The organism is Agrococcus sp. Marseille-P2731, from assembly GCF_900117395.1.
In the GTDB taxonomy this organism is placed as follows: Bacteria; Actinomycetota; Actinomycetes; order Actinomycetales; family Microbacteriaceae; genus Agrococcus.
On the sequence record NZ_FPEG01000003.1, the window covers coordinates 450,164 to 561,925 of the forward strand.

The following is a 111,762-nucleotide window of genomic DNA, read 5'->3' on the forward strand; positions in this document are numbered from 1 at the left end:
GGATGTAGTTCGTGACGAACGCGAAGACCGCCCAGACGAGCGCGAGCGGCACGCCGAGCGCGGTGAGCGCGACGAAGTCGAGCACCGACACGATCAGGCCGAAGATCGTCGCGACCACCCAGTAGCGCTGCACGCCGGCCGCGAAGTGGTCGATGCCGCGCACGATGCCCGGGTTGGAGGCGGCGATGCGCTTGATGCGCTCCGGCAGCCCCATCGAATCCCAGCAGAGGAAGAAGATGACGACGAACAGCGTCGCGAGGAACGCGAGCGCCACACCGGCGTCGGAGGCCACCATCCCGACCGCGCTGGCGATGGCGCTCGGGCTGAAGGCGTTCTGCAGCTGCTGCAGCGCCTCGTCCTGCGAGATGCCGAGCGACTCGAGCCACACGAGCGTGTCGCGATACATGCGGTTGAACTCGGCCGAGTAGCCCGGCAGCTCGACGACGAGCGACTGCACGGACCAGTAGATGGACCACAGCAGCGCGATCAGGAAGGCGTAGACCGTCAGCAGCGACGCGAGCGCTGCCAGCACCTTGGGCGTGCCGATGCGCAGCAGCCACTGCTGCAGCGGCATCACCGCGATCACGAGGTTGAAGCCGAGGAAGACGGGCGCGACGAACGTGCTCACCTGGCTGAGCAGGATCAACACGGCGATCACCGCGATGATCGACAGCAGCACGATGAGGGTGCGCGGCAGCATCCAGCGCTGCGCGTCCTCCGCCGTCATCTGCGGCACCGGAGGCGGAGCAGGGGTGCGACGCTGCCACGGCCAGCGCATCAGCGGCCGCGCTCTCGATCGGCGGGCGGCGCGGCGGCCGGCCGCCCGCGGAACCCGTCCATGCCCTCGTTGACGCCCAGCGCATCCGCCACCCAGTCGCCGACCGCGGTCGGCAGCGCCTTGATCGCCGGCACCAGTCGCACGAGCGGCGGCAGGGCCAGCAGCGCTCGGCGCGACTCGATCGCGCCGAGGATCTGCGTGGCGACGCGCGCCTGCGACAGGATCGGCAGCAGCGCGGGCACCCGCGTCGTGACGCCCTCGAACATGCCGGTGTCGATGTAGTAGGGCGCCACGGTGAGCGCCGTGATGGGTGACCCCTGCTTGCGCAGCTCGGCGCGCAGCGACTCCATGAACCCGACGGCGGCGAACTTGCTGGCTGCGTAGTCGGTCTGCCCGGCGACGCCGATGAAGCCCGCCGCGCTCGCGACCGTGACGATGCGACCCCTGCCGGCGTCGCGCATCGCCGGCAGCAGCGCGCGCGTGACGAGCATGGGCGCGATCGCGTTGACGCGCATCGTCAGGTCGATCTGCGCGGCCGTCAGCTCGGTGAGCGGCTTGCCGGAGACCACGCCCGCGTTGTTCACGAGCACGTCGACGGGGCCGAGCATGAGGGTCTCGGCGGCGGCGAGCTCGATCGCGTCGGCGTCGGCGAGGTCGACGACCACGACGGTGCCGCGGCCGCCGGCGCCGTGCACCTCGCTGGAGACGCGGCGCGCTGCCGCCTCGTCGCGATCCCAGATGACGACGTGCGCGCCCTTGCGGGCTGCCCCGAGCGCGACGAGCCTGCCGATGCCGCTCGCGGCTCCGGTGATGACCATGGTCGTCCCCGCGTCGATGCGGGTCGCGGCCACCCCGTCAGCGCTGCGCATCCGGCGCTCCCTCCACCTCGGCCTCCAACACGGCTTCGATGATGCCCGGTCGAGACTGCGAGAGCGCCCGGCGCAGGCCCGCCCGATCGGTGACGCGCTCGTAGGGCCAGCCGTAGGCGGCGGCGAGGTGCTCGAGATCGATGTCGTGGGGGGTGCGCTGCACGCGCTCGAAGTCGCCCGGGTGCGCGCTGGCCGCCACCTCGAGCAGCGTGAAGAGGCTGCCGCCGCGGTCGTTGCCGACGACGATCTGCAGCCGCGGCCGCTCCTCCCCCGGCGGCACGTGGAGCCCGCCCGCGTCGTGCAGCAGCGCGAGGTCGCCGATCAGGAGCCGGGTGAGGCCGGGCGAGCCCGAGCGCGCGTGCGCGATGGCGATGCCGGATGCGGTGCTGACGGTGCCGTCGATGCCCGCGAGCCCGCGGTTGGCCCTCGCGGTGACGGCCTTCGGCCCCGCGACGTCGTCGAGCTCGCGGATGAGCCGCGAGGCGGCGACGACCAGCCGGTCGTGCGGCCAGGTGCGATCCCAGACCTGCGCGACGAGCTCGCGCCGGGTGATGGGCGTGCGCCCCTCGGCAAGCTCGGCGCGTGCGTAGTCTGCCCTGGTCAGGTCGGAGTCGGGCGCGGTCTCGCGATCGCGCTCCGCGGCGATCGCACGACCGGCGCTCACCCAGCGCTGCGTCCAGGCGCGGCCGGCGGTCTCGGTCTCCTCCGTCAGCTCCTCCACGACGACCCGGCCGCTCAGCACCGTCGAGCGGCCCGTGCCGCGCACGTTGTCCTGGTGCGCGCGGCCGATCGTGACGACCTCGACGTCGGGGCGGCGGATGAGCCCGGTCACGGCCCGAGACAGGGTCGGGTGGCCGAGCACCACGACGCGGCGCACCTCGCCGCCCAGCTGCCCGATGACCTCGCGCGCGTGCTGCACCAGCGAGGGGCCGAAGCGGGCGCGCGAGGTGGGCTCGGCGATGAGCGGCGCACCGAGGATCTCGGCGACGTCGACAGCGCTCTCGCCCGCGTCGGCGCCCGCGATCACGACCGTGCCATCGGCGGGCAGCAGCGCCGCGGTCGACATCGGCGGGCGCTCGACGCGCTCGACCGGCTCTCCGATCGCGGGCTCGCCGCCCGAGAGCGGCTCGCGGAAGGCGATGTTCAGCTGCACCGGGCCGGGCTCGGTGTGCCCGGCGTGCTCGGGCTCCCGCCAGCCCAGGGCGCTCCGCACCGCCATGACCGCGTCGCCCTCTGGGTCGTGCAGCGCATCCGCCCCCACGTCGAGCACGATGCGCGCGCCCTCGCCGAAGATGCCTGGCTGGCGCGTCGTCTGGTTCGCGCGCACCCCCTGCAGCTCGGCCGGCCGGTCGGCGGTGATGGCGATGACGGGCACGTCGCTGTGGTGCGCCTCGAGCATCGCCGGGTGGAGGTTGGCGAGCGCGGTGCCGCTCGTGACGACGATGGCGGCGGGCATGCCGGTCTCGCGCGCGAGGCCGAGCGCGAGGAAGGCGGCGCTGCGCTCGTCGATGCGCACGTGCAGGTCGAGCAGCCCGTCGCGGGATGCGCGGGCGGCGGCGAGCGCGATCGCCTGCGAGCGCGAGCCCGGGCAGACGATCAGGTCGGTCACTCCGGCCGCGGCGAGCGCTGCGACCAGCCGGTCGGCATACGCTGCGGCCGACAGGCTCTCAGGCACGCGCGGAATCGCCGTCGTCAGGAGCGCGGTGCTCCTGGCCGTCGGTGTCATCCTCGGGGGCCGCATCTGCGTCGTGCGACGTCGACCGCTTCGGCTTCGGCGACGGGCCCTCGGGGGCAGCAGGAACCGCCCCCTCTGCAGGGCCGGCCGTCGCCTCAGGCTCGCCGGCGATCGGCTCGTCGGCGGCCGCGGTGCGCTCTGCCTCCGGGACGCCGGTGAAGTCCTCGTCGTCGAGCGCGGCCAGCTGCGCCTCGAGCTCGGCGATGCGGCGGTCGGCCTCCTCGTCGCTCACGTCGCTCGAGCGCGTGAACGAGGGGTCGTCGTCAGGAGCGAAGGGGCGTGCGGAGGACCGCGGCCCCTTGCCCCACGCGAGCCAGCCGATCGAGCCGAACACCGGCAGCACCACGATCAGCACGACCCACAGCACGCGGTTCAGGCGGCGGATGCGGCGATCGTCGGTGACCGTCAGGTCGACGAGCGCGTAGACCGTGACCACTAGGGCCAGGATCCCGCCAATGATGAGCCACCGCATGTCACCCAGGGTAGGCCCCTTCGCTATGGGCCGCTCATAGACTTGACGCATGTCCCCCTCCCTGCGCTACCTCGTCGTGCGCGCCCTGCTGTTCGTCGTGCCCTTCGCCGTGCTGATGATCGCGCGCGTGCCGTGGGTGCTGTCGCTGCTCGTCGCGCTCGCGTTCGCGTTCGCCGCCTCGATCGTGTTCTTCGGCCGCCTGCGCGCCGAGGCGGCAGCCGACCTGCAGCGGATGCGCGACGGGCGCAAGCGCGCGGATGCGGCGCCCGACGATGGCGACGTCGAGGACGCGATGCTGCGCGACGACGACCTGCGCGACAGCCAGGACGACGACGGGACCGGGCCGGACGCATCCGCCCGCCCCTGAGGGCCGCGCGCGCTCGTGCCGGGCGCTACGGGACGCTGACGAAGCCCGCCGGGCCACCCCAGATGGCCACGGCGAGTCCGACGCCGTAGAGCAGCGCCGTCATGCCGGTGAGGCCGAGCGCCGTGATGAGGTCGCGCGGCGTGCGCGCGAGCGCGACGATCACCATCGCGGGGCCGGCGAGCAGCAGCACCGCGAAGACCATGACGCCGTAGGCGAGCGCGTAGGCGAACAACCAGAGGATCACGAAGGGCACGAGCATCAGGGCGATGTAGAGCGCCTTCGACGGCCGTCGCCCGATGATCGTCGCGAGGCTGCGCTTGCCCGCAGCGCGGTCGGTCTCGATGTCGCGCAGGTTGTTGCACAGCATGAGCGCCGCCGAGATCGCACCGATCGCGATGCCGAGCGCGATGGAGTCCTCGGTGGCGCGGCCGATGATCGCGTAGGTCGTGCCGACGACGGCGACGGGCCCGAAGAACAGGAACGCCATCAGCTCGCCGAGCGCGTAGTAGCCGTAGGGGCGCTTGCCGCCCGTGTACGTCCACGCCGCGACGATGCAGACGACGCCGACGAGCAGCAGCCACCAGCGGCCGGAGAGCACGACGACCAGGATGCCCGCGAGCGCACCCGCCGCGAGGAACGCGATCGCGACGTCGCGCACCGTCCGCGCGGCTGCCTTGCCCGCGCCGACCAGCCTGCCGGGGCCGACGCGCACCGCATCCGTGCCCTTGACCCCGTCGGAGTAGTCGTTGGCGAAGTTCACGCCGATCTGCAGGAAGACGGCGAGCGCGAGGCACGCGAGCGCGATGCCCAGGTGGTAGCCCTCGGCGTTGAAGGCAGCAGCCGTGCCGAGCGCGACGGGCGCGATCGCCATGCCGAGGGTGCGCGGGCGGGCGGCGGCGATCCAGTCGCGCCACGTCGCGGGCGAGGGCGTCTCGCCGCGCTCCTGCGCTCGCCTCGCCGGATTGCCGGACCGGGGCTGGATGCCCGATCGGGCCTGCTTGCCTGAGCTCTGCTGCGCCATCCCCTCGATGGTATTCCCCGCCGGGGTCAGCCGAAGAAGCCGCGGCGCCTGCGCTCCTGCGTGCGGCTGGCGACGAGCCGCGCCAGGCGCTTGCGGTCGGGCTTGCCGGATGCGGTGGTCGGCATCACCGAGACCGTCACCAGGTGGTTGGGCCGGGCGGGCTTGCCGAGGGCGTTCGCGACCGCCGACCGGATCTCGGCGAGGGAGGGCTTGAGGGTCGTCACGACCGCCGGCACCTCGCCCCACTCTGCGTGCGGTGCTGCGACGACGACCGCGTCGGGCGCGAACACCTGCACGACGTGCTCGACGGCGGCGAGCGAGACCTTGATGCCGCCTGAGTTGATGACGTCGTCGATGCGGCCCGAGACCTGCAGCGTGCCGCCGATCAGCGAGCCCGCGTCGCCCGTCTTGTACCAGCGGGTGCCGATCGCGTCGGCGTGGAAGCGCTGCGCGGTGAGCTCCGCATCCTCGTAGCCGTCGGCCAGCTGCGGCCCGGCGATCTCGATCTGGTCGGTCAGGCGCACCTTCACGTCGCGCAGCGGCCGGCCATCCCAGACGCAGCCGCCGACCGTCTCGGTGGCGCCGTAGGTGCGCGTGATGCGCCAACCCAGGCGCGCGGCGCGCTCGATCAGGCCGAGCGGCGCGCGCTGGCCACCCAGCAGGATGCGGTCGAGGCGCGCGATCGGGCCGATGAACGAGCGGTCGAGCGATGCTGCGTCGACGAGCCGCGCGAGCTGCGTCGGCACGAGCGAGGTGTACTTGCGGTCGTGCTCGAGGCTCTGCACGGCCTCGACGAAGGCCTCAGCGGTGAAGGCACCGGCGGTGCGGACGAGCGGGGCGCCGCTCACCTCGTTGCGCCAGATCACGTTGAGGCCTGCGATGTAGTGCTCCGGCAGCGCCAGCACCCACTGCCCGGGTGCTCCGAGCCGGTCGATGGCGGCGTCGGTCGAGGCGGCGATCGCCTCGTCGGAGAGCACGACGCGCTTGGGAACGCCGCTGGATCCACTCGTCTCGACGACGACTCCCACGGGCACCTCCTCTGCGCTGCGCTGCTGCTGTTCGGTCGGTCGTCTGGTCAGTAGTGGTACGGGAAGGGCGACCAGTCTGGCTCGCGCTTCTCGAGGAACGAGTCGCGGCCCTCGACCGCCTCGTCCGTGCCGTAGGCGAGGCGGGTCGCCTCTCCGGCGAAGATCTGCTGGCCCACGAGCCCGTCATCGACGGCGTTGAAGGCGAACTTCAGCATGCGGATCGCGGTCGGGCTCTTGCCGAGGATCTCCCGCGCCCACTCGATCGCGGTCGACTCGAGCTCGGCGTGGGGCACGGATGCGTTGATCGCGCCGGCCTGCAGCGCGCGGTCCGCGTCGTACTCGCGGGCGAGGAAGAACACCTCGCGCGCGAACTTCTGGCCCGTCTGGCGCGCCATGTAGGCGCTGCCGTAACCGGCGTCGAAGGAGCCGACATCCGCATCCGTCTGCTTGAAGCGCGCGTGCTCGCGGCTGGCGATCGTGAGGTCGCAGACGACGTGCAGCGAGTGGCCGCCGCCGGCGGCCCAGCCGGGCACGACCGCGATGACCACCTTCGGCATGAAGCGGATGAGCCGCTGCACCTCGAGGATGTGCAGCCGCCCGGACCGGGCGGGATCGATCGTGCTCGCCGACTCGCCCTCGGCGTAGCGGTACCCGTCGCGGCCGCGGATGCGCTGGTCGCCGCCCGAGCAGAAGGCCCAGCCGCCGTCCTTGGCGCTCGGGCCGTTGCCGGTCAGCAGCACGACCCCGACCCGGCTGTCCTGCCGGGCGCCGTCGAGCGCGCGATAGAGCTCGTCGACGGTGTGCGGGCGGAAGGCGTTGCGCACCTCGGGCCGGTCGAACGCGATGCGAGCGATGCGGCCGTCGCGCGAGCGGTGCACCGTGATGTCGTCGTAGCCGGGCTCCGCGTCGGCCCACTCGGCAGGGTCGAAGAGGGGCGAGATCGTCACGGTGCCAGCCTAGCGAGCGCCGCGCCGTGCTTGGTGGGCGGTTCGGCTGCTCGGCGCACGCTGGCGCTCACACCGCTGGGCACGGCTCGGTCGGTGCGCTGTGCTCGTTGAGCGGCGTGCACAGCCACTCGGTCACGGCACCGCGATCGTCGCGCACGATGCGGATCCCCAGGTCGAACCAGCTCATGCTGGCCGGGCCGCCGACCATGACCGCCGAGCGGAGCTCCAGGTGCGTGGGCGCCAGCGCCGTGACGAAGGCGTTGGCGTCGTGCTGGATGTCTCCGTCGGGCACCTCAGGGCAGCTGCCGTCGGCGCGGCACCGCTCGGCGACCGCGACCGCGATCGCCCCGGCTCGCTCGATCACCTCGGGATCGAGGGTGGCCTCGTAGAAGGCCTCGGTCGGCGTCGCCCGATCGCCGTCCACCACGAAGGCGGTGCCCTGCGCCGTGACCATCGGGTCGTCCTGGACGTCGAAGCTGTAGACACCGGGGTGCAGCTGCGACGGAGCAGCCATCGACAGCTCCTCCCCTGCGATCAGCGGGACGAAGGCACCGCCGTTGCCGAAGACCGTGACGGGCTCGACGAGCGATTCCGTCAGCTGCCACGCGCCCGCTGCGCGCTCGGCGGTCAAGGGGCGCACGACCTCGTCGCCGTCGACCTCGTAGGACACCTCGACCGTCGCCTCGTCGCCGTCGATGTGCACGAGCCGCACCGCGGGGCGCGCGATCGGCTCTGCCGACTGCAGCACCGCATCCGACACCGACCGCGCCGCGCGCGAGCCCGACACCATCGCCTCGGCATCGACAGCACGACCCTCGACGATCGCCGTGAGGTATCGCATCGCGGTCGCCCCGAGGCGATCCTCGTCGGCGCCCACCGCCGCCCGCTCGGCCAGCTGGATGCCGCCGGGGACCAGCGCACCGACGATCGCCCCGACAACGCCGGCGACGAGCACGTGCCGCCAGTCGATGCCGCGGCGGCGGGCGGGGCGCGGCGCCGGCTCGTCGCGGGCGTCGGGATCGCTCGTGTGCGCTGGCCGCACGGTGACCGGCTGCTCGAGCGCGGGCAGCGGCGCATCGCCCGCCGGGGGCATCACGAACTCGGGCATCGACGACGACACCGCATCATCATCGCGCGGATCGCGCGACTCGACGCCGCTTCCGCCCGCATCGTTGCAGAACGGATGCCGAAGCGTCCGTGCAGGGGCTCAGAGCGTGGAGAGCGCGCAGGTGCTCAGAGCGTGCAGCCCCGCAGCGCCTCCGGCTCCCCCGGCTCGCCGCAGCGCCACTCCGTCGGCACGCCGCGGTCGTCGAGCAGCGCCCGCAGCCGCACGTCGAACCACTCCGTCTCGGGGTCGGAGCCGTCGGTGCCGCGTCCGTCGCCGCCGACCGCCATGATCGACACGACCAGCTCGACGACCCCGGCCGCGGCGTCGACCTCGACCGGGTAGGGATCGCCGACCGGCAGCAGGCTCAGCCCGAAGTCGACCGGGCACCGCGCGCGCATCTGGCAGTCCGCGACCACGTCGAGCGCGAGCTCGGTGGCGTAGTCGCGGATGCGCGGCACGACCCCTGCGGTCACGTACGGCACCGTCGGCGTGCGCACGTCGCCGTCCACCACGAACCGGTCACCGCCCGAGAGGAAGAACGCCCCCGAGTAGGCGTCGATCGTGTAGCTGCCGGGATAGAGCAGCACGGGCGAGCGGCCATCGAGCGGCACGCCCGCGACCTCGACGCGGCCGATTGGCTCCCGGAAGCGCACGTCGGCCACCTCGGCGAGCGAGTCCTGCAGCTGCCACTCCCCGTCGATGAGGGCCGCGTCCAGCGCGCGGAGCACGTCGGCGCCGCCCACCCGGAACCGCACGTGCGCCGCGCCCGAGGCGCCGTCGACCTGCACGAGCTGCACCGAGAAGTCGGTGATCGGCTCCGCCGACGCCAGCACCGCATCCGGCGCGACGCGCCCGCTGCTCGTCACCGGTGCGAGCGCCGTCGCGACGCCGGAGCGCCCGGTCGCGATCGCGGTCAGGTAGTCGAGGGCGACGCCGCGCAGGCTCTCCGCCTGCGCGCTGGCCGTCGTGTCGTCGAGCGCGCGCATCGCGGTCGGGACCGCGATGCCGAGCAGCGTGCCGACGATGCCCGCGACGAGCAGCTGTCGCCAGCCGAAGCGGAGGGCGGGATGCGCTGTCGCAGGGCGCCCCGGGATGCGGAACGGGTCAGGACCGCCAGCGGATCGCGGCGGTTCGGCCACGAGCGCCTGCTGCCGCCGAGCGCTCTGATCGACCGCGTCGGATCGCCCCTGGGCGCGCGCTGCGGGACGAGCCGCAGCCGCCGCCTGGGGCGGTGCCTCGAACTGCGGCATCTCGAACTCCGGCATCGCCGTCGACACGGCATCATTGTCGCGCCGCCCACCGGGCTGCGGAAGATGCGATCTGCGTCAGGCAGGGGTCGACAGCGCCTCGAGGAAGCCCCAGCCGAACGAGGTGGCCGCCGCGAAGAGCACGAGGAACGCGAGCCCCAAGGCGACGCCGAAGAGGCCCGTGCGTCGCCCATCCGCCGTGGTCGCCGCCATCGCGCCGCAGACGACCCCCGCGCATCCGACGACCGAGGCGACGATCACCATGGTGAGCACCAGCGGGAGCTCGCCCTCCCGCGGCGCGAAGAGGTGGCTGAGCTGCTGCACGAGCGAGACGACCTGCAGGACGACCGCGAGCGCCAGCAGCCAGAGCGAGACGGGGCCGAGCCGCGCGCGGCGGCGCTGCGACGGCGTGGTGCGCGCTGCCGGGCGGTCGGAGGCGCGGGCAGCGCTCCGGTCGGAGCTCGGCTCGGAGCGCAGCAGGTCGTCGATCATCCGGCGATCGTATGCAGGCACCGGTGCGCGCCGCACGAGGCGCGCCACCGCATCCGCTACTGCAGGATGCCGACGGTGAGGGCGATGATGAGGAACACCACGGGGTTCGAGATCACGAGCACCCCCGCGGCGATCGCCGCCATCGTGACGTTGCCGGTGCCGCGCTTGACGAGGGCAGTGACGGCGAAGGCCACCGCGAGCAGCGTGATGACGCCCCACACCGGCAACAGCCAGATCACCAGGCCGTCGAGATCGACCCACGCGATGCCGAACGACACGAGGAAGCTCGCGCCGCTGAGCGCAGCGCCGACGAGCGCGAGCACGCCCCAGACGGGATTGCGGCGACGCTGCACGGCGCGCGTATCGATCACCCATGGCAGCTCGGTCACGCGTCGATTCTGCCAGGCGTGCGAGCATGGGCGCGTGGACCTCGACTTCGAGCGGCTCGCCGACCGCATGCACGTGGTGTCGCTGCCGCTCGCGACCCGCTTCCGCGGTGTCGAGCATCGTGAGGTGGCGCTGCTGTCGGGGCCGGCTGGGTGGGGCGAGTGGAGCCCGTTCCTCGAGTACGAGCCGGCCGAGGCTGCGCGCTGGCTGCGCGCTGCGCTCGAGGACGCCGAGCTCGAGCGGCCAGCGCTCGTGCGGGAGCGGATCCCGGTGAACGCGACCCTGCCGGCCGTGGCGCCGGAGGCCGTCGAGGGTGTGCTCGCGCGCTTCGACGGCTGCCGCACGGTGAAGGTGAAGGTCGCCGAGCGCGGCCAGACGCTCGACGACGACATGGCACGGGTCGCCCGGGTGCGGGCGCTGCTGCCGGATGCGCGCATCAGGCTCGACGCGAACGGCGGCTGGAACCCTGACGAGGCCGAGACCGCGATCCGCGCGCTCGAGCGCTTCGACCTGGAGTACGTCGAGCAGCCCTGCGCGACCGTGCCGGAGCTGGCGGAGCTGCGGATGCGGGTGCACCGCCTCGCGATCCCCATCGCCGCCGACGAGTCGGTGCGCAAGGCCGAGGACCCGCTGCTGGTCGCGCGGGCGGGTGCCGCCGATGTGCTGGTCGTCAAGGCGCAGCCGCTCGGCGGGATCCGCGCAGCGCTCGCGATCGTCGCCGAGGCCGGTCTGCCCGCCGTGGTCTCGAGTGCCCTCGACTCCTCCGTCGGACTGTCGCTCGGTGCCGCGCTCGCCGGGTCCCTGCCTTCGCTGCCCTTCGACTGCGGGCTCGGCACCGGCGCGCTGCTCGCGGCCGATGTGACGCCGACGCCGCTGGTGCCGGTCGCGGGCGAGATCACCGCCGCGCGCGTGGCGCCAGACCCCGCGCTGCTCGCGTCCCACGCCGCCTCGCCCGAGCGCACCGAGCACTGGCGAGCCCGCCTCGCGGCGGCCCTCCCCCACCTCTGACACGAGGTGCTCGACGCGCGCGCCGGCAGCGCATGCCGGCCGGAGCGCCATCCACCCGTCCTTCAACCGGTGAGGCGGTCGAAGGACCGGATAGTCCGGCCGAGACGCGCCACCACCGGTTGGCGGGCAGCCGCACTGTCCACAACCGGGGTCTGCCTCGCTTCGCTCCCGGCTGCACCTGCCCGACCATGCCGCGATGGACTTCCTGGCATGGCTCAGCACCGTCGGCGGCGTCTGCACCACGTCGCGGGCCACGGAGCTGATCGCGCAGCGCGAGCTGCGGGCGCTCAGGGCCCGCGGCGCGCTCTGGGTGCCGCTGCGCGGCTGGACAGCGCTCGGCGGTGTGCACAACGACGTGACGCGGGCGCTCGAGCTCGGTGGTGTCGTGACCTGCGCGAGCGCGTTCCGCGCTCACGGCCTCTGGACTCCGCATCGCGACCAGGGCCTGCACATCCGCGTGCACCGCGAGACGCACAGCGCGCGGCTCGCCACGGCCAGGCGCGCCGACGGCGTCCACGTGCATCGACTGCTCGGACGCATCGCGGAGCAGCGCCCCTGGGACGGGATCGACAGCATCCGCACCTCGCTCGCGGTCGCGACGAGCTGCGTGTCCGCAGTCGATGTGCTGGCTGCCGCGGACGCTGCGCTGCATCTCGGGAAGCTGCGGTCCGAGGACCTCGCGGAGCTGCGGCGGCAGCTGCCCAAGTCGCGCGGCCGGATCCTCGCCACTGCGACGGGCCTCGCGGGCTCTGGTACCGAGTCGCTCTTCGCTGCCATGCTGCGCAGGGCCGGCATCCGCTTCGTGCAGCAGCCGGAGCTGCTGCCGGGCGAGTTCTTCGACTTCTTGATCGGCACGTCGCTCGTCGTGGAGATCGACTCGCTCGCATGGCACGGCTCGCGCGCTCAGATGGCGAACGACCGCCGACGCGACGCGGAGCTCACCGCGCTCGGGTACCGGGTGCTCCGCTTCACCTACGAGCAGGTGGTGTTCGAGCCGGAGCGCGTGCTGAGGCTCGTGCTCGGTCTCGTGCGGCGTGACGTGCACGAGCGGGGGCTCTTCCCTCCGGAAGCGTGACCGCCAACCGCTGGGGGCGATCGTCGACCGGATGATCCGGTCGACCATCGCTCACGCCGGTCGACGGTCGCTGGTGCCGCAGCGCTGCCCTGGCAAGCAGCCGCACGCCGCGAGCGCGAGGCTCAGAGGCCGGAGTAGGCGTGCAGGCCGGCGAAGAACTGGTTCACGATCGTGTAGTTGAACACGATCGCGCTGAAGCCGATGATCTGCAGCCACGCCGAGCGCGAGCCGCGCCAGCCGCGCGTCGCGCGAGCGTGCACGTAGCCGGCGTAGATGACCCAGATCACGAAGGTCCAGACCTCCTTGGTGTCCCAGCCCCAGTAGCGCCCCCAGGCCTGCTCGGCCCAGATCGCACCGGCGATGAGCGTGAAGGTCCAGAAGATGAAGCCGATCACGCCGACCCGGTAGGCGAGGTCCTCGAGCTGCACAGGCGACGGGAGCGAGCGCAGGAAGCCGTTGTCGCGCCGCTCCTTGATGAGCTGCAGCACGCTGAGGCCGGTGCCGAGCGCGAGGAAGCCCATCGCGAGCGTCGCCACGAAGACGTGGATCACGAGCCACGGCGACTGCAGCGCCGGCGGCAGCGGCGTCACGCTGACGTAGAAGTTGACCGTCGCCGCACCCAGGCTCACCGCCGCGAGGCCGCTGATGAAGACGCCGAGGTAGTTCAGGTCCTTCCAGAGCCGCGACAGCACGAAGACGCCGACGATCACGGCGACCCCGGTCATCGCGAACTCGTACATGTTCGACCACGGCACGCGCCCGGCGGCGAGCCCGCGCAGGACAGCACCCGCCAGGTGCAGACCCCACGCGAGCACGATGAGCGTGAAGCCGATGCGCGCGCCCCGACCCGCCTTCGCAGTCGGTGCCACGGCGGATGCGCCGGCACCGTCGGATGCGCCGGCGCCGACCCGTGCGGTCGGTGCGCCCGCACCCACGAGCTCGCGCACCTCCACCGGCGCCTGCTTGGCCGCCGACCGGCGAGCGACATCGACGGCGTACGCGATGAACGCCAGCACGTAGAGGCCCATCGCCGAGTAGATGAGCAGCAGCGAGTAGGAGTCGAGTTCTGCCGTGGTCACGAGTCGATCCTACGCTCGCGCTCGGCGGTCGGCTCAGCCGCATCCGCCCCGCCGAGCCGCTTCGCGAGGTCGTCCACGGCCCGCTCGAGCGTCGGATCCTCGCCACGGGCGAGACCGGCGAGCTCGAGCCGGTCGCCGACGGCCTTCACCCACAGCCGTCGCCGCGGGATCAGCAGCGAGCCGAGCAGCGAGCCGACGAGCACCATGGTGATCCAGAACACCGGCGTCTGCGTGTGGTCGACGTGCACGTCGATCACGCCGTAGCGCCGCACGTCCTCGAAGGTGATCGAGCCGAGCCCGTCGGGCAGCTCGAGCGTCTGGCCCGGCACCATCGTCAGCGCGCCAGCTTCCGCGTCGCCGCCGGCGAGCGGCGTCATCTCGTCGGTGTCGAGCGTGTACACCGATCGCGGGATCCCGCCGTTGAGCCCGAGGTCGCCGGTGAACGCCTGCAGCGACAGCACGGGGTTCGCGAGGTCGGGGTAGCCGGAGGCGAGCGCTCCCGTGTCGAGCGGCACCGCCGTCGGGTAGAAGAAGCCGCGCAGGCCGAGCTGCTGCTCGAGCCCATCCGGCAGCTTGATCACGCCGAGGCTCGTCATCATCGGATCGTCCTGGGCGAGGAACGGGGTGTACTCGTCGTAGACGACATCGCCCGCGGCGTCGCGCACGGAGATGCGCGGCGCGTAGCCGTTCGAGATCAGGTAGAGGTCGGCGCCAGCGACCGACAGCGGCTGGTTCACCTTGATCTGCGCCTCGCGCGTCGCGTCGCCCTCCGTCACCGAGACGCTCGCCGTGAAGTCGAGCGGCGCCCCGATCGCGTCGGGGTTCGAGGTCTCGTAGACGACGTCGAGGTCGTCGAGCTGCACGGCGAACGGCGGCAGCGACGCCTCGTCGAACCACTGCCCGCCGCTGAAGGTGTCGTAGCTCGAGAGCGAGTTGGCGAAGCCGCGCCCCTCGACCAGCAGCCGCTGCCCGTTGTAGCCGAAGCCCGAGCCGAGGCCGACCACCAGGATCAGGGCGAGCAGCGAGATGTGGAAGAGCAGGTTGCCGCTCTCGCGCAGGTAGCCGCGCTCGGCCGAGACCGACTCGCCGTATCGCGCCGTGCGGTAGCCGAGCCTGCGCAGCACGCCGTCGGCGCGGTCGAGGTCGGATGCGGTGCCCGCCACCGTCTGGAAGCCCACGAGGCGCGACAGCCGGGACGGCGTGCGCGGCGGCTGCGCGCGCATCGCCTTCCAGTGGTGCGCGAGGCGCGGGATGACGCAGCCGACGAGCGAGGTGAACAGCAGCACGTAGATGGCCGAGAACCACGGGCTCGAGTAGACGTCGTGGAGCGACAGCGCGTCGTAGAGCCAGACGAGCTCCGGATTGTCGGCCCGCACCTGGATGACGCCGTTCGGATCGCTCGAGCGCTGCGGCACGAGGCTGCCGGGGATCGCACCGACGGCGAGCAGCAGCAGCAGCACGATCGCCGTGCGCATCGACGTGAGCTGCCGCCACCCGAACCGCAGCCAGCCGCTCAGCCCGAGCTTCGGCCCGGATCCGGAGCGCTCGGCGGGCACCGGCGAGTCGAAGTGATCGCGCGGGCGCAGCGGATCCGAGGAGCGCTCGGGCGCGGGGCTAGATGACGGTGACAACGGAGGCGATCCATCCCTGGAGCGATTGCATGATGGCGTTCCACGCGCCGGTGACCATGAGCAGGCCGATGGCGACCAGCATGGCACCGCCGGCGATGTTGACGGCCCGGATGTGCCGGCGCAGCCAGGCGACCGCGCCGCCCGCCCAGCCGAGGCCGAGGGCGATGAGGAGGAACGGGATGCCGAGGCCCAGCGCGTAGGCGAGGCCCAGGATCGCGCCCTGCCCGGCGCTGCCGGTGGTGACGGTGAGCGCGCTGATCGCGGCGAGGGTCGGCCCGGAGCACGGGGTCCAGCCCAGGGCGAAGACGACACCGACGACGGGCGCCGCCCACATCCCGCCCGACTTCACCTGCTGCGGCTTCCACACGCGCTGCAGGAACGAGAACTGGCCGACGAAGACGAGGCCGAGCGCGATGAGCACGACGCCCAGGATCCGCACGAGGAGGTCGGCGTGCTGCAGCAGGAACGAGCTCGCCGCACCGACCACGGCCGTGCCGAGCACGAACACGAGGGTGAAGCCGGCGATGAACAGCGAGACGCCCGCGATCAGCCGGCGGCGGCCGCCGTCCTTGCCGCCGACGAGGGAGCCGACGAGCCCGAGGTAGCCGGGCACGAGCGGCAGGATGCACGGGCTCGCGAAGGAGACGAGGCCGGCGAGCAGCGCGATGGGCACCGAGACGAGCAGCTGCCCGCTGAGCACCGCGCCCGCGGGGTCGAACGCCGCAGCATCGAAGCTCACCGCTCGAGCTCCTCCCTCAGCAGCGTCGAGAGGATGCTGGTGTCGCTCACCGCGCCGGAGACGCGAGCGGCGACCCGCCCCTCGGCGTCGAGCACGATCGTCGACGGCACCGCGTTCGGGGCGACGATGCCGGTGAACGCGAGCTGCGCCTGCGCCGATTCGTCGTCGAGGATCGAGGGGTACTCGATGCCGAACTGCTCGTCGAAGGCAGCTGCCTGCGCGGCCCCGTCGCGCACGTTGACGCCGAGGAAGTCGACCCGGTCGCCGTACTCGGCGTGCAGCTCGGCGAGCACGGGCGCCTCGACGCGGCAGGGCGGGCAGGCGGCGTACCAGAAGTTGACGAGCGTGACGCCGTCGAGCTCGGCCGAGTCGAAGTCGCCGCCGTCGACGAGCGGGCCGGAGAAGGCCTCCGGTGCGACGCGCTGATCCGGCTCGAACTCCGTCCAGAGCCCGTCGCCGGCGATGTAGCCGGCGTCGCCGACCTGGCCGGCGACACCGTCGCTCGACGAGCAGCCGGCGAGGGCGAGCCCCGCGACCATCGCGGCCCCGATCGCGGTGCGCGCGCCGCGCATCCGCCGCCTGCCAGCGCTCATGCGCCCGGCACTCATACGGCCCCCGTGTCGATCGCATCGACGGCAGCGGCGGGCTCGACGTAGTCGACCTCGACGAAGCGGCCGTCGACGAGCGCGAAGCTCGTGATCGATGAGAGCTGGCAGCGGCGCGAGCGCGGGTCGTGCCAGAGGCGCTTGCCCGCGATGCGCAGGTGGGCCATCCAGATGGGCGACTGGTGGCTGACCATCACGATGTCGCCGTCGTCGTCGGATTCGTCGAGCTCTGCCCAGGCATCCTCCATCGCCGCGATCACGCGCTGCGCGATGGCCGTGTAGGGCTCGCCCCAGGAGGGCCGGAAGGGGTTGCGCAGCAGCGGCCACGATGCCGGGTGCGACAGCGCGCCGCTCGCCTCGAAGGTCTTGCCCTCGAAGGAGTTCGTGGGCTCGATGATGCGGTGCTCGGTGCGGAGCTCGAGGCCGAAGGCGTCGGCCCACGGCTGGGCCGACTGCTGCGCGCGCTCGAGCGGGCTCGCGGCGAGGCGCACGACGGAGCGCTCGGCGCCGCCGGTCGCGAGGTGCTCGGCGGCGAGCTGCGCCATGCGGTGGCCGCGCTCCGAGAGCACGTAGCCCGGCAGGCGGCCGTAGAGCACGCCCTCGGGGTTGTGCACCTCGCCGTGGCGCACGAGATGGAGGCGACGTGCAGGCATGGGGGCAATCGTACCGGCGCAGGCTATGTGCGCCGGCGGCGGGCGCGGCAGCGGTCGGCATACTGGGAGCATGCCCCTGCTCGTGCCCGTGCTCATCGCGCTCGGCATCGTGCTCGCCGCCGTCATGCTGTGGGTGTGGGCGACGTCGATCGCTCGCGTGCAGCACGGCGGCCGAGTGGCGAGCGGCGCCGGCGCAGCGGCCGCGCTCGCCATCGGCCTGATGGTGTCGGATGCGTCGCTCGAGTGGGTGGGCTGGGCGCTGCTCGCGGTCGGCGCGGTCGCGCTCGTCGCGGGCTGGGTCTGGCTCGCGCGGTGGGGGTCGCCCGCGGCTCGGTAGGATCGAGCCTGTGACTCAGCGGACTCTCATCAAGGACCTCGCATCGCTCCCCGACGGACCCGTGGAGGTGGCGGGCTGGGTCGAGACGGTGCGCGACCAGAAGCGCGTGCAGTTCGTGATCCTGCGCGACGAGTCGGGCTCTGCCCAGCTCGTGAACCCCGTCAACGACGAGACGGCCGACACCGCCGCCTCGATCTCGGCCCTCATGCACGGCTCGTTCGTGTCGGTCGAGGGTGACCTCAAGGCCGATGAGCGCGTCAAGCTCGGCGGGCTCGAGGTGAAGGTGCGCTCGCTCACCGTCGAGTCGGTGGCGAAGGACTCCCCGATCGCCGAGGACTCGTCGATCGACAAGCGCCTCGACTGGCGCTTCCTCGACCTGCGCCGCCCGGAGGCGCAGCTGATCTTCCGCGTGCAGACGACGATCGAGCACGCGATGCGCCAGCACTGGATCGACGAGGGCTTCATCGAGCTGCACACGCCCAAGCTCATGGCCACGGCCTCCGAGTCGCGCGCCGAGCTCTTCGAGGTGCCCTACTTCGACACCACCGCGTACCTGGCGCAGTCGCCGCAGCTCTTCAAGCAGATGGCGCAGTCGGCCGGCTTCGGCAAGATCTTCGAGATCGCTCCCGCGTTCCGCGCCGACCCCTCGTTCACGAGCCGCCACTCGACCGAGTTCACCTCGATCGACAGCGAGATCTCGTGGATCGACTCGCACGAGGACGTCATGCAGCTGCACGAGACGCTGCTGACGAAGGCGATCACGGCGGTCGTCGAGCGCCACGGCGACGACCTCAAGCAGCACTTCGACGTCGACCTGCAGGTGCCGACGATCCCCTTCCCTCGCATCACCCACGCGGAGGTCAAGGCCATCGTCGAGGCGCGCGGCCACACCATCGAGCGCACCGACGGCGACCTCGACCCCGAGGCCGAGCGACAGATCTCGCAGCACGTCAAGGATGAGCTCGGGCACGACTTCGTCTTCGTGACCGAGTACCCCTCGAGCGTGCGGCCGTTCTACCACCTGCGCCCCGAGGGTCGCGCAGAGGTCACGAACTCCTACGACCTGATCTACAACGGCGTCGAGATCTCGACCGGCGCGCAGCGCGAGCACCGGGTCGACGTGCTCGAGGCGCAGATCGTCGAGAAGGGCATGAACCCGGGTGAGCTCGAGGAGTACCTCGACTTCTTCCGCTACGGCGTGCCCCCGCACGGCGGCTTCGGCATGGGCCTCGCGCGCGTGGTCATGCTCATGCTCGGCCTCGGCTCGATCCGCGAGACGACCTTCCTCTTCCGCGGCCCGACGCGCCTCACTCCGTAGCCGCATCCGCCTCGCTCAGCCGAGTCGGGCGCGGATGCGGTCGGCCAGCTTCGCGGGGTCGACGCGCCAGGAGGAGTGGGGCCGGCCGTCGATGAGCACGACGGGGATGTCCTCGGCCCAGCGCTCCTCGAGCGCGGGGTCGTCGAGGATCGAGACCTCCGTGAGCGTCACCGCGTCGAAGCCCTCGACGACCCGCTCGACGACCGGCCTGGCCTCGTCGCAGAGGTGGCAGCCGGGCTTCGCGATGAGGGTGATCTCGACCATGCCGCAAGCCTAGGCGGCGCGCTCGAGCCCGAGCACCCCTCGCCGGACGCGCAGAGGCCGGGCGCCTGCTGGTGCAGGGCCCGGCCTCTCGAACCGACTACTTGCGGTTGCGACGCTGGTGGCGCGTCTTGCGAAGCAGCTTGCGGTGCTTCTTCTTCGCCATGCGCTTGCGGCGCTTCTTGACCACAGAACCCATTGAGGTTCCTCACTTCCGTTGGAGATTGCTCGTCGACGCTGCGTGATCGCCTTCGCCGGAGGGCGATACGACATCAGCGCATTGAAAACGCTCGGGACAGCGTACCGGAATCCGGCTGCGCGCCGCATATCGGGGCGCCGGGCGCCTCAGTCGAGGTCAGCGTCGTCGCTCTCGCGGGCCGGCCGCTCGCCGCGATGGGCACGCTCATCGGCGCCCGGGGCGGTCAGCTCGTCGCGGCCGCGCATCTTGTCTCGCACGCCGTCGAAGCGCTGCGATGCGCGCGACTGCATCTCGTGCAGGCGGTCCTGCACCTCCTGCACGCGGTCCCGGGCCTCCTGCACGCGGTCCTGCAGATCGTGCACGCCCTCTGCGGCACGACGGCCGAGGGAGTTGCCGACCGGCGCCGGGTGCTCGACGCTCTCGGTGACCCGCGCGAGCGCCGCCTCGGTCGCGACGCGGGCCTGCTCGGCCGCCTGGCGCGCCTGATCGGCAGCGGCGCGCAGCGGCGCCTGCACGTTGACCCCGGCCCAGGCGGCGAAGGCGGCAGCGCCGAGGTTCGCCTCCTCCTGGTCGCTGTCCGCGAAGATGAACGGCATCAGCCAGTCGTCGATCTCGTCGAAGGGCGAGAGCACGATCGAGTAGAAGCGGTGCTGGCCGTCTTCGCGCACCGTCACGAGGCCCGCGTCGCGCAGCGTGCGCAGGTGCTTCGACACGGTCGGCTGCGGCACGCCCAGCGTGTCGACGATCTGGCTCACGCTGGCCTCGCCCGAGGCGCCGCGACGGTCGAGGAGCACGCTGAGGATGTCCCGTCGCGTGCTGTCCGCGATCACGCTGAAGATGTCGGCCATGCGCTCAGCATGCCAGCGCGGCGCGGGCGCGACAAACCGCGATCCGTGCGTCTTCGGTGGGAAGGACTACGCTTGGCGCGTTCTGCGCCGAGCTGCGGCGCTCGCATCGTCGGGAGGCGCGTCAGGTGGCGGAGCGGCAGTCCCTCAGCGCTCGGGAGACCCTCGGGCGCGCGCGCGACCGCCTCGAGGCGTTCACCACCGCCTACCCGGCCCGCTTCGCGATCTTCGTCTTCGCGGCGCTGAACCTCGTCTGCATGCTGCTGCTCATGACGCCGCTCGCCGCGGCCGACGGGCGGGCCACCTCGGTCGTCGACGCCTTCTTCCAGGCCGTGAGCGTCGTCTGCGTCACGGGCCTGACCGTCGTCGACATGGCGACGCACTGGAGCCCCTTCGGCAACGCCGTCGTGCTCATCGGCGTCGAGGTCGGCGGCATCGGCGTGCTGACGCTCGCCTCGCTCCTCGGCATGACGGTCGCTCGCCGGCTGGGGCTCCGCCAGCGCCTGATGGCCGCGAGCGACAGCAACCCCTCTCGGGTGCGCAAGGGCGTCGTGAAGGAGGGCCAGGCCATCCGCCTGGGCGAGGTCGGCGGCCTGCTGCGGATCGTCGCGCTCTCGGTGCTCGTGTTCGAGGCCGTGCTGATCGTGCTGCTCTTCCCGCGCCTGCTGCTCGCCGGCAAGGACCCGCTGACGGCGCTCTACGAGGCCACCTACTGGTCGATCATGGCGTTCACGAACTCGGGGTTCGTGCCGACCGTCGAGGGCCTCGAGCCCTTCGCGACCGACCCGTGGTTCCTCATCGTGCTGATGCTCGGGGTGTTCATCGGGTCGCTCGGCTTCCCCGTCTACTTCGTGCTGCTGCGGCACCTGAGCCACCCGCGGCAGTGGTCGCTGCACGTGAAGCTCACCATCTCGGTGTCGATCATGCTCTTCCTCGCCGGCGGCCTCGCCTACCTCGTCCTCGAGTGGGGCAACGAGGACTCCTGGGGCACGCGCGACTTCGGGCAGCAGATCCTGCACGCGTTCTTCCTCTCGTCGATGGCCCGCTCCGGCGGCTTCGCCGTCGACGACCTCGGGCTGCTGCACAACTCGAGCCTGCTCGTGACCGACATGCTGATGTTCGTCGGCGGAGGCTCGGCCTCGACCGCCGGCGGCATCAAGGTGACGACGCTCGCGATCCTCTTCCTCGCGGCGATCGCCGAGGCGCGCGGCCGCAAGTCGATGGAGGCGTTCGGCCGCCGCATCCCCTCCGACGTGCTGCGCCTGGCGGTCTCGGTGACGCTGTGGAGCGCGACGATCATCGCCACCGTCACGGTCGTCCTGCTCGAGATCACCGGCGCCCCGCTGTCGTTCGTGCTCTTCGACGTCATCAGCGCGTTCGGCACCGTCGGGCTCTCGACCGGCTTCACGCACAGCGGGCTCGAGGACCCTGCGAAGGTGATCCTCGCGCTGACCATGTTCGCCGGGCGCATTGGTAGTGTGACGCTCGCTGCAGCCCTGGCTGCCAGCCAGCGCACGCAGCTGTTCACGCGCCCCGAGGAGAGGCCGATCGTTGGTTGACAGGATCCCCCACGACGCCCCCGTGCTCGTGATCGGCCTGGGACGCTTCGGCGCCGCCACCGCCGGGCAGCTCGCGCGCCTCGACCGCGAGGTGCTCGCGATCGACGGCGACATCAACCTCGTCCAGAAGTGGTCGGAGCGCCTCACGCACACCGTGCAGGCAGACGCCCGCTCGATCGACGCGCTCAAGCAGCTGGGCGCGCAGGACTTCTCGATCGCCGTCTGCGCCGTCGGCTCGTCGATCGAGGCCTCGGTGCTCATCGTCGCGAACCTCGTCGACCTCGGCATCCCGCAGATCTGGGCGAAGGCGATCAGCCAGTCGCACGGCAAGATCCTCAGCCGCATCGGCGCGAACCACGTCATCTACCCCGAGGCAGAGGCGGGCGAGCGCGTCGCCCACCTCGTCTCGGGTCGGATGCTCGACTACATCCAGTTCGACGACCGATTCGCCATCGTGAAGATGTACCCGCCGAAGCACATCCGGGGCGTCACGCTCGCCGAGTCCAAGATCCGATCGAAGTACCACCTGACGGTCGTCGGCGTGAAGAGCCCCGGCGGCGAGTTCACGTACGCCACCCCAGAGACCGTGGTGTCGAACCACGACCTCATCATCGTCTCGGGCGAGCAGAACGACATCGAGCGCTTCGCCAGCGTCGGCTCGTGAGCCACGACTCCGAGCGCCGGGCGCTCGCCGACACCGACCGCTGCCCGTGCGGCACCGGTCTGCCGTTCGGCGAGTGCTGCGCGCCGATCCACCGCGGCGAGCGCCAGGCGGCCACCGCCGCGGCGCTCATGCGCTCCCGCTTCACGGCCTACGCGGTGGGCGACGTCGACTGGCTGCTCGCCTCCTGGCACGCCTCGACCCGGCCCCGATCGCTCGAGCTCGACCCGGGCATCCGCTGGCTGCGCCTCGACGTGCTCGGCAGCACCGGGGGCGGCCCCTTCGACCGCGAGGGCACCGTGGCGTTCGCCTCGCACTGGCTCGCCGAGGGCACCCGTGGCTCGATGCGCGAGCACAGCCGGTTCCGGCGCGACGCCGGCTGGCAGTACGTGGACGGCGACAGCCTCTAGCCACCCGCGGCCGGCCCGTGGCGACGCCTCGGTGTCAGCCCGCGGCCAGCTCCTGCGCGCGCGCGAGCGCCGCCGTGGTCGCCCGGTCGAAGGTGCCGCCGAGATCCGCGGCCTGCAGCACGCCGACGGCCTGCTCGGTCGTGCCCTTGGGGCTCGTCACGCGCCGTCGCAGCTCGGCGGGCGAGGCACCCGTCTCGTCCGCGGCGAGCAGCTCGGTCGCGCCGCGGAACGTGCCCTGCACCATCGTCGCCGCCTGCTCGGCCGTGAAGCCCATCCGCTCAGCCGCCTTCGTCAGCTCCTCGATCAGCAGGAAGACATAGGCGGGGCCGGAGCCCGAGATGGTCGAGAGCGCATCGATCTGCGACTCGTCGAGCACGATCACCTCGCCAACGGCCTCGAACATGCGCGCCACCAGGGCGATGTCCTCGTCGCTCGCGCGGCTGCCGCCGGCGACGCCGGTCACCCCGAGCCCGACGGTCGACGGCGTGTTGGGCATCGCCCGCACGACGGCGACGGATGCGGGCAGCGCGGCCTCGATGGACGCGGTGGTCGTGCCAGCGGCGATCGAGACGACCACCGCATCCGCCGCCAGGTGCGGGGCGATCTCGCGCGCGAGGTCGACGATGCCGACGGGCTTGACCCCCAGGACCACGAGCTTGGCGCCCGCGATCGCGCGGGCGTTGCCGTCGGGGTCGTCGGCGAGCGCGATCGACTCGACGCCGTCGAGCTCGATCGCGGCGGCCTTCTCAGCGGTGCGGTTCGTGACCGCGATGCGCTCGGCGCCGTGGCGCACGAGACCGTGGAGGATGGCGCCGCCCATGGAGCCGACACCGAGCATGGCGATGGGAGGGAGGAGATCGGTCATGCCGGCCAGGCTATCCGCGTCGCTCGTCGTGCGCGGCGACGGCGCGTGGCGTCGCCGCCGCGAGCGTAGACTTCCCGCCGTGAGCGCATCCCACGGTACGAAGGCAGTCGTCGCGGCATTCCTGGCCAACACCGGCATCGCCATCACGAAGTTCATCGCCTGGTTCTTCTCGGGCTCGGCATCCATGCTCGCCGAGGCCATCCACTCGGTCGCCGACGCCGGCAACCAGCTGCTGCTGCTGCTGGGCGGCCGACTGGCGAAGAAGAAGGCCGACGAGGAGCACCCCTTCGGCTACGGCCGCGAGCGCTACGTCTGGGCGTTCATCGTGGCGCTCGTGCTGTTCTCGGTCGGCGGCCTGTTCTCCATCTCGGAGGGCATCTCGAAGATCCAGCACCCGCACGAGCTCGAGATCGTCTGGCTGCCGCTGGTCGTGCTCGGCGTGGCGATCGTGCTCGAGAGCTTCTCATTCCGCACGGCGATCAAGGAGGCCAACCAGGTGCGCGGCACGTCCGGTTGGTGGCAGTTCATCCGTCGCTCGAAGAGCCCCGAGCTGCCGGTGATCCTGCTCGAGGATCTCGCGGCGCTCGTCGGCCTGGTCTTCGCCTTCTCCGCCGTCGGCCTCACCGCGCTCACGGGCAATCCGCTGTTCGATGCCATCGGCACCCTGTTCATCGGCGTGCTGCTGATCGCGGTCGCAGCGATCCTGGCTGTCGAGATGAAGTCGCTGCTGATCGGCGAGGGAGCCACGAGCGAGGACCACGCTCGCGTGCAGCGCGTCCTGAACGCCAACCCGGGCGTCGAGGCCGTCATCCACATGAAGACGCTCTACCTCGGGCCCGACGAGCTGATGATCGCGGCGAAGGTCGCCTTCCCGCCGCACTCCGACATCGAGCACATCGCGACCACGATCAACGATCTGGAGGCGAGCCTGCGCGACGAGGTCGAGCACGCCCGCGTCATCTACATCGAGCCCGACCTCTACATCGAGCGGCCCGAGATCGCGCCGTCCACCGACCACATCGTCATCCAGTCGGGCAACTGAGGTCGCGGCCGCGGCTCCCTAGGCTGGCTCCATGGACTTCCTGCACTCGCTCCTCGTCGCTGCGCACCTGATCGGCGCCTCCCTGCTGGTCGGCACCTTCTTCGTGCAGATGCGCGCCAAGGCGGGGTTCCACTTCCCCATCATGCTGACGGGCGCGTCCATCCAGCTCGCCTCCGGCATCGCGCTCTACGGCCTCGCGATGGCCGGCGACGACGAGCCGAACCACGTGAAGCTCGGCATCAAGGGGCTCATCGCGGTCGTCGTCTTCGTCGCGGCGCTGCTCGGCTTCCTGCGCGGCCGCGCGATCCAGCACGAGAAGGCGGGCCTGCGCCAGGGCGGCGCGGTCTCGGTGGGCAACCTCGCGGTGCCCGAGCGTCGCGTGAAGACGCTCTTCCACATCGCCGGCGGCCTGGCGCTCGTCAACCTGCTGATCGCGGCCCTCTGGCAGTGAGGCGCGGCGCTCGCCCGGGCGACCGGTAGGGCGATGCCGAGTCGGGTGCCGAGCGGCCAGCTGGCCGGTCGAGCGGGCCTCAGCGGCGGGCGGCGAAGAACGCGCGCAGCTGCGCCTCGGCCTCACCGGCGAGCACGCCCGCGACGACCTCGACGCGGTGCGGCAGCCGCCGCTCGCGCAGCACGTCCACCACGCTGCCGGCGGCGCCCGCCTTGTCGTCCCAGGCGCCGAAGACCACGCGCTCGATGCGGCTCGCGAGGATCGCGCCGGCGCACATGACGCAGGGCTCGAGCGTGACGACGAGCGCGCATCCGTCGAGCCGCCACGTGCCCAGCCGCGCCGCGGCCTGGCGCAGCGCCACGACCTCGGCATGCGCCGTCGGGTCGTGCAGGGCCTCGCGCTCGTTGCGACCGGTGCCGATGACGGTGCCGGATGCGTCCACGACGACGGCGCCCACCGGCACGTCGTGCGTGACCTCGGCCGCGAGCGCCTGCTGGAGCGCCTCGCGCATGTGCGCCTCGTCGCGCGCAGCTGGCCGCATCCGAACTCCTCGCGCTGATCCTCGACGCTCGGCGCACCGCGTGCGCCCACTACCCTGAACCCTATGCGAGTCCATGTCGCCGACCACCCGCTCATCACCCACAAGCTGACCGTGCTGCGGGATGCGGCCACGCCCTCCCCCACGTTCCGCGCACTCGTGGGCGAGCTGATGACGCTCCTCGCCTACGAGGCCACCCGCAACGTGCGCGTGACGCCGAAGGAGATCCAGACGCCGGTCACGACGACCGTGGGTGTCGCGATCGCCGAGCCGCGACCGCTCGTGGTCCCGATCCTGCGAGCCGGGCTCGGGATGCTCGAGGGCATGACGGCGCTCGTGCCGACCGCGGAGGTCGGCTTCCTCGGCATGGCGCGCAACGAGACGACGCTGGAGCCGACGACCTACGCCGAGCGCCTGCCCGACGACCTCAGCGACCGCCAGTGCTTCGTGCTCGACCCGATGCTGGCCACCGGCGGCTCGCTCTCGGGTGCCATGCGGTTCCTCTTCGACCGCGGCGCTGTCGACGTCACCGCGATCTGCCTGCTGGGCACCCCCGAGGGCCTGGAGCGCGTGGAGCGCGACATGGCCGGCCACGACGTGACGATCGTGCTGGGCGCGCTCGACGAGCGCCTCGACGAGCGCGGCTTCATCGTGCCGGGGCTCGGCGACGCGGGCGACCGGCTGTACGGCACCGTCGACCACTGAGGGACCGGTGCTGCGGCGCAGCGCCCGCTGGGCGCCGTGCCCGTCTCCGTCACAGTTCGTCACATCGTTGCGAAGTTTGACACCGCACGCGCGAAGCCTCGATACTGGCAGGCATGACGACCACCTTCCGCCCTCAGTCCGTCCTCGTGACGAACGGGTCGAACGGCATGATGATGCCGAAGGTCGCCATGCGTCGAATGTGTGCTTGAGCACAGCTCGCACCGTCTGACCGCCTCTACGAGGAGTCGCTGACGCTCTCGCGTCGCACCCTCTGGGCTTGAGCAGCCCCATGGGGCGGTCCCCGAACCGGATCCGGTTCGCACACGACTGATCGACACTCACGTCGACGGCTGCGTCATCCGTGCCTCCGCGCACGCGCAGCCGACGACGGCACCGCCGGAAGGCCCCCTCATGACCATCACCGCCCTCAGCACCCGCACCCGCCGCCCCTCCTTCGAGCAGCCCGCCGCCCGCGGCACGAGCGCCCTCGCGCGTCGGGTCGCCACAGTCCACCCCGCTGCGCAGCCGCAGCCGGCCGCATCCCGCCCGGTTGCGCCCAGCCCCGTGCGAGCCGTCCCCGAGGGCACCGAGGCGCGCGGCTTCGTGCTCTACGTCGGTCTCGGCGAAGACGCGGCAGCGGCCGACCAGATCGAGCTCGCCCGCCTCGTCGGCGAGCTGCGCGCGCTCACCGCGCGCCTGGCGCCCAGCGCGCAGACCCACGCCGCGGTCGCGCTCGCGCCCTCCGGTTCCGGCGGCCGCGACGTCGAGGTCGTGCGCCGCGCGCTCGGCGACCCGGCCGTGCAGCAGGCCGCGGCGCCCGAGGTCGAGCAGGGCATCGTCATCGACCTGAGCCGCAAGCGCGTCGCGATCGGCGACGACATCGCGCCCCTCACGTACCGCGAGTTCGAGCTGCTGCAGCACATCGTGCTGCGCGAGGGCTCGACCGTCGGTCGCTGCGACATCATCGACGCGCTCTGGCACGTCGACGCCGACGACCGGCCGAACGAGCGCACCATCGACGTGCACGTGCGCCGGCTGCGCGCGAAGCTCGGCGGCTACGCCGAGATCATCCGCACGGTGCGCGGGGCTGGCTACCGCTTCGACCGCCACGCTGACGTGACGGTGCTCGCGAGCGGCCCCAGCCCTGACCGCTTCTGAGGCATCGAGCGCCGGCTGCGTGCCACAGCCAAATCACAGCCCGCGCTGGGCCCGCTCGTTACCGATCCGTTATACATTCGACGCACGTTGATCGTAGTGCTGTGGCGGTCAGCGGAAGCGAAGGCCAACGCCTCGCTTGGTGCAAGGGACTGGGGCCGGCCGAGAGAACTCGGTCGGCCCTGCACCATGTCCGGGGCGCGCGGGCGCTACCGCGAGCAGCGCCACAGGGCAGCCGCCGATCCGGGAGCGGCCCTCAGCCCAAGTGCTCTGCCAGGAACGCGGATGCGCGGCGCCGGAACGTGCCGGAGGTCGGCGCGTTCACGTGGTTGCGACCCGGGATCGGCTCGAAGCGCCCGTCGGGCAAGATCGGCACGAGGGTCTCGGTATCGCTGGCGCGGCGATCCTGATCACCCGTCATCAGCAGCGTCGGCACCGCGGGCGGCGCTTCCTGCGGATCGAAGAGGGTCGCCGACACCTCGCCGGCCAAGGTCACGAGCGTCGCGGGATCGTGCTCGGGGAACACGCCCGCCAGGTCGACGATGAACGACTCCATCGGGCCCGGCTCGGCCTCGCCCGCCAGCGCCCGGTGCGCCAGCTCGACGTCGAAGCGCTGGAACGGGTCCCCCGCCGGCAGTCCGCCGAGCACGAGCGCGCGGAAGGCGTGCGGCCGCGTGCCGGCATGCCGCCACAGCAGCCGAGCACCCATCGAGTAGCCGATCGCGCCCGGCACCTCGTCGAGCGCGAGCTGCTCGAGCACCGCGTCGACGTCGTCGACGAAGCGCTGCACCTCGTAGCCGATCGTCGGGCGGTCGCTGTCGCCGTGCCCGCGCAGATCCATGGCGATGCCGCGCAGCCCCGCGGCGGCGAGCGCCTCACCCCATCGCGTGTCGATCCAGTTGCGCTGCGCGTTCGACGAGAAGCCGTGGATCAGCAGCACCGGCCGGCCGGCCGGATCGCCGAGCTCGTGCAGGGCGATCCGCACGGCGTCTGGCGCCATCGCGAAGACGGTCATGCCGCGGCCACCACAGCGCGGCGGTCCGATCGGGCATCGAGCTCGGGAGCATCCATGGCTTTAGGCTATGCGTCGAGAGAGAGGGCTCCCGTTGCCGCGTTCCGTCCTGTTCGTCAAGCACATCGAGTACGAGACGGGCGGGCACGCCACGACGCTGCTGTCGCACCTGCCGACGCGCGAAGCCGTCTTCCCGACAGCGCTGCCGAGCCTCGACGAGATCGCGGGCATCGTGATCCTCGGCGGCCAGATGAGCGCGGCGGACATCGACGAGTTCCCCTCCCTGCAGCTCACGGCCGACCTCGCGCTCCGCGCGATCGACGCCGAGATCCCGGTGCTCGGCCTCTGCCTCGGCCATCAGATCATCGGCCGCGCGCTCGGCGGCGAGCACCGCGAGGGGGCCGTCGACGCGGTCGGCGTCGTGGACATCGACCTGATCGAGCCGGAGCCATGGCTCGGCGACCACATCGGCCGCATCGGCGCCATGCGCTGGAACAGCGATGTCGTCTCGCTGCCGCCCGGCGCCACGCTGCTCGCCCGCAGCGAGAGCGTCGACAACGACGCCTTCCGCTACGGCTCGGCCGTCGGCATGCAGTTCCACCTCGAGGCCGACGATCGCGTGATGCGCCTGTGGAACTCCGTCGCGACTCCGACGCTCACAGACCTGCGGGGCGCGGATGCGGTGGCGCAGTGGCGCGAGCACCTCGCGACCGATCCGACCCTGCTGGGCGTCGTGGAGCGCGGCTTCGGCGCCTTCGCGAGCGCCTGCGCCGAGCGGCTCTAGGAAGGGCACCATGAAGCTCCTGCTGACCTCGATGGGCGTCACGAACGCCAGCATCTCCGACGCGCTCGTCGAGCTCCTCGGCAAGCCGATCGCCGAATCCAGCGCGCTCATCATCCCGACCGCCGCCCACCCGTTCCCCCAGGGCGCCGGCATGGTGTGGGAGGCGGTCGCCGGCCGCGCTCCCGGACCGCTGGCCGAGCTCGGCTGGAAGTCGCTCGGCGTGCTCGAGCTCACGGCGCTCCCCACCATCCGAGAGGAGAGCTGGGTGCCCGCGGTGCGCGACGCCGACGCCCTGCTGGTCTGGGGCGGCGACGTGCTGTACCTCTGCCACTGGATGCGGCGGTCCGGCCTCGCCGACCTGCTGCCCTCGCTCGACTCGACCGTCTACGTCGGCGTGAGCGCCGGCAGCATCGCGCTGACGCCCCACAACCCCGATGCGGAGTTCGACCTGCAGTTCGTGCCCGATGGCAGCGACATGGCGCAGGAGGCCGACATGACGCTGGGCCTCGTCGACTTCGCGCTGCACCCGCACCTCGTCCCGGAGGGCACGCCCGGCGCGACCCTGTCGGCGATCGAGCGGTGGGCCGAGGGCATCCCCAGCTCGACCTACGCCATCGACGACGCGACCGCGATCACCGTCGTCGACGGCGCGGTGCGAGTGGTCTCCGAGGGCGACTGGCACCTGCTGCAGCACTAGGCGCAGCACTCCGCCGGCACTGGCGCTGCGTCAGATCGCGACGCGCAGGCGCCCGACCGGCTCGCCGGCGCTCAGCTGCAGGAGCCCGAGCGGCTCCGCGAGGCGGTCGAGGGTGCCTGCCGGGATGGCGCCCGCGCGCTCGAGCAGTGCGAGCGCCACGGGCGCGCCGGCGCGGCGGGCGCCGTCCGCGGTCTTCACGACCGCGGTCGTGCCGTCGGGGGCGACCATCGCCTGCGTGCCCTCCGCGCCGAACTTCGTCGCGCATCCGGTCGCCTCGATCACGACCGCATCGGGCTTGCCCGTGCCGTCGATGAGCGTCGGATGCGCGCGCATCGCGTCGCCGATGCGCCGGTGCGCGCCGACGCCGTCGGGCGCGAGGCGGCGGAAGGCGCACGCGAGGCCCACCGGCGTGGTCGGGAAGACGACCGCGCCGCATCCGTCGTGCGCGAGGCCGTCGATGCGCTCGCCGGCCGCGGCAGCGAGGCCATCGCGCAGCACACCCGTGAGCGGATGGTCGTCGCGCCAGTACTCGGCGGGTGCGCCGAGCGCGCGTGCGGCGGCGGCGAGACCGATGTGCTTGCCGGAGCACATGTGCGCGAAGCGCCGCTGCGAGCCGTCGGGCGCGCGCATGGGCGTGCAGCGCAGGTGCTGCTCGTCGACGCCGTGCAGCGCGGCCATCGCCTGCGCGGTGTCGAGGTGCTGCTGCTCGGCGTGATGGCTGGCGCTCGCGAGCGCCGCGTGGGCCGGCTCGAGCTCGAGCAGCCCTGCGTCGATGAGGGCCGCGGCGTACAGCGGCTTCAGGCTGCTGCGGGCGAGGAACGGCCGTGCGATGTCGCCGTGGGCCTCGACGACGGTGCCGCTCGGGTCGATGACGACCGCGACGCCGCGGTGCTCGGATTCGTCGAAGCCGTCGCGCTCGACGACGGCGAGGAGCTCGGTGGTGGGCATGCCTCCACGCTAGTCGGCGGTGCTGCTCGCCTCGAGGCCCAGCAGCAGCTGCTTGGCCGCCGCCCCGCCGGCGTACTGACCGATGCCGCCGTCGCTGCGCACCACCCGGTGGCACGGGATGACGATCGGCAGCGGGTTCTTGCGGCACGCCGTGCCGACGGCGCGCACCGCGGCGGGCGAGCCCACCGACTGCGCCACCTGCGCGTAGCTGCGGGTCTGGCCGTACGGGATCTCGCGCAGCCGCTCGACCACGCGTCGCCCGAAGCCGCGCGCGAGCGCGAGGTCGAGCGCGCCGTCGTAGGTGCGCGCGTCTCCGGCGATCAGCCGCTCGAGGCCGCGCGCCGCGTCGTCGAGCAGCGCCGGCGCCTCGAGCACGCGGGGGCTGAGCGTGGCGGAGAGCCGCTCGAGGGTCGCCTCGGGGGCGGCGCCGTCGAAGGTGACCGAGACGAGCCCCGCGGGAGTCGCGGCGAGCAGCAGCGGGCCGAGCTCGGTGTCGAGCCTGCGATAGCCGACGTCGAGCAGCTGCTGCTCGGCGGCGCGCTCGGCGAGACGGGCGCGCAGCGCGGTCAGGGGCGCCGCCGGGAGCTCGAGGGATGCAGGCAGGTCGAGGTGCATCGCGTCGTCAGGCACCGTCGCCTCCCAGCAGTGCGCGCAGCCGACGCATGCCGTCCGACGAGGCGCGACGCGCCGCATCCGCAGACCCGCCGATCGCTGCGGCCACGTCTGCGAACGGCAGGCCGCCGAGGTGGTGGAGCACCACCGTCTCGCGCTGGCGCGGCGAGAGCCGAGCGAGCGCGCGCGCCAGGTCGAGGTCGCGAGCGAGCCCCGGCACGGTCGAGTCGGGCGCCGCGCGATCGGGCACCTCGCCGACCACGAGCCGCGAGGACCGGCGCAGCACGTCGATGGACTTGCGGTGCGCGATGGTCACGAGCCATCCCTCGATGCTCGCGTCGTCGGCCAGTCGGGGGTAGGCCTCGAGCGCCGCGAGGAAGGTCTCGCTCCACGCGTCGTCTGCGTCGGCCTCGGGCAGCAGCGCCCTGCACACCCGCCAGACCCGCGTGCCGTGCTGCGCGACGATCGCATCGAACGGGGCACGGGTCACGCGACCGAATCTAGCCCGCCGCCGGCAGCGCCGGTCGGGATGTCGCGGTCGCCGAGATCGAGCGCAGCGCCGACCTCGAGATCGAGCAGGAAGCGCTTGCGCTCCGTGCCGCCCGCGTACCCGGTGAGCGCGCCGCTCGCGCCGACGACCCGGTGGCACGGCACGACGATCGAGAGCGGGTTGCGGCTGTTCGCGAGGCCCACGGCGCGCACCGCGGTCGGCTGGCCGATGCATGCCGCGATCCAGCCGTAGGTGCGCGTCTCGCCGTAGGGGATCTCGCGCAGGGCGCTCCACACCCGCTGCTGGAAGGCGGTGCCGGCGGGGGCGAGCTCGAGGTCGAAGCCGGTGCGCTCCCCCGCCCAGTACTCGCCGAGCTGCGCCACGGCATCCCCGAACGCCGCGTCGTCGCGCTCGCCGAAGGCCGCCTCGTCGGGCGCTGGCCGGTGGTCGAGCATGTAGACGCCGCGCAGGCCCGCGTCGCCGCGGACGAGGGTGAGCGGGCCGATGGGACTGGAGATGGTGGTGTGCGTCATGGTCGTATTCCTCTCATACCCTGCCAACGCGCGGGGCGGCTCGGATGTGAGGCTGTGGATCGCAGCCCGGCGCGCCGCCGTAGGCTCAGAGCATGGAGATCGCGCTCGTCCGCCACGGCCAGACCGACTACAACCGTGACGGGCGCCTGCAGGGCTCGAGCGACATCCCGCTGAACGAGACGGGCATCGCGCAGGCGCTCACCGCCGCGCGACTGCTCGCCGACGAGCCGTGGGATGCGGTGGCGTCGTCGACGCTGCAGCGCGCGATGGTCACGGCCGACATCATCGCCGCAGAGCTCGGGCTCGACGTCGCGGGCCGATACGCGAGCCTCATCGAGCGCGCCTACGGCGAGGCCGAGGGGCTCACGAAGGAGGAGGCGGTCGCCCGCTTCGGCGACGAGTGGCCGGGCGAGGAGTCCTTCGAGGACCTGCAGCGGCGTGCGGTCGCCGCCGTCGACGAGGTCGCCGCGGCGAACCCGGTCGGTGGGCTGGTGATCGTGGCGCACGGCACCTTCATCCGAGCCTTCGCCGATCACGTCAGCGGCATCGAGACGGACACGCCCGCCAACGCGCACTCGGTGCGCTTCGCAGGGCTGCCGGGTGCGTGGCGCCTCGTCGGCGGGCTGGTGCTGCGATGAGCCTCCATGCACTGCGGGCCGCGCTGCCGGAGGGCGTGCTGATCGTCGACCCGGTGGCCCTGGCCGTCACGCGCGCCGACAAGTCCGGCCACCGCTCGGCATCGGCGCCGCTCGCGATCGTCGAGGCCCAGGCGCCCGAGCACGTGCAGGCGGCGATGCGCTGGGCGAGCGAGCACGGGGTGCCGGTCGTGCCGCGCGCCGCGGGCACGGGCCTCGCGGGCGGCGCGATCGCCAGCGGCGGCGAGCTCGTCGTCTCGGTCGACAGGATGCGGCGCGTCCTCGACATCTCGCTCATCGACCAGTCGTGCGTCGTCGAGCCGGGCATCCGCAACGCCGAGCTCAACGAGATCCTGGCGACGCACGGCCTGTGGTGGCCGCCGGACCCGGCGAGCCGCGCGATCTCGACCGTCGGTGGCAACATCGCCACGAACGCCGGCGGCCTGCTGTGCGCGAAGTACGGCGTCACGCGCGAGTGGGTGCTCGCCCTCGACGTGGTGCTCGCCGACGGAAGCCGCATCACCACCGGGCACCGCACGGTCAAGGGCGTCACCGGCCTCGACATCACCGCGCTCATGATCGGCTCCGAGGGCACGCTCGGCATCGTCGTCGGCGCGACCCTCAAGCTGCGGCCGCTCGTCGACGGCGTCGTCTGGACCGTCGGTGCCTTCTTCGACGACGAGACCACCGCGGCAGCCGCCTGCACCGCCGTGACGGCCTCGCGCATCCGCCCCGCCATCATGGAGCTCGTCGGCCGCGACGCCGTCGCGATGCTCGCCGCCTACACCGGCCGCCCGATGGAGGGCGCGTTCGTGCTCGTGCAGACCGACGACCTCGGGGCCGAGGCGACCTCGGAGACGGTCGCGCAGATCCTCGTCGCGCACGGCGGCCGGGTCGAGCGCACCGACGACCTGCGCGAGTCGGATGCGCTGGTGCAGGTGCGCAGGCAGGTGCACTTCGCGCTCGAGTCGTTCGGCACGGTGCTCGTGGAGGACATCTCGGTGCCTCGGTCGCGGCTGGCCGACATGTTCGTCGCCTGCGACGAGGCGGCGGCACGGCACGGCGTGCGGCTCGCCGTCACGGCCCACGCGGGCGACGGCAACCTGCACCCGACCTTCGTCTTCGACGGGCCGGAGCCGAGCGACGCGATCTGGGCCTGCGCGAACGACGTCTTCGCGGCGGGCATCGCGCTCGGCGGCACGCTGACCGGCGAGCACGGCGTCGGCATCCTGAAGCGCCGCTGGCTCGTGGACGAGCTGGGCGAGCGGCAGCTGGCGCTGCAGCGGGCGGTCAAGGCCGCCTTCGACCCGCTCGGCATCCTCAACCCGGGCAAGGCCCTCTGACGCCCTGACGCTCAACCGGCCAGGCGGCCGGGCGAAGCCCTCTGAGGCCCCGCCGACCGGCTGGCCGGTTGGAGGTGACTAGCGGACGGCGACGAGGTCGCAGACGAAGATGAGCGTCTCGTTGGGGCCGATGACGCCACCGGCGCCGCGCTCGCCGTAGGCCAGGTGCGGCGGGATCACGAGCTTGCGACGCCCACCGACGCGCATGCCCTCGATGCCCTGCTCCCACCCGGGGATGACCATGCCGACGCCGAGCGGGAACTCGAGCGGGGCGCCACGGCCGTAGGAGGCGTCGAACTCCTCGCCGCCGGAGTGGGTCACACCCACGTAGTGCACGCTCACCTGCGTGCCCTTCACCGCCTCGTCACCGTCGCCGACAGTGATGTCGGTGATCTCGAGCTCGGTCGGTGCGGGGCCCTCGGGGGCGTCGATCTCAGGCTTCTCAGTCATGCGTCAATCCTCGCACGCCCGCCGCTGGACACCGGGGCGCGGGCTCCGGGTCAGTGCTCGTCCTCGTCAGCCTGCAGCCCGATCTCCTCGCGGTCGACGATGCGCTGCACCGTGCCGACCGTCTTCGAGTCGAAGCGCCCGGAGCGTCGCACGTGGTCGAGCCACAGGCGCTCCGCCTCGACCGCGAGGTGGCGGAGGCGCGCGATCTGCGCGACGTCGGTCGCGGCATCGTCCGGATCCACCTCGGCGACGTGCGCTGCCCACGCGCGGCGGGACCGCATCCGCTCGCCCGCTGCCTCGACGAGCGCGCGGTCGATGCCCTGCTGCTCGGCCGAGCGCTCCATCGCGTCGATGCCTGCCTCGATCGTCTCGCCGAGCAGCTCGTCGAGCTCGAGCCGGTGGCGCTCGGCGCCGTCGTGCGTGAGCCGCAGCGCGCGCACGAGCCAGGCGAGCGTGCCGCCCTGCACGAGCAGCGTGACGATCGCCACGACGAAGGCGACCAGCACGAGCTCTGCACGCATCGGCACGTCGGCTGGCAGCGTCTGCACGGCCGCGACGGTGACGACGCCGCGCATGCCCGCCCAGCCGATCGTGAGCATGTCGCGCCAGCCGAGGCGCTGGTCGTCGAGCGCCTCGATGTCATGCCCGCGCATCGCGTGCAGGCGTCGCAGCTTGGCAGTGCGCTTGGAGTCGCCCTCGGCCTGCTCGAGCTTGCGGCCGAGGCGCGCGTGCTCGCGGCGGCGATGTCCTGCCGCGCTTCGCAGCCACCACATGAGCGGCGGCATCGAGATGCAGCGCACCGCCAGCAGCACCGCGCAGAGCAGCAGCCCCACGAGCACCACGTTGACGAGGTGGCGCTCGCCCGCGTCGACGGCATCCATGATCACGAGCAGCTGCATGCCCATCGTCAGGAAGACGCCGTTCTCGACGATCACGGAGAACGTCGCCCAGGTGGCGCTCTCCTGCGCACGCCTGGTGGCGCGGATGCGCACCTGGCTGCGGTTGCCGATGACGAGCCCGGTGATCACCACAGCGACGATCCCGGAGCCGTGCAGCGACTCCGCCGCGAGGAACGCGAGGAACGGCGTCGCGAGCGAGATCGCGGTGTCGATCGCGCGGTCGTTGGCGAACTGGCGGATGCGCACGGTCGCGTAGCCGACGACGGCGCCGACCACGAGGGCCACCACGACGGCGATCGCGAAGTCGCCGAGCAGCGGGCCGGCCGCGATGTCGGAGTCGCCGACGCGGACGATGGCTGCGACGGCGGTGCTCAGCAGCACGAGCGCCGTGGCGTCGTTGATGAGCCCCTCGCCCTCGAGGATGGTGACGACGCGCGGTGGCAGGCCGAGCCGCTTGCCGAGCGCGGTGGCGGCGACGGCATCCGGAGGCGCGACGACGGCGCCGAGGGCGAGTGCGGCGGCGAAGCCGATCACCGGCCACAGCGCCTGCAGCACGAGCGCGACCGCGAGGGCGCTGACGGCGACGAGCAGCACCGCGAGGTAGCCGATCACGCGCAGGTTGCGGCGGAAGTCGACCGCTGGCACCTTGAGCGCCGCCGTGTAGAGCAGCGGCGGCAGGATGATCGTGAGGAAGACCTCCGGCGGCACCTCGATCTCTGGCACGCCAGGGATGAGCGAGATGCCGGCGCCGAGCACGACGAGCAGCAGCGGCGCGGCGACGCCGATGCGGTTGGCGATGGTCGCGACGGCACCGATGATCAGGATGCCGATCACGACCACCAGGGTCACTTCTGTGGTCACGCCGTGCATCCTCGGATCGTATCGACCCCGCGCATCCCGAGGTTGCCGCCGTAGCCTGAGCACGTCGGCCCGACACCGGTGTCGACGCGACGCAAGGAGGAACCATGGCCATCACCTCGAACGCCAGCGCGACCTGGAACGGCGATCTCGCCTCGGGCAGCGGCACCGCACAGCTCGCCTCAGGATCGAGCTTCGACCTGACCTGGAAGGCACGCGCAGAGGAGGGCGGCTCCGTGACGCCCGAGGAGCTGATCGCCGGAGCGCACGCCTCGTGCTTCTCGATGGCGCTCTCGCACACCCTCTCCCAGGCGGGTCACACCGCGGAGTCGCTCGCGACATCCGCGAAGGTCTCGTTCGTGGCCGGCACGGGCATCACCGGGAGCGCGCTCACGGTGACCGGGCGCGTGCCCGGGATCGACCAGGACCAGTTCGCCGAGTTCGCAGAGCAGGCGAAGGCCGGATGCCCGGTGTCGCAGGCGCTCGCCGGTATCGAGATCACGCTGGAATCCGCGGTGCTCGAAGGCTAACTTGCGCTTCGTGCAATGTTCGCCCTAGCACTCGCGTGCAATTCCGGGCTATAAACAGAGTTGACAGACTTTCCAACTCAACGAAGGAGCATCATGAAGCTCAGCAAGCCCGGCCGCCGTGGTGACGATTTCATCATCATGGGCGACCTCGTCATCACCGGCGACGACTTCATCATCATGGGTGGCGGCGACGACTGACGCCAGCTCGAACCCGTAGCCGCGGCCCCGACATCCGAGTCGGGCCGCGGCTTCGGCTTTCTGCGGGCAGGGCGCCGGTCGAGGCAGGACGGGTGCGGTGCCCGCGCAGCGCTCAGCGCAGGTCGTCGGCGATGCGGATGAGCACCTTCCCGGTGACGCCTGCTTCGACGGCGTCGTGCGCCGCTGCCGTGTCCTCCAGGCCGAACCACGTCAAGGGCAGCCCCGCGTCCTCGCCCACGGGAAGCGCGCCCGCTTCGAGGGCCGCGCTGATGTCGTGCGCCGCGGCTGCGAGCGCCTCCTGCCCGACGGTGTAGAGCAGCACTCCCTGCCAGCGTGCGTTCTTGGCGAAGCTCGCCATGATCGGAGCGGTGAACTCGTCGCCGTTGTTGTTGGCGTAGTAGGCGATGCTGCCGTGGTTGGCGAGCACCTCTGCGTCGAGCGCGGCGTTCTGGGCGAGCGCGACCTCGACGATCTGGTCGACGCCGTTCGGAGCGATCGAGCGCACCTTGGACGCGAGCGCGCCATCGGGGTACTGCAGGACGTGGTCCGCGCCCGCCGCGCTGGCGAGCGCTGCTTTCTCGTCGCTGCTGACGGTGGCGATCACCGTCGCCCCCGCCCACCGCGCGAGCTGGATCGCCGCGTGCCCGACGGCCCCTGCGCCGCCCTGCACCAGGACAACTCGCCCGTCGAGAGAGCCAGGCGAGAGGTGCGCCGGGCCCAGCTCGTGCACCGTGAGCGCGCGGTGTGCAGTCATCGCCGGGACTCCCAGGCTCGCCGCGACGTCGAACCCGATGTCGTCCGGCAGCGGCACGACACGGCTCGCGGGCAGGACCGTGAACTCCTGCGCAGTTCCTGTCGGCCGTTGATGGGCCGCCAGGAAGACCCATACGCGGTCGCCGACCTGCAGATCATCGACGTCTGCGCCGACAGCGTCGATGACGCCTGCGCCGTCCTGGTTCGGGACGACCTCGTCGAGCTCGAGGGGCCGATTGCCCGCACGGGCCTTCCAGTCCGTCGGGTTCACGCCTGACACGGCGACGCGCACGCGCACCTCGTCCGGTCCCGGAGCCGCGGGCTCGCGCTCGGTGAGCTGGAGGACGGACGACGGGCCGGGCTTCGAGTAGATGACAGATCGCATGGTGTGTGCAAGGCCGAATCGGACGCGGACATTCCTCAGCCAACAGAAGAACCCCCGGCCAGACTCGCGTCTGACCGGGGGTTCTTCGTCCTACTACTGTCTCAACACAGTGCGCGCCCGGAGGGATTCGAACCCCCAACCTTCTGATCCGTAGTCAGATGCTCTATCCGTTGAGCTACGGGCGCCAGGCCAAACGGCCAGAGATCAGATTACATGATCTCTGGCCGTCTGGCGAATCGGGTCACGCCGCATGCGACGCGACGAGACTCACAGGGGGCGGATGTCCGCTGCCTGCGGGCCCTTGGTGCCCTCGACGATCTCGAACTCGACTGCCTGAGCCTCTTCGAGGGTCTTGAAGCCGTTGGACTGGATCTGGCTGTAGTGAGCGAACAGATCCTTGCCGCCGTCGTCCGGAGCGATGAAGCCGAAGCCCTTGCCGGAGTCGAACCACTTGACGGTGCCGGTTGCCATATTTCCTTCAATCAATGCAATGCAGCCAGGGGCTGCGTTCAGAAGAGCAGAACAAGATCCGTCCTGCGCCTTCATCAGCGTAGCGCGACATGGGGTTGCTCCGCTGAGAAAGTTCTGGCCGACCATCAGGGAGGCGGCACTGGGCGCGTGTCGACACACCGGTGGTGCTCGCCATGTACCCCACCTAGGGTGAACCGCATGACCTCACGAACGCGTTCTCTCGTTGGCCCGCTGGTCGCCGCTGCGGCCGCCGCTGCACTCCTTGCCGCCTGCGCGGGCGGCACTCCTGACCCCACCCGCACCCCTGAGCCCGTCGCGACGACGGCACCAGCCGTCACCGACGAGGGCACCCCGACCCCCGAGCCGCTCGAGACGGACGCGCCCGCCGCGTCGGAGAGCGCCGACGCGGAATCCCTCGCGGAGGACGCCTGGGAGGCGGTGCTCGCGCACTTCGGCGGCGAGGTGCCCGCCTCGTCGCCACTGTCGGCGGTCATCGCCACCGAGGACATCTCGGCGGACACCATCCGAGTCCATGTCGACGACGAACTCACGGACGCGGACCGGGAGGAGGTCGCGCGGCTCACCTTCGAGCTCGGCGCTGCCGATGACCAGGCCCTGCGCAGCGTCGTGGTGCGCGACGCGACCGGCGTCGACTCGGATCACGAGCGGTAGCCGCAGACGGTCACGGCTGTACCACGACCATGGGCGAGCGTGGACGCACGCCCGAGCGCCAACGCGAAGAAGGCCCCGACATGCAGTTGAGCACTGCAGCTGTCGGGGCCTTCCAGCCGGTGGAGACGGAGGGATTTGAACCCTCGGTCCCCTATTGGGGACTCCACCTTAGCAGGGTGGTGCACTCGGCCGGACTATGCGACGTCTCCTCGGCCAGCTCGCTGGCAGGCCGACGGCAACTCTACCAAAGAGCTACGCGGTCTCGTGACGCGGGTGGCCGCGCCGTGCCCTCAGCTGCCGAAGGGCACGACGCACGACTGCTGCGACGCATCCTGGCCCACGACGTCCTCGAGGCCCGTCGTCGGCGTGGGCGTCGGCTCCGCGCCCGGCGCCTCCGTCGGCAGCGGCGTCTCGGTGGCCACCGGGGCCTCCGCGCCCTCCTCACCGGGCGTCGGCGCGGGCGTCTCGTTCGTCGAGCCGATGCCCAGCGAATCCTCGCCCAGCTCGATCGGCAGGTCGAGGCGGATGCGTCGCATCAGCTCGTCCGCGGCCTCCTCATCGGGGTAGACGCGGTTGCCCTCGAGCACGTTCGGGTAGAGCACGAACTGCATGGTGTCGAGAGGGATGTCGGCGAGCACGCGCGCCATCGACACCATCGTGCCGACGTTGGCCATGCCCGAGGAGAGCGTCATGTTGTCGAGCGCGACCTGCGAGATCGCGTACAGCCGCGTGAAGTCGGTGAGCACCGCATCCGACTGCAGCGTGCGCACGAGGGAGGAGAGGAAGACCTGCTGCGAGGAGATGCGCGCGAGGTCGGAGCCGTCACCGACGCCGTGGCGGGAGCGCAGGAACTGCAGCGCCTGCTCGCCCTCGAGCTCGTGCGTGCCCGCCTCCTCGATCTGCAGGCCGGTCCACGGGTCGTCGATGGGGCCGGCGAAGCACACCGGCACGCCGCCGACCGCCGTCGACATGCTGATGACCCCCTGGAAGGTGATCATCGCGGCGTAGGGCACCTCGAGGCCGGTCATGTCGCTGACCACCTCGGCCACGCACGAGAGCCCGCCGCGCGCCAGTGCCTGGTTGAACTGCACGTCAGACTCCGCCGGCGCCGTCTCGCCCGTCTCGGGATCCTCGCAGGCGGGGAAGTCGACGACGAGGTCGCGCGGGATCGACACGACGCGCGCCTGCTGGTGGTCGTCGCTGACGTGCATGAGCATCGTCACGTCGTTGAGGCGCCCTCCCTCATACTCAGCCTCGCCGAAGTCGGCGCCTTGGCCCTCGCGCTGGTCGGAGCCGACGAGCAGGATCGTGAACCCGCCCTCGTAGGGCGCGAAGCCCGCCTGCGCGGGCGGCACGTCGGAGCCGAGGTCGACGGTCGCGATGCCGGTCGAGAGCCGCAGCACCGAGACGCCCACGACGCCCACGACGGCGACGAGCACGACCGAGAGCCCGAGGCCGACCCACCGCAGCAGGTGGGCGAGGCCCGAGTGGCGGCGCAGCCGCCCATGACGGGGCGCCATCGACGACGTGTCGACGACGCTCGACGCGCGCTCAGCGCTCACGCGCCACCTCCTCCTGCGATCGGCCGGGCATCAAGGGCGGAGGGCGTGGGATTCGAACCCACGAGGCATCGCTGCCCACCGGTTTTCAAGACCGGCTCCATCGGCCGCTCGGACAGCCCTCCAAGCCCGGGCCGCTGGGGGCGGTCAGGCCTCGGGCGATTCTACGGTGCGATCGGATGCGCCGCCTACGCGCCGGCCGTCACCGGGCGATGGCAGGCGGTGCAGCACGCGCTGCAGCCGCTCAGCTGCCGGCTGCGAGCCCCTCGAGCAGCACCGCGAGCCCGTCGTCCTCGACCGACGCGGTCACCTCGTTGGCGGCGCGCTTGACCTCGTCGGGCGCCTGCCCCATCGCGACCGCGCGGCCACTGCCGGCCACGACCCACTGGAACATGTCGATGTCGTTGCGGCCGTCGCCGACGACGACCATGCGCTCGCGGGTGTAGCCGAGCGCATCCGCCACCCGCTCGAGCCCGGTGGCCTTGTTCACGCCGTCGGGCGCGATGTCGAGCCACGACGAGTAGCCGATGGCGTAGGAGACCTTGTGCAGGCCCATCGACTCGACGATCTCCAGGAAGTCGTCGACCTGGTGATCGGGGCTCATCACGACGACGCGCATCGCCCGCGTCTCGAGCAGCTGCTCGAACTCGACCTGCTCGGCCTGGTCGAGGTTCCAGTCGAGCATGCCGTTGGTGTAGCGGCGGTGGCCCGAGGCATCCTCGACCATGAAGGAGCCCGTCGGCAGCCCCTGCGCGATCGTGCGCAGCGCGGGCGCCGGGTCGAAGGTCTCCACGTGGATCGCCTCGTACTCGCTGCCGCGCCGCTCGAGCACGAGGGCGCCGTTCGCCGCGACCAGGTGGCTGGGCTCGAGTCCCAGGCGCTCCGCCGTCGACTCGGTCGTCGCCTGCGAGCGGCCCGTGGCGAGCACGATCGTGTGGCCGGCGTCGATGACCGCGCGCACCGCATCCGCCACCCTGGGCGAGAGCGAGTCGTCCTCGCGCACGATGGTGCCGTCGATGTCGAGCCCGATCAGGAGCGGCTGCGTCATGCTCGCGCGCCGGTCGCGATGGGCTCCATGACCTCCAGGCCACCCAGGTAGGGCCGCAGCGCCTCCGGCACGCGCACCGAGCCGTCGGGCTGCTGGTGGGTCTCGAGGATCGCGACGAGCCAGCGGGTGGTCGCCGCGGTGCCGTTCAGTGTCGCGACCGGTGCGGTGCGCCCGCTCTCGGTGCGATAGCGGGTGGCGAGCCGACGCGACTGGAAGGTCGTGCAGTTCGAGGTCGAGGTGAGCTCGCGGTACTGCTGCTGCGAGGGGATCCACGCCTCGATGTCGAACTTGCGCGCCGCCGACGAGCCGAGATCGCCCGCGGCCACGTCGATGACGCGGTAGTCGAGCTCGCACGCCTGCAGCATGCGCTCCTGCAGCGCGCGCAGGCGGTCGTGCTCGGCCTCCGCATCCTCAGGCTGCACGTAGGAGAACATCTCGAGCTTGTTGAACTGGTGCACGCGCAGGATGCCCCGGGTGTCACGGCCGGCGCTGCCCGCCTCGCGGCGGTAGCAGGTCGACCAGCCGGCGTAGCGCAGCGGCTGCTCGAGGTCGACGATCTCGTCGGCGTGGAAGCCAGCGAGCGCCACCTCGGAGGTGCCGGTGAGGTAGAGGTCGTCGGCCGGCAGGTGGTAGACCTCGGCCGCGTGCTCGCCGAGGAAGCCGGTGCCCTGCATGATCTCCGGCCGCACGAGCGTCGGCGTCGTGAGCGGCGTGAAGCCGTCGGCGAGCACCTCGTCGAGCCCCATGAGCATGAGCGCGAGCTCGAGCCGCATGCCGATGCCGGTCAGGTAGTAGAAGCGCGTGCCCGCGACCTTGGCGCCGCGCGCCAGGTCGAAGGCGCGCAGCCCCTCCCCCAGCTCCACGTGGTCGCGCGCCTCGAAGTCGAAGGCGCGCTCCTGCCCGTGCGTGCTGAGCGTGACGAAGTTCTCCTCGCCGCCGGCGGGCACGTCGGGGTGCACGATGTTGCCGATCCTCGAGACGGATGCGTCGAACGCGGCCTCGGCGTCGGTCACGCGCGACTGCGCGTCCTTGACGCCGGCGGCCAGCGACTTCCCGTGCTCGATGAGCGCCGGGCGCTCCTCCTTCGCCGCCTTGCCGACGAGCTTCGCGTGCGCGTTCTGCTCGGCACGCAGTGTCTCGAACTCGGTGATGGCGGCGCGGCGGGCGCTCTCGGCGGCGAGCGCCTCGTCGACGTGCTCCACCGGGTCGCCGCGGCGCTCCTGGCTTGCCTTGACGAGGTCGGGCTGCTCGCGCAGCAGCTGGGGATCGATCACCGCTCCAGTCTACGAGCGCGCAGGTGACGTGCCGCTCGGAGCGGGTGCGCCTCAACTGCTCCGAGCCGATTCGCGCACCCGTTCTGCACCGGCGCAGGCGAGTGCTCGGGTTCGGCGGGGCTGACGGCGATACGGTGACCGCCATGCGAGCAGGCATCGTCTACAACCCGGTCAAGCTGTCGCGCGACGATCTCGCGCCACAGGTCGAGACCGCGCAACCCCTCGAGTGGTCCGAGCCCCTGTGGTTCGAGACCGGCGCAGAGGACGGTGGTGACGCGGCCGTTCGCGAGGCGCTCGACGCCGGTGTCGACCTGCTGATCGTGGCCGGCGGCGACGGCACGGTGCGCAAGGGCGCCGACCTCGTCACAGGCTCTGGAGTGCCGCTCGCGATCATCCCGGCCGGCACCGGCAACCTGCTGGCGCGCAACCTCGGTATCGATGTCACGAACCTGCGGAACGCCGTGCGCACCGCCTTCGACGGCGAGGAGCGCGAGATCGACCTGGGCGAGCTCGAGATCGAGGCCCCCGACGGCGGGCGCTCGCGTCACGCCTTCGCGGTCATGGTCGGCTTCGGCCTCGACGCCGAGATGATCGACGCCACCGACGACGAGCTGAAGAAGAAGGTCGGATGGCTCGCCTACGTCGACGCCGCAGGTCGCGTGATCTCGTCGCTCGACACGGTGCGGGTGCAGGTGCGCATGGACGGTGCGCGCACCCGACGCCAGACGGTCAACACGATGGTGATCGGCAACTGCGGCACCGTCACGAACGGCATCGTGCTGCTGCCCGACGCGGCGATCGACGACGGCATGCTCGACATCGCGCTCATTCGGCCCAAGGGCGTGCGCGGCTGGCTGCAGGTGGGCGGCTACATCGCGCGCAACAACCTCATCGTCACGAAGCTGCTGCGCAAGCGCGGGCACCTCGGGCGCCAGCGCACGGGCCCGGCGCTCGGCTACGGGCAGGCACGCGAGACGACCGCGCGCCTCGACGAGCCCAGGGTGGTGCAGGTCGACGGCGATGTGGTCGGCAAGGCCATCGCGCTGCGAGCCACGATCCGACAGGATGCGCTGCAGGTGCGCGTGCCGAAGAAGCGCACGCTCCTCGGGCCGGCGGTCTGACCACCGCGCGGCGATCTGCCAGCAGCGCTCAGGCGCTCGGCTCGCCGCCGATCAGGCCGCGCAGCCAGTCGCGGGCTTCCTCGAAGGACGCATCGGTGTAGCGACGCTCCACCTCGGCGCGATGTCCGTCGGCGCGCGGGTACGAGCCGAGGAACGTCACCTTCGGCGAGAAGCGCTTGAGGCCGAGCAGCGCATCCGCCACCCGCTCGTCGCGGATGTGCCCGTCGGCGTCCATGACGAAGCGGTAGCGCCCGAGCCGGTCGCCGATCGGGCGCGACTGGATGAGCGAGAGGTTGACGCCGCGGGTCGCGAACTGCTCGAGCATGTCGAGCAGCACGCCGGGCTCGTCGCTCGGCAGCTCGACCACGAGGCTGGTCTTGTCGGCGCCGGTCGGCTCGCCGGGCGCACCCGCGCGACCGACGAACAGGAACCGGGTCACCGCATCCGCGTTGTCACCGATGCGGTCGGCGAGCACGTCGAGCCCATCGACCCAGTGGCCGATCGTCGGCGTCGACAGGGCTGCCTGCGCGGGCCCGCTGCCGAGATCGGCGGCGGCGGTCACGTTGGATGCGGCGGGCAGGTGCGCGCGGCCGGGCAGCTCGCGCTGCAGCCACTCGCTGCACTGCGCCCAGGCCACCGGGTGGGCCGCGACGACCCGGATGTCGTCGAGCCGCGTGCCCTCGAGCGCGACGAGCGAGAAGTTCACGCTCACGACGTGCTCGGAGATGATGCGGAGGCCCGGGATCGCCGCGAGCGCATCCTGCGCAGCCGTCACGCCGCCCTCGATCGAGTTCTCGATCGCGATCATCGCGGCGTCGGAGCGACCCTCGGCGACGGCGGTGAGCGCTTCTGCGACGTTCGCGACCGGCACCCGCTCTGCACCCTCGAGCCCGGTGACCTGCTCGAGCGCGGCCTCGGTGAAGGTGCCGCGGGGGCCGAGGAAGGTGACGACGCGCGGCTGGCTCATGCCTCTGAGCCTACGTTCTGCACGACGCAAGCCCTCGCGCCGCGGATCGCGCGTCGAGAGGAGCCTGGAGCCATCAGCCGGGCAGCGGATGCTCAGGGCTTGCGTCGTGCGCGCGCTCCTCGTGCGCGCGTGCCCGGTCGGCCGCAGTGCTGTGAGCGGTCAGCCCGCAGTGCTTTGATGGGGCCATGAGCAGAGCCGGCACCGTCGCCCAGCCCCAGGACCTCATCGACGCGCGCGCCCTCGAGCGCGCCTACTTCGAGCTCGTGCCCGACGTGTCGAATCCCGATCAGGCCGTCGCGTTCGGCACCAGCGGGCACCGCGGCAGCGCCTTCGACACCGCGTTCAACGAGGCGCACATCCTCGCCATCACGCAGGCGATCGTCGAGTATCGCGCCGCGCAGGGCACGACCGGCCCGCTCTTCATCGGCCGCGATACGCACGCGCTGTCGCTGCCCGCCGAGCGCACCGCGCTCGAGGTGCTGGTGGGCAACGGCGTGCGGGTGATGGCGGATGCGCGGGGCTCGGTCACGCCGACCCCGGCGGTGTCGCGCGCGATCCTCGCCTACAACCAGGACGCATCCGCCACCCCCGGCTCGAACGAGGGGCTCGCCGACGGCATCGTCGTCACCCCCTCGCACAACCCGCCGCGCGACGGCGGCTTCAAGTACAACCCGCCGCACGGCGGGCCGGCCGACTCCGACGCGACCGGCTGGATCGCGAAGCGCGCGAACGAGCTGATCGCCGGAGGGCTCGAGGGCGTGCGCCGGGTCGCGATCGAGGGTTCGAGCGACTCGCGCGTCGAGCTCTACGACTTCCGCGACGAGTACGTGCACGCGCTCGGCCGCGTCATCGACTTCGAGGCGATCAAGGCTGCGGGGCTGCACATCGGCGCCGATCCGCTCGGCGGCGCGGCGGTGGAGTACTACGGTGCGATCGCCGAGCGCTACGGGATCGACCTGACCGTCACGAACCCGACCGTGGATGCGACCTGGTCGTTCATGACGCTCGACTGGGACGAGAAGATCCGCATGGACTGCTCGAGCCCGCACGCGATGGCCTCGGTGCTCGCGCGCCGCGACGAGTTCGACATCCTGACCGGCAACGACGCCGACGCCGACCGGCACGGCATCGTCACGCCCGACGGCGGCCTCATGAACCCGAACCACTTCCTGGCGGTCGCCATCGAGTACCTCTACGCGCACCGACCCGGGTGGCGCGCCGACGCCGCGATCGGCAAGACGCTCGTGTCGTCGTCGATGATCGACCGGGTGGCGGATGCCCTCGGTCGGCGGCTCTGGGAGGTGCCGGTCGGCTTCAAGTGGTTCGTGCCGGGGCTCATCGACGGCTCCGTCGCGTTCGGCGGCGAGGAGAGCGCGGGAGCATCGTTCCTGCAGCACGACGGCACGGTCTGGACGACGGACAAGGACGGCATCCTGCTGTGCCTGCTGGCGTCCGAGATCCGCGCGGTGACCGGCAAGAGCCCCTCGCAGCTGTACGGCGAGCTGACGGAGCGCTTCGGCGCCCCGGTGTACGAGCGAGTGGACGCGCCGGCGACGCGCGAGCAGAAGGCGCGCCTCGGGAAGCTCACGGGCGACGCGGTCTCGGCGACCGAGCTCGCTGGCGACCCGATCGTGGCGAAGCTGACGGAGGCGCCGGGCAACGGCGCGGCGATCGGCGGGCTCAAGGTCGTCACGGAGCGCGCGTGGTTCGCGGCGCGACCCTCTGGCACGGAGGACGTGTACAAGATCTACGCGGAGTCCTTCGTGGGCGCCGACCACCTGCGCCAGGTGCAGGCGGAGGCGAAGCAGATCGTCGACGCGGCGCTCGCCGGCTAGCCGGCCGGTACGCCCGCGGGCTGAGCCGCTCCCCCCGCACCCCGCCGGCCGAGCCGGTCCGCCCGCCCCCCGCAGGGCTGACCGTGTCGAAGCCCAGCCGTCAGTGGCCCGCCCTAGCCTCGCACCATGAGCGAGCCCTTCGAGTTCCGAGCCACCGATGCCGACCTCGAGCGGCTGCGCAGCCGACTCGACAGCAGCGTCGTGCCACTGTCGACCCCCGGCGCGGGCGGCATCCCGATGCCGACCCTGCAGCGCCTGCTCGACCGGTGGCGCGACAGCTTCGACTGGCGAGCGGTCGAGCAGCGCCTGTTCGCCCACGAGCACCGCATCACCACGATCGACGGCACTCTCATCCACTACGTGCACCTGCGCGGCGGCGCGCCCGGCCGCCTGCCGATCGTGCTCAGCCACGGCTGGCCCTACAGCTTCGCCGAGATGCTGCCGCTCGCCGAGGCGCTGCGGGGCGAGCTCGACGTTGTGGTCCCGTCGCTGCCCGGCCACGCATGGTCCGAACCGCTGGGCGAGCCCTACACCTCTGAGGCAGTCGCACGCCTCTGGCGGTCGCTCATGGTTGACGAGCTCGGCTACGCGCGCTTCCTCACCTACGGCGAGGACGTCGGGACCGCGGTGAGCGACTGGCTCGCGGGCGCGCACGCGGATGCGGTGGCCGGCCTGATCGCGACGCATGCGTCGTTCGGCGTGCGCGATCGCGGCGAGCACCTGGACGAGGCGGAGGCCGCGTTCTTCGATGCGATCGCCGTGGCCGAGCGCGCGACCGGTGGCTACGCCCACCAGCAGGGCAGCCGGCCCGACACCACTGCGGCCGCGCTGCTCGACTCCCCCATCGGCCTGCTCGCCTGGGTGGGCGAGAAGCTGCTCGAGTGGTCGGGCGACGAGGGCCTGGAGGATGACACGGTCCTAACGACCGTCACGCTCTACTGGCTCACCCGGTCGATCGGCACGTCCTTCCGGCCCTACAGCGACCCCGGCGAGACGCCGCATCCACTCGTCGAGGTGCCGACCGCGGTCCGCGTGCAGCGGCGCGAGCGCGACTACCCCCGTTCCCTCGCCGAGCGCAGCTATCGCGACCTGCGCTCCTTCTCGCTGCTGGAGCGCGGCGGCCACTTCCCCGCGCTCGAGACGCCCGCCGAGGTGGCAGCGGCTGTGCTGGAGCTCGAGGAGCAGGTCCGCCCCGCCGCGTGAACGACCGGCGCCTCCCAGCATCCAGTGGCGCCTCCCAGCCGTCAGTGGCGGCTCCCAGCGCTAAGTGGCGCCTCCCAACGCTGAGTGGCGCCTCCCAGCGCTGAGTGGCGCCTCCCAACGCTGAGTGGCGCCTCCCGACGTCCAGTGGCGCCTCCCAACGCTCAGTGGCGGCTCCCGGCGTTCAGTGGCGGCTCCCGGCGTTCAGTGGCGGCTCCCGGCATCCAGTGGCGGCTCCCGACTCGTGGAAGGAACGACCGCGACCTGAGCAGGGTGCTTCTGCCCAGCGATTCCATCACCGCGAGCGGCAGTGCGTCACCCGAAGCGCCACTCAACCACCGGGGGCGCCACTCGACCACCGGAAGCGCCACTCAAGCACCGGAGGCGCCACTCAACCACCGGAAGCGCCACTCGACCACGGGAAGCGCCAGTGGATCGCCGGGGGCACCACTCGACCGCTGCGAGCGGGCCGTGCGGAGGTCTAGGGCGCGAACGAATCCGTGACGATCCGCACGTCGGGGCCGAGCGCATCCGTCACGAGATCGATGCCCGAGTCGACCGTCAGCTGGTCGCGCCAGGCCGATCGGGTAATCGGCTCGGCAGCGTCGACCAGCGGGTGCAGCTGCAGGTTGCGGCGGTTCGCCCACTGCTGGTTGGCGAGCTGCGCCGGCGTCAGGTCGAAGTGCATGTAGATCGGCACGGCAGCCGGGTCGACGACCTCGACCTCGCCGCCCGGCGCACCCACCAACTCGAACTGCGCCACCGCGCTCACGACCCGAGGGATCGCCATCTGCGTCGTCACCGAGTTGCCCAGCGAGTAGTAGACGAAGCCGCGACTGCCGTCCTCCCGCTCGAGCCACTCGGCCTCCTGCAGCACGTGCGGATGCGTGCCGAGGATCACGTCGGCACCGAGGTCGACGAGCCGCTGCGCCTGCTCGCGCTGGCGATCGTTCACGACGCTCGAGTACTCGTCGCCCCAGTGCACGGCGACGATCGTCGCGTCGGCGGTCTCCTGCGCCTGGGCGAGCTGCTCGTCGACGAGCGGGTCGTCGAGCCACGTCACCGCGATGTCGTTCGTGGGCGTGTTCGACAGGTCGACGAAGTTGAGGAACGCGACGCTGAGCCCGTCGACCTCGGTCGTCGGCACCGCCGCTCGCTCCTCCGCCGAGCGGAAGGCTCCGTGAATCAAGAGCGGATCGAGCTCGTCCCACACCGCGAGGGTGCGGTCGATGCCCTCCTGGCCGCGGTCGAAGGTGTGGTTGTTGCCGAGGCCGATCGTGTTGCAGCCGGCGTCGGCGATCCCCTCGGCGAACTCCACCGGCGCGTTGAAGGCCGGGAAGTAGGTGAGGCCGAGCTCCACCCCGCCGCTCGGCGCCTCCTGGTTGCAGTAGACGAGATCGCTGTCGGCCCAGATCGGGCGCGCCGCATCCCAGAAGTGCCCGTACTCGTACGTGCCGTCGGCCTGCAGCGCATCCGCCGTCACCGAGTCGTGCGGCAGGATGTCGCCCATCGCGCTCACCGACACCGAGGCGTCCTCGGGCGTCGGGCTCGGGCTCGGGGTGGCGGATGCGACGACCCCGTCACCGGGGTCGGTGGCGCTCGGCGTCGGGTCGAGCGCGCCCTGCTGGCACCCGGTCAGCAGCAGCGCACCCGCCGCCAGTCCGGCGACGAGCAGCCGCCGCATCAGGAGCTGGCCATGATCGCGTAGATGACGAGCAGGATGACGATCGCGACGACCGTCCAGACCCAGTCGCCCGCGGTGCGCTGACCGCCGCCGCCGCTCGAGCGGTGCGAGCTGCTCGAGCCGCCCCAGCTCCAACTGCTCGAGCTGCTGCGGCCGCTCGAGCGACCGAACGAGCCGCCGCCTCCCGACCGCGAGCCCCCGCCGAAGAAGCTGCGCGAGCCGCCCCCGCTGCTCTTGAAGCCGCCACCGCCGCCTCGGAACCCACCGCCGCCGCTGCTGCGGCCGATCTTCGCCATGGCATCAGCGTATGCGGAGCGAGCGGGCGCGCGCTCCCCTTCTGGCCAAGATCTCGCGCTCGCGCGCGCAAGCCGCTACTGGCCGTAGTCCGGCGCGGCCCCCGCCCCGAGGTACTCCTCGTAGGTCGCCGCCCCCTGCGCGTGCATGGCGGCGCTCGTCTCCGCCCCGATGAAGCGCAGGTGCCACGGCTCGTAGTGGTAGCCGGTGATGCCCTGGAGCCCATCGGGGTAGCGCACGATGAACCCGTGCTCCCAGGCGTGCTCGGCGATCCACCGACCGGCCGGTGTGCTGCCGAAGCAGACGTCGAGGCGGCACGCCCCGCCCGTGCCGACGACGTCGACCGCGAGGCCCGTCTGGTGCTCGCTGTGCCCGGGCCGGGCGCTCGTGGTGTCGGCGACCGCCTGCCCGTGCTGGGCGACGTAGCCGTCGTAGAGCGACGACTGCCGCGCGTGGCTGCGGTAGGAGGAGAAGACGTGCACGCCCTCGCCGATGTCGGCGAGCATCGCCGCCGAGAGCTGCTCGAGCGCGGCATCGGCCTCTGGTCGCACGAGCTCGTCGCCGTCCTGCGCGATGGACACCGAGACGAGCTGCGGCTGGTAGTCGGCCGGCTGCAGCGGCGTGCGCTTGTTGACGAGCACCTGCAGGCTGGCGGCCGACGCGACATCGGCCGCGGGCGCCGGCGCTGCGGTCGGCGTGGGAGTCGGAGTCGGAGTCGGGGTGGGTGTCGAGGTCGCGACCGGTGCCGGGCCCGCCGAGGGCGTCGGGCTCGCGACAGGCGTCTCCGAGGCGGCCGCGCTGGTGCTCGGCACCGGTGACACCGCGGGCGCGCATCCGGTCACGGCGAGCGCAGCGACGACCGCCGTGATCACGCCGCCCAGGATCACTGGCCGCTGCTGGACTCGACGCCGCTGCTCTCTTCGCACGGGTCAAGCCTCCCACGGCCACGCGTGTCACGCCGGATCGTGCCATACTTGCTGGGCCCGAGACCGTTCGTCCGGCTAATGACTTTGCAAGAAGAGGAACCTATGTCACAGCGCGAATCGCGCTCTGGCGACGCAGCCGCGCCCGCCCCCCTGATGACCCAGCGCCAGATCACGCTCGTGCTGATCGGCCTCATGATCGCGATGTTCCTGTCGTCGATCTCGCAGACCGTGGTCGGCACCTCGATGCGCACCATCGCCGACGACCTGCAGGGGCTCGAGCTCCAGGTGTGGGTCGTCACGGCGTTCCTGATCGTGTCGACCATCGTCACGCCGATCTACGGCAAGCTCAGCGACATCTTCGGTCGCCGACCGCTGTTCCTGATCGCGATCGTGCTCTTCCTGGTCGGCTCCGTCGCGTGCTCCTTCGCGCAGGACATGGTCCAGCTCGCCGCGTTCCGCGCAATCCAGGGCCTCGGCGCCGGCGGCCTCATGTCACTGCCGATGACGATCATGGCGGATGTCCTCAGCCCGCGTGAGCGAGCCAAGTACCAGGGCTACTTCCTGGCCGTCTTCGGCGTCTCGTCGATCCTCGGCCCGCTCATCGGCGGCCTGCTGGCCGGCACCGACCAGATCCTGTTCCTCGAGGGATGGCGCTGGGTCTTCCTGTTCAACCTGCCGATCGGTGTCGCTGCGGTGTGGATGGTGTTCCGCTACCTGCACCTGCCCGCGCATCACGAGCGCGTGCGGATCGACTGGTGGGGCGCTGCGCTCCTGGTGGTCGGCGTCGTGCCGCTGCTGCTCGTCGCCGAGCAGGGCCGCGAGTGGGGCTGGGGCTCCACGGCGGCGCTCGCCTGCTACGTCGTCGGTGCGATCGGCATCGTGCTGTTCCTGGTCGTCGAGTCGCGCATGGGCGACGCAGCGCTCATCCCCCTCCACCTGTTCCGCAGCAGCACCTTCTCGATGGCGACGCTGCTGGGTGTCTTCACCGGCTTCGGCATGTTCGCGGCGATGATGATGATCCCGTTCGTGCTGCAGATCGTGCACGGCATGAACCCGACCGAGGCCGGCCTCGCCACCCTGCCGATGATCCTCGGCCTCATGATCGCGTCGATCGGCTCCGGCCAGATCATCGGCCGCACCGGCCGCTACCGCCTCTTCCCCGTCGTCGGTCTCGGCATCATGGCGATCGGCTACGGCGTGCTGGTCACGCTGCAGTTCGACAGCCCGCTGTGGATGCTGCTCATCGCCCAGTTCTGCATCGGCCTCGGTCTCGGCCAGCTGATGCAGACGCTCACGATCGCGTCCCAGAACGCCGTGCAGCCCAAGGACATGGGCGTCGCGACCAGCGCCTCCACGTTCTTCCGCCAGCTCGGCGGCACCACGGGCGTGGCGGTCGCGTTCTCGCTGCTCTACTCGCGCCTGCCGGAGACGCTCGAGGACGCGTTCGGGCGGCAGGATCTCCGCGCCGACCTCGCTGCCGCGACGCAGGACCCGGCGGTGCTCGCGAACCCCGACAACGAGCGGATCCTCGACGTGCTCGCCAACCCCCAGCAGATCGGGACGGCGCTGAACTCCGACTCGTCCTTCCTGAACACCGCCGACCCGCGGCTGGCTGCGCCGTTCCTCGACGGCTTCAACACGGCGACGCTCGAGCCCTTCTGGGTCGCGCTCGCGGTCGTCGTGCTCGCGTTCCTCCTCGCGATCTTCTTCAAGGCGCCGCCGCTGCGCCAGAAGTCGGCCATGGAGGAGGCGCTCGACGAGCGCGCTCGCGTCGCTCAGCTCGAGGCGGATGCGTCGGCACCGGGCTCGTACGCCCCTCCCGTCACGACCGCGTCCACGCCTGTGATCCGCGAGGACGCGCGGTCAGGGACTGCCGATCGGGAATCCTGAGCCGCCTCCCAGGGGCAGCGCCTAGCGTGGGGGCCTCGGAGCGAACGCTCCATCGATCGAAGGAGGTTGAGGACATGGGACTCGGCGACAAGATCTCGAACTCGGCGAAGGAAGCCGTCGGCAACGCCAAGGAGAGCATCGGCGATGCGACCGACAACGAGCGCCTGCAGGCTGAGGGTGTGAAGGACCAGAGCGTCGCGAACACCAAGCAGGCTGGCGAGCACGTCAAGGACGCTGGCGACGACGTGAAGGACGCCTTCAAGCACTGATCTCTCAGTGATCACGACGATGGGGCCGGGCGCATGCGCCCGGCCCCATCGTCGTTCGCGGCACAGCCGCGGGGGTCAGTAGTTCAGCTCGCCCAGCTGCGCGGCGGTCGCCTCGATGCCGAAGTCGCGCGCCTGCGCCTGGATCTTCTGCGCCCGCGCGAGTCGCGGAAGATCGCTGCCGTCGGTGATCTTGCCGCCGGACTCCTCGAACGCCCGCACGAACGCATGCGCCCACGCGACTTCCTCGACGCTCGGGGCGAGCCCCTCGTTGATGGTGGCGGCCTGCGTGTGCGTCAGGCAGAGCTTGCCCGACATCCCCATCTCCTTCGTCAGCCTCGTGCCGTCGACCAGCGCATCCGTCGACAGGGTCGGGCCGTCGATCGGCGCGGGCAGGCGTGCGGCGCGCGAGGCGATCACGAGCTGCGAGCGCGCGTATGCGAGAGCGATGGGATCCTCCCCGGTCGCCGTGTCCCGCTTGAAGTCGCCGGTGCCGAAGGCGATGCGGAACGTCGAGGGGGCGCTGGCGATGCGCTCGACGTGCAGCACCCCGCGCGCGGTCTCGACGAGCGCGAGGATCGGCATGTCCTCAGGCAGGCGGTCGGCCGTGTCGTCGACGTGGCTGGCGGATTCGGTCTTGGCGAGCATGATGCCCTCGAGGCCGGGCGCGTCCTTCAGCTCAGCGAGGTCGGTGCTCCAGAACTCGCTGGCGGCGTCGTTGATGCGCACCCACGCGCGATGCCCGGTGCTGAGCCACTCGACGGTGTCTGCGCGCGCCTGTGCCTTGTCCTTGGCGGCCACCGCATCCTCGATGTCGATGATGATGGCGTCGGCGTCGCTCGCCTGAGCGATCTCGAAGAGCTCCGGCTTCGAGGCGGGCACGAGCAGCCACGAACGGGCGATGAGCGGCGAGATGTCTTGGCGGGTCACCCATCGAGCCTACCGGCGCGCATGCGCTGAGGGCTGGCTCAGCGAGCGCGGCTACCCTCGCGGCATGGACTTCATGCAGGGCTTCGGCCAGGGTGGCAGCATCTGGTTGGCGGCGCTGGGTCTCGGCGCCATCGCGGCGGCGATCGTGCTGCTGCGCATCGGCGCGAGGCGTCGGCGCAGCACCGAGTCTGGCCAGCCGCACCTCATCGCCGGCATGGGGGTGCTCGTGATCGGCACGGCGCTGTTCGTCCCCGGCATCATCTGGCTCGTCACGTCGTTCTTCAGCGGCGACTGAGCCGCTCCCACGCGCACGAGAGGGGCCGCCGTCCGGTGTCGGACGGCGGCCCCTCATCGCGTACTAGGCCTCCTGGCGGCGGCGGATCAGCAGCGCGAGCCCTGCGAGGAGCAGGAGTCCCGCCAGTGCCAGCGCGGGAGCCGGCGTACCACCCGTGGTCGGCAGCGAACCGGACCCGCCGGGCTGGCCGGGCTGGCCGGGCTGCCCAGGCTGCCCAGGCTGCCCAGGCTGCCCAGGCTCACCGGGCTCGCCCGGCGTGCCGGGCGTGCCCGGAGCGACGATCGTGACCTCGTCCGTGATCTCGGTGCCGTCGGGCGTGGTGACCACGACCGTGGCGTCACCGGGTGCCGCGTCCTCCGGGATCGGGATCTCGGTGGAGAAGTCTCCATCCTCGTCCGTCACCACGGTCACCGGGTCGCCGATCGGGGTGCCGTCGCCGTCCTCGACGATGATCACGATCTCGGTGTTCGGCGGGAAGCCGCCGCCCGTGACGGGCAGCTCGCCGCCCGGCTCGACCGTCTCTCCGGCGTCGACCGTCGGCAGGTAGACCTGCACCGGGTCGGACGGCTCGGAGACGTTGCCGGCGGGATCGGTCGCGATCGCCTCGATGACGTGGCTGCCCTCGCCCAGCGGCTCGTCGATCACGAGCTCCCACGTGCCGTCCTCCCCGACCGTCACCTCGCCGACCGGCGCACCGTCGACGATGACCGTGATCGTGTCGCCGGCCTCGCCGGTGCCCTCGATCGTCGGCGTGTCATCCGTCAGCACGTCGCCGTCGCTCGGGCTCGTGATGACCGGCGCGTCGGGCGCGGTGGTGTCGATCGTGACGACGACCGGTGCGGACGGCTCCGAGACGTTCCCCGCGGGGTCGGTCTGCGTCGCCTCGATCGTGTGCTCGCCGTCGACCAGCTCCTCCTCGGGCGTCACCGTCCAGGTGCCGTCCTCGGCCACCGGAACATCCTCGATGACCGTCGTGCTGCCATCCGGACCGGTGATCGTCACGTCGACCGTCGCACCCGGCTCACCGGTGCCGCTGATCGGCGGCGTGCTGTCGTTCAGCAGCTCGCCGTCGCTCGGCTCGGTGATGACCGGCGCGTCGGGCGCGGTCACGTCGACCGTGAACGAGACGGGGCCGTCGGAAGCGGTGTTGCCCGCCTCGTCCGTCGCCGTCGCCTCTACCGTGTGCTCGCCCTCGGTCAGCGGCTCGGCGACGGTGATCGCCCACGAGCCATCTGCCTCGACCGTCGTCCCACCGATGGCGTCGCCGTCGATGGAGACCGCGATCGTGTCGCCGGCGTCGCCGGTGCCGGAGATCTCCGGCGTGGTGTCGGCAACCGCCTCGCCCTCGGTCGGCGAGAGGATCTCGATCTGCGGCAGCGTGCTGTCGATCGTGAAGGTCACCTCGTCGGAGGGCGGCGACGTGTTGCCCGCCGCATCCTGCTGCGTAGCCGAGGCCGTGTGCTCGCCGTCGGCGAGCGGCTCAGGCGTCGTCAGCGTCCACGTGCCGTCAGGCTGCACGGGAGCCGTGCCGATGACTGCGCCGTCGATGACGACCTCCACCGTCGCACCGGGCTCGCCGGTGCCGCTGATCGCCGGCGTGCTGTCGCCGATGACCTGGCCGTCCGTCGGGCTGGTGATCACCGGTGCCGCCGGGCTGGTCGAGTCGACCGTGAAGTCGACCGGCTCGGAGCTCGGCGAGACGTTGCCGGCCTCGTCGGTCGAGGTGGCCGTCGCCGTGTAGTCACCGTCCGCGAGGGGCGAGACCGGGGTGACGGACCACGAGCCCGTCCCGTCCCCGTCGACGTCGTTGACCGGCACCTCGCGGATGTTGACGGTGCTGCCACCCGCATCCGTGATCGTGACATCGACCGTGGTGCCTGCCTCAGCCGTGCCGCTGATCGCGGGCGTGCGGTCGCTCGTGACCGAGCCGTCCTCGGGGCTGGTGATGACCGGCGCCTCGGGAGCCGCGGTGTCGACCGTGATCGTGACGGGTGCCGACGGAGCCGAGGTGTTGCCCGCGTCATCCGTCGCCGTGGCCGTGATCGTCTGCTCGCCATCCGCCAGCGGCTCCGTCGGGGTAACCGACCAGGTGCCGTCATCGCCGACCGCGACGTCCTCGAGCACCACCGAGCTGCCGTCAGCGCCGCTGATCGTCACGTCGACGGTCGTGCCCGGCTCGGCGGTGCCGATGATCGCGGGCGTCGCGTCGTTCGTGATCGTGCCGTCGAGCGGTTCGGTGATCACCGGTGCCTCGGGAGCCGTGGCATCGATGGTGAAGGTGTTCGAGTCGGCTGCGGAGGTGTTGCCCGCCGCATCCGTCTGGGTCGCGTCGACCGTGTGCTCGCCCTCGGCCAGCTCCTCGGTCGTCGGCAGCGACCAGGCGCCCTCCTCGTCGACCTCAGCCGTACCGACCACGGCGCCATCGATCGAGACCTCGACCGTCGCGCCGGGCTCGCCCGTGCCGCTGACCGTCGGGGTCGTGTCGTTGATCGTCGACCCGTCAGCGGGCGACTCGATCACCGGAGCATCCGGTGCAACGGTGTCGACCGTGAACGTGTTCGAGTCGGCAGCGGAGGTGTTGCCCGCCACGTCGGTCTGGGTCGCGTCGACCGTGTGCTCGCCCTCGGCGAGCTCCTCTGTCGTCGGCAGCGACCAGGCGCCGTCCTCGTCGACCTCGGTCGTGCCGATCACCGCGCCGTCGATCGACACCTCGACCGTCGCGCCCGGCTCGCCCGTGCCCGACACGGTCGGCGTCGCGTCAGCGATCGTCGACCCGTCCGCGGGCGACTCGATCACCGGAGCATCCGGCGCCGTCGTGTCGACCGTGAACGTGTTGCTGTCGGCAGCGGAGGTGTTGCCCGCCGCATCCGTCTGCGTCGCGTCGACCGTGTGCTCACCCTCGGTCAGCTCCTCGGTCGTCGGAAGCGACCAGTCGCCGTCGAGGTCGACCTCGGTCGTGCCGACCACGGCGCCATCGATCGACACCTCGACGATCGCGCCCGGCTCACCCGTGCCGGTCACCGTCGGCGTCGCGTCGCCGATCGTCGACCCGTCAGCGGGCGAGACGATCACCGGCGCCTCCGGCGCCACCGTGTCGACCGTGAAGATCACCGAGTTCGACGTCGCCGACTCGTTCCCGACCGCATCCGTCTGCACCGCCGTGATCGTGTACGTGCCATCAGCGAGCTCGATCGACGCGAAGCTCCACGCCCCGTCCTCATCGACCAGCGCCTCACCCAGCACCAGACCCTCGGTCGAGGTCACCACGACCGTCGACCCAGCCTCACCAGAACCAGCCACCGTCGGCGTGCTGTCATCCGTCGAGCTGCCGCTGACCGGCTCCTCGATCACCGGCGCCACCGGAGCAGCGCTGTCGACCGTGAACGACACGCTGTCCGCCGGCGACACGTTGCCCGCCGCATCCGTCTGCGTCGCATCCACCGTGTGCTCACCATCAGCGAGCACCTCGGTCGTCGGAAGCGACCAGACGCCATCCTCATCGACCTCGGCCGTACCGACCACCGCACCATCGATCGACACCTCGACCGTCGCGCCCGGCTCACCCGTACCCGTCACCGTCGGCGACGCATCCGAGATCGTCGAACCATCCACCGGACCCGTGATCACCGGAGCATCCGGCGCCGTCACATCGACCGTGAACGACACGCTGTCCGCCGGCGACACGTTGCCCGCCGCATCCGTCTGCGTCGCATCGACCGTGTGCTCACCCTCGGCCAGCTCCTCCGTCGTCGGAAGCGACCAGGCGCCCTCCTCATCGACCTCGGCCGTGCCCACCACGGCGCCATCGATCGAGACCTCGACCGTCGCGCCCGGCTCACCCGAACCGCTCACCGTCGGAGTCGTGTCAGCGATCGACGAACCATCCACAGGCGAGACGATCACCGGCGCCTCCGGCGCCGTCGTGTCGACCACGAACGTGTTCGAGTCAGCAGCGGAGACATTGCCCGCCGCATCCGTCTGGGCCGCATCGACCGTGTGCTCGCCCTCGGCCAGCTCCTCCGTCGTCGGCAGCGACCAGGCGCCCTCCTCGTCGACCTCAGCCGTACCGACCACGGCGCCATCGATCGAGACCTCGACCGTCGCGCCCGGCTCACCCGTGCCCGACACGGTCGGGGTCGCGTCAGCGATCGTCGAGCCATCCGCGGGCGACTCGATCACCGGCGCATCCGGCGCCGTCGCGTCGCTGATCTCGAAGGTTCCGGTCGCCGTGACATCCGTCGGCGAACCATCGGCGTCCAGCGCCGTGCCCGTGATCGTGGCAGTGCCGGGGGCGGCATCCGCGTCGATCGGGTAGGTCGTGTCGGCGGGGATCGCACCCGCCTCATCGGTCACCACGGTGATCGGACCTCCGACCGGAGCGCCCGCGGCGTCAGTCACTTGGAGGCTCACGGTCGTCTCCGCCGGCCAGCCGTCGCCCGAGATCGTGCTCGTGGCGCCGGTGGCTGCATCGGTCGCGTCGATCGTCGGCACGAAGTCGAGCTGCACGTTCGGCCCCACCGAGGAGGTCGCCACGTCGATGCCGACGGCACCGCCGAGCACCAGGAGCTGCACTGCCGTGACCGTGGCAGCGTCGGCGAGGCCGTCGCCGTCGTCCTGCACGTTGAGGTTGATGGCAGCGACGCCGCCGAGCGCCGTGAGCGCGGGGGCGAGGGCGTTGGTCAGGGTGGTGACGGCCGTGTCGACCGTGGCGCCCGCAGTGTCGAGCACCGTGTTGAGCGCCAGGTCGACCGCAGGCGTGATCGCGCCGACGACCAGGTCGGATGCGGCGTCGAGCGGGAGCAGCGCGAGGAGCCCGGTGCCGGCGATCTCGAGCGGCGCGCTGCCGTCGATGAGCGCGCCGAGCGTGCCGTCGAAGTCGATGGTGAGGCCGGCGAGCACGGTGCCGACGATGGGCACGGTGACTGCGGTGTCGGAGGCGATGGTGACGTCGACGTAGTCGGTCGCGTTGGCGAGGACGTCGTTGACATCGCCCTGCAGCTCGCCGAGCAGCTCGGCAACATCGGCCGAGACGGCCTGCAGCACCGCGGGGCTCAGGAGCGTCGAGTTGGGCGCCAGGTCGTTCAGGTCGATGCCGCCCGCGAGATCGACGGTGATGACACCGGTGCTGAGGTCGATGGAGACCAGGTCGGTGCTCAGCGTCTGGGTGAGCAGACCGGCGACCGCTTCGTCGAGCCGGGAGTCGACCGTCACCTCGGTGTCGGTGCTCGTGAGGCCCGTGAGACCGCCGACCAGGTCGAGCACGTCGCCGACCACGCCGTTGACGGCTCCCTCGAGCACGTCGGTCAGGCCGTTGACGGCGGTGTTCACGGTCGCGGTCGCCGCGGTGACCGTGGTGGTGAGGTCGCCGACGAGCGGCGACTCGAGCTCGAGCGTCGCGTCGGCGATGGTCGTCGTGCGCGTCAGCGTGCCGTCCTCGGCGAGCGTGGCGTCGGAGCCCACCGCTCCCAGAGAGACCGTGCCGGTCGACAGTGCCGGCGTCGTCGGCAGCAGCGCCAGCAGGTCGATCTCGAGGTCGGCCGTGGAGGCGCTCGCCGTCGAAGCGCCGCCGGGCTGCGCCTCGGCGTACTGCTGGATCAGCCCGAGCTGCAGCAGCTCGCCGACGCCGATCTCCAGGTCCGGGAGGCCGAGGGTCAGCGCGCTGAGCGCGGTGACGTCGAGCGGTGCGTCATCGACGTCCGACGTGCCCTCGCTGGCACCGTCGACGTATACGGCCGCGGCGCCGTCGATCCCGGCGAGGTCGAGGCCGAGCGCTGCCGCGTCGAGGAACCTCGCGTCGGCGCGGGATGACTCACCCGGCAGCGCGGAGGCCGGAGATGCGCCCAGGTGGACGCCGAAGGTGACGAGCGCGGTGGCCGTGATCGCGGCGAGCACTCGGTCGCGAATGCGCCTCGACGATGCTCCCAGCAGTGGCTTCCTGGACATGGCGGGTCTCCGATTCCGACGCAGCGGTGCAGCAGCCGCCATCGACCCTGAGGACTTGCTGAGGATCATGAAGGGAGCGGCTGAGGTCTCGAAACCTAAAACTACGCAATCGGAAGAGTTCTCGGACCGAAGATTGCTGAGAATGTATCCAAAACGTTACGCGCCTCAATGTGGTATACGCGAGGTTCGCTCAGCTCTCCCGGCCCCGGAGACGGTCGATCTCACGCCGCTCGCGGCTCGTCGGACGACCGGCGCCACGCGGCCGGTGCGGTACCTGCGCCGCCTCGAGCGCGGTCGGCCTCGGCGGCGAGTGGTCGTCGAAGGCTGCCGCCGCAGCGGGGGCGCCGACACGCTTCGCGAGCAGCTGCGTGACGATGACGACGCGGTCGAAGCCGTGGATGCGCACGCGCACCTCATCACCCACCCGCACCGGCTGCGCGGCCTTCGCGGGCCGCCCGCCCACCTTCACGTGGCCACCTCTGCAGGCCTCGGTCGCGGCGGCGCGGGTCTTCACGAGCCGCACGGCCCAGATCCAGACGTCGAGCCGCACGGTGGCGCGCTGGCCATCGCTGCCTGGCGCGGCCGGGCTCACGCCGCCGCCAGCACCTCGAGCACGGCCTCGCCGTAGCGCTCGAGCTTCGACTCGCCGACGCCCGAGACGGTCGAGAGCTCGACGAGGGTGGACGGCTTCCGCTCGGCGATCGCTGCCAGGGTCTTGTCGTTGAAGACCACGTAGGCGGGCACCGCCTGCTCCTTCGCGGTCGAGGCGCGCCACGATCGAAGGGCCTGGAAGACGCCCTGCTGCACGTCGTCGAGCTGCGCGGTCGACGTCGAGCGCTTCGCCGCCTTCGCCGGCGCCTTCGTCTCGTGCCGCAGGCGCACCGCTCGCTCGCCCGCGAGCACCGCCCCCGACGCATCCGTCGTCGCCAGCACGCCGTACTCGCCCTGCACCTGCAGCAGCCCCTGCGCCAGCAGCTGCCGCACGACGCCGCGCCACTGCGCGGCTGGCAGGTCGCCGCCGATGCCGTAGGTCGCGAGCGCATCGTGACCGAAGCGGCGGATGCGCTCGGTCTCGGCCCCGACGAGGATGTCGACCAGGTGGCCGGCACCGTAGGCCTGCCGCCGCTCGCGCTGCAGCCGCACGATCGTGGAGAGGAGCTTCTGCGCACGCACCGTGCCGTCGTAGGAGTCGGGCGGCGTGAGGCAGGTGTCGCAGTTGCCGCACGCCGTGCTCGGCTCACCGAAGTATGCGAGCAGCTGCACCCGGCGGCACTCGACCGTCTCGCAGAGCGCGAGCATCGCATCGAGGTGCAGCGTCTGGTTGCGCTTGCGCTGGGCATCGCCCTCGCCCTCGGCGATCATGCGGCGCTGCTGCACGACATCCTGCAGCCCGTAGGCGAGCCACGCGGTCGAGGGCTCGCCGTCGCGGCCGGCTCGACCGGTCTCCTGGTAGTACCCCTCGACCGACTTCGGCAGATCGAGGTGGGCGACGAAGCGCACGTCGGGCTTGTCGATGCCCATGCCGAAGGCGATCGTCGCGACCATCACGACACCGTCCTCCCGCAAGAAGCGCTGCTGGTTGGCGGCGCGCATGCCGCCGTCGAGCCCCGCGTGGTACGGCAGTGCGTCGACGCCCTGCGCGCGCAGCCACTCGGCCGTCGACTCGACCGAGCGCCTCGACAGGCAGTAGACGATGCCGGCGGCGCCGGGGTGCTCGTCGCGGATGATGCGCAGCAGCTGTGCCTTCGCATCCTGCTTGGGCGCGATGCGGTACTGGATGTTGGGCCGGTCGAAGCTCGACACGAACACCTGCGCACCGCGCAGGCCGAGACGCTCGACGATCTCGGTGCGCGTCTCGCTGGTGGCGGTCGCGGTGAGGGCGATGCGCGGAACGTCGGGCCACCGCTCGCCCAGCACCGACAGCTGGAGGTAGTCGGGACGGAAGTCGTGGCCCCACTGGCTCACGCAGTGCGCCTCGTCAATGGCGAAGAGCGCGATCGGGGCGGCGTCGAGCAGGCTCTGGGCGACCGGCAGCCGCTCGGGCGCCAGGTAGAGCATGTCGAGCTCGCCCGCCAGCAGGCGCCGCTCGACATCGCGGCGCTCGTCGATCGACTGCGTCGAGTTCAGGTAGGCGGCGCGCACGCCGAGCTGCTCGAGCGCGTCGACCTGGTCGTGCATGAGCGCGATCAGCGGGCTGATGACGACGCCCGTCCCCTCGCGCACCAGCGAGGGGATCTGGTAGCAGAGGCTCTTGCCTCCACCGGTGGGCATGAGCACGACGGCGTCGCGGCCCGCGACGATCTCGTCGATGACCGCCGCCTGCTCGCCGCGGAACGCGTCGTAGCCCCAGACGCGGGTGAGCGCCTCGAGCAGCGTCGCGGCCTTGGCGGATGCAGCGACGCCCGGCGCGCGCGCGACCTGCGGGCGACTGCCCTGCGCCCCGCTCCCCTGCCCTCGGCCCCGCGACGCGCGAGCGCTCGAGCCCGACGATCCTGCGCGGCTGCTGCCAGCCGAGCCGGCGTCCGTGGGCGCTCCGACCAGGGCACCCGGATCGGGCGGCGGCACCCAGCCATCCTCCGGAGCCCCGTAGGCGTCCCAGGGCTCGGGTGCATCGTCGTCGCTGGGCGGAGCCCACTCGTCGCACATCGCGTCGGTCACGCGTCCCCCTTCGCGTCCATGACGCATCCCACCCTAGGTGGAGGCGCCCACGCGCGCGATGCCGCGCCGGGCGCCTGTGGAGCGGCGCGTGCGGGCGCGCTGGCCGCTACCGCGCGAGCTCGCGCGCGTGCTGCGCGGCCAGCAGCAGCGGCGGCACGATGCGGTCGGCGTCGTCGGGCGCTCCGAGGGCGTGCTGCGTGAGCCAGACGAGCACGGCCTGCGCATCGGGGTAGACGTACAGCGCCGTGCCGGTGCCGCCGATCCAGCCGTAGCGGCCGAGCACCTCCCACGGCTGCCGCTCGACGACATCGACGCTGCCCCCGAGCGACCACGACTGCCCCTCCAGGAAGGGGTGGTCGGGGCTCGAGGGCTCCCCCGGCGCGAGCATCTGCGCCACCGCGGTCTCGCTCAGCACCCGGCGGCCGCCTGCGCGGCCACCGGCCACGAGCATCCGCCCGAAGGACAGCAGGTCCTCGACCGTCGACACCAGACCGCCCGCGCCGGACTCGAAGGGCACGGCGCCCGCCCACGCGCCGGCCGCCGGGTCGCGCAGCACCAGCTCGCCCTCCTGCCGCGCATAGGCGGCCGCGGTGCGCGGCACCTGGTCGTCGCGGAGCCGGAAGCCGGTGTCCTCCATGCCGAGCGGCTCGAGGAGCGTGTCGGCGAGCACGTCGCCGAGGCTGGAGCCTGCGGCGCGCGCCAGGAGCACACCGGCGAGGTCGAGCCCGGTGTTGTAGCTCCAGCCCCGACCGGGCTCGTGCAGCAGCGGCAGCCGGGCCGCCCGGGCGATCCACGCGTCGGGTGCGGGCCAGCCAGAGGGATGCGGTGCCGCCTGGTGCAGGCGCTCGGCGAGCGCGGTCGTGAGCGGTGTCGACGCGAAGCCCGCGAAGCCGAGACCGCCGCGCAGCGCCAGGAGGTGCCCGACCCTGATGGGCTCGTGCGCGGGCTGCGCCTCGTCGAGCGGGCCGGCCGGGTCGCGGAGCACGCGCGGGGCCGCGAGCTCCGGCAGCCAGCGCTCGACCGGGTCGTCGAGGCGGAGCGTGCCTCTGTCGACGAGCACCATGGCTGCCGCAGCGACGAGCGGCTTCGTGACCGATGCGATGCGGAACACGGTGTCGGGCGTCATGGGCGCGCCGCCGAGCGACCGCGCACCGGCGACGACCACGGATGCGCCGTCGCGGCTCGAGAGCGCCCCGACCACACCGGGCACGCCGTGCCGCTCGACCGCGACATCGGCGATGCGCTGCAGCCGCTCGCGCAGCGACGCGCTCACCGCCGCTCCGCTCGCGCGGCCGCACCGCGCATCCGCCATGCCATGATCCTGCCGCCCGGTGCTCAGCGTCGCCGCGCGAGCCACTCCTCGAACGTGACGCGGCCCCGGTGCTGCTCGGTGAAGTTGGCGCCCGAGCGCAGGTAGTCGAGCAGCGACGGCGGGAACGGACCGTTGACGATGAGCCCGCGCGCGCCGGTCGCCGCCTGCCACGACTTCGCGAGCTCGCGCGAGAGCCGCACCTGCGGCCCGGCGATCTCGATGAAGCGCTTGCCGCTCGGCTCGAGCGCCTCGTCCGCGCACAGGTCGGCCACCTCGCTCACCGCGACCGGCTGCATCCGGCCGCCGAGCACGACCGGGATCGCGCCGAGCGCCGAGCCGGCCTCGAACTGGTCGACCGACCACTCGTGGAACTGCGCGGCACGCACGACCGCCACCTCGAGCGGCGCGTCGAGGTAGGTGAGCTCCTGCTCGTGCTTGCGCCGGTGGTACGAGAGCTTGGAGCGGTCGACGCCGAGGATCGAGAGCAGCACCGCCCGCTGGACGCCGGCGCGCTCAGCCGCCGAGACGACGTTGCGCGCGCCGATCGTGAAGGGCTTCGGGTCGATGGGGTTGCGCGAGTTGACGGCGTCGACGATCACCTCTGCGCCGGCGAGCGCCTGGTCGAGGCCATCGCCGGAGACGATGTCGGCCTGGACGCCGGAGGCCCCGGCGATGGCCTTGCCCGACCGCGACATGGGGTGCACGTCGGCACCCCGCCGCGCCAGAGCCCGCACGATGGCTGAGCCCGCGTTTCCAGATCCGCCGATCACGACGATGCGCATGGCCCAACGCTACGCCAGCCCCCGCACAACGCAAGCCGGGAGCGCAGCCTGCACGCAGGACGGCCCGGATCGCGAAGATCCAAGCCGTCCTTGCCGCTGCGGGCTTGCGTTGTGCGGGGGCTGGCGTAGCGTTGGGCCATGCGCATCGTCGTGATCGATGCTGCCGGGGCCGGCGGCGCGGTGAGCGTGTCGAGCAGGTCGTCGCCGGGCGTGACGGGGATCATCGGCGCCTCGATCTCTGCCCGGTCCAGCAGCTGCTGGGTGCGCTTGCGGCGCGCCGGGGCGATCACGGTGACGACGCGGCCGTCGTTGCCTGCGCGGCCCGTGCGGCCTGCGCGGTGCAGGTAGGTCTTGTACTCGTCCGGCGGGTCGGCCTGCACGACGAGCGCGATGTCGTCGATGTGGATGCCACGGGCAGCGACATCGGTCGCGACCAGGACGTCGACCTTGCCGCGCTTGAGCTTCTCGAGCGAGCGGTTGCGCTTCGCCTGCGTGAGGTCGCCGTGGAGGCTGACCGCGGCGATGCCCGCATCGTCGAACTGCTCTGCGAGGCGCTCGGCGTATGCGCGGGTGCGGGTGAAGACCACGATGCGACCGGGGTTGCGCACGATCTGCTCGAGCACCGCATCCTTGTCGTAGCGGTCGGTGACGAGGATCTGGTGGTCGATCGTCGACGTGGACTGCTCCTCACCGGCGACCTCGTGCACCGCCGGCTTGGGCAGGAACTCCTTGACGATGGTCTGCACCTCGGAGTCGAGGGTCGCCGAGAAGAGCAGCTTCTGGCTGCCGGGCTTGGTGCGACGCAGGATGCGCTGCACAGGCTCGAGGAACCCGAGCTCGCACATGTGGTCGGCCTCGTCGACCACCGCGACCTCGACCGCGCCGAGGTTCAGCTTGCGCTGCTCGACGAGGTCCTCGATGCGGCCCGGCGTGCCGATGACGATGTCGACGCCGCGGCGCAGGCCCTCGACCTGGCGATCCTGCTTGACGCCGCCGACGATGACGGTCGTGAAGATCCCGACCTCGCGGCCGAGCGTCATGATCGTGTGGTTCAGCTGCTGCGCGAGCTCGCGCGTCGGAGCCAGCACGAGCGCACGCGGCGCCCGGCCGATCTCGCGGCGCTCGGAGCGGCCGCGCAGGAGCATCTCGACGATCGGAGCGCCGAAGGCGATGCTCTTGCCGGAGCCCGTGCGACCGCGGCCGAGCACGTCGCGACCGCCGAGCACGTCGGGGATGGTGGCGGCCTGGATCGGGAAGGGCGACACGGCACCCATGCCGGTCAGAGCCCGCGCGATGCTCTCGCCGATGCCGAGGTCGGCGAAGGTCACGCCCTCGACGTCCTCAGCGCGGATCGAGGTCGCCTCGAGGCGCTCGAGCACCACGTCGTCCTTGGACTGGAAGGGGTTCGACTCCTTCGAGGGGTAGTACGTGCTGTCGCGTCGGGGCTGCTCGTCGAAGCGGTCGCGGCGAGGCGGGCGGCTGTCGGCGTCGCGGCGGGGGGCCCGGTCGTCGCGGCGGGGCGCGCGGTCGTCGAAGCGACGCTCGACCTGCTCGCGACGGTCGCTGAAGCGGTCGTCACGACGAGGAGCGCGGTCATCGCGGCGGGGAGCGCGGTCGTCCCTGCGGGGGGCGCGGTCGTCGAAGCGACGCTCACCCTGCTCGCGGCGGTCGCCGGAGCGGTCGTCACGTCGGGGGGCGCGGTCGTCCCGACGCGGGGCGCGGTCGTCCCGACGGGGCGCGCGGTCGTCGAAGCGGCGCTCTCCGCGCTCCTCGCGGCGCGGGCCGCGGTCGTCGAAGCGACGCTCACCCTGCTCGCGGCGGTCGCCGAAGCGGTCGTCGCGACGGGGTGCACGGTCGTCACGGCGCGGGCCGCGGTCGTCGAAGCGACGCTCACCCTGCTCGCGGCGGTCGCCGAAGCGGTCGTCGCGACGGGGCGCACGGTCGTCACGGCGCGGGCCGCGGTCGTCGAAGCGACGCTCACCCTGCTCGCGGCGAGCGCCGAAGCGGTCGTCCCGACGGGGCGCGTCATCGCGGCGAGGCGCGCGGTCGTCGAAGCGGCGCGCACCGCGGTCGTGCGCTGCCGAGGAGCTGCCGCGGCCGTTGTGCTCGTCCCGGGCGCGGTCGAAGCCGCGCGGGCGCTCGCCGCGGTGCAGGCGATCGTCGCCCTGGTGGTCGCGACCGCCCTGGCCGCCACCGCGGGTGCGGAACGACGGCCCGCGGCCGGCGTCGCGGTTGCGCTCCTCCGGCGGGGTCCAGTTGGGTCGGCCGGAGCTCGTGCGGCCGCCGCCCTGGGCGCGGTCGCGGTCGTCGCGGTTCCAGCGGCCCTTCGAGGGCTGCTCGCCGCGGAACCCGCGGTGGCCCTCGCTGCGCGAGCCGGGGCGGCTGTTGCGGTCGTTGGATCGGGGGGCGCCCTGGGGGCGCGAGTCGTTACGGGGCATTGCTCGCATCTCTGTGCGCGCGAGGATCTCCTCGCGCTGGTCGTGCCGCATTCATCGCGGGGATCTGGTCAACCGCGAGTGCGCTCGCGGGAACTCCGGCCGCGGTGACACTCCATTGCGACGCACATGCGTCTGTCCCGAGCCGACCCATCCATCGTAGAGCACTGCCGCGACGCGCGACAGGGGCAATCGGTGCGCTCAGCCCGGCTGGTCCGTGGCTCGCTGCCCGTCGCGCATGATCGACGCCGTCCACTGCCGCCCGTCGAACCAGCGCGCATCGGCGCGCCGGAAGGGATCCGGGTACCAGCTCGGCGGCGCCTGCCCGGTGCCCGGCGCGAGCCCGATCGGCTGCGGAGCGCCGTCGTGCTGCGACGCGGCCGCCTGCTGCTCGACGTGCTGCTGCGCCTGCCACGCGTCGTGGACGCGCCGCTGCGCGTCGGCGGCCTCCTGCTCGAGCCGCTGGAACTCCGCAGGAGTCGGGATGGGCGGCGCCTGCTTGTCATCGGCGGGATGCTCGCGGCCGTAGACGTCGCGCTCGACGCGCTGCGGACGCTGCCCGAACGATGGAGCCTGCTGCGCGCGGGGGCGAGGGCCGAGATGTGTCGGCGCCTGCGGCGAGGACGACCGCACCGGATCCACGCGCGCGCCCTGCTCACGACCGAAGACGGAGGACTGCGTGGGCACCGAGCCCGTGGACCCCGGCATCGGGCCGACGGCCGGGGTCGGCGCGGTCGCCGGCGCAGCCGCCTGCTGCGCGGGCGCCGAGCCGGAGAACGTGACCGAGGGTGCGGAGGCCCCGCTCGGCGGCTGCAGCGTGCGCGCGTCGCGCGCCGCGTAGTAGTGCATGGAGGAGTCGGAGGGCCACTGGCCGTCGATCCGCAGGAGCGAGCGGCCTCCGGGCGAGAGCGGCGGCACGAAGGTGAGGCGCGTGCCGGTGCCCGCGGGCGACCGCACCGTGATCGTCGCGCCCTCGATCTCGCCGGAGGCGCGGGTGACGTAGACCGTGACGGGCAGGTCGCCCGCTGGCACGTGCAGGGTGATGTCGCCCCAGTCGAGCGGAGCGCGGAGCCCCCCGACGTCCAGGGTGGGTGGCTGGCGGTAGGCGTCGAGCCTGCCGTCCTCCGGCGCCGAGTGGACGATCAGGAAGCTCGGCATCCAGCCCCTCCGATCGGTCCACACCTCGGCGCGGGGTCACGCTCCCGCACCCGGGCCCCGTGCCGGGCGCCCTCGAACGGGCCCATTCAACCAACAGCACCCCGCGCATCCGCTGAGAGCCACGCATGCGGCGTCGGTGCTCACCCCTCGCCGGCAGCCACCAGCTCGCCGCGCCGCTGGGCGCGCGTGCCCGTTCCGCGGCGAACTCGGCGCCGCTCGATGGCGCCCTCGACGAGCAGGTAGAGCACCGGCAGGACGATGAGCGTGAGCAGGGTCGACGAGATGAGCCCGCCGATGACGACGATCGCGAGCGGCTGCGAGATGAAGCCGCCCTGACCGGTGAGGCCAGCCGCCATCGGGATGAGCGCGAAGATCGTCGCCGCCGCGGTCATGAGGATCGGTCGCAGGCGCCGCTCGGCGCCCTCCACGAGCGCGTCGCGCACCGAGAGCCCGCGATCCCGGTACTGGTTGACGAGGTCGATGAGCACGATCGCGTTCGTGACGACGATGCCGACGAGCATCAGCACGCCCACCATCGACGCGACCCCGAGCGGCACCCCGGTGATGAGCTGCATCGCGATGGCACCGGTGGCCGCGAACGGCACCGACACCAGCAGCAGGAACGGCTGCAGCAGGCTCTTGAAGGTCGCGACCATGACCACGTAGACGAGCAGGATCGCGATCAGCGCCGCGATCCCGAGCTGCGTGAACGCATCCGTGATCTGCGTCGCGACGCCGCCGATCGACGCTGTCGCGCCGTCGTCGAGGTCGAGCGCGTCGAGCTCGACCTGCAGCGCCGCGGAGACCCCGCCGACGTCCGCCGCGTCCGGCGTCACCGTGACGGTCGCCGTGCGGTTGCCGTCGCTCGTCTCGATGGCGACGGGGCCGGTGATCTCGGTGACCTCTGCGACGTCGGCGAGCGGCAGCGGGCCGTTCGGCGTCGGCAGCTCGAGGTCGCGCAGCTCGTCGAGCGTCGCGGCCGGAGCGATCGCGTCGAGGTAGATGCTCACCACGGCGCCCTCGAGCTGGATGTCGCCGATCGGCGTCGGCTGCATCGCCTGCGCGACGAGGCCGGAGACCGCTGCCTCGCTGAGGCCCAGGCTCGCGGCGTACTCGCGGTCGACCGCGACCTGCACGAGCGGCTGCGCGCCCTCGAGCGAGTCGGTCACCTGGGCGACGCCGTCGATGTCGGCCATCGACTCGGCGACGGATGCGGTGGCGGCCTCGACGACCTCGGGCGTCGGCCCCTGCACCTCGATCGTGATGTCGCTGCCGCCCAGGCCCGCGGACTGACCGACGGTCACCTCGCCCGATGCCGCGTCACCCAGCTCGATGATGTCTGCGCGCAGCGCCTCCATGTCAGTGCCGTCGGCGGCGATCACGCCGTAGGAGATCGAGCCGCCGCTGCCGCCGCCCGTGAAGGCCGCGAAGCGCCCGCCGCCCGCCACGGTCGCCGAGACCGTCTCGACGCCGTCGACCTCCTCCAGCTGTGCCGAGAGCTGCTCCGCCGCATCCAGCTGCGTGTCGAGCGAGGCGCCCGGCTCGAGCGACTGCGACAGCTGCACGGTCGTCTGCCCGTCGTCCCCCAGGAAGTTGATGGCCATGAGCGGCACGGCCGCGATGCTCGCGCCCAGGATCGCCACCGCGCCGACGAGCACGAGCCAGGGCTTGCGGAGGGTCGCCAGCAGCACCGGTCGGTAGCCGCGCCGCAGGCGATCGGGCCGCTCGTCGAGGGCGCCGGGCTCGGCCGCCGGCGCGGCGTGCGCGGCGCGCGTCGCGGCCGCGCCCGCGGGCTGCGGGCCGGATGCGCGGCGTCGCCCGAACAGGCCGCGTCGGGTGACCGGCGCAGCAGCGTCGCGCTCCGCCTCGGCGGCCGCAGCCTGGGCCTCGGCGGCGCGCGCCTCCGCCTCGACCGCCGCCTTCGGCCGCCGCAGCAGCCAGTAGGCGAGCACCGGCACGATCGTCAGCGCGATGGCGAGCGACGACAGCAGCGCGATCGTGACGGTGAAGGCGAAGGGCCGGAACAGCTCGCCGGTGATGTCGCTGACGAACGCGAGCGGCAGGAACACGATCACGCTCGTGATGGTCGAGGCGGTGATGGCGCCCGCGACCTCGCGCACCGCATCCAGAATCGCCTTCGACTTCGAGGGCTGGAAGCCCAGGTGCCGCTTGATGTTCTCGATCACGACGATCGAGTCGTCGACCACGCGGCCGATCGAGATGGTGAGGGCGCCGAGCGTGAGCACGTTGAGCGAGAAGCCCGCTCCCCACATGCCGATGAAGGTCATCAGCACCGACATGGGGATGGAGATCGCCGTCACGATCGTGGGCCGCACCGACCAGAGGAAGATGAGGATGACGATCACGGCGAAGGCGAGGCCGAGGACGCCCTCGACCGCGAGCGCCTCGATCGAGTGCTCGATGTACGGGGCCTGGTCGAGGATCGTCGTGATCGAGACGTCGTCGCCGAGCTCGGCCTGCACGGCGGGCAGCAGCTCCTGCACCGCGTGCGAGACGTCGACGGTGTTGGACGCCTGCGTCTTCGTGATCGAGAGGATCACGGCCGGCTCGCCGTCGACGAGCGCGATCGACGAGACCGGATCCTCGGCGAGCTCGACGTCGGCCATGTCGCTGATCGTGGCGCTCTGCCCAGCCGTGCCGCCCGAGAGCGGCAGCGCCGCGATGTCGTCGACCGATCCCAGCCGCTCGCCGATCTGCACGCTGAGCGTCTGCCCGTCGTCGTCGACCGTGCCGCCAGGCAGCAGCTGGCCGTGCTCGTCGATCGCGTCGGAGATGCTCTGGCGCGAGAGGCCCTGCGCGGCGAGCGCCTCGTCGTCGGGGCTGATCGTGACGCGCTGACCGGGTGCGCCCTGCAGCTGCACGGCGCGCACGCCGTCGGTGCGCTCGAGCTGCGGCACCGCGATCGTCTCGATGCGGTCGACCAGCTCGGCGGTCGAGTCGGCGTCGCTGCCGGAGATGGCGATCTGCAGCACCGGGAAGTCGGCGATCGAGCCCGTCAGCACGGTCGACTCGGCGCCGGAGGGCAGCTGCCCCGCGATGCGGTTGACCGCCTGCTGCACGCGCTGCTCGGTGGTCGGGATGTTGCTGCCGTAGGCGAACTCGGCGATGACGAAGCTCGAGCCAGACGACGAGGTGCCGCTCGTGCCCTCCAGGCCCGGCACCGACTGCACCGCCGCCTCGATGGGCGAGGTGATGTCCTCGCTGATGATCTCGGGGCTCGCTCCCGGCAGCGTCGTGGTGACGACGACCGCGGGCAGCTCGAGCTCGGGCGTGAGCTCGGTCTTCAGGCTCGTGAGCGCGACGCCGCCGAAGATGGCGATGCAGATCGTGACGAGGGCGACGAGCGCCTTGTTCTTCATGCTGGCGAGCGAGAGCAGATGCACCTGCCGATCCTCCCATCAACGGTCGAGGGGCGGATCCGGCGACCACCGCATCCGCCCCTCAACCGACTATGAATCGGCTAGCCCCTGCGCGTCGCGGCGAAGGCGTGCATCGCGTCGCGCACGTACGCCGCGCCCTCGGTGCCGCCGTAGCTCGCCGCGAACCGCTCGTCGGCGACGTACATGTCGCCGAGGCCCGCGAAGGCGTCGAGCTCTGGCTCGCGCTGCCAGCCCGCGCCCACCCAGCGGTAGTGCCGCTCGGCGAGCGCCTGCACCGCGTCGGAGTCGGCGGCCTCGCCCGCGTCGCGCGCTGCGGCGTAGCCGGCGACGAGCGCGAGGTGCTCCTGCTGGAACGCCTGCCGCTCGGCGTCGGACTGCCGGCCCCACCACTCGTCGCTGCGCTTCCAGGCATCGACGCCCCATCGCTCGCTCACCTCCTGCTCGTACTGGCTGTGATCGAAGCCGTCGAGCGCTGCTTCTGCCTCCATTGCCGTTCCTCTCTCTCGTGCCCGCAGCGTCTGCTGAACGGCGCGGATCTGTCGTCGGATGCGTGTCGCCTCGCGCTCGAGGTCGACGAGGTGGGCCGCGAGCGCCTCCTCGTCGGATGCGCGCTCGAGGCTCTCGGCGATCGCGGGGATGCCCACGCCGAGCCCGCGCAGCAGCAGGATGCGCTGCAGCCGGGTGAGCGATGCCTCGTCGTACCAGCGCATCCCACCCGCGTCGGTGCGGGCGGGGTGCAGGATGCCCACGGCGTCGTAGTGCCGCAGCGTGCGGCTCGAGATGCCCGCGAGCTTCGAGATGCGCTGGATCGACCACTCCATGGCGACGACGCTATGTGTTGACGCTGCGTCAACGTCAAGCGTGAGCGATCGGATGCGCGCAGGGCGCTTTGAAGACCGGCATACGCTGGTGCGATGCAGCTGCGATCGGTGCTCGCCGTCTTCGTCGGCGGGGCGCTCGGCACGGCGGCCCGGGCGTTGCTGCAGGACGCCGTGCCGGAGTGGTGGCTGCTCTTCGCCGTGAACGCGCTCGGCTCCGCGCTGCTCGGCATCGCGGTCGCGACGCTGACCGGCTCGCCCGCGTGGGTGCGGCACGGGGTCGGGGCAGGCTTCCTGGGCGGCTTCACGACCTTCAGCGCGGTCGCGGTCGCGAGCGTCAGCGCCACGGCGAGCTCGGGCGGCTGGGCGACCGTCGTCCCGGCGCTGCCCGGCATCGCGCTCGCGGTCGGCATGCTCGCCGTGAGCCTGCTGGGCGCGTGGGCGGGGCTCGCGATCGGGCGCCGCCTGAGGCACCGGATCCGTCCGAGGAGAGGCGGGGTCGCGTGACACCGCTCGAGCTGCTCGGCATCGCCGCGGCCGGCGGCGCCGGGGCCGTGCTGCGCTTCGCCGCCGGTGCGCTCGATCGCGACCGCCCGGCGCGCGCGACCATGGCGGTCAACCTCGTCGCGAGCCTCCTCGCCGGCTTCTGCACGACGCTGCTGCCGCTCGACGAGGCGTGGCGCGTCGTGCTGCTCACCGGGTTCTGCGCAGGCTTCTCGACGTACTCGGCCTTCGCCGTGCAGGCCGTGGAGCAGCTCGAGCGGCGTCGCTCCGGGCGAGCCGCCGCGACCGTCGCGCTCACGCTCGTCGGCGGCGGTGCGGCCGCCGCGCTCGGCATGCTGCTCGGAGCGCTCGTCGCCCCAGCGATCGCGATCTGACCGCAGTGCACATGCCGTGCTCCGGCACAGGCGATCGACAGCCGCGGTGATACGATGCAGGTTGGACTTGGAAGAGGAAGTTCTCCCACCGTCCGTCGGCCACAGCGAGCCGGCGCCAGTAGCAAGGGGGTCCAGCATGGGTCGTGGTCGCCAGAAGGCAAAGCACACGAAGATCGCGCGTGAGCTGAAGTCGTTCAGCCCTGACGTGAACTACAACGCGCTCCAGGCAGAGCTGGGCGGTGCGGATAGCTCCGTCGAGATCGACAAGTGGGCCGACTACGCCGGCTACGACGCCGAGAGCGACGACTACGCTGACGAGTACCAGACGGGCCGCACCGCCTGAGCTGACACGATCGGCTTCAGGCGCTCAGAGCAGCGAAGGAGCTGATCGTTCGTGACCTCGCACGCCATCACCAACGGCAAGAGGGTCGAGCCGACCGAGGTCGGCAGCCACGCCACCGCCACCGCGCCGGTCTTCGAATCGCTGTCGGTGCTCGACCTGTTCAAGATCGGCATCGGCCCTTCGTCGTCGCACACCGTCGGGCCGATGCGCGCCGCCCTCGACTTCGTCGGGCAGCTCGACGCCACGGGCAGGTTCGACGACGCCGTCCGGCTGCGGGTCGACCTGCTCGGCTCGCTGGGCGCCACGGGCTCCGGGCACGGCACCGACACCGCCATCATCCTGGGCCTCTCGGGGCTCGCGCCCGACACGGTCGAGACCGAGCAGATCGCCGCGACGCTCCAGGCAGTGCGCTCCTCCGGCGAGCTCTCCCTCGGCGGTCGCACGCCCATCCCCTTCGACGAGGCGAAGGTGTTCGTGTTCCGGCCGCTCACCGTGCGCCGCGAGCACCCGAACGCGCTTCGCATCACGGCCTACGACGCATCCGACGACGTCGTCGCGACGGCCGGCTACTACTCGATCGGCGGCGGCTTCGTCATGCGGCACGACGCGGGCGACGTGCTCTCCCCCGTGCCCGCGCCAGCCGCGCAGGCGCATCCTGTCGCGCATCCGTTCACCAACGGCGACCAGCTGGTCGCCCTGTGCCGCGAGACCGGTCTCTCGGTCGCCGAGCTGATGCTCGAGAACGAGACGGCCTGGCGCTCGCGGGAGGAGACCGTCGCGCAGCTCGAGCGCATCTGGGTGGTGATGCAGGAGTGCGTCGCGCACGGCATCGAGACGCCCGGGATCCTGCCGGGCGGGCTCGACGTGAAGCGGCGCTCGAAGGAGTGGCACGCGAAGCTGCTCGAGCGCGATGCCGCACCGAAGGCCGGCAGGCCCGACCTGCTCGAGGGCATGGAGTGGGTCAACCTCTATGCGCTCGCCGTCAACGAGGAGAACGCCGCGGGCGCGCGCGTGGTCACCGCGCCCACGAACGGCGCAGCCGGCATCATCCCGGCGGTCATGCACTACGCCGACCGCTTCGCGAACTGCGCCGAGGACGAGCTGCCGTGGCAGGTGCGGTTCCTGCTCGTGGCGGGCGCCATCGGCATCATCATCAAGTCGAACGCCTCCATCTCGGGCGCCGAGGTCGGCTGCCAGGGCGAGGTCGGTTCGGCGTGCGCGATGGCCGCAGCGGGCTTCGCCGCGGTGCTGGGCGCGACGCCCGAGCAGATCGAGAACGCCGCGGAGATCGGCATCGAGCACAACCTCGGCCTCACGTGCGACCCGATCAAGGGTCTCGTGCAGATCCCCTGCATCGAGCGCAACGCGATGGCGAGCGTCAAGGCCATCAACGCCGCGCGCATGGCGAAGCAGGGCGACGGCACGCACTACGTCTCGCTCGACACCGCGGTCGAGACGATGCGGCGCACGGGCGCCGACATGAGCGACAAGTACAAGGAGACGGCGCTCGGCGGCCTGGCGGTCGCCTACATCGAGTGCTGAGGCATGCGGCGGTCACGCCCGCCCACAGCCTGCGCTCGTGCCGGAGACGACGAACGGCCCGCCTCTCGGCGGGCCGTCCTGGCCTTCGCGGGGTTCGCGCGGCTCAGTAGCCGTAGCTCGAGGCGAACGCGGCGATGATGATGATCGGCACCACGATGGTCCAGAACACGATGTTCCAGATGAAGCCGAGGATCGAGAGCACGAGGCCCCAGATCGCCATCGTCTTGGCAGCGGGCTCCTTGGCGAGGCCGATGCCGGAGAGCACGGCGCCGGCGATCGCGTTGAGGAACAGCGGCAGGATGATGCTGGAGATGCCGAGGATGAGGCCCCACAGCGAGAGCGTCTTGCTCGTCGACGCGGGCGCGCCGTAGCCGCCGTAGGACTGGTCGGTGGGCTGGTAGGCCTGGTAGCCGGCCGCGGGCTGCGCGGGCTGCTGAGCGGGCTGCTCCGGGGGCATGTAGGTCATGGGGTGTCCTCGCGTGATGGGATGCGGGTGCAGGGGACGCGAGCGCGTCGCCCACAGCCTATTGGCAAGCGCCCCGCGGGCGCGCGCGAGCGCGAGCGGCGTCAGCTCAGGAGAGCGCGCCGAAGAGCATCGCCCCGAAGAAGGCGCCGAACGGCAGCAGGTACACGAGCAGCACCAGCAGCAGCCCGAGGGCGGAGCAGACCGTGCCGATCATCGCCATCACCCGCCCGGCGGGCTCGCGCCTGAGCGCGACGAGGCCGAAGACGACACCGAGCACGGGCACCACCACCAGGAGCCACGCGAACAGCACCGAGCACAGCCCCAGCACGAGCGCCGTGATGGACAGGCCCCGCGCCGGCTGAGCGATGTACGCATAGGTGGGCGCCTGATAGACGGGCATGCCGTAGGGCATGACCTGCGACGCTTGGGCGGCCGCGGGGTGGATCAGCGGTGCATCGCGGCCGTCGAAGGCTGCGGTCTGCGGTGGCGCGTAGCGCTGAGGCGCTGGCGCCGGGGCGTACCTCGCAGGGTGCTGCGCGGGCGCTGATCCTTGCCGCGCGCCATGCGCCTGCGGCCGAGTCTCGTGCTCACGCGGCCGGAATCGGTCGGGATCCGAGGGCATCCCGCCACCTCCTTCGCGATCGAGACGCACCGTGCACCGGGGCGCCCAAGCTCGTGCCACCGTACGCCGCTGGCGTCGGCGCAACCTGGACGCGGGCGGGCAATCTCCGGTACGCCGCCTCCGTGACCCACTGCCGCATCAGCGATAGTGGCCCGTCAGTCGCACGGCGCCGCCGTCGACGCCCTTGGCGCCCTGCACCCAGCCCTGTCCGCCGCCGAGGGCTTGCGCCCGCGCGACGCTGCCCACCGCGAACGCCGGGATCCCCGCCTGCTCGCTGCGCGCGATCACGGCATCGGCATCGGCGGCGTCGACGACCGCGAGCATGCCGAGGCCGAGGTTCCACGTGCCCTCGGCCTCCGTGAGCGGGAAGCCGCCGAGCGCCGCGAGCGCCGCGAAGACCTCCGGCACCTGCCAGCCGGCGCGATCGATCTCGACGGCGGAGCCCTGCGGCAGCACGCGCGCGAGGTTCGCCGCGATGCCACCACCGGTCACGTGCGAGATCGAGCGGATGCCGAGGCCGGCATCGAGCATGCCGAGCAGCGGGAGCGTGTACAGCCGGGTCGGCTCGAGCAGCGCCTCTGCGGCGATGCCGCCGAGCTCGTCGACCCGGTCCGTGAGCGCGATGCCGCGCTCGGCGAGCACGTGGCGCACGAGGGAGAAGCCGTTCGAGTGCAGCCCGGAGGACGCCATGGCGACCACGACGTCACCGGTCCCCACGCGCTCGGCGCCCAGCACCGCATCCGCCTCGACCACACCGACGGCGGCACCGGCGACGTCGTAGTCGTCGGGTTCCATCACGCCCGGGTGCTCGGCGGTCTCGCCGCCGACGAGCGCGGTGCCCGTGGCCTCGCAGGCCTCGGCGATGCCGCGCACGATGTCGGCGATGCGCTCGGGCACCACGCGGCCCGTGGCGATGTAGTCGGTCATGAACAGCGGCTTCGCGCCGACCACGACGATGTCGTCGACGACCATGCCGACGAGGTCCTGCCCGATGGTGTCGTGCTTGTCGATCGCCTGCGCGAGCGCGATCTTCGTGCCGACGCCATCGGTCGAGGTCGCGAGCAGCGGTTTCCTGTACGTGCCGACCGCCGAGAGGTCGAACAGTCCGGCGAAGCCGCCGAAGCCGCCCAGCACCCCTGGGCCGTGCGTGCGCGAGACCGCGGCCTTCATGAGCTCCACAGCGCGGTCGCCCGCCCCGGTGTCGACGCCGGCGGACGCATACGGATCGGTCATGCCTCCAGGCTACCGAGCGCGACGTGCGCTCCGGTGCCGCGCCCCGGCCCTGCGCGGACAGCGCCAGATGGCAGGATGGGCCACGGCACACCCACCCACTGTCGATGGAGACGTCCATGCACGCACTCGTGACCCGAGGCACGCCAGGACTCGAGCTGGTCGAGATCCCCGAGCCCGAGACGCCGCCCGGGCACGTGAAGGTGCGCGTGCTGCGCGCCGGCATCTGCGGCACCGACCTCCACATCGATGCCTGGGATGCGTGGGCGCAGTCGGCGGTGCAGCCGGGCGTGACCGTCGGGCACGAGTTCTGCGGCGAGATCGTGGAGATCGGCGAGGGCGTCACCGACTTCGCCGTCGGGCAGCTCATGAGCGGCGAGGGCCACGTCGTCTGCGGCCACTGCCGCAACTGCCGCGCCGGGCGACGCCACCTCTGCATCCGCACCTCGAACCTGGGCGTGCAGCGCGACGGCTGCTTCGCCGAGCTCGTCGTCATCCCGGCCTCGAACGTCTGGGTGCACCCGGGCGTGACGGCTGCGAGCGCCACCGAGCAGCAGCTCGACGTCTTCGGCATCTACGACCCCTTCGGCAACGCGGTGCACACGGCACTCAAGTTCCCGGTGATCGGCGAGGATGTGCTCGTCACCGGTGCCGGCCCGATCGGCCTGATGGCGGCGATGGTCGCGCGGCACGCGGGCGCCCGCCACATCGTGATCACCGATCTCGCGCAGGCGCGCCTCGAGCTCGCCCGCTCGCTCGGCTTCCGCGCGCTCGACCCGCGCGAGGAGGACCTGGCGGCCGTGCAGCGCGAGCTGGGCATGACCGAGGGGTTCGACGTCGCGCTCGAGATGTCGGGAGCGCCCGCGGCGCTCGTCGGCATCATCGAGAACCTCAACTTCGGCGGCCGGATGGCGATGCTCGGGCTGCCGTCAGCGCCCATCGAGCTCGACTTCGGCAAGGTCGTCTCGCACATGCTCACGATCCAGGGCATCTACGGTCGCGAGATGTTCGAGACCTGGTACGCCATGGCCGCGATGGCCCAGACGGGCCTCGACGTCTCCCCCGTCATCACCGACCGCTTCGCGTTCTCCGACTGGGAGCGCGCCTTCGACCGGGCCCGCGCGGGCAGCGCCGGCAAGGTCATCCTCGACTTCACCCGCTAAAGGAGACCCCGTGTTCTCGATCAAAGACTCCCTCGCCGACGAGCTCGCCGAGATCGAGGCCGCAGGCCTCACCAAGCGCGAGCGCGCCATCGACTCGCCGCAGGCCGCCACCGTCGTCGCTGGCGGGCGCGAGGTGCTCAACTTCTGCTCCAACAACTACCTGGGGCTCGCCGATCACCCCGAGATCGTCGCCGCAGCGAAGGCCGCGCTCGACGACTGGGGCTTCGGCATGGCCTCGGTGCGCTTCATCTGCGGCACGCAGACGCAGCACCTCGAGCTCGAGTCGCGGCTGGCGTCGTTCCTCGGCCAGGAGGCCTGCATCCTCTACTCGTCGTGCTTCGACGCGAACGGCGGGCTGTTCGAGACGCTGCTCGGCCCCGACGACGCCGTGATCTCGGACGCGCTGAACCACGCCTCGATCATCGACGGCATCCGGCTGTCGAAGGCGGCGCGCCACCGCTACGCGAACCGCGACATGGCAGAGCTCGAGGCGCGCCTGCAGGACGCAGCCGGCGCCCGGCGCCGCCTGATCGTCACCGACGGCGTGTTCTCGATGGACGGCTACCTCGCACCCCTCGAGGCCATCTGCGACCTGGCCGAGCGCTACGACGCCATGGTCATGGTCGACGACTCGCACGCGGTCGGCTTCACCGGGCCGTCTGGCGCTGGCACCCCAGAGCACGCGGGCGTGCAGGATCGCGTCGACATCATCTCCGGCACGCTCGGCAAGGCGCTCGGCGGCGCCTCCGGCGGCTACATCGCCGCCCGCGCCGAGATCGTCGACCTGCTGCGCCAGCGCTCGCGCCCCTACCTCTTCTCCAACGCGCTCGCCCCCTCCGTGGTCGCCGGTTCGCTCAAGGCGCTCGACCTCGTCGAGGGCGCTGGCGAGCTGCGCGAGCAGCTGCAGCGCAACACGGCGCGATTCCGCGTCGGCATGGAGGAGGCAGGCTTCGAGCTGCTGCCCGGCGAGCACCCAATCACGGCAGTCATGTTCCACGACGCGCGGCTCGCTGCAGACATGGCGGATGCGATGCTCGCCGAGGGTGTCTACGTCACCGCGTTCTCGTTCCCCGTCGTGCCCCGCGGCGAGGCGCGCATCCGCGTGCAGCTCTCGGCGGCGCACTCGGACGCCGACGTAGACCGCGCGGTCGCCGCCTTCGCGGCGTCCCGCGAGCGCGTCGCGGGCTGAGCACACCCCCGCCCGCAGCGAAGCGGACCCCTTCCACCGGCAGGGACATGGTGCACCGGGTCGTGCTGGGTGGAAGGGGTCCTGCTTCCGCGCTCGCGCTCGCGGCGTGCTGAGCGCGGGGTCTCGTGACGCGTGCGACTGCGTCGCGCGCTCCTCGACCTGCAGTCCTGCGGGCTCGACGCGGCTGCGCCGCATCGAGCCCTCCGGACTCTAGAAGACCGGCTTGCCGCCCGTGACGCCGAGCACGGTGCCCGAGACGTAGCTCGCCTCGTCGCTCGCGAGGTAGACGAACGCTGTCGCCACCTCGATCGGCTGGCCGGGGCGGCCGAGCGGCGCGTTCATGCCGAAGTCCTTCACGCTCGGCTTCGTCGTCGGCTGCAGCGGGGTCCAGATCGGCCCCGGCGCCACGGCGTTCACGCGGATGCCGCGCTCACCGAGCTGGGCGGCGAGGTTGACGGTGAAGTTGTTGATCGCGGCCTTCGTCGACGCGTAGTCGAGCAGCGTCTCCGAGGGCTCGAAGGCCTGGATCGACGAGCAGTTGATGATGCTCGCGCCCTCCGCGAGGTGCGGCAGCACCGCGCGCGTGAGGTTGAACATCGCGAAGATGTTGGTCTCGTAGGTCTGCCGCAGCTGCTCGTCGGTGATGTCGTCGAGCGAGTCCTGCGCCATCTGGTAACCCGCGTTGTTGACGAGCACGTCGAGGCCGCCGAGCTCCTCGATGGCCTTCGCCGCGAGCTCGCGGTTCGCCTCGTCGGTGCGCTGGTCGCACGGCACGGCCACGCAGCGCCGGCCCGCCGCCTCGACCTGGCGGCACGTCTCGTCGGCGTCGTCCTGCTCGGCGGGCAGGTAGGCGATAGCGACGTCGGCGCCCTCCTTCGCGAAGGCGATCGCGGTGGCGCGACCGATGCCGGAGTCGCCGCCGGTGATCAGCGCGCGCTTGCCCTCGAGGCGCCCGCGGCCCGTGTAGCTCGTCTCGCCGTGATCGGGCACCGGCTGCAGCTCGTCGGTGCGGCCCGGCCACTCCTGCGACTGCTCGGGCAGGTTCTTGATGGATTCGGTGTCGGGGTTCATGTCCCCCACCCTGCTCCCGGTTGCTGGATGTCCCGTGGGTGACCCCCGGCATCCGCCACCGCCCGTCGGTCGATAGGCTTGGTCGTCAGCCCCGCGACAGAAGGAGCTCGCCCGTGTGCGGCATCGTCGGCATCGTCTCCGACTCGAGCGTCAACCAGCAGGTCTACGACGCCTTGGCCCTGCTGCAGCATCGAGGGCAGGACTCCACGGGCATAGCAACCGCGCAGGATCGCTCGATCCACGTGCGGAAGGCCAAGGGGCAGGTGCGCGAGGCGTTCCGCACGCGCGACATGCGCGCGCTGCTGGGCGACATCGGCCTCGGACACGTGCGCTACGCCACGCGCGGAGAGGCCGAGAACGAGCTGGAGGCGCAGCCGTTCTACGTGAACGCCCCCTACGGCATCGTGCTCGTCCACAACGGCAACCTCACGAACTCGCGCGAGCTCGAGCAGGAGCTCGCGACCGTCGACCACCGCCACGTGAACACCGGCAGCGACACCGAGATGCTCGTCAACGTGCTCGGCTCCGAGCTGCAGACGCTCGTCGCTTCCGGCGCGCTCGACGCCGACCGCGTCTTCAGCGCCGTGCGCCGCGTGCACGAGCGCGTGCGGGGCTCCTACGGCGTGATCGCGCTCATCGCCGGCCACGGCATGCTCGCCTTCCGCGACCCCTACGGCATCCGCCCCCTCGTGCTCGGCTCGCGCCGCAGCACCAAGGGCCACACCGAGTGGATGGTCGCGAGCGAGTCGGTCGCGCTGACGGGCTCCGGCTTCACCCTCGAGCGCGACGTGCGCCCGGGCGAGGCGATCTTCATCGCGCCCGACGGCGAGCTGATCGCCGAGATGACGCACGAGAGCCCCGTGCTGCTGCCCTGCTCGTTCGAGTACGTCTACCTCGCCCGACCTGACTCGGTGATGAACGGCATCAACGTCTACGAGTCGCGGCTGCGCATGGGCGAGCGCCTCGCGGACACCATCGCGCAGTACACGCCCTCCGGCAGCATCGACGTCGTCATGCCGATCCCCGACTCGTCGCGACCCGCGGCGATGGAGGTCGCCCGCCGGCTCGGCATCGAGTACCGCGAGGGCTTCTACAAGAACCGCTACGTCGGCCGCACGTTCATCATGCCGGGGCAGGCGACCCGCAAGAAGTCGGTGCGGCAGAAGCTGAACGCGCTCGAGAGCGAGTTCCGCGGCAAGAACGTGCTGGTCGTCGACGACTCGATCGTGCGCGGGACGACGAGCCGCGAGATCGTCGAGATGATGCGCGCGGTCGGCACGAACTCGGTCACCTTCACGTCGGCGGCGCCGCCGGTGCGCTACCCGCACGTCTACGGCATCAACATGCCCTCGCGGTCCGAGCTCATCGCATCCGGACGCACGATCCCCGAGGTCAACGCGCAGCTGGGCAGCGACTTCCTGGTCTACCAGGAGGTCGAGGACCTGCAGGAGGCGATCATCGGCGGCACCGACATCACCGGCCTCGACATGTCGTGCTTCACGGGCGAGTACGTGACCGGGGATGTCAGCCCCGAGTACCTCGAGTGGGTCGAGCGCACCCAGCTGAGCTAGGCGCTGAGGCCCGGCGGCCTCGCCGGTGCCTGCGCGCGCCCGCCGCTGCGCGGCCCGGGAGCCCAGACGCCGATGCCCGCCACGAGGCAGGCGATGGCCGCGCCGAGCACCACGTCGGGCAGCGGCACCGCGCTGAGCAGCAGTGCAGCGAGGGCAGCGCCGGCAGCGCCGGCGAGCACGATGAGCGCCGATGCTCCCGGGGCGAGGCGCTGACCCGCGCGGCGCGCGACCTCGACCAGGGCGACGGATGCGGCGAGGGCGACCCCGAGGCCGGCCGCGGCCACGAGGTCGAGGGCACCGGGACGAGCGATCGGCGCGACGAGCGCCGCAGCGCCGCCGACCGTTGCGAGGGTCGCGGCGGACGTGCCGCCGAAGCGCTCGACGAGCTTCGCGAGCGGCGGGCCGAGCAGCGCACCGAGCGCGAGCGTCAGCGCGATGGGACCGGCCGGCTGCGGGTCATCGGCGCCGATCGCCGACAGGCCGGGTCGCAGCGCTGCGAGCGCGACGGCGCCCGCCGCGGCGAGCGCCAGCAGCGCGAGCAGGGCGGGCGCGAGCCGCGCGGCTGCCCCGCCCTCACCCGCGGTGTGAGGCTCGGCGCCGCCAGCGCCCCCGCCCGGATGCTCGGCGGACAGCTCGGGAGCGGAGGCAAGACGGTCGGAGAGGGCGACGAGCGCCAGTGCGACGAGCTGCAGCGCGAGCGCCAGGATGAGCGCCGAGGCCGCGCCGCCGGAGGGCAGCAGAGCGAGCGCGGTGACGATCGCGACGCCGAGCGCCGCGGCCAGCAGCGTCGGCGCGGGGCGCACGCGCGGCGCGAGCGCCGGATCGGCAGCGACGGCCACTCGAACGCCCGCGATCTGGGCGCCGGCCCCGAGGCCGAGCGCCGCTGCGGCCAGCAGGTGCGGCGGCTGCCCGAGGAGCGCGAGCGCCGCCATCGTGCCGACGCTCGCGGCGACCAGTGCGGCGGATGCGAGCAGGAGCGATCGGGCGCCCAGGCGCGGCGGTGCCAGCAGTCCCAGCGCCCCGGCGGCGGTCGCCGCTGCTGCGCCGAGCGCGAGCGCGAGCGCACCGCCCTCGCGGGACACCGCATCCGTCGTCGACGCCGCCGCCGCGAGCCCGAGAGCGACCCAGGTCAGCGCGTGCGCCGCACCGAGCCGGGAGCGCCGGGCTGCCACGATCAGGGCTCGCGGCGGTGGTCGGGGTCGGGCCGGTCGCCCCCGACGGCCCCGTCAGCGCCATCGGCGGAGGCGCCAGAGCTGCCTTGCCCGTCGAGCGGCTCGAACGCGGCCTCGACAGCGGGCGCCTCGTCCTCGAGCGGCTCGCCCTCGACCGGAGCATCTGGCTCCTCGACGTCGGTCTGCTCGGCGACGAGGGTGGTGCTGCGCTTCGCGAGCGATCGGTCGATGATCACCGCCACCAGGCCGCCGAGCCCTGCGCCGACCACGAATCCCGCGACGATGACGAGTCCGATGACCGCCGTCGTGTCGACGACGCGGCCGAGCTCATCGACGGCCGGCGGCATGAGCATGGCCGTGACCCACGCCGCGACCGCACCGAGCACTGCGCCGATCGCGATGAAGGTGCCGTAGCGCGGCGTGCGCCGCACCTGCACCTCCACGTCGTGGCGGCGCTCGCGGGGGGCGCGCTCACCGTCCTGACCGGGGTCGGGCGTTGCTTCCATGCCCCGATCATCCCATTCCGCCCCGCGGCCGCGGGCGTGCCGCACCGCATCCGCCCCAGTACTGTCGAGCGTGGTGCCCCTGGCCCACGACGTCCCACGCACACTGATGCACAACGAGGTGAACCATGGCGAATCGCCCTGCCGGAACCAAGCCCCCCGGCGCCCCGCTCGCTCGCGCGATGCGGCCCATCAACACCGTCGTCGAGCGGTGGATCCCATCCGCGCTCGTCTTCGCGATCGTGCTCACGCTCATCGTCGCACTGCTCGCGCTGACGGTCACGCAGACGAACCCCGTCGATCTGGTGACCGCCTGGGGCGACGGCCTCGCGGGCCTGCTCGCCTTCATGACGCAGATGGCGCTGATCCTGCTGCTCGGCCACATGCTGGCCAACACCCGGCCGGTGCGCAAGCTGCTGACCCGGCTCTCGGCGCTGCCGCAGACGCCGGTGCAGGCCTACCTCTTCGTGTTCGTGATCGCCGCGGTCGCCTCACTCATCACCTGGGGCCTCGGGCTCGTCGTCGGTGGGCTGCTCGCGCGGGAGGTCGCGGCCTCCGGCAGGGAGCGCGGGCTGAAGCTGCACTTCCCGATGCTCGTCGCCGCTGGCTTCTCCGGCTTCGTCGTCTGGCACATGGGCTACTCGGGCTCCGGCCCCCTCACCGCGGCCACGCCCGACTCCTTCATCGCCGAGCACCTCGGCGGCGAGGTCATCCCGATCACCGCCACGACCTTCGCCCTGCCCAACATCATCGGCGCCGTCGCCACGATCGTCGTCGTCGCCGTCGCGCTCTCGCTGGTCGCACCGCGCGGCAGCGACCGGATCGTCGAGCTGGAGCTCGACCTGCGCGAGCAGGTGGTCGAGCAGGAGGAGGAGGTCGTCACGCCCGCTGACCGCATCGACGCCAGCCGCATCATCACCCTGCTCGTCGGCGCGGCGCTCGTGTTCTACCTCGTCGTGCACTTCGTGCAGGGCGGCACGATCACCCTCGACATCGTCAACTGGTCGTTCCTCGCGCTCATCTTCCTGCTGGTGAAGAACCCCTTCGAGATCATCAGGCTCACGAAGGAGGCGGCGTCGAACGTGGGCGAGATCCTCCTGCAGTTCCCGCTCTACGCCGGCATCCTCGGCATCATGACGGGCTCGGGCCTGATCCAGGTCTTCTCCGACTGGTTCGTCTCGGTGTCCACGCCGACGACCTTCGGCGTGCTCGCGCTGCTGTCGGCGGGCCTCGTCAACTTCTTCGTGCCCTCGGGCGGCGGCCAGTTCGCGGTGCAGGCGCCGATCCTGCTCGACGCCGCGGAGCGCATCGGCGTCGACCCGGCCATCCCGATCATGGCGGTGGCCTACGGCGACCAGTGGACGAACATGATCCAGCCCTTCTGGGCGCTGCCGCTGCTGGCGATCGCCGGGCTCAAGATGCGCGACATCCTCGGCTACACGATGGTCACGCTCATCGCCTCGGGCGCGGTGTTCGCGACCATCCTGCTGATCTGGTCGCTCTGACCGCAGCGCGAGCGGCCGCGGCGGCGTCAGCGGTGGCGGAAGAGCGAGTTGGTGCTGAGCGAGGTCTTCGACAGCGCCGCGCTCGTGAGGGACGACCGCACGAGCGATGAGCCGCGGCGGCGGATGCGCTCGGTGTCGGCCGCGTCGAGCTGGCCGACGAGCGCCTCGGTCGCGGCGTCGAAGTGCATCGGCAGGCCCTGCGATGCCTGGCGGGCCGCCGCCTTCGCGAGGCGGCGCGCCTCAGCGGCGGCCTGCTTCGCGGCCTGCTGCGGCTGCTGCGTCGCCTCCTGCGTGCGAGTGTCGACGCGCTGGCGGAGCTGCTCGATCCGCTGCAGCCGGTCGCCGCCGGGCAGCTGCTGGGTGCGCTGCGCCGGTGCGTTCTGGCCCTGCTGCGCGCCCTGGCCCTGCTGCATGCGCTGGCCTTGACCCTGCTGCTGGCCCTGGCCGAGGTATGGCTGACCGACCTGCTGGCTCTGCCCGAGGTAGGGCTGGCCGACCTGCTGGCCCTGGCCCTGGCGCGGCGCGCGGCGCTGCACCTGCGAGGCGCTCTGCCCGCTCTGCGTGGCCCGCTCCTGCTCGACCGCCGCTGCGGCTGCTTCGATGCGCTCGCGCCACGACTGCGGCACCCGGTTGACGAGGTGCTCGGCCTGCGACGAGGCGTTGCCCGCGCGCTGGGCCGCCTCCTGGCGCACCTGCTGCACGCCCGAGCGGGCCTGCGCCGACGCACGACCGGCAGCCCCGCGCATCCGCTGGCGCAGCGCACCGAAGCCGCCCCGCATCAGCAGGAAGCCGATGAAGGTGCACGCGAAGGCGACGACGAGCGGCACGAGTGCCGTCTCGAGCGCGCCCTCGACGCCCACGATGAGCGACGACTGCGCGATCCACGGCAGCCACTGCAGGAGCGCCGGCACGCCGTTGAGCAGCAGGATGATGCCGATCACGAACATGACCAGCGGGCCGATCCAGCCCTGCGGTCTCACCACCTGCGCCATGTGCTCAGTATGGCCCCTGCACCCGTGCACCGCCCGGCACGAGGGAGCGCACCCCTCGCGTCATGCCTGCAGGTGGCTCGCAGGAGCCTGCTGCTGCGGCGTGATGCCGAGGGCGCGGAGCCGCGGCTCGTCACCCGCGAGGTCGATCACGGTCAGGCTCGCTGGAGGCACCGGCGCGATGTGCCGGGTCGCGAGCCCCACGAGACCGCCGAGCGCAGCGCGCACCACGCCCCCGTGCGTCACCACCAGCACGGTGCCGCCGAGGGCGGCCGCATCGCGCAGCGCCGCGAGGATGCGGGCGCTCGCCGCATCCGCCGCCTCACCGCGCGGGGGCACGAGCTCGCCCCGGCGCCACGAGCGCACGTCGTCGCCGATCTCGGCGGCCGTGCGGCCCTCCCACGCCCCCAGGCCCACCTCGACGAGGCGGGGGTCGGCGGTGACAGCCTCACCGGTGAGCAGCTGCGCGGTCGCAGCGGCGCGCTGCAGCGGCGAGCAGACCGCGGCGCTCGGCGACCAGGCCTCGACCAGCGGTCGGAGCGAGCGCACCTCGCGCTCGCCCTGCGCAGAGAGCGCGATGTCGGTCGCGCCCTGCAGGCGGCCGGATGCGTTCCACTCGGTGGACCCGTGGCGCACGAGCAGGAGCGTGGTCACAGGCCCGCCCCCTCGCGCGCGAAGGTCCGCACCGGGGATGCGGGCAGCACCAGGCGAGCGCGCGCGGCGCCGACGGCCGCGGCGTGCGCCGCATCCTCGCCGACGATCGCGATGCGGCGGTCGCCGTGGCGCACCGTCGTGACGAGGCGTCCGGCCAGCGGTGTCGACTCGAGCACATCCACGTCCAGCGCGCCGCCGTCCGCGGCGGCGAGGCGCACCGCGTCGGGCCGATACATCGCCAGGAGCGCGCCGCCCGGGTCGGGCACGAACGACTCCCCCTCGCCCCTCCCCGGCACGAGCACCGCCGGCGGCGTGCCCAGGAACTCGGCGACGAACGCGGTCGCCGGCTCCTGCAGGAGCTCCTGCGGGGTGCCGAGCTGCTCGATGCGGCCGTCGCGCATGACCGCGACGTGCGTGGCCATCGCGAGCGCCTCGCCCTGGTCGTGCGTCACGTACACGCTCGTGGCGCCGGACTCGCGGTGCACGCGCATGAGCTCGGCTCGAAGGTCGACGCGGAGGCGCGCGTCGAGGTTCGACAGCGGCTCGTCGAAGAGCAGGACCGAGGGGCGCGGGGCGATCGTGCGGGCGATGGCCACGCGCTGCTGCTGCCCGCCGGAGAGCTGAGCCGGGTGCCGCTCCGCGAGCGCCTCCAGCTCGACGAGCGCGAGCGTCTCCGCGATCCGAGCCCGGCGCTCGGGCGCCGACCACCGAGCCACGCGCAGCGGCCACTCGATGTTCTGCCGCACCGTCATGTGCGGCCAGAGGGCGTAGCCCTGGAAGACCATGCCGATGCCCCGCCTGCCGGGTGGGACGTGCATCCCGGCGCCGCCGTCGGCGACGACGCGATCGCCGAGCGCGATGGTGCCGCTGGTGGGCTCCTCCAGTCCCGCGAGCATCCGCAGCGTCGTCGACTTGCCGCATCCCGAGGGGCCGAGCAGCACGAGGAAGGCGCCCGCGGGCACGTCGAGCGAGATGTCGTCGACGGCGACGGCGGCGCCGAAGCGCTTGCCGAGGCCGCGCAGCGAGATCGGCACGCCGGGGGCGTCGGGCCGCGAGAGGGCGGGAGCTGGTGCGAGCGTCATGCGTCCATCCATGGTGAGCGCCGCCCCTCGAGGCGACGGGCGAGCAGGGTCACGGCGACGGAGACGACCGTGATGATGAGGGTGATGGCGTTGGCGTGCTGCGTGAAGCCCTCGGAGGCGTGCTCGTAGGCGAGCACGGCCAGCAGCGGCGTCGCCGGCGTCACGAGCATCACGACGAGCGAGAGGTCGCGCGCCATCGTGACGAAGACGAGCGCCGAGCCGCCGACGGTGCCCCGGGCGGTGACCGGCAGCAGGATCCGCCCGAGGGTGCGCCAGATGCCGGAGCCGGCGATCGCCGCAGCGTCCTCGAGCTCGCGCGACACCTGCGCGAGCGCCGCTCGCGAGGTCTGGAACGCGAAGGGGATGCTCGCCGCGACGCCGCCGATCACGAGGATCCAGAAGGTGCCGTAGAGGCTCGGGAGCCCGAGCAGCGGGCGCCCGAACTGCGCGATGACGGCTGCGCCGAGCGCGACGCCGGGGATCAGGAACGGGACGTACGAGAGCGAGGCGAGCGTGCCTCCGATCCACGGCGGGGTGCGCGCAGCAGACCAGGCGGCGACGAAGCCGAGCGCCATCGTGATGACGGCGACGGTCGCTGCCAGCAGCACGGTGCCGCCGATCGCCTCGAGGATGCGCGGGTCCACGAGCACGCCGCGCATCCCCTGCGCGATCGACGGATCGGACGCGCCCGTCCAGTAGTGGAGCGTCACGCCGCCGTCGAAGCGGTTCGTGCGCCGCAGGAAGGTGCTGATCGCGAGCACGATCGCGGGGAGGATCGTCGCGGCCGCGACGATCGCGAGCGCGCCCGTGAGCACGACCGGTCGCGCGACCCCGAGGCGGATGCGCCTGGCCCGCGTCGGCTTGCCCGTGACGGTCGCGGCGGAGCGCGAGGTGAGCCGCGTGCCCGTCCACAGCACGACGGCGGCGACGAGCACCAGCAGGATCGAGAGCACGAAGCCGCGCTCCTGGTCGCCGGTGGAGATCGCTCCGTAGAGGCGCGTGCTCAGGGTCTGGAAGCGCACGGGCAGGCCGAGCAGCGCGGGCACCGCGAAGTTCGAGACGCCCTCGGCGAAGGCGAGCAGGAAGCCGGATCCCATGGCGGGGGCGACCGCCGGCAGCGCGATCCGCAGGGCGACCCGTGCCCGCGAGGCGCCGGTGAGCTCCGCGGCCGCGAGCAGGTCGCCACCGACGCTCGCGAGCGCCGCGGCGACCACGACGAACGCGAGCGAGAAGTAGTGCGCGGTCAGGGTGAGGGTGACGGGCAGCGCGCCCCACGCCAGCGCATCCGGCACCTGCACGCCGAGGCTCGAGAGCAGGCCGGAGGCGCCGCCGATGCGGTCGTTGCGGAAGACGCTCTCCCACGCGAGGGCGATCGCGAAGGATGGGATGGCGAAGGGGATGGTCGCGAGCACGCCGACGGTGCGGCGGAGGGGCATGTCGGTCAGCACGACGGCCCAGGCGAGGAACGAGCCGAGCACCACCGAGGCGATGCCCGTGCCGAGACCCACCACGAGCGAGTTGCCGAGCGGCTCCCACAGCAGCGCGGTCGAGAGCGGGCTCGCGACCACATCGGCCCATGCCTCGCGGCCGTCGGCATCGAGCGTGGCGACGACGAGGCCGGCGAGCGGGCCGGCGACGAGCACCGCGAGCGCTGCCAGCGCGATGAGCGCCGGCAGCGTCGCGGGCCGCCGCAGGGCAGCGGTGAGGGAACCGATCACTGGATGGTGAGCAGGAAGTCCGCGGTCGCGTCGCGCAGCTCGACGGTGGCCTCCGGGTCGATCGACCAGGCGCCGAGCTCCTCGAGCGGCAGCGCGTCCTCGTGCGGCGCGATGTCCGTGCGCGTCGGGTAGTCGCCGGCGACGTGGAAGGGCTCGAAGCCGGCACCGCCGTCCTCGCTGTCGTCGCCCATCAGGAAGTCGATCATGAGTCGCGCGGCCGCCGGGTGCTCGGCGCCCTCGGTGATGCCCAGCAGCGCGGGGAAGACGATGCCGTTCGCGGGGACGACGCCCGAGGCGGCCTGCAGCGCCCAGCCCTCCTCCTCGTTGTCGCGGCGGTCGGAGTAGCTCGTGAACCCGACGGGAGGCTGCTCCTGGCCCGTGGTGCCGACGGCCGCGTTCACCGCATCCGTGTCGTCGACGAGCACGAGGCCGTTGTCGTAGAGGTCGGCGAGGAACTGCAGCCCGGCGTCGGCGACGCCCTCGTCGAGCACGAGCGCCTCGCCCGTGAGCTCCTCGTGGGCCGCGGCCATCTCGTCGGCGCGCAGGCTCATCTCGGTCGCGAGGTCGAGGTAGTCGCCCCGCACGTTCGGGTCGACCATGACGACGCGGCCGCTCCACTCGGGCTGGGTGAGCTCCCACAGGTTCGTCACCGGCGATCCCTCGGGGTGCGCATCCTCGTTGTACATGAGGATCTTCGTCGACAGCCGCTGTGCCAGCAGCGGCGCCTGGTGCTGCGGCGGCACGACCTCGGCGAGCCGCTCCGGCACGTAGGGGTGCAGGATGCCCGGCTCCACGAGCTCGGGGATGACGACGGGGGCGTCGGAGAGGTAGGCCACGTCGGCCGTCGCGCTGCCAGCCTCGTGCTCGCTCGCGAGCCTGGCGATCATCTCCGTCGACGAGATGTCGACACCGGTCACGTCGATGCCCGGGTACTCGGCCTCGAAGGCCTCCTCGACCGAGGCGATGCGGCTGGTGAAGGCATAGACGGTGACGGCTCCCTCCTCGGTCGCGCGCTCGACGAGCTCGGCGTGGCCGAGCGCGTCGTAGTCGACCTCGGTGGCGGTGGGGTCGGCGGATGCGGTGGCGCAGCCGGCCAGGACGACAGCGACGAGCGGCAGGGCGACGAGGGCGCCGCGACGGATGGTGAGCATGGGCATGCCTTTCGAGAGGGAGCGTGGCGTGGTGCGCCGGGCGCGGTCGCGGCCCGGCTGCGGTCGGTCAGCGGATGGGTCGGGGCAGAGGAGGCGAGTCACGTGTCGAGCCGCTCGAGCAGCAGCTCGACCCGGTCGAGCGAGCGCGAGGTGCGCTCGGGTGCGAAGCGGGCGATCGCGAGGACGAGGGCGTTCGAGATGGCCATCGGGACGGTGAGGGTGTGGAAGTCGTGGCTGGCACCGCGCGGCGCCGCCAGGGTGCGGTGCGGCTGCGGCGAGAGCGACACGAGCGTGTCCGTCAGCAGCACGGCGCGGGCGCCTGCGTCTGCGGCGAGCGCCAGCAGCGGGAGGAGCATGGCCGGCGCGCGGCGGAACGCGAGGGCGAGCAGCAGGTCGTCCGCGGCGAGCACGGCCGCGCGCTCGGCGATGTCACGGCGCGAGCCGGTGAGGATGACGACGTCGAGGCCGAAGCGCGTCAGCCGCCTGGCGATCTGCTCGACCAGCACGACCGCGTTGCCCTGCCCGTAGATGTGGATGCGGCGCGCATCGAGCAGCTCGCGCGCCGTCGCGTCGAGATCGGCCTGCGTCACGTGCATGCTGATCGCGCGCAGCGACTCGATCTCCTCGGCGAGGAAGGCCGTGAGGTGGTCGGAGGCGGCGTCAGTGCGCTCGATGCGGTTGCGCACGCGCTGCGAGGGGCCGTCACCGCCGAGGTAGTCGGCCCGCAGCGCCTCGCGCAGCTGCGGGAAGCCCTCGAAGCCGAGCCGCTGGGCCAGCCGGGTCGCCGCCGACTCGTGGAGCCCGAGCGGCTGCGTCAGGTCGACAGCGCGCGCGAAGGCCGCCTCGTGCGGCCGCTCGCGCATCGCCGAGACGATGCGTCGGTCGGTCTCGGTGAGGCGGTCGCCGTGCAGCTGGGCGAGGCGGGTGATGAGCACGTCTCGGACGCTAGGCGGAAACGGATTTGCAGTGAGCGCAAGCCGTGCATGTTCACTGGCCGTTCACGACGCGTTCGCCGCTCGGCCTCGCCGGGCACCGACGCCGCGCTGCTGCACTACCCGGCGGGCTGCATCCGCACGAGGGGCAGCCACGCCGAGACGTCGGCGCGCACCCCCGAGGCGTGCACGGCTCCGCGACCCATCGCATCCGCCCACCCCTCGCGCCCGCTCGCGAGCGCGAGCCAGGTCGCGACGTCGGTCTCGATCACGTTCGGCGGTGTGCCGCGGGTGTGGCCGGGGCCCTCGACCGCCTGCACGGCGCCGAAGGGCGGCACCCGCACCTCGACGCTCTTGCCGGGCGCGCGCTCCGCGAGGCACTGCAGCGTGTAGCGCACCGCGAGGGCCGTCTCCGGCCGCGAGGCACCGGGCGCCAGGGCGGCGCGCACCGCATCCATGCCGTCGAGGTCGGGGATGCGCTTGGCCACCGTCCGAGGCTAGCCCGGCCGCTTCTCAGGCGATGCATCCGCCGCGCTGGCCACGGCGAGGCCGCATCGTTCGTAGGATGGGCTGGTGCGGATCCTGGTTCTCGGCAGCGGCGCGCGCGAGCACGCCATCATCGCGGCGCTCGTGGCGGAAGGCGGCCACGAGATCACGGCCGCCCCCGGCAACGCCGGCATCCAGCGCGATGTGGAGGTCGTGCGCCTCGACATCAAGTCGCCCGAGCTCGTCACCGAGCTCGCGACCGAGGGCGGCTACGACCTCGTCGTGATCGGCCCGGAGGCGCCGCTCGTCGCCGGCGTCGCGGATGCGCTGCAGCGCGCGGGCGTGCCGGTCTTCGGCCCGACGCAGGCGGCCGCCCGCATCGAGGGCTCGAAGTCCTTCGCGAAGGACGTCATGGCGCGCGCGGGCGTGCCGACGGGCTTCGACACCACCGCCACGACGCTGGACGAGGTGCGAGCCGCGCTCGACGCATCCGCGCCCCCCTTCGTGCTCAAGGCAGACGGGCTCGCGGCGGGCAAGGGGGTCATCGTCACCGACGACCGCGCCGCCGCCGAGGCGCACGCCGAGCAGTTCCTGCCCGACGGCCCGATCCTCGTCGAGGAGTTCCTCGCCGGGCCAGAGGTCAGCCTCTTCGTCATCACCGACGGCACCGACGTCATGCCGCTCGCGCCCGCGCAGGACTACAAGCGCCTCGGCGACGGCGACACCGGCCCCAACACCGGCGGCATGGGGGCCTACTCGCCGCTCCCCTGGCTCGCCGAGCGCTTCGGCAGCGAGCAGGCCTTCGTCGACGAGGTGGTGAGCACGGTCGCGCTGCCCACGATCCGCGCGATGGCCGAGGCGGGCACACCCTTCGCCGGGCTGCTCTACTGCGGCCTCATCGTCACGCGGTCGGGCGTCAAGGTCATCGAGTTCAACGCGCGCTTCGGCGACCCCGAGACGCAGGTCGTGCTGCCGCGCATCGAGTCGGGCTTCGCGGATGCGCTGCTCGCGGCCGCGCAGGGCACGCTCGGCTCCGCCGCGCCACTGGTGTGGCGCGACTCGGCTGCGGTGACGGTCGTGCTGGCGAGCGAGGGCTACCCGGGCGACCCGGTGACGGGCCGTGCCATCACCGGCGTCGAGGCCGCGGAAGCGCTCGAGGGCGTGCGCGTGCTGCACGCGGCGACCGGCGAGGGCGAGCAGGGGCTCACCGCGACCGGCGGCCGAGTGCTGAACGTCGTCGGCACGGGCGCGACGCTCGCCCAGGCGCGCGACCGCGCCTACGACGCGCTCTCGCGCATCGAGCTGCAGGGCGGGCAGGCGCGCACCGACATCGCGGCCGGCGCATGACCGACGCAGGCGCTGCGCTCGCAGGATGGAGCCTCGCCTACAGCGGCAAGGTGCGCGACCTCTACGTCGCGGAGGGCGAGACCCTCGAGACGGCGGCCGAGATGCTGATGGTCGCCTCCGACCGGGTCTCGGCGTTCGACCAGGTGCTCTGGCCGGCGATCCCGGGCAAGGGCGAGCTGCTCACGAGGCTCACGCTGTGGTGGACGGAGCGCCTCGGCCTGCCGACGCAGCTCGCGCCGCACGCGGTCGAGCGGACGCCGACCGCGGTGCGCGACCGCGCGATGCTCGTGCGCACGCTCGACATGCTTCCGATCGAGTGCGTCGTGCGGGGCCGCGTGACGGGCTCCGGGCTGAAGGAGTACCAGCAGGTCGGCGCGATCTCCGGTGTGGCGCTGCCCGCTGGCCTCGTCGACGGCGCCGAGCTGCCCGAACCGATCTACACCCCCGCGTGGAAGGCGCCGCAGGGGCAGCACGACGAGAACGTCTCCTTCGAGCGCACCGTCGAGCTCGTCGGGCGCGAGGACGCAGCGGCGATCCGCGACCTGAGCCTGTCGGTCTTCGGGCGCGCGGCGGCGATCGCCGCCGAGGCTGGCATCGTGCTCGCCGACACGAAGTTCGAGTTCGGGCGAGACCGGGCCACGGGCGAGCTGCTGCTGGCGGATGAGGTGCTCACCTCGGACTCGTCCCGGTACTGGGACGCCGAGGCGCTCGCGCAGGGCCGCGTGGAGTCGTTCGACAAGCAGATCGTGCGCGACTGGCTGGCGGCCAGCTGGGACGGCACGGGGGATGCGCCGGAGCTGCCGGCGGAGATCGTGGAGCGGACGGCGGCGCGGTATCGCGAGCTGATCGGGCGGCTGACGGGCGCCGCCGCGTAGCCTTCGACACGGTGTGCGCCTGCGGCGCGCACCGGCTCAGGCACCATCCGGTCCCCTGAGCCGCTCCGCGCCGGAGGCGCTGAGCGAGTCGAAGGGTCAGACCTCCGGCGCGTTCCAGGTGTCGCAGGCGCCGACGCCGCCGTTGTAGCCGTTCGTGAGCCACGTCATCCGCTGCTCGCTGGAGCCGTGCGTCCAGCTCTCGGGGTTGACCCCGCCGCCGCCCATCTCCTGCAGCCGGTCGTCGCCGATGGTCTGCGCGGCGTCCATCGCCTGCGCGATCTCCTCCGGCGTCGGCTCGACCAGGATCGGCGCGCCGCCGTCGTCGTCGCGGGTCTGCGAGGCCGCCGCGATCCACGCGCCGGCGTAGCAGTCGGCCTGCAGCTCGCTGCGCACACCCGACGACTGCGGCCCGCTGTCGCCCTGCTGCACGCGGCCCAGCTGCCCCGTCACCTGCTGGATGTGGTGGCCCCACTCGTGCGCGAGCACGTAGAGCTCTGCGAGCGAGCCTCCCTCGGCGCCGAACTGGTCGCGCATCTGCTGGAAGAAGGTGGTGTCGATGTAGATGCGCTGGTCGGGCGGGCAGTAGAAGGGGCCGACGGCGCTCGTCGCGCCACCGCATCCGGTCTGCACCTGACGGTCGAACAGCTGCACCGAGGGGTCGGCGTACTCGATGCCGTTCGCCTCCATCGTGGTGGTCCAGAAGCGCGACATGGAGTCGGCGCCGCCTTCCATGCGGCACGTGACGTTGGCCGGGTCGTTGGCATCCTCACCCGTGCAGCCGGTGACCTCCTCGGTGCCCTGCTGCTGCGACTGCGGGCTGATGGGGTCGCTCGGGGCGAGCCCCGTGAGGTCGACGCCGAACACCATCGAGATGATCACGAGGATCACGGTGACGATGCCGCCGCCGCCGACGGCGATCGCCCCGCCGCCCGGGCCGCGGCCGCCGCCGCCGCGGCTCACCGTCGTGGTGTCGAAGTTCGCGTCGCCCCTGAAGGTCATGGGTGAACAATAGCCCGCTCGCCTCCGCGCGGTGCCGCCGCCCTCCCGCGCGGCCGGGCCCGGGCATCCGCTCGTCTGCTGTCCTCCGTAGACTGGTGGTGCACCCCCGCCACCCCCAACCTCCAGGGAGCGACCCATGGCCCTCATCGTCGTCGACGTCATGCCCAAGGCCGAGATCCTCGACCCGCAGGGCAAGGCCGTGACCCGCGCCCTCGCCCGCCTCGGCCACGAGGCCGTCGGCGACGTGCGCGTCGGCAAGCGGTTCGAGCTGCGCATCGAGGGCGAGGTGACGGATGCGCTGCTCGAGCAGGTGCAGCAGGTCGCCTCCGAGGTGCTCGCGAACACCGTCATCGAGGACGTCGTGGGCGTGAGCGTCGTCGAGGAGGCCGCCAAGTGAAGGTCGGCGTCATCACCTTCCCCGGCACGCTCGACGACCGGGATGCGCAGCGGGCCGTGCGGCTCGCTGGCCACGAGCCGGTGGCGCTGTGGCACGGCGAGCACGACCTGCACGGCGTCGACGCGCTCGTGCTGCCGGGCGGCTTCTCCTACGGCGACTACCTGCGCTGCGGCGCGATCGCGGCGCTCTCGCCGATCATGACCGAGGTCGTGGATGCGGCGAGCAGGGGGATGCCGGTGCTCGGCATCTGCAACGGCTTCCAGATGCTCGCCGAGGCGCACCTGCTGCCCGGTGGCCTCGTGCGGAACGCGACCGGGGTCTTCGTGCGCCGCGACCAGCGCCTGCGCGTCGAGCGCACCTCGACAGCGTGGACGAACCGCTTCGAGGACGGGCAGGAGATCGTCATCCCGCTGAAGAACGGCGAGGGCCGCTTCGTGGCGACGCCCGAGGAGGTCCGGCGCATCGAGGGCGAGGGGCTCGTGACCTTCCGCTACCTCGGCGACGACCCCAACGGGTCGATCGACGCGATCGCCGGGCTCTCGAACGCGAAGGGCAACGTGGTGGGCCTCATGCCGCACCCCGAGCACGCGGTCGAGCTGGGCTTCGGTCCCACGACGACGCGCATGAAGGCCGGGCTCGACGGGCTCGAGATCTTCAAGTCGGCGCTGGAGTCCGTCGCGGCATGACGAGCGCCGCGACGACGAGCCGCACAGGCCTCACCCCGAAGCGCCTCTACCGCCTGCTCGCGATCGCCGAGGCGATCACCTGGACGCTGCTGATCGTCGCGATGGTCGCGAAGTACGCCTTCGACCTCGATGCGCTCGTCCCCGTCGCCGGGCCGATCCACGGCTTCGTGTTCCTCTCCTACGCCGCGATGCAGCTCGTGGTCGGCCAGAACCAGCGCTGGCGCGTCGGCACGGTGCTCGTCGGCATCCTGACCGCCGTCATCCCCTACGCCACCATCCCCTGGGAGCGCGGCCTCGCCCGGCGCGGGCTGCTCGAGGGCGGCTGGCGCACCCAGGCGAGCGACGACCCGCGCGACGCGCGCTGGATCGACCGGGCGTTCCGGTGGGGCATCACCCACGCGGTGCTCGCCGCGGTCGTCGTCCTCGCGCTCGTCGCGATCGCCTTCGTCGTGCTGCTGAACGCGGGTCCGCCCTCCGAGTGGTTCGACTGAGCAGCGACGACGTCGTGACGCAGTGACGGGGAGGGGCGATGCGCCCCTCCCCGTCATCGCTGCAGCCCCTCAGCCGGTCAGCGGAGCAGCCAGCCGAGCAGCCAGTGGAAGACGGCCACGACGGCCTTGACGACGCTGCTGCCGGCGTTGCCGTGGTGGTGCTGGTCGACGTCCACCGTCACCGTCGCGGTGTCGCTGACGTCGCCCGAGCCGATCACGTACTGGATCGACGTCTCGCCCTTCTGGCGCGAGTGGGCGTCGAAGTGGATGCGGCCGTCGACGACGGTCCAGGTGCCGGCGCGGGTCGTCAGCCGCTCGACGAGCTCGCCGCCCTCGCCGACGATGCGCAGCGTGCTCGCGTCGAGCTCGCCGCCCTCGACGCGGTCGTTCGCGAGCACGTCGATCGTCACCTGGCCCTTGCGCGGGATCTCGACCGCGTCGTCCTGCGCGTCGACCGAGACCTCGACGGCGCGCGTCACGTTCACCGCGACGACCGCTGCGCCGTTGAAGCCGACGTTGTTCTCGAACCGGTAGTAGACCGAGGCCATGCCCTCGAAGCCCGGCGCGGGGGTGAACTCCACCTGCTGGTCGACGACGCGCCACGTGCCCTCGGCGGTCGTGCGCTCGGCCACCGGCTGCCCGTTGTGGTCCGAGATCGCGAGCGTCGACGGCACGATGACCGAGTTGCCCTCGGTGCTGTCGTTCGCGAGCACATCGATGCGCACGCTCGGCGACTGGCTGCTGAACTCGTGGTCGATGAGCTCGCCGCGCGAGAGGACGCGCGGCGTCTGCACGCGGATCGAGGCGGTCGAGGTCGCCGCGGCGCCCGCGGTCGTCGCCACCGAGTACGTCACCAGATCGGTGCCGTACGCGCCCTCCTCCGGCGCGAAGGCCAGCTGGCCGTCGACGACGGTCCACGTGCCGCGCTCGGACGCGAGCTCCGTGACGAGCGCGCCGGAGGCATCCACGAGTCGCAGCGATGCCGCGTCGAGCTCGGTGCCGGATGCGGCCACGTCGTTCGCGAGGACGTCGACCGTCGTGTCGGTGAAGTAGGGCGTCTCTGCCGTGTCGGCCGTCAGCGTCGGTGCGACGGCGGGCGCCTCGACCGTGACCGTGATGGTCGCGGTGTCGCTGGCGTACCGGGAGTTGATGGAGAGGTAGTCGACCGTCGCGGTGCCGGTGAAGCCGGCTGCGGGCGTGAAGACGGCGCGGCCCTCCGCATCGCGCGTCCAGACGCCGACGCCGGGCTGCTCGACGGTCGCGACGCGGATGCCGGGCGTCACGGTGAAGCCCCAGGTGGAGAAGCTGGTGCCCGCGGGGGTGGCGTCGTTCGCGAGCACGTCGATCGTCACCGCGGAGCCGGGCTCGGTGGTCGCCGCGTCGTCGACCGCGTCGGGCGTGGGCGAGACGACGAGGTTGAGCGCGGTGGCACGGGTCGACTGCCGCACCGAGTCCTGCACGACGTAGCGGATCGGGCCGTTGCCCCAGGAGCCGGCTGTCGGCTGGAAGGAGATCTGCCCGTCGACGACCGCGAAGGCGCCCATCTCGTTGACGACCTCGGTCTGCGGCGTGCCCGCGGCGTCGAGGATGCGCAGCGTCCCGGGCTGCAGCGGGAACCGCTCGCCGGTGGTGCGGGAGGAGCCGGAGAGGTCGTTGGCGAGCACGTCGACCGTGATGGGCTGGTCGAGATCGACCGTGGCGAAGTCCTGGAACGCGAGCGGTGCGTTGATGGTGCTGACCTGCACGCGCAGCGTCGCGGTCGCGGTGTCGCCGTCGGGGTCGGTGATGCGGTAGCTGATCGTGCGGGGGCCGGCGCGGCCGTCCGGCGGCGTGTGCGTGACGGTGGCGCCGTCGGTCGACCACGAGCCGTAGAGGTTGTCGAACGCGCTCGTCGCGCGACCGTTGGCGTCGAGCAGCTCGACGACCGTGCCGGCGGGAGCGGTGTCGTTGGCGAGCACGTCGACCGTGATCGAGTGGTTGGCGTCGACGGTCGCCGTGTCGTCGACGGCGGCCGTCGACTCGGCGGCGCTCGCCGGCAGTGCCGTGGCGACGGACAGCGTCGCGGCGAGCGCGACTGCGGTGATGCCCGCCGGGATGGCGCGGGCAGGTCGGAAGGTCATGGTCTCTCCTGAGGTGGTGCTCGGGGACGTCGCGGGCGCAGAGCCGCGCCCTCTGCCACCGAACCGCGCACCGGTGAACGGGGCGTGAACCCGACGTGTCGGTCGCCTGCCCGTGTGCTGGCGGTCCGAGGCGCCCTGCCCGGGTGACCGGCGCATCCGCCGCCTCGGTAGGATCGAGGGCATCGAGCAGAGCTCTGAGGAGAGTCGTGACCGCAACCCCCACGCCCCGCGACACCGTCGAGGTCGCCGCCGCCAGCCCGGAGCGGGAGCAGCCCTATGCCGCGCTCGGGCTGAAGACCGACGAGTACGAGCGGATCCGCGAGATCCTCGGCCGTCGGCCGACGAGCGCCGAGCTCGCGATGTACTCGGTGATGTGGAGCGAGCACTGCTCCTACAAGTCCTCCAAGCTGCACCTGCGGCGGTTCGGCGAGAAGGTCACGCCCGAGATGCAGGAGCGCCTGATGGTGGGCATGGGTCAGAACGCGGGCGTCATCGACGCCGGCGAGGGCTGGGCCGTGACCTTCAAGATCGAGTCGCACAACCACCCCTCCTTCGTGGAGCCCTTCCAGGGTGCGGCGACCGGCGTCGGCGGCATCGTGCGCGACATCATCTCGATGGGCGCGCGCCCGGTCGCGGTGATGGACGCGCTGCGCTTCGGCGACATCGACCACCCCGACACCGCGCGCGTCGTGCACGGCGTCGTGGGCGGCATCTCGTTCTACGGCAACTGCCTCGGCCTGCCGAACATCGGTGGTGAGACCGTCTTCGACGCGGTCTACCAGGGCAACCCGCTCGTCAACGCGCTCGCCGTCGGCGTGCTGCGCCACGAGGATCTGCACCTCGCGAACGCCACGGGCGTCGGCAACAAGGTCGTGCTCTTCGGCGCCCGCACCGGCGGCGACGGCATCGGCGGCGCGTCGATCCTCGCCTCCGAGTCGTTCGATGACGAGGGTCCCGCGAAGCGCCCCGCCGTGCAGGTCGGCGACCCCTTCGCCGAGAAGGTGCTCATCGAGTGCTGCCTCGAACTCTACGCCGCCGGCGTCGTCGAGGGCATCCAGGATCTCGGCGCTGCCGGCATCTCGTGCGCGACGAGCGAGCTCGCGGCCAACGGCGGCTCTGGCATGCAGGTCGAGCTCGACCACGTGCTGCTGCGCGACCCGACGCTCACGGCCGAGGAGATCCTCATGTCGGAGTCGCAGGAGCGCATGATGGCCGTCGTGACGCCGGAGAAGCTCGACGAGTTCCTGGCGATCACCGAGAAGTGGGATGTCGAGACGAGCGTGCTCGGCGAGGTCACCGGCGACGGGCGCCTCGTCATCACGCACTCGGGCGAGACCATCGTCGACGTCGACCCGAAGACGGTCGCGATCGACTCCCCCGTCTACGAGCGGCCGCTCGAGCGCCCGATGTGGCAGGACGCGCTGCAGGCCGACACCGCCACGGCGCTCCCCCGCGTCACCGGCGCCGCGCTCGGCGACCAGCTGCGCGCGCTCGTCGGCAGCCCCAACCTCGCCGACGCATCCTGGATCACCGAGCAGTACGACGACTACGTGCTCGGCAACACGGCGCTCTCGATGCCCGACGACGCGGGTATGGTGCGCATCGACGAGGAGTCGGGCCTCGGCTTCGCCGTCTCGGTCGACGCGAACGGGCGCTACTGCCAGCTCGACCCGCGCGAGGGTGCGAAGGCGGCGCTCGCCGAGTCGTACCGCAACGTGGCCGTGTCGGGCGCGACGCCCGTCGGCGTCAGCGACTGCCTGAACTTCGGCAACCCCGAGATCCCCGCCGTAATGTGGCAGTTCTCGGAGGCCGTCGACGGCATCGCCGACGGCTGCGCAGAGCTCGGCATCCCCGTCACGGGCGGCAACGTCTCGTTCTACAACCAGACGGGCGAGACGCAGATCCACCCGACCCCCGTCGTCGGCGTGCTCGGCATCATCGACGACGTCGACCGCCGCCTGCCCTCGGGCTGGCAGGACGACGGCCAGGCGCTGTTCCTGCTCGGCACCACGCGCGACGAGCTCGACGGCTCGGCGTGGGCCGGCGCGATCCACGACCACCTCGGCGGCCGCCCGCCGCTCGTCGACCTCGCGGCCGAGAAGCGGCTCGCGGGTCTCATGCACGGCATCGCCTTCGAGGGCCTCGCGACCGCTGCCCACGACCTCTCCGAGGGCGGCCTCGCGATGGCCGTCGTCGAGGGCTCGCTGCGCTTCGGCATCGGCGCGCGCCTGTGGCTCTCCGGCCTGCTCGAGCGCGACGGCATCGATGAGACGGCGGCGCTGTTCTCCGAGTCCGGGGCGCGCGCGCTCGTCGCGGTCGCGCGCGAGGACGAGGTGAAGTTCACCGGCATGTGCGAGGCGCGCGGCGTGCCCGTGCTGCGCATCGGCGTGACCGACGCGACGACGGGCACGATCGAGGTCCAGGACGTCACGACGCTGGCGCTCGACGAGCTGCGCGCATCGAACCGCGCGACGCTCCGCTCGCGCTTCGCCTGACCCCGCCCCCGCGTCGATGCGCTCGACGCTCAACCGGCCTCGCGGTCGCCCGACCGCCCACGCGGCTCGGCTGACCGAGGGGCCGGTTGAGAACGGGCGGCGCGAGCCTATGCTTCAGGCATGGATGTCCCTGCGATCAATCTCTGGGCCGTGCTGCTCGCGACGCTCGCCGCGATGGTGATCGGCTTCGTCTACTACCACCCGAAGGTGCTCGGCGCCGCGTGGATGCGCGCCATCGGCCACACGACCGAGTCGGTCAGCCGCGGCCCGAAGCCCTGGGTCTACCCGCTGATCATCGTCTGCGCGTTCGTCACCGCGTGGGTGCTGGCCGGCGCCGCGTGGATCTCGCAGGAGTTCTACGGCGGCAGCTTCCTGCTCAACACCCTCATCACCGGCTGGATCCTCTTCGTCGGCTTCACGCTCTCGCGCGTGATCGTGCACGACGCGTTCGACCCGCGCGGGTTCCGCGTCACACCGCACACGGGCTTCAACGAGCTGCTCATCATCACCGCGATGGCGCTCATCATCGGCGTCTGGCCGCCCGCATGAGCGACCTCGTGCTCACGCTCGAGCGCCGGGTCGACGCGTCGGCGGATGCGGTGTGGCGCGTGCTCACGGATCTGGAGGGCAGTGAGGCGCTGCTGTCTGGCGTGACGCGCATCGAGCGCCTCGCCGGCATCGGCTACTCGATCGGCACGCGCTGGCGGGAGACACGGAGGGCGATGGGCCGCGAGGCGACCGAGGAGATGGAGGTCGTCGGCATCGACGAGGGTCGGTCGACGATGATCGCCGCCGAAGCGCACGGCATGCGCTATCGCAGCGAGTTCACGCTCGAGCCCGACGGCGACGGCACGCTGCTGCGCATGCGCTTCAGCGGCGACCTCGTCTCGCCCTCGTGGCTGCAGCGGGCGGTGGCGAAGCTGACCGCGGGCATCGGCATGCGGATGACGCGCACGATGATGCAGCAGGATCTCGACGACATCGCCGCGGCCGCCGAGCGCGCCTGAGCGCGCGCATCCGTCCCCCGGCGCTCGTAGAGTTGAGGGCGTGACCGACCAGCAGCCCACCGCGCCCGGCTGGCGCGACGACCCCGACGGCAGGCGCCGCTGGTGGGACGGCCAGCGCTGGGGCGCGTACGCGCCGTGGGATGCGCCGGGTGTCGGCTCCACGCCCGAGTCGCGGGCAGCGCTCGCGCGGCTCGACCCCTCGCTGACCTTCGACCCGACCGCCGCAGGCCGTGCGCAGCGGGCGGCGGGCCGCGACGACCGCGAGGGCCCTCGGCAGGTGTCGCGCGCCTTCCTCGGCAACGGCGCGGGCGAGCCGAGCAGCGCCGCCGCGCCCACGCCGCGTCCCGCCGCACCGTCGCGCCGCATGCGCATCGCCTACGCCCTGCTGCTCACGCTCGGGCTGCTCGGCGGCCACCGCTTCTACCTCGGCCGCGTGCGCTCGGCGACGGCGCAGATGCTGCTCTCGTTCGCCGCCGCCGCCACGATCGTCGTGCTGCAGGGCACCCCCGAGCCGCTGCTGCTCGCGCTCGCCGTGCCGGCCGCCGCGATCGTGTGGTGGATCGCCGACCTGTTCGGCACGGCGGGCATGGTTCGCGACGTCGAGCGTCGCGGACCGGATCAGCGCTGAGCGCTCGCCACGGCGCTGAGCGCTGCGGCTACTCGCTGCCCGCGATCCGCTCGTGGTGGTGGATGACCTCCGCGATCACGAAGGTGATGAACTTCTCGGCGAACTCGGGATCGAGCTCGGCATCCTCGGCGAGGCGCCGCAGACGGGCGATCTGCCGCTGCTCGCGGCCCGGGTCGCTCGGCGGCATGCCGTGCTCGGCCTTCAGCTCGCCCACCGACTGCGTGAGCTTGAAGCGCTCGGCGAGCGTGTGGATCAGGACGGCGTCGACGTTGTCGATGGAGCGCCGGTAGCGCTGCAGCTGCTCCTCGGGCGTGCTCATGACCCCAGCCTAATTCTCGCCGGATGCCGGCCGCGCCTGCGCCCGCGCATCCAGCCGCGCCACGAGCCCCGCTCGCACCGCGGGCCACTCGGCCGCGACGATCGAGGAGACGACGGTGTCGCGCAGCACCCCGCGGTGCAGCACGTGGCTGCGCAGGATCCCATCCTGGTGAGCCCCCAGCCGCTCGATCGCCGCTCGCGACTGCACGTTGCGGACGTGCGTCCGCAGCTCGACCGCGACGCATCCGAGCCTGTCGAAGGCACGCTCGAGCAGCAGCAGCTTCATCGCGGCGTTGACGCCCGTGCCCTGCTGCGCGACCGCGAGCCATGTCGAGCCGATCTCGAGCCGCGGCGTCGCGGCGTCGATGTGCATGAAGGTCGTCATGCCGACCGCGCGCCCGTCCACGACGACCGCCCACGGCACCATCGAACCGGCGGCGTGGAGGCCCAGCCGCCGGTCGATCTCGGCGAGCATCGCCTCGCGGTCGGGCGCTGGCACGCTCGTGAATCGGGCGCGCTGCCAGAGATCGCCTCCGCCGGCGGCCAGCACGAGGTCGTCGGCGTGCGCGTGCGCGAGCGGCTCGAGGGTCACGAGCGGATGCGCGAGCACGGGCGCGTCGAGCACCTCGGGTCGGTCGCGCGTCACCACGGCAGCCATCCTGCCGCGTCGACCCGGCCGCGGCGACGAGACTCGCGGTCGACCACCGGGGCTCGTCGATGCCGCCCGTCTCCGTCATTCGTTCTGCGAATCGTGACCGGGGCACGATCGACTTTGACTCCTGCATCCGACGGCGCGATGCTTCCAGCAACCCGGTGCGCGTCGGCACGACGCGCCCCAGCTGCTCAAGGCTGCGGTGCATCGCCGCAGGAACGGCGATCCGGGCACGTGAGAGGAACCGAGCCTGTGTCGCTGAGCACTGCGTCAACCCCAGCGCGTCGATCGAGCATGGCGGGCGGACGTCTCGGACGCCGCATCGCGACCGCAGCGCTCCTCGCTCTCGCGCTGAGCGCCTGCTCGACGAGTGCCGAGGTGACCGGGCCATCGGCGACCGACGCCGCACCCCTCGAGAGCTCCCGGTCAGCTGCCCCGTCGGCCGCGCCGTCCGAGCCCCCCGGATGCGCTGCCCTGCTGCCGGCGGAGACGCTGGAGTCGTTCACCGCGCAGGGCATCGAGCTGAACCCCCCGCTGCTCGACGACTCCTGGTACGACGGCCCCTCTCCGCGTCTGACCGACGAGGCGTCGACGATCGCCGAGCAGCGCCTCGTCACGACCTGCGTGCTCACCGCGCCGACCGCGAGCGACGGCGTCACGGTGATCGAGCTCTACGCCGAGCTCGACCAGGCCGAGACGGTGCGCCTGCACGAGATCGCAGAGCGGTGGACCGTCGAGCCGCTCTCCCCCACGGTGACCATGCGATGGGACATCGACGCCGATCCCAACACCTCCCACCGCGAGGCATGGGTGACCGGCGACACGCGGTGGCTGCGCGTGGAGGGCAACGGACGCGAGTCGGAGCAGGTCGCCAGAGAGATCGCCGCGAAGATCTGGGCGCTTCCCGCCGTCCTGCCTCCGAGCGCGGGACCTGTCACCAGCTGCGAGACCCTGGTGCCGCAGGCGACGATCGACGAGCACGCGGCTCGCGGGCTCGTCTTGAGCACCACGGATCCGGGCTACGTCCCGCATTCGGCAGTGGAGGCGCAAGCCGTCGCGGCAGACCACTGGCTCGTCACCTGCCTCTTCGCTCCGCCCGGGAGCCGCGACCGGATGGTGGTGATCCAGGTGCACACGGGTCTCGACGCGTCCGACATCGCCGTGCTCGAGCGTGCCGCTGCTGACGACGTCGCGCTGGGCTATGCGGCCGTCCCGGTCGCCGGCAGCGCATCCGAACCCGTGATCGCATACGTGAGCGAGCTGCGCGGCATGACGACGCAGACCGTGCAGGTGTTCCACGACGACACCTGGCTCAGCTTCTTCACGCACCTCGACGTCGACGTGATGCCCGCCGTCTCGCAGATCGCGACCCGTCTGTGGGACTGAGCCGTGGACGAGGAGCGCCGCGGTGGCCGCTCCCAGGCGGCGGGGTGCGCCGCTCCCGCCTCAGGAGGACGTCGTGCCTCTTGATCGGGCTCGCCGCTGCGGCGGTGGGGCTGCTGCCGTGGCTGATGACAGGCACGCGCCTGCCGCTGCAAGACCTGTGGGACACACCGGCGGCGCCGGGGGACATGCCGATCGCCCTCCTCCCCCTCCACCAGACCGCCACGACGCTCATCCCCGGGCTCCTCGTCAGCGGGGCCGCGATCGCCGGTCTGGTCACCCGCGCTCTCGGCGCCCAGCTCCCTCGGCGCGGCTCGACGCTGATCGTGCTCGCGGTGCTGCTCGTCCATGCGGGTGCGGGAGCGCAGGCGTGCGTCGTCGTCGCACGCGGCTTGGAGGAGAGCGACGCGGCGACCTCGTACCTCACCGCCCTCGTGGCCGCGGTGGCCATCGCCACAGCGATGGCGCTGACGACACTCCTGCTCATCGCCAAGGCACCCGTGGCCGGCGCGATGCTCGGGTTGAGCGCCGGCGCGCTTGCCGCTGGCATCTGGCTGAACGCACTGGTCCTCCCGCCCGGTGCAGACCAGAGCGAGGCGACGATGGCTCTCCTAGGCCTCTCCCGCTGGCTGCCAGCGATCCTCATCGGCCTCGCGATCGGATGGGGCGGTGCGGGGACCATCGGCCGGGTGGTCGCCGTGCTCGGGGGATCGGTCATCCTCTGGGTCGGCCCCGCCGCGATCACCGCCGTGAGCTCGGCGACCGGCGCGCACGGACTGCTGCGGGATCCTGCAGAGATGCTGCAGTACGGACTCGAGGTCTTCCGCGCGGCCGTGACCATGCCGGGGCTCGCCGTTCCGCCGGTGCTCCTCGCGCTCTTCGTCGGGGCGATCGTGGTGCTGGTGCGTGCGCACAGCAGGAGCGCATCAGCGACGCCTTCGCACGCGTGATGCGGTTGCGAGGATCACCGCCACTCAGACGGGATCGGCGCCGAAGGGCGTGATGTGGCTGGCACCATCCCCGGGACTCGAGGCGGCTGTGCCAGACTCCCGAGTCCCGATTCGATAGGCAGAGTCGATCGAACGGGGTCATCTATAGGAATCGCGACTGGAGCTCTCCATGGACCTGCACCGACACCTCCGCTTCTTCCTCGCGGTCGCGGATCACCGCCACTTCGGCGCGGCGGCGGTCTCGCTCGGGATGACCCAACCGCCACTGTCCCAGGGCATCCAGAAGCTGGAGCGCACCCTGGGCGTGCGACTGTTCGAGCGCGATGCCCGCGGCGTCTCGCTGACGGCGGACGGCAGCCGCTTGGAGCCGCGAGCGCGTCGGATCATCGAGATGGCCGAAGAGCTCGTCGAGCAGGCGGGCCGCCTGCGATCGCGCGCGACCCTTCGCATCGGCATGTTCGACGACCTCGACCCTCTCGTCGATCCTGTGCTCACCGCGGTCCGGGAGGCGGGCGCGCCGTGCACGCCGACGATCCGGGGAAGCCGAGAGCTCATCGAGCTGGTCGCCAGCGGTCAGCTGGACATCGCCATCGTGCGCCACCCCAGCATCATCGACGGCACCGAGGCGACGGCGGTCACGAGCCTCCCGATGACGCTCACAGCACGGCATCCCAGCCGGCTCCACCCCTTGCGCGGGCTCACGCTCCCTGTCGCGGTCGCCCCGAGGACCGATCACCCAGCGGCGCACGACCAGTTCGTCGATCTGCTCCGCAGGCTCGGCCATACCGGCGAGACCGTCGAAGCAGATGGCCTCGTGGCTCGCAGGGCCCTCGTCTCGGCGGGGATCGCCGCGGGCACGTCGCTCGCCGCGCACGACGACGAAGGGCCTCAGCTCGCACTGCGCGTGAAGGCCGTCGTGCCCGTGGCCAGATCGCGTGCCATCGCCTACGAACCCATCACCTCGGCGATCACGCGGGTGCTCGAGCAGCACGCACTCCCTCCTCGCGCCGACGCCCGATCGTGAGCCGCGCCGCAGCGGCGATCGCCGACGTCTTCCTCGATGCGAGCGTCGAGGGGTTCCTGCACGCCCGCCAGATCGGCGGCCCCATGGCCGTCGACATCGGCGGCTCGGTCGTCGTGCCGATGGCCTCGGTCTACAAGGCGCACGTGGCTGCGGCTTGGGCACGTGCGGTCGAAGCGGGTGAGCTCGATCCCAGGGAGCGGCACCGCTGCGCTCCGGACCACCGGCTGGAGGGGCCGACCGGCATCGCGGCGCTCGCCGACGACATCGAGATGAGCAGCCGCGACCTGGTTCGATCCATGCTGAGCGTCTCGGACAACGCGGCGGCCGACATCGTCTTCGATGCCGTGACGCCGGCCCGCATGGAGCGGCTCGTCAGCGACCTCGAGCTGCGAGCGACGACGTTGCGTCGGTCGACGCGCGAGTCGCTCGACGCAGCGATGCACGACACGGCCACCCATTCGTTCGACGCCGCGCTCATCGCCCTCGCGAGCATCGCCCAGGACCAAGGCACGTCCGAGTACGATCCAGCGCACGCGAGCGCCACCTCGGCCTTCGATGCCACACGTCTCCTGACGTGGCTGTGGCAGCAGGAGGGACGCGCGTTCGACTGGGTGCGCGCCTCGATGGCGGGGCAGGCGTGGAGACATCGCATCGCCTCCGGGTTCCCGCACGACGACGTCGTGGTCGCCGGCAAGACCGGCAGCCTCGGGGCGCTGCGGCACGAGATCGCGGTGGTGACGTTCCCCGACGAGCTGCCGATCGCCGTCGCGATCTTCACCCGCGCCATTCGCGCCGAGCGCCATCAGCCGCGCATCGACGCGGCCATCGGTGAAGCAGCGCGCATCGCCGTGCACGGGCTGCGCGAGCCTCGCGACGCAGCGTGACGGCGAGGCGGCACCCTCCGACGCCCGGGCTGCGAGACTGCGCCGCCCCTCGCGCTGTCCGGTGGCTCAGTCGCGATGCAGATGCAGCGAGAGCATCGCGCACTTTGCCCTCACCGCTCCGCCTCGAGATGCTGGGGCGCAGCACCCGCGCCCCGAGCGCCTCCACTGGCTCGGCGGCGACCGACCGAAGGGATGGATGAGCGATGCACGCGTCCACGCAGCGCTCCAGTGCCGCGCGCCCCGGTTGGGCTGTCGCGACGAGCCTCGTGCTGTCTGCGCTGTCCGTCGCCGCGGTGCTCCTCGGCATCGTGATCGTGGGGGGCGGGCGGGTCCTCCCGAGCTGGGCCATCGGCGGCATCCTCGTCGCGATCGCCCTCACCGTCATCGGCGCTGGAGCGCTGGTGCGCCGACGCGGCGCGAGACGGTCCGGGGCAGATCGTGCTCGCGCTCGCCGCTCGACCGCCTGGGTCGCCGCGTCCCTGGTGTGCGCGGTGGCGGGCGGCCTCGTGAGCGCCTCCGCCTGGTTCATCGATCGACCCTCGACCTACACGGTGCTGAGCCCGACGGGAGGAGGGACCTGCCAGGTGGCGGTCCGCGAGTCATCCTTCGTCTTCGCGGGCGGCGGCGATGTCTACGCGGTCGGGACCGGCGGCGTCGGCAGGGTCGTGGGCTCCTGGACCGCCGATGACGGGCATCGACCTGTCGCCTCCGGCACGTATGCCCTGCGGTGGCACTCTGGCAGAGCGACGCTGGAGCTGTTCAGCGACCCGGGGAATCCCGTCTGGCCCGCCACCCACGAGTTCGCCTGCCCCTAGCGAGAGCGTGCCGAGCTCGAGCCTTCGCCGCGGGCACGAGCACCCGCGGCGTCGGATGTCCCGCGCGATACGATCGGCGAGTTGTCTGACACCCCCAAGGAGTCATCGCGTGACGCAGCTGCACCCCCACCTCGAGCCCGTCTTCGACGACGTGCTGCGCCGGAACCCCGGCGAGGCTGAGTTCCACCAGGCCGTCCGCGAGGTGTTCGAGAGCCTCGGCCCGGTCGTCGCGAAGCGGCCCGACTACGTCGACGCGCAGATCCTGCACCGCATCGTCGAGCCCGAGCGGCAGATCATCTTCCGGGTGCCGTGGATCGACGACAGCGGCGTCGTGCAGATCAACCGCGGGTTCCGGGTGCAGTTCAACTCGGCGCTCGGGCCGTACAAGGGCGGCCTGCGGTTCCACCCGAGCGTCTACCTCGGCATCATCAAGTTCCTCGGCTTCGAGCAGATCTTCAAGAACTCGCTCACCGGGCTGCCCATCGGCGGCGGCAAGGGCGGCAGCGACTTCGATCCCAAGGGGCGCTCCGACGCCGAGATCATGCGCTTCTGCCAGTCGTTCATGACCGAGCTCTCGAGCCACATCGGGCAGTACACCGACGTGCCCGCGGGTGACATCGGCGTCGGAGGGCGCGAGCTCGGCTACATGTTCGGGCAGTACAAGCGGCTGACGAACGCCTACGAGTCGGGCGTGCTGACGGGCAAGGGCCCCACCTGGGGCGGCTCGCAGGTGCGCAAGGAGGCGACCGGCTACGGCACGATCTACTTCCT

The 111,762-nt window shown here is 72.2% G+C and carries 111 protein-coding genes and 3 tRNA genes (2 of these 114 only partly in view); 47 read left to right on the forward strand and 67 right to left on the reverse strand.

Going from position 1 to position 111,762, the window contains the following annotated elements:
* The 4 genes in view from BQ6202_RS10290 to BQ6202_RS10305 are tightly spaced (at most 50 nt apart) and all read right to left on the reverse strand, a layout consistent with a single transcriptional unit that may run on beyond the window.
* Positions 1-727: the 5' portion of an AI-2E family transporter gene (locus tag BQ6202_RS10290; RefSeq protein WP_072314369.1), read on the reverse strand. It extends 515 nt beyond the left edge of the window; only the first 727 of its 1,242 coding nucleotides appear in the window; its start codon is at positions 725-727; its stop codon lies beyond the left edge, outside the window.
* Positions 728-777: 50 nt separating this feature from the next.
* Positions 778-1,647: an SDR family oxidoreductase gene (locus tag BQ6202_RS10295; RefSeq protein WP_072314370.1), complete on the reverse strand. Its 870-nt coding sequence runs from the start codon at positions 1,645-1,647 to the stop codon at positions 778-780.
* The gene (menD, locus tag BQ6202_RS10300; protein WP_234946189.1) at positions 1,634-3,322 is read right to left on the reverse strand and encodes a 2-succinyl-5-enolpyruvyl-6-hydroxy-3-cyclohexene-1-carboxylic-acid synthase; all 1,689 of its coding nucleotides are present in this window, start codon (positions 3,320-3,322) and stop codon (positions 1,634-1,636) included. The genes BQ6202_RS10295 and menD overlap by 14 nt, the downstream gene beginning before the upstream one ends.
* Positions 3,315-3,854 (reverse strand): PLDc N-terminal domain-containing protein, encoded by a 540-nt coding sequence (locus tag BQ6202_RS10305; RefSeq protein ID WP_159433638.1) that lies wholly within the window; start codon positions 3,852-3,854, stop codon positions 3,315-3,317. Before BQ6202_RS10305 ends, menD begins: the two co-directional genes overlap by 8 nt.
* Positions 3,855-3,903: 49 nt before the next feature.
* Here BQ6202_RS10305 and BQ6202_RS10310 point away from each other — a divergent pair, with 49 nt between their 5' ends.
* Positions 3,904-4,221, forward strand: coding sequence for a DUF4229 domain-containing protein (locus BQ6202_RS10310; protein ID WP_072314372.1), 318 nt, complete (start codon positions 3,904-3,906; stop codon positions 4,219-4,221).
* A gap of 25 nt (positions 4,222-4,246) precedes the next feature.
* Here BQ6202_RS10310 and BQ6202_RS10315 read toward each other — a convergent pair whose 3' ends face one another.
* From BQ6202_RS10315 to BQ6202_RS10345, 7 genes are all read right to left on the reverse strand, one after another.
* Positions 4,247-5,242, reverse strand: a complete 996-nt coding sequence (locus tag BQ6202_RS10315) for a 1,4-dihydroxy-2-naphthoate polyprenyltransferase (RefSeq protein ID WP_072314373.1) — start codon at positions 5,240-5,242, stop codon at positions 4,247-4,249.
* 26 nt (positions 5,243-5,268) lie between these two features.
* Positions 5,269-6,270, reverse strand: coding sequence for an AMP-binding protein (locus BQ6202_RS10320; RefSeq protein ID WP_143143718.1), 1,002 nt, complete (start codon positions 6,268-6,270; stop codon positions 5,269-5,271).
* Positions 6,271-6,317: 47 nt separating this feature from the next.
* Entirely contained in the window at positions 6,318-7,217 is a 900-nt protein-coding gene (locus BQ6202_RS10325; RefSeq protein ID WP_072314375.1) for a 1,4-dihydroxy-2-naphthoyl-CoA synthase, read from the reverse strand.
* A 67-nt stretch (positions 7,218-7,284) separates the two neighbouring features.
* Positions 7,285-8,337 carry a hypothetical protein gene (locus BQ6202_RS10330; RefSeq protein WP_072314376.1) on the reverse strand — a complete coding sequence of 351 codons (1,053 nt, stop codon included), beginning with the start codon at positions 8,335-8,337 and terminating at the stop codon, positions 7,285-7,287.
* Between the two features lie 113 nt (positions 8,338-8,450).
* A complete protein-coding gene (locus BQ6202_RS14915; RefSeq protein WP_072314377.1) occupies positions 8,451-9,602 on the reverse strand; it encodes a hypothetical protein in 1,152 nt (383 codons plus the stop codon).
* Between the two features lie 48 nt (positions 9,603-9,650).
* Entirely contained in the window at positions 9,651-10,064 is a 414-nt protein-coding gene (locus BQ6202_RS10340) for a hypothetical protein (protein ID WP_072314378.1), read from the reverse strand.
* A 56-nt stretch (positions 10,065-10,120) separates the two neighbouring features.
* Positions 10,121-10,453, reverse strand: coding sequence for a hypothetical protein (locus BQ6202_RS10345; RefSeq protein WP_072314379.1), 333 nt, complete (start codon positions 10,451-10,453; stop codon positions 10,121-10,123).
* A gap of 34 nt (positions 10,454-10,487) precedes the next feature.
* Between BQ6202_RS10345 and BQ6202_RS10350 the strand changes: the two genes are divergently transcribed.
* The gene (locus BQ6202_RS10350) at positions 10,488-11,459 is read left to right on the forward strand and encodes an o-succinylbenzoate synthase (RefSeq protein WP_268753757.1); all 972 of its coding nucleotides are present in this window, start codon (positions 10,488-10,490) and stop codon (positions 11,457-11,459) included.
* A 196-nt stretch (positions 11,460-11,655) separates the two neighbouring features.
* A complete protein-coding gene (locus BQ6202_RS10355; protein ID WP_072314380.1) occupies positions 11,656-12,534 on the forward strand; it encodes an endonuclease domain-containing protein in 879 nt (292 codons plus the stop codon).
* A gap of 122 nt (positions 12,535-12,656) precedes the next feature.
* Here BQ6202_RS10355 and ccsB read toward each other — a convergent pair whose 3' ends face one another.
* From ccsB to BQ6202_RS10380, 5 genes are read right to left on the reverse strand one after another with little or no spacing between them, the layout of a single operon-like run.
* The gene (gene ccsB / locus BQ6202_RS10360) at positions 12,657-13,562 is read right to left on the reverse strand and encodes a c-type cytochrome biogenesis protein CcsB (RefSeq protein WP_072315105.1); all 906 of its coding nucleotides are present in this window, start codon (positions 13,560-13,562) and stop codon (positions 12,657-12,659) included.
* 47 nt (positions 13,563-13,609) lie between these two features.
* Complete coding sequence (resB, locus tag BQ6202_RS10365) at positions 13,610-15,244, reverse strand: cytochrome c biogenesis protein ResB (protein ID WP_234946190.1); 1,635 nt, start codon at positions 15,242-15,244, stop codon at positions 13,610-13,612.
* Positions 15,228-15,983: a cytochrome c biogenesis CcdA family protein gene (locus tag BQ6202_RS10370; RefSeq protein WP_234946191.1), complete on the reverse strand. Its 756-nt coding sequence runs from the start codon at positions 15,981-15,983 to the stop codon at positions 15,228-15,230. The genes resB and BQ6202_RS10370 overlap by 17 nt, the downstream gene beginning before the upstream one ends.
* On the reverse strand, positions 15,980-16,576 hold the full coding sequence (locus BQ6202_RS10375; RefSeq protein ID WP_083587200.1) for a TlpA family protein disulfide reductase: 597 nt from the start codon (positions 16,574-16,576) through the stop codon (positions 15,980-15,982). Before BQ6202_RS10375 ends, BQ6202_RS10370 begins: the two co-directional genes overlap by 4 nt.
* 11 nt (positions 16,577-16,587) lie before the next feature.
* Complete coding sequence (locus BQ6202_RS10380; protein WP_072314382.1) at positions 16,588-17,241, reverse strand: histidine phosphatase family protein; 654 nt, start codon at positions 17,239-17,241, stop codon at positions 16,588-16,590.
* 70 nt (positions 17,242-17,311) lie between these two features.
* Here BQ6202_RS10380 and BQ6202_RS10385 point away from each other — a divergent pair, with 70 nt between their 5' ends.
* Both BQ6202_RS10385 and aspS read left to right on the forward strand, forming a co-directional pair.
* Entirely contained in the window at positions 17,312-17,578 is a 267-nt protein-coding gene (locus BQ6202_RS10385; protein ID WP_072314383.1) for a hypothetical protein, read from the forward strand.
* 10 nt (positions 17,579-17,588) lie between these two features.
* Positions 17,589-18,896: an aspartate--tRNA(Asn) ligase gene (aspS, locus tag BQ6202_RS10390; RefSeq protein ID WP_072314384.1), complete on the forward strand. Its 1,308-nt coding sequence runs from the start codon at positions 17,589-17,591 to the stop codon at positions 18,894-18,896.
* A gap of 15 nt (positions 18,897-18,911) precedes the next feature.
* Here the strand turns inward: aspS and BQ6202_RS10395 are convergent, their stop codons facing one another.
* From BQ6202_RS10395 to BQ6202_RS15230, 3 genes are all read right to left on the reverse strand, one after another.
* A complete protein-coding gene (locus tag BQ6202_RS10395) occupies positions 18,912-19,160 on the reverse strand; it encodes a glutaredoxin family protein (protein WP_072314385.1) in 249 nt (82 codons plus the stop codon).
* 97 nt (positions 19,161-19,257) lie between these two features.
* Complete coding sequence (locus tag BQ6202_RS10400; protein ID WP_021011861.1) at positions 19,258-19,356, reverse strand: 30S ribosomal protein bS22; 99 nt, start codon at positions 19,354-19,356, stop codon at positions 19,258-19,260.
* 146 nt (positions 19,357-19,502) lie between these two features.
* Positions 19,503-20,204 (reverse strand): ArsR/SmtB family transcription factor, encoded by a 702-nt coding sequence (locus BQ6202_RS15230; protein ID WP_072314386.1) that lies wholly within the window; start codon positions 20,202-20,204, stop codon positions 19,503-19,505.
* Between the two features lie 125 nt (positions 20,205-20,329).
* On the opposite strand from BQ6202_RS15230, the gene BQ6202_RS10410 reads away from it, so the two are divergent.
* Genes BQ6202_RS10410 through BQ6202_RS10420 form a run of 3 tightly spaced genes read left to right on the forward strand, consistent with a single transcriptional unit; the run spans position 20,330 to position 22,831 of the window.
* Complete coding sequence (locus BQ6202_RS10410; protein ID WP_072314387.1) at positions 20,330-21,760, forward strand: TrkH family potassium uptake protein; 1,431 nt, start codon at positions 20,330-20,332, stop codon at positions 21,758-21,760.
* Positions 21,753-22,424 (forward strand): potassium channel family protein, encoded by a 672-nt coding sequence (locus BQ6202_RS10415; protein ID WP_072314388.1) that lies wholly within the window; start codon positions 21,753-21,755, stop codon positions 22,422-22,424. Before BQ6202_RS10410 ends, BQ6202_RS10415 begins: the two co-directional genes overlap by 8 nt.
* Positions 22,421-22,831 (forward strand): YchJ family protein, encoded by a 411-nt coding sequence (locus tag BQ6202_RS10420; protein WP_072314389.1) that lies wholly within the window; start codon positions 22,421-22,423, stop codon positions 22,829-22,831. The genes BQ6202_RS10415 and BQ6202_RS10420 overlap by 4 nt, the downstream gene beginning before the upstream one ends.
* Positions 22,832-22,865: 34 nt before the next feature.
* Here the strand turns inward: BQ6202_RS10420 and proC are convergent, their stop codons facing one another.
* Complete coding sequence (gene proC, locus BQ6202_RS10425) at positions 22,866-23,696, reverse strand: pyrroline-5-carboxylate reductase (protein WP_072314390.1); 831 nt, start codon at positions 23,694-23,696, stop codon at positions 22,866-22,868.
* A gap of 79 nt (positions 23,697-23,775) precedes the next feature.
* Here proC and BQ6202_RS10430 point away from each other — a divergent pair, with 79 nt between their 5' ends.
* The gene (locus BQ6202_RS10430; protein WP_072314391.1) at positions 23,776-24,738 is read left to right on the forward strand and encodes a cation diffusion facilitator family transporter; all 963 of its coding nucleotides are present in this window, start codon (positions 23,776-23,778) and stop codon (positions 24,736-24,738) included.
* 31 nt (positions 24,739-24,769) lie between these two features.
* Complete coding sequence (locus tag BQ6202_RS10435) at positions 24,770-25,189, forward strand: hypothetical protein (RefSeq protein ID WP_072314392.1); 420 nt, start codon at positions 24,770-24,772, stop codon at positions 25,187-25,189.
* A gap of 79 nt (positions 25,190-25,268) precedes the next feature.
* Here BQ6202_RS10435 and tadA read toward each other — a convergent pair whose 3' ends face one another.
* On the reverse strand, positions 25,269-25,730 hold the full coding sequence (gene tadA / locus BQ6202_RS10440) for a tRNA adenosine(34) deaminase TadA (RefSeq protein ID WP_072314393.1): 462 nt from the start codon (positions 25,728-25,730) through the stop codon (positions 25,269-25,271).
* Between the two features lie 63 nt (positions 25,731-25,793).
* On the opposite strand from tadA, the gene upp reads away from it, so the two are divergent.
* Both upp and BQ6202_RS10450 read left to right on the forward strand, forming a co-directional pair.
* Positions 25,794-26,432, forward strand: a complete 639-nt coding sequence (gene upp / locus BQ6202_RS10445; protein ID WP_072314394.1) for a uracil phosphoribosyltransferase — start codon at positions 25,794-25,796, stop codon at positions 26,430-26,432.
* Between the two features lie 411 nt (positions 26,433-26,843).
* Positions 26,844-27,590 (forward strand): winged helix-turn-helix domain-containing protein, encoded by a 747-nt coding sequence (locus BQ6202_RS10450; RefSeq protein ID WP_072314395.1) that lies wholly within the window; start codon positions 26,844-26,846, stop codon positions 27,588-27,590.
* Positions 27,591-27,843: 253 nt separating this feature from the next.
* Here BQ6202_RS10450 and BQ6202_RS10455 read toward each other — a convergent pair whose 3' ends face one another.
* The gene (locus tag BQ6202_RS10455; protein WP_072314396.1) at positions 27,844-28,602 is read right to left on the reverse strand and encodes an alpha/beta fold hydrolase; all 759 of its coding nucleotides are present in this window, start codon (positions 28,600-28,602) and stop codon (positions 27,844-27,846) included.
* A gap of 91 nt (positions 28,603-28,693) precedes the next feature.
* Between BQ6202_RS10455 and BQ6202_RS10460 the strand changes: the two genes are divergently transcribed.
* Both BQ6202_RS10460 and BQ6202_RS10465 read left to right on the forward strand, forming a co-directional pair.
* Positions 28,694-29,383, forward strand: a complete 690-nt coding sequence (locus tag BQ6202_RS10460) for a type 1 glutamine amidotransferase (protein WP_072314397.1) — start codon at positions 28,694-28,696, stop codon at positions 29,381-29,383.
* A 10-nt stretch (positions 29,384-29,393) separates the two neighbouring features.
* On the forward strand, positions 29,394-30,080 hold the full coding sequence (locus BQ6202_RS10465) for a Type 1 glutamine amidotransferase-like domain-containing protein (protein WP_072314398.1): 687 nt from the start codon (positions 29,394-29,396) through the stop codon (positions 30,078-30,080).
* A gap of 30 nt (positions 30,081-30,110) precedes the next feature.
* Here BQ6202_RS10465 and BQ6202_RS10470 read toward each other — a convergent pair whose 3' ends face one another.
* The 4 genes from BQ6202_RS10470 to BQ6202_RS10485 are packed head-to-tail and all read right to left on the reverse strand — an operon-like array spanning position 30,111 to position 32,663.
* Positions 30,111-31,028: an asparaginase gene (locus BQ6202_RS10470; protein ID WP_072314399.1), complete on the reverse strand. Its 918-nt coding sequence runs from the start codon at positions 31,026-31,028 to the stop codon at positions 30,111-30,113.
* A gap of 9 nt (positions 31,029-31,037) precedes the next feature.
* A complete protein-coding gene (locus BQ6202_RS10475) occupies positions 31,038-31,658 on the reverse strand; it encodes a methylated-DNA--[protein]-cysteine S-methyltransferase (RefSeq protein WP_234946192.1) in 621 nt (206 codons plus the stop codon).
* Entirely contained in the window at positions 31,651-32,130 is a 480-nt protein-coding gene (locus BQ6202_RS10480; protein ID WP_072314400.1) for an RNA polymerase sigma factor, read from the reverse strand. Before BQ6202_RS10480 ends, BQ6202_RS10475 begins: the two co-directional genes overlap by 8 nt.
* Complete coding sequence (locus BQ6202_RS10485; protein WP_072314401.1) at positions 32,127-32,663, reverse strand: methylated-DNA--[protein]-cysteine S-methyltransferase; 537 nt, start codon at positions 32,661-32,663, stop codon at positions 32,127-32,129. The genes BQ6202_RS10480 and BQ6202_RS10485 overlap by 4 nt, the downstream gene beginning before the upstream one ends.
* 92 nt (positions 32,664-32,755) lie before the next feature.
* Between BQ6202_RS10485 and BQ6202_RS10490 the strand changes: the two genes are divergently transcribed.
* Complete coding sequence (locus tag BQ6202_RS10490; protein ID WP_072314402.1) at positions 32,756-33,301, forward strand: histidine phosphatase family protein; 546 nt, start codon at positions 32,756-32,758, stop codon at positions 33,299-33,301.
* Positions 33,298-34,641 (forward strand): FAD-binding oxidoreductase, encoded by a 1,344-nt coding sequence (locus BQ6202_RS10495; protein WP_072314403.1) that lies wholly within the window; start codon positions 33,298-33,300, stop codon positions 34,639-34,641. The genes BQ6202_RS10490 and BQ6202_RS10495 overlap by 4 nt, the downstream gene beginning before the upstream one ends.
* Positions 34,642-34,719: 78 nt before the next feature.
* On the opposite strand, the gene BQ6202_RS10500 is transcribed toward BQ6202_RS10495, so the two are convergent.
* Together BQ6202_RS10500 and BQ6202_RS10505 are read right to left on the reverse strand one after the other, a co-directional pair.
* Positions 34,720-35,091, reverse strand: a complete 372-nt coding sequence (locus tag BQ6202_RS10500) for an FKBP-type peptidyl-prolyl cis-trans isomerase (RefSeq protein ID WP_072314404.1) — start codon at positions 35,089-35,091, stop codon at positions 34,720-34,722.
* Between the two features lie 50 nt (positions 35,092-35,141).
* Entirely contained in the window at positions 35,142-36,851 is a 1,710-nt protein-coding gene (locus BQ6202_RS10505) for a cation:proton antiporter (RefSeq protein ID WP_159433639.1), read from the reverse strand.
* A 104-nt stretch (positions 36,852-36,955) separates the two neighbouring features.
* Here BQ6202_RS10505 and BQ6202_RS10510 point away from each other — a divergent pair, with 104 nt between their 5' ends.
* Positions 36,956-37,378, forward strand: coding sequence for an OsmC family peroxiredoxin (locus BQ6202_RS10510; RefSeq protein ID WP_072314406.1), 423 nt, complete (start codon positions 36,956-36,958; stop codon positions 37,376-37,378).
* Between the two features lie 310 nt (positions 37,379-37,688).
* Here the strand turns inward: BQ6202_RS10510 and BQ6202_RS10515 are convergent, their stop codons facing one another.
* From BQ6202_RS10515 to BQ6202_RS10525, 3 genes are all read right to left on the reverse strand, one after another.
* Positions 37,689-38,714, reverse strand: coding sequence for an NADPH:quinone reductase (locus tag BQ6202_RS10515; RefSeq protein ID WP_072314407.1), 1,026 nt, complete (start codon positions 38,712-38,714; stop codon positions 37,689-37,691).
* A 112-nt stretch (positions 38,715-38,826) separates the two neighbouring features.
* A tRNA-Arg gene (locus tag BQ6202_RS10520) sits at positions 38,827-38,899 on the reverse strand.
* A gap of 82 nt (positions 38,900-38,981) precedes the next feature.
* Positions 38,982-39,185, reverse strand: coding sequence for a cold-shock protein (locus BQ6202_RS10525; protein WP_072314408.1), 204 nt, complete (start codon positions 39,183-39,185; stop codon positions 38,982-38,984).
* A 198-nt stretch (positions 39,186-39,383) separates the two neighbouring features.
* On the opposite strand from BQ6202_RS10525, the gene BQ6202_RS10530 reads away from it, so the two are divergent.
* Positions 39,384-39,857 (forward strand): hypothetical protein, encoded by a 474-nt coding sequence (locus BQ6202_RS10530; RefSeq protein WP_072314409.1) that lies wholly within the window; start codon positions 39,384-39,386, stop codon positions 39,855-39,857.
* A gap of 120 nt (positions 39,858-39,977) precedes the next feature.
* On the opposite strand, the gene BQ6202_RS10535 is transcribed toward BQ6202_RS10530, so the two are convergent.
* From BQ6202_RS10535 to serS, 5 genes are all read right to left on the reverse strand, one after another.
* Positions 39,978-40,066: transfer RNA gene (locus BQ6202_RS10535), tRNA-Ser, on the reverse strand.
* An 81-nt stretch (positions 40,067-40,147) separates the two neighbouring features.
* Positions 40,148-41,419, reverse strand: coding sequence for an LCP family protein (locus BQ6202_RS10540; protein WP_083587202.1), 1,272 nt, complete (start codon positions 41,417-41,419; stop codon positions 40,148-40,150).
* 37 nt (positions 41,420-41,456) lie between these two features.
* Positions 41,457-41,541 (reverse strand) — tRNA-Ser (locus BQ6202_RS10545).
* A 119-nt stretch (positions 41,542-41,660) separates the two neighbouring features.
* A complete protein-coding gene (locus tag BQ6202_RS10550) occupies positions 41,661-42,464 on the reverse strand; it encodes an HAD family hydrolase (RefSeq protein ID WP_072314410.1) in 804 nt (267 codons plus the stop codon).
* A complete protein-coding gene (gene serS / locus BQ6202_RS10555; protein WP_072314411.1) occupies positions 42,461-43,738 on the reverse strand; it encodes a serine--tRNA ligase in 1,278 nt (425 codons plus the stop codon). Before serS ends, BQ6202_RS10550 begins: the two co-directional genes overlap by 4 nt.
* Positions 43,739-43,881: 143 nt before the next feature.
* Between serS and BQ6202_RS10560 the strand changes: the two genes are divergently transcribed.
* Positions 43,882-44,859: a diacylglycerol/lipid kinase family protein gene (locus tag BQ6202_RS10560; protein WP_072314412.1), complete on the forward strand. Its 978-nt coding sequence runs from the start codon at positions 43,882-43,884 to the stop codon at positions 44,857-44,859.
* Between the two features lie 28 nt (positions 44,860-44,887).
* On the opposite strand, the gene pheA is transcribed toward BQ6202_RS10560, so the two are convergent.
* Positions 44,888-45,826 carry a prephenate dehydratase gene (pheA, locus tag BQ6202_RS10565; RefSeq protein WP_072314413.1) on the reverse strand — a complete coding sequence of 313 codons (939 nt, stop codon included), beginning with the start codon at positions 45,824-45,826 and terminating at the stop codon, positions 44,888-44,890.
* A 185-nt stretch (positions 45,827-46,011) separates the two neighbouring features.
* On the opposite strand from pheA, the gene pgm reads away from it, so the two are divergent.
* Both pgm and BQ6202_RS10575 read left to right on the forward strand, forming a co-directional pair.
* Positions 46,012-47,661 (forward strand): phosphoglucomutase (alpha-D-glucose-1,6-bisphosphate-dependent), encoded by a 1,650-nt coding sequence (pgm, locus tag BQ6202_RS10570; RefSeq protein ID WP_072314414.1) that lies wholly within the window; start codon positions 46,012-46,014, stop codon positions 47,659-47,661.
* Positions 47,662-47,787: 126 nt separating this feature from the next.
* On the forward strand, positions 47,788-48,864 hold the full coding sequence (locus BQ6202_RS10575; RefSeq protein ID WP_072314415.1) for an epoxide hydrolase family protein: 1,077 nt from the start codon (positions 47,788-47,790) through the stop codon (positions 48,862-48,864).
* 478 nt (positions 48,865-49,342) lie between these two features.
* Here the strand turns inward: BQ6202_RS10575 and BQ6202_RS10580 are convergent, their stop codons facing one another.
* The 3 genes from BQ6202_RS10580 to BQ6202_RS10590 all read right to left on the reverse strand — a co-directional run bounded on the left by BQ6202_RS10580 (position 49,343) and on the right by BQ6202_RS10590 (position 51,711).
* Positions 49,343-50,545 (reverse strand): CapA family protein, encoded by a 1,203-nt coding sequence (locus BQ6202_RS10580; protein ID WP_072314416.1) that lies wholly within the window; start codon positions 50,543-50,545, stop codon positions 49,343-49,345.
* Positions 50,545-50,841, reverse strand: coding sequence for a hypothetical protein (locus tag BQ6202_RS10585; RefSeq protein WP_072314417.1), 297 nt, complete (start codon positions 50,839-50,841; stop codon positions 50,545-50,547). The genes BQ6202_RS10580 and BQ6202_RS10585 overlap by 1 nt, the downstream gene beginning before the upstream one ends.
* Positions 50,842-50,916: 75 nt before the next feature.
* Positions 50,917-51,711: a M15 family metallopeptidase gene (locus BQ6202_RS10590; protein ID WP_234946193.1), complete on the reverse strand. Its 795-nt coding sequence runs from the start codon at positions 51,709-51,711 to the stop codon at positions 50,917-50,919.
* A gap of 156 nt (positions 51,712-51,867) precedes the next feature.
* Between BQ6202_RS10590 and BQ6202_RS10595 the strand changes: the two genes are divergently transcribed.
* Together BQ6202_RS10595 and BQ6202_RS10600 are read left to right on the forward strand one after the other, a co-directional pair.
* Positions 51,868-53,655: an MDR family MFS transporter gene (locus BQ6202_RS10595; RefSeq protein WP_234946194.1), complete on the forward strand. Its 1,788-nt coding sequence runs from the start codon at positions 51,868-51,870 to the stop codon at positions 53,653-53,655.
* A gap of 74 nt (positions 53,656-53,729) precedes the next feature.
* On the forward strand, positions 53,730-53,924 hold the full coding sequence (locus tag BQ6202_RS10600; RefSeq protein ID WP_072314420.1) for a CsbD family protein: 195 nt from the start codon (positions 53,730-53,732) through the stop codon (positions 53,922-53,924).
* 75 nt (positions 53,925-53,999) lie between these two features.
* Here the strand turns inward: BQ6202_RS10600 and BQ6202_RS10605 are convergent, their stop codons facing one another.
* Entirely contained in the window at positions 54,000-54,851 is an 852-nt protein-coding gene (locus tag BQ6202_RS10605; protein ID WP_072314421.1) for an HpcH/HpaI aldolase/citrate lyase family protein, read from the reverse strand.
* A 64-nt stretch (positions 54,852-54,915) separates the two neighbouring features.
* Between BQ6202_RS10605 and BQ6202_RS10610 the strand changes: the two genes are divergently transcribed.
* Positions 54,916-55,146: a hypothetical protein gene (locus BQ6202_RS10610; RefSeq protein ID WP_072314422.1), complete on the forward strand. Its 231-nt coding sequence runs from the start codon at positions 54,916-54,918 to the stop codon at positions 55,144-55,146.
* Positions 55,147-55,209: 63 nt separating this feature from the next.
* On the opposite strand, the gene BQ6202_RS10615 is transcribed toward BQ6202_RS10610, so the two are convergent.
* The 9 genes from BQ6202_RS10615 to BQ6202_RS10655 all read right to left on the reverse strand — a co-directional run bounded on the left by BQ6202_RS10615 (position 55,210) and on the right by BQ6202_RS10655 (position 73,656).
* Positions 55,210-61,089 (reverse strand): Ig-like domain-containing protein, encoded by a 5,880-nt coding sequence (locus BQ6202_RS10615; protein WP_159433640.1) that lies wholly within the window; start codon positions 61,087-61,089, stop codon positions 55,210-55,212.
* A 190-nt stretch (positions 61,090-61,279) separates the two neighbouring features.
* A complete protein-coding gene (locus BQ6202_RS10620; protein ID WP_072314424.1) occupies positions 61,280-61,681 on the reverse strand; it encodes an RNA-binding S4 domain-containing protein in 402 nt (133 codons plus the stop codon).
* Positions 61,678-63,735 carry a DNA helicase RecQ gene (gene recQ / locus BQ6202_RS10625; protein ID WP_083587336.1) on the reverse strand — a complete coding sequence of 686 codons (2,058 nt, stop codon included), beginning with the start codon at positions 63,733-63,735 and terminating at the stop codon, positions 61,678-61,680. The genes BQ6202_RS10620 and recQ overlap by 4 nt, the downstream gene beginning before the upstream one ends.
* Positions 63,736-63,853: 118 nt before the next feature.
* Positions 63,854-65,059: a serine hydrolase domain-containing protein gene (locus tag BQ6202_RS10630; RefSeq protein WP_083587204.1), complete on the reverse strand. Its 1,206-nt coding sequence runs from the start codon at positions 65,057-65,059 to the stop codon at positions 63,854-63,856.
* Between the two features lie 23 nt (positions 65,060-65,082).
* Positions 65,083-65,841, reverse strand: coding sequence for an SDR family oxidoreductase (locus tag BQ6202_RS10635; RefSeq protein ID WP_072314425.1), 759 nt, complete (start codon positions 65,839-65,841; stop codon positions 65,083-65,085).
* Positions 65,826-68,279 carry a DEAD/DEAH box helicase gene (locus BQ6202_RS10640; protein ID WP_083587337.1) on the reverse strand — a complete coding sequence of 818 codons (2,454 nt, stop codon included), beginning with the start codon at positions 68,277-68,279 and terminating at the stop codon, positions 65,826-65,828. The genes BQ6202_RS10635 and BQ6202_RS10640 overlap by 16 nt, the downstream gene beginning before the upstream one ends.
* 198 nt (positions 68,280-68,477) lie before the next feature.
* A complete protein-coding gene (locus BQ6202_RS10645) occupies positions 68,478-69,434 on the reverse strand; it encodes a DUF2510 domain-containing protein (RefSeq protein ID WP_072314427.1) in 957 nt (318 codons plus the stop codon).
* Positions 69,435-69,574: 140 nt separating this feature from the next.
* Positions 69,575-72,838, reverse strand: a complete 3,264-nt coding sequence (locus tag BQ6202_RS10650) for an efflux RND transporter permease subunit (RefSeq protein WP_072314428.1) — start codon at positions 72,836-72,838, stop codon at positions 69,575-69,577.
* 77 nt (positions 72,839-72,915) lie between these two features.
* A complete protein-coding gene (locus BQ6202_RS10655) occupies positions 72,916-73,656 on the reverse strand; it encodes a MerR family transcriptional regulator (RefSeq protein ID WP_072314429.1) in 741 nt (246 codons plus the stop codon).
* A gap of 93 nt (positions 73,657-73,749) precedes the next feature.
* Between BQ6202_RS10655 and BQ6202_RS10660 the strand changes: the two genes are divergently transcribed.
* The 4 genes from BQ6202_RS10660 (at position 73,750) to BQ6202_RS10675 (ending at position 76,416) form a co-directional block, all read left to right on the forward strand.
* A complete protein-coding gene (locus tag BQ6202_RS10660; protein ID WP_072314430.1) occupies positions 73,750-74,160 on the forward strand; it encodes a CrcB family protein in 411 nt (136 codons plus the stop codon).
* Entirely contained in the window at positions 74,157-74,531 is a 375-nt protein-coding gene (locus tag BQ6202_RS14920) for a fluoride efflux transporter FluC (RefSeq protein WP_072314431.1), read from the forward strand. Before BQ6202_RS10660 ends, BQ6202_RS14920 begins: the two co-directional genes overlap by 4 nt.
* Positions 74,532-74,667: 136 nt before the next feature.
* Positions 74,668-74,874: a DUF3073 domain-containing protein gene (locus tag BQ6202_RS10670; protein ID WP_072314432.1), complete on the forward strand. Its 207-nt coding sequence runs from the start codon at positions 74,668-74,670 to the stop codon at positions 74,872-74,874.
* A gap of 141 nt (positions 74,875-75,015) precedes the next feature.
* Positions 75,016-76,416, forward strand: a complete 1,401-nt coding sequence (locus tag BQ6202_RS10675) for an L-serine ammonia-lyase (protein WP_072315112.1) — start codon at positions 75,016-75,018, stop codon at positions 76,414-76,416.
* Between the two features lie 103 nt (positions 76,417-76,519).
* Here the strand turns inward: BQ6202_RS10675 and BQ6202_RS10680 are convergent, their stop codons facing one another.
* The 3 genes from BQ6202_RS10680 to purM all read right to left on the reverse strand — a co-directional run bounded on the left by BQ6202_RS10680 (position 76,520) and on the right by purM (position 78,737).
* Positions 76,520-76,882 carry a hypothetical protein gene (locus tag BQ6202_RS10680; protein WP_072314433.1) on the reverse strand — a complete coding sequence of 121 codons (363 nt, stop codon included), beginning with the start codon at positions 76,880-76,882 and terminating at the stop codon, positions 76,520-76,522.
* A 106-nt stretch (positions 76,883-76,988) separates the two neighbouring features.
* The gene (locus tag BQ6202_RS10685) at positions 76,989-77,294 is read right to left on the reverse strand and encodes a DUF4190 domain-containing protein (RefSeq protein ID WP_072314434.1); all 306 of its coding nucleotides are present in this window, start codon (positions 77,292-77,294) and stop codon (positions 76,989-76,991) included.
* Positions 77,295-77,642: 348 nt separating this feature from the next.
* Positions 77,643-78,737, reverse strand: coding sequence for a phosphoribosylformylglycinamidine cyclo-ligase (purM, locus tag BQ6202_RS10690; RefSeq protein WP_072314435.1), 1,095 nt, complete (start codon positions 78,735-78,737; stop codon positions 77,643-77,645).
* Positions 78,738-78,853: 116 nt separating this feature from the next.
* Between purM and tdh the strand changes: the two genes are divergently transcribed.
* Together tdh and BQ6202_RS10700 are read left to right on the forward strand one after the other, a co-directional pair.
* A complete protein-coding gene (tdh, locus tag BQ6202_RS10695) occupies positions 78,854-79,897 on the forward strand; it encodes an L-threonine 3-dehydrogenase (RefSeq protein WP_072315113.1) in 1,044 nt (347 codons plus the stop codon).
* 10 nt (positions 79,898-79,907) lie between these two features.
* On the forward strand, positions 79,908-81,086 hold the full coding sequence (locus BQ6202_RS10700) for a glycine C-acetyltransferase (protein ID WP_072314436.1): 1,179 nt from the start codon (positions 79,908-79,910) through the stop codon (positions 81,084-81,086).
* 210 nt (positions 81,087-81,296) lie between these two features.
* Here BQ6202_RS10700 and BQ6202_RS10705 read toward each other — a convergent pair whose 3' ends face one another.
* Positions 81,297-82,157, reverse strand: a complete 861-nt coding sequence (locus BQ6202_RS10705) for an SDR family oxidoreductase (protein ID WP_072314437.1) — start codon at positions 82,155-82,157, stop codon at positions 81,297-81,299.
* A 113-nt stretch (positions 82,158-82,270) separates the two neighbouring features.
* On the opposite strand from BQ6202_RS10705, the gene purF reads away from it, so the two are divergent.
* Positions 82,271-83,728, forward strand: a complete 1,458-nt coding sequence (gene purF, locus BQ6202_RS10710; protein WP_072314438.1) for an amidophosphoribosyltransferase — start codon at positions 82,271-82,273, stop codon at positions 83,726-83,728.
* On the opposite strand, the gene BQ6202_RS10715 is transcribed toward purF, so the two are convergent.
* Positions 83,725-84,900, reverse strand: coding sequence for a hypothetical protein (locus BQ6202_RS10715; protein ID WP_072314439.1), 1,176 nt, complete (start codon positions 84,898-84,900; stop codon positions 83,725-83,727). The two genes, purF and BQ6202_RS10715, sit on opposite strands and share 4 nt — an antisense overlap.
* A 2-nt stretch (positions 84,901-84,902) precedes the next feature.
* Positions 84,903-85,406 (reverse strand): hypothetical protein, encoded by a 504-nt coding sequence (locus tag BQ6202_RS10720; RefSeq protein ID WP_072314440.1) that lies wholly within the window; start codon positions 85,404-85,406, stop codon positions 84,903-84,905.
* Positions 85,407-85,585: 179 nt separating this feature from the next.
* Between BQ6202_RS10720 and BQ6202_RS10725 the strand changes: the two genes are divergently transcribed.
* Positions 85,586-86,908 (forward strand): short-chain fatty acid transporter, encoded by a 1,323-nt coding sequence (locus BQ6202_RS10725; protein ID WP_083587206.1) that lies wholly within the window; start codon positions 85,586-85,588, stop codon positions 86,906-86,908.
* 26 nt (positions 86,909-86,934) lie between these two features.
* Here BQ6202_RS10725 and BQ6202_RS10730 read toward each other — a convergent pair whose 3' ends face one another.
* The 7 genes from BQ6202_RS10730 to BQ6202_RS10760 form a co-directional block, all read right to left on the reverse strand.
* Positions 86,935-87,900 (reverse strand): hypothetical protein, encoded by a 966-nt coding sequence (locus BQ6202_RS10730; protein ID WP_072314442.1) that lies wholly within the window; start codon positions 87,898-87,900, stop codon positions 86,935-86,937.
* A gap of 60 nt (positions 87,901-87,960) precedes the next feature.
* Positions 87,961-88,551, reverse strand: a complete 591-nt coding sequence (locus BQ6202_RS10735; RefSeq protein ID WP_072314443.1) for a histidine phosphatase family protein — start codon at positions 88,549-88,551, stop codon at positions 87,961-87,963.
* Positions 88,548-89,633 carry an ABC transporter ATP-binding protein gene (locus tag BQ6202_RS10740; protein WP_072314444.1) on the reverse strand — a complete coding sequence of 362 codons (1,086 nt, stop codon included), beginning with the start codon at positions 89,631-89,633 and terminating at the stop codon, positions 88,548-88,550. Before BQ6202_RS10740 ends, BQ6202_RS10735 begins: the two co-directional genes overlap by 4 nt.
* The gene (locus BQ6202_RS10745) at positions 89,630-91,351 is read right to left on the reverse strand and encodes an ABC transporter permease (RefSeq protein ID WP_072314445.1); all 1,722 of its coding nucleotides are present in this window, start codon (positions 91,349-91,351) and stop codon (positions 89,630-89,632) included. The genes BQ6202_RS10740 and BQ6202_RS10745 overlap by 4 nt, the downstream gene beginning before the upstream one ends.
* Entirely contained in the window at positions 91,348-92,502 is a 1,155-nt protein-coding gene (locus tag BQ6202_RS10750; protein WP_072314446.1) for an extracellular solute-binding protein, read from the reverse strand. Before BQ6202_RS10750 ends, BQ6202_RS10745 begins: the two co-directional genes overlap by 4 nt.
* Positions 92,503-92,600: 98 nt before the next feature.
* Complete coding sequence (locus tag BQ6202_RS10755; protein ID WP_072314447.1) at positions 92,601-93,437, reverse strand: MurR/RpiR family transcriptional regulator; 837 nt, start codon at positions 93,435-93,437, stop codon at positions 92,601-92,603.
* A gap of 116 nt (positions 93,438-93,553) precedes the next feature.
* Complete coding sequence (locus tag BQ6202_RS10760) at positions 93,554-93,922, reverse strand: sterol carrier family protein (RefSeq protein ID WP_072314448.1); 369 nt, start codon at positions 93,920-93,922, stop codon at positions 93,554-93,556.
* 85 nt (positions 93,923-94,007) lie between these two features.
* Between BQ6202_RS10760 and purD the strand changes: the two genes are divergently transcribed.
* Together purD and BQ6202_RS10770 are read left to right on the forward strand one after the other, a co-directional pair.
* Entirely contained in the window at positions 94,008-95,267 is a 1,260-nt protein-coding gene (gene purD / locus BQ6202_RS10765; protein ID WP_072314449.1) for a phosphoribosylamine--glycine ligase, read from the forward strand.
* Positions 95,264-96,142, forward strand: a complete 879-nt coding sequence (locus tag BQ6202_RS10770) for a phosphoribosylaminoimidazolesuccinocarboxamide synthase (RefSeq protein ID WP_072314450.1) — start codon at positions 95,264-95,266, stop codon at positions 96,140-96,142. Before purD ends, BQ6202_RS10770 begins: the two co-directional genes overlap by 4 nt.
* Before the next feature lie 96 nt (positions 96,143-96,238).
* On the opposite strand, the gene ypfJ is transcribed toward BQ6202_RS10770, so the two are convergent.
* Entirely contained in the window at positions 96,239-97,141 is a 903-nt protein-coding gene (ypfJ, locus tag BQ6202_RS10775) for a KPN_02809 family neutral zinc metallopeptidase (RefSeq protein ID WP_072314451.1), read from the reverse strand.
* A 136-nt stretch (positions 97,142-97,277) separates the two neighbouring features.
* Here ypfJ and purS point away from each other — a divergent pair, with 136 nt between their 5' ends.
* Genes purS through BQ6202_RS10790 form a run of 3 tightly spaced genes read left to right on the forward strand, consistent with a single transcriptional unit; the run spans position 97,278 to position 98,715 of the window.
* The gene (gene purS / locus BQ6202_RS10780; protein ID WP_072314452.1) at positions 97,278-97,538 is read left to right on the forward strand and encodes a phosphoribosylformylglycinamidine synthase subunit PurS; all 261 of its coding nucleotides are present in this window, start codon (positions 97,278-97,280) and stop codon (positions 97,536-97,538) included.
* The gene (purQ, locus tag BQ6202_RS10785; RefSeq protein ID WP_072314453.1) at positions 97,535-98,224 is read left to right on the forward strand and encodes a phosphoribosylformylglycinamidine synthase subunit PurQ; all 690 of its coding nucleotides are present in this window, start codon (positions 97,535-97,537) and stop codon (positions 98,222-98,224) included. The genes purS and purQ overlap by 4 nt, the downstream gene beginning before the upstream one ends.
* On the forward strand, positions 98,221-98,715 hold the full coding sequence (locus tag BQ6202_RS10790) for a DUF3817 domain-containing protein (protein WP_072314454.1): 495 nt from the start codon (positions 98,221-98,223) through the stop codon (positions 98,713-98,715). The genes purQ and BQ6202_RS10790 overlap by 4 nt, the downstream gene beginning before the upstream one ends.
* Positions 98,716-98,792: 77 nt before the next feature.
* Here BQ6202_RS10790 and BQ6202_RS10795 read toward each other — a convergent pair whose 3' ends face one another.
* Positions 98,793-100,835, reverse strand: coding sequence for an Ig-like domain-containing protein (locus BQ6202_RS10795; RefSeq protein WP_072314455.1), 2,043 nt, complete (start codon positions 100,833-100,835; stop codon positions 98,793-98,795).
* A gap of 206 nt (positions 100,836-101,041) precedes the next feature.
* On the opposite strand from BQ6202_RS10795, the gene purL reads away from it, so the two are divergent.
* The 4 genes from purL to BQ6202_RS10815 all read left to right on the forward strand — a co-directional run bounded on the left by purL (position 101,042) and on the right by BQ6202_RS10815 (position 104,965).
* A complete protein-coding gene (purL, locus tag BQ6202_RS10800; protein WP_072314456.1) occupies positions 101,042-103,330 on the forward strand; it encodes a phosphoribosylformylglycinamidine synthase subunit PurL in 2,289 nt (762 codons plus the stop codon).
* Between the two features lie 120 nt (positions 103,331-103,450).
* Positions 103,451-103,879: a DUF1761 domain-containing protein gene (locus BQ6202_RS10805; protein WP_072314457.1), complete on the forward strand. Its 429-nt coding sequence runs from the start codon at positions 103,451-103,453 to the stop codon at positions 103,877-103,879.
* Positions 103,876-104,337 carry an SRPBCC family protein gene (locus BQ6202_RS10810; RefSeq protein WP_072314458.1) on the forward strand — a complete coding sequence of 154 codons (462 nt, stop codon included), beginning with the start codon at positions 103,876-103,878 and terminating at the stop codon, positions 104,335-104,337. Before BQ6202_RS10805 ends, BQ6202_RS10810 begins: the two co-directional genes overlap by 4 nt.
* A 40-nt stretch (positions 104,338-104,377) precedes the next feature.
* Positions 104,378-104,965, forward strand: a complete 588-nt coding sequence (locus BQ6202_RS10815; RefSeq protein WP_072314459.1) for an NINE protein — start codon at positions 104,378-104,380, stop codon at positions 104,963-104,965.
* 28 nt (positions 104,966-104,993) lie between these two features.
* Here the strand turns inward: BQ6202_RS10815 and BQ6202_RS10820 are convergent, their stop codons facing one another.
* On the reverse strand, positions 104,994-105,284 hold the full coding sequence (locus BQ6202_RS10820) for a chorismate mutase (RefSeq protein WP_072314460.1): 291 nt from the start codon (positions 105,282-105,284) through the stop codon (positions 104,994-104,996).
* A 9-nt stretch (positions 105,285-105,293) separates the two neighbouring features.
* Positions 105,294-105,941: a GNAT family N-acetyltransferase gene (locus BQ6202_RS10825; protein ID WP_083587207.1), complete on the reverse strand. Its 648-nt coding sequence runs from the start codon at positions 105,939-105,941 to the stop codon at positions 105,294-105,296.
* A 288-nt stretch (positions 105,942-106,229) separates the two neighbouring features.
* On the opposite strand from BQ6202_RS10825, the gene BQ6202_RS10830 reads away from it, so the two are divergent.
* From BQ6202_RS10830 to gdhA, 6 genes are all read left to right on the forward strand, one after another.
* On the forward strand, positions 106,230-107,321 hold the full coding sequence (locus BQ6202_RS10830; protein WP_072314461.1) for a hypothetical protein: 1,092 nt from the start codon (positions 106,230-106,232) through the stop codon (positions 107,319-107,321).
* Between the two features lie 125 nt (positions 107,322-107,446).
* Positions 107,447-108,268 (forward strand): hypothetical protein, encoded by an 822-nt coding sequence (locus BQ6202_RS10835; protein WP_143143720.1) that lies wholly within the window; start codon positions 107,447-107,449, stop codon positions 108,266-108,268.
* Between the two features lie 169 nt (positions 108,269-108,437).
* Positions 108,438-109,292, forward strand: a complete 855-nt coding sequence (locus BQ6202_RS15235; protein WP_072314463.1) for a LysR family transcriptional regulator — start codon at positions 108,438-108,440, stop codon at positions 109,290-109,292.
* A complete protein-coding gene (locus tag BQ6202_RS10845) occupies positions 109,289-110,176 on the forward strand; it encodes a serine hydrolase (protein WP_072314464.1) in 888 nt (295 codons plus the stop codon). Before BQ6202_RS15235 ends, BQ6202_RS10845 begins: the two co-directional genes overlap by 4 nt.
* 203 nt (positions 110,177-110,379) lie before the next feature.
* Complete coding sequence (locus BQ6202_RS10850; protein ID WP_072314465.1) at positions 110,380-110,991, forward strand: hypothetical protein; 612 nt, start codon at positions 110,380-110,382, stop codon at positions 110,989-110,991.
* A 109-nt stretch (positions 110,992-111,100) separates the two neighbouring features.
* Positions 111,101-111,762, forward strand: partial view of an NADP-specific glutamate dehydrogenase gene (gdhA, locus tag BQ6202_RS10855; RefSeq protein ID WP_072314466.1) — the beginning only. Its footprint extends 685 nt past the window's final position; 662 of the gene's 1,347 nt are visible here — the first part of the coding sequence; it begins with the start codon at positions 111,101-111,103; its stop codon lies off the right edge, out of view.

Bases quoted from the DNA above. Each gene is read 5' to 3' on its own strand.
- BQ6202_RS10510 (WP_072314406.1), top strand. From the start codon at position 36,956: ATGGCCATCACCTCGAACGCCAGCGCGACCTGGAACGGCGATCTCGCC.
- BQ6202_RS10730 (WP_072314442.1), bottom strand. From the start codon at position 87,900: ATGGCGCAGGTGGTGAGACCGCAGGGCTGGATCGGCCCGCTGGTCATG.
- BQ6202_RS10655 (WP_072314429.1), bottom strand. From the start codon at position 73,656: ATGGAGTGGTCGATCCAGCGCATCTCGAAGCTCGCGGGCATCTCGAGC.
- BQ6202_RS10805 (WP_072314457.1), top strand. From the start codon at position 103,451: ATGGATGTCCCTGCGATCAATCTCTGGGCCGTGCTGCTCGCGACGCTC.
- BQ6202_RS10515 (WP_072314407.1), bottom strand. From the start codon at position 38,714: ATGCGATCTGTCATCTACTCGAAGCCCGGCCCGTCGTCCGTCCTCCAG.
- BQ6202_RS10795 (WP_072314455.1), bottom strand. From the start codon at position 100,835: ATGACCTTCCGACCTGCCCGCGCCATCCCGGCGGGCATCACCGCAGTC.
- BQ6202_RS10550 (WP_072314410.1), bottom strand. From the start codon at position 42,464: ATGACGCAGCCGCTCCTGATCGGGCTCGACATCGACGGCACCATCGTG.
- BQ6202_RS10525 (WP_072314408.1), bottom strand. From the start codon at position 39,185: ATGGCAACCGGCACCGTCAAGTGGTTCGACTCCGGCAAGGGCTTCGGC.
- upp (WP_072314394.1), top strand. From the start codon at position 25,794: ATGCGAGTCCATGTCGCCGACCACCCGCTCATCACCCACAAGCTGACC.
- BQ6202_RS10740 (WP_072314444.1), bottom strand. From the start codon at position 89,633: ATGACGCTCGCACCAGCTCCCGCCCTCTCGCGGCCCGACGCCCCCGGC.
- BQ6202_RS10835 (WP_143143720.1), top strand. From the start codon at position 107,447: ATGACAGGCACGCGCCTGCCGCTGCAAGACCTGTGGGACACACCGGCG.
- BQ6202_RS10720 (WP_072314440.1), bottom strand. From the start codon at position 85,406: ATGGAAGCAACGCCCGACCCCGGTCAGGACGGTGAGCGCGCCCCCCGC.
- BQ6202_RS10580 (WP_072314416.1), bottom strand. From the start codon at position 50,545: ATGCGGCGGCTGCTCGTCGCCGGACTGGCGGCGGGTGCGCTGCTGCTG.
- BQ6202_RS10530 (WP_072314409.1), top strand. From the start codon at position 39,384: ATGACCTCACGAACGCGTTCTCTCGTTGGCCCGCTGGTCGCCGCTGCG.
- BQ6202_RS10495 (WP_072314403.1), top strand. From the start codon at position 33,298: ATGAGCCTCCATGCACTGCGGGCCGCGCTGCCGGAGGGCGTGCTGATC.
- BQ6202_RS10575 (WP_072314415.1), top strand. From the start codon at position 47,788: ATGAGCGAGCCCTTCGAGTTCCGAGCCACCGATGCCGACCTCGAGCGG.
- BQ6202_RS10810 (WP_072314458.1), top strand. From the start codon at position 103,876: ATGAGCGACCTCGTGCTCACGCTCGAGCGCCGGGTCGACGCGTCGGCG.
- BQ6202_RS10455 (WP_072314396.1), bottom strand. From the start codon at position 28,602: ATGACCGTCTTCGCGATGGCGCCAGACGCCGTGCGGATCGCCCTGCAC.
- BQ6202_RS10610 (WP_072314422.1), top strand. From the start codon at position 54,916: ATGGACTTCATGCAGGGCTTCGGCCAGGGTGGCAGCATCTGGTTGGCG.
- BQ6202_RS10400 (WP_021011861.1), bottom strand. From the start codon at position 19,356: ATGGGTTCTGTGGTCAAGAAGCGCCGCAAGCGCATGGCGAAGAAGAAG.
- BQ6202_RS10670 (WP_072314432.1), top strand. From the start codon at position 74,668: ATGGGTCGTGGTCGCCAGAAGGCAAAGCACACGAAGATCGCGCGTGAG.
- BQ6202_RS10450 (WP_072314395.1), top strand. From the start codon at position 26,844: ATGACCATCACCGCCCTCAGCACCCGCACCCGCCGCCCCTCCTTCGAG.
- BQ6202_RS10490 (WP_072314402.1), top strand. From the start codon at position 32,756: ATGGAGATCGCGCTCGTCCGCCACGGCCAGACCGACTACAACCGTGAC.
- BQ6202_RS10615 (WP_159433640.1), bottom strand. From the start codon at position 61,089: ATGTCCAGGAAGCCACTGCTGGGAGCATCGTCGAGGCGCATTCGCGAC.
- tadA (WP_072314393.1), bottom strand. From the start codon at position 25,730: ATGCGGCCAGCTGCGCGCGACGAGGCGCACATGCGCGAGGCGCTCCAG.
- ccsB (WP_072315105.1), bottom strand. From the start codon at position 13,562: ATGGGCCTCTACGTGCTGGCGTTCATCGCGTACGCCGTCGATGTCGCT.
- BQ6202_RS10560 (WP_072314412.1), top strand. From the start codon at position 43,882: ATGCGAGCAGGCATCGTCTACAACCCGGTCAAGCTGTCGCGCGACGAT.
- purS (WP_072314452.1), top strand. From the start codon at position 97,278: ATGGCCCTCATCGTCGTCGACGTCATGCCCAAGGCCGAGATCCTCGAC.
- BQ6202_RS10485 (WP_072314401.1), bottom strand. From the start codon at position 32,663: ATGACGCACACCACCATCTCCAGTCCCATCGGCCCGCTCACCCTCGTC.
- BQ6202_RS10310 (WP_072314372.1), top strand. From the start codon at position 3,904: ATGTCCCCCTCCCTGCGCTACCTCGTCGTGCGCGCCCTGCTGTTCGTC.
- BQ6202_RS10305 (WP_159433638.1), bottom strand. From the start codon at position 3,854: ATGCGGTGGCTCATCATTGGCGGGATCCTGGCCCTAGTGGTCACGGTC.
- BQ6202_RS10820 (WP_072314460.1), bottom strand. From the start codon at position 105,284: ATGAGCACGCCCGAGGAGCAGCTGCAGCGCTACCGGCGCTCCATCGAC.
- BQ6202_RS10380 (WP_072314382.1), bottom strand. From the start codon at position 17,241: ATGCCTGCACGTCGCCTCCATCTCGTGCGCCACGGCGAGGTGCACAAC.
- proC (WP_072314390.1), bottom strand. From the start codon at position 23,696: ATGACCGATCTCCTCCCTCCCATCGCCATGCTCGGTGTCGGCTCCATG.
- BQ6202_RS10375 (WP_083587200.1), bottom strand. From the start codon at position 16,576: ATGAGCGCTGGCAGGCGGCGGATGCGCGGCGCGCGCACCGCGATCGGG.
- BQ6202_RS10750 (WP_072314446.1), bottom strand. From the start codon at position 92,502: ATGCTCACCATCCGTCGCGGCGCCCTCGTCGCCCTGCCGCTCGTCGCT.
- BQ6202_RS10635 (WP_072314425.1), bottom strand. From the start codon at position 65,841: ATGCGCATCGTCGTGATCGGCGGATCTGGAAACGCGGGCTCAGCCATC.
- BQ6202_RS10355 (WP_072314380.1), top strand. From the start codon at position 11,656: ATGGACTTCCTGGCATGGCTCAGCACCGTCGGCGGCGTCTGCACCACG.
- BQ6202_RS10600 (WP_072314420.1), top strand. From the start codon at position 53,730: ATGGGACTCGGCGACAAGATCTCGAACTCGGCGAAGGAAGCCGTCGGC.
- ypfJ (WP_072314451.1), bottom strand. From the start codon at position 97,141: ATGACCTTCAGGGGCGACGCGAACTTCGACACCACGACGGTGAGCCGC.
- BQ6202_RS10705 (WP_072314437.1), bottom strand. From the start codon at position 82,157: ATGAACCCCGACACCGAATCCATCAAGAACCTGCCCGAGCAGTCGCAG.
- purM (WP_072314435.1), bottom strand. From the start codon at position 78,737: ATGACCGATCCGTATGCGTCCGCCGGCGTCGACACCGGGGCGGGCGAC.
- BQ6202_RS10585 (WP_072314417.1), bottom strand. From the start codon at position 50,841: ATGGCGAAGATCGGCCGCAGCAGCGGCGGCGGTGGGTTCCGAGGCGGC.
- pgm (WP_072314414.1), top strand. From the start codon at position 46,012: ATGAGCAGAGCCGGCACCGTCGCCCAGCCCCAGGACCTCATCGACGCG.
- BQ6202_RS10315 (WP_072314373.1), bottom strand. From the start codon at position 5,242: ATGGCGCAGCAGAGCTCAGGCAAGCAGGCCCGATCGGGCATCCAGCCC.
- BQ6202_RS10630 (WP_083587204.1), bottom strand. From the start codon at position 65,059: ATGGCGGATGCGCGGTGCGGCCGCGCGAGCGGAGCGGCGGTGAGCGCG.
- tdh (WP_072315113.1), top strand. From the start codon at position 78,854: ATGCACGCACTCGTGACCCGAGGCACGCCAGGACTCGAGCTGGTCGAG.
- BQ6202_RS10725 (WP_083587206.1), top strand. From the start codon at position 85,586: ATGCGGCCCATCAACACCGTCGTCGAGCGGTGGATCCCATCCGCGCTC.
- BQ6202_RS10825 (WP_083587207.1), bottom strand. From the start codon at position 105,941: ATGGCTGCCGTGGTGACGCGCGACCGACCCGAGGTGCTCGACGCGCCC.
- pheA (WP_072314413.1), bottom strand. From the start codon at position 45,826: ATGAGCCAGCCGCGCGTCGTCACCTTCCTCGGCCCCCGCGGCACCTTC.
- BQ6202_RS15230 (WP_072314386.1), bottom strand. From the start codon at position 20,204: ATGGCCGACATCTTCAGCGTGATCGCGGACAGCACGCGACGGGACATC.
- BQ6202_RS10395 (WP_072314385.1), bottom strand. From the start codon at position 19,160: ATGGTCGAGATCACCCTCATCGCGAAGCCCGGCTGCCACCTCTGCGAC.
- BQ6202_RS10465 (WP_072314398.1), top strand. From the start codon at position 29,394: ATGAAGCTCCTGCTGACCTCGATGGGCGTCACGAACGCCAGCATCTCC.
- BQ6202_RS10295 (WP_072314370.1), bottom strand. From the start codon at position 1,647: ATGCGCAGCGCTGACGGGGTGGCCGCGACCCGCATCGACGCGGGGACG.
- BQ6202_RS10435 (WP_072314392.1), top strand. From the start codon at position 24,770: ATGGACTTCCTGCACTCGCTCCTCGTCGCTGCGCACCTGATCGGCGCC.
- BQ6202_RS10770 (WP_072314450.1), top strand. From the start codon at position 95,264: ATGACCGACGCAGGCGCTGCGCTCGCAGGATGGAGCCTCGCCTACAGC.
- BQ6202_RS10685 (WP_072314434.1), bottom strand. From the start codon at position 77,294: ATGCCCTACGGCATGCCCGTCTATCAGGCGCCCACCTATGCGTACATC.
- BQ6202_RS10790 (WP_072314454.1), top strand. From the start codon at position 98,221: ATGACGAGCGCCGCGACGACGAGCCGCACAGGCCTCACCCCGAAGCGC.
- BQ6202_RS10645 (WP_072314427.1), bottom strand. From the start codon at position 69,434: ATGCCGAGCTTCCTGATCGTCCACTCGGCGCCGGAGGACGGCAGGCTC.
- BQ6202_RS10830 (WP_072314461.1), top strand. From the start codon at position 106,230: ATGGCGGGCGGACGTCTCGGACGCCGCATCGCGACCGCAGCGCTCCTC.
- BQ6202_RS10500 (WP_072314404.1), bottom strand. From the start codon at position 35,091: ATGACTGAGAAGCCTGAGATCGACGCCCCCGAGGGCCCCGCACCGACC.
- BQ6202_RS10385 (WP_072314383.1), top strand. From the start codon at position 17,312: ATGCCCCTGCTCGTGCCCGTGCTCATCGCGCTCGGCATCGTGCTCGCC.
- BQ6202_RS15235 (WP_072314463.1), top strand. From the start codon at position 108,438: ATGGACCTGCACCGACACCTCCGCTTCTTCCTCGCGGTCGCGGATCAC.
- BQ6202_RS10660 (WP_072314430.1), top strand. From the start codon at position 73,750: ATGCAGCTGCGATCGGTGCTCGCCGTCTTCGTCGGCGGGGCGCTCGGC.
- recQ (WP_083587336.1), bottom strand. From the start codon at position 63,735: ATGTGCGACGAGTGGGCTCCGCCCAGCGACGACGATGCACCCGAGCCC.
- BQ6202_RS10595 (WP_234946194.1), top strand. From the start codon at position 51,868: ATGTCACAGCGCGAATCGCGCTCTGGCGACGCAGCCGCGCCCGCCCCC.
- BQ6202_RS10850 (WP_072314465.1), top strand. From the start codon at position 110,380: ATGCACGCGTCCACGCAGCGCTCCAGTGCCGCGCGCCCCGGTTGGGCT.
- BQ6202_RS10680 (WP_072314433.1), bottom strand. From the start codon at position 76,882: ATGACCTACATGCCCCCGGAGCAGCCCGCTCAGCAGCCCGCGCAGCCC.
- BQ6202_RS10470 (WP_072314399.1), bottom strand. From the start codon at position 31,028: ATGCCCACCACCGAGCTCCTCGCCGTCGTCGAGCGCGACGGCTTCGAC.
- BQ6202_RS10640 (WP_083587337.1), bottom strand. From the start codon at position 68,279: ATGCCCCGTAACGACTCGCGCCCCCAGGGCGCCCCCCGATCCAACGAC.
- BQ6202_RS10340 (WP_072314378.1), bottom strand. From the start codon at position 10,064: ATGATCGACGACCTGCTGCGCTCCGAGCCGAGCTCCGACCGGAGCGCT.